Source organism: Escherichia sp. MOD1-EC5495 (assembly GCF_002965965.1).
GTDB classification, from domain to species: domain Bacteria; phylum Pseudomonadota; class Gammaproteobacteria; order Enterobacterales; family Enterobacteriaceae; genus Escherichia; species Escherichia ruysiae.
Genome location: NZ_PTRI01000012.1, coordinates 1 through 115,343, shown reverse-complemented (window position 1 = coordinate 115,343; position 115,343 = coordinate 1). Strand labels below are relative to the sequence as shown.

General features: G+C 49.8%; 108 protein-coding genes, 2 tRNA genes and 6 pseudogenes (1 of these 116 running past the window's edge). 64 read left to right on the top strand and 52 right to left on the bottom strand.

The features are described 5' to 3' along the window. From aaeX to BEG40_RS11815, 4 genes are all read left to right on the top strand, one after another. On the top strand, positions 1-169 hold the 3' portion of the coding sequence (gene aaeX / locus BEG40_RS11830) for a p-hydroxybenzoic acid efflux pump operon protein AaeX (protein WP_000051841.1). The gene continues 35 nt to the left of window position 1, outside the view; only the last 169 of its 204 coding nucleotides appear in the window; its start codon lies beyond the left edge, outside the window; the stop codon is at positions 167-169. A gap of 7 nt (positions 170-176) precedes the next feature. Beyond that, positions 177-1,109, top strand: coding sequence for a p-hydroxybenzoic acid efflux pump subunit AaeA (gene aaeA / locus BEG40_RS11825; protein WP_000854026.1), 933 nt, complete (start codon positions 177-179; stop codon positions 1,107-1,109). A 5-nt stretch (positions 1,110-1,114) separates the two neighbouring features. Next, positions 1,115-3,082, top strand: a complete 1,968-nt coding sequence (gene aaeB / locus BEG40_RS11820; protein WP_105285452.1) for a p-hydroxybenzoic acid efflux pump subunit AaeB — start codon at positions 1,115-1,117, stop codon at positions 3,080-3,082. 91 nt (positions 3,083-3,173) lie between these two features. Then, complete coding sequence (locus tag BEG40_RS11815) at positions 3,174-3,446, top strand: barstar family protein (RefSeq protein WP_001029013.1); 273 nt, start codon at positions 3,174-3,176, stop codon at positions 3,444-3,446. 54 nt (positions 3,447-3,500) lie between these two features. Here BEG40_RS11815 and yhcN read toward each other — a convergent pair whose 3' ends face one another. Further along, positions 3,501-3,764, bottom strand: a complete 264-nt coding sequence (yhcN, locus tag BEG40_RS11810; protein WP_016159490.1) for a peroxide/acid stress response protein YhcN — start codon at positions 3,762-3,764, stop codon at positions 3,501-3,503. Positions 3,765-4,129: 365 nt separating this feature from the next. Beyond that, entirely contained in the window at positions 4,130-4,600 is a 471-nt protein-coding gene (gene argR / locus BEG40_RS11805) for a transcriptional regulator ArgR (RefSeq protein ID WP_001257843.1), read from the bottom strand. 434 nt (positions 4,601-5,034) lie between these two features. Between argR and mdh the strand changes: the two genes are divergently transcribed. Beyond that, positions 5,035-5,973 (top strand): malate dehydrogenase, encoded by a 939-nt coding sequence (gene mdh / locus BEG40_RS11800; protein ID WP_001295272.1) that lies wholly within the window; start codon positions 5,035-5,037, stop codon positions 5,971-5,973. 64 nt (positions 5,974-6,037) lie between these two features. On the opposite strand, the gene degS is transcribed toward mdh, so the two are convergent. The 3 genes from degS to zapG form a co-directional block, all read right to left on the bottom strand. Continuing rightward, a complete protein-coding gene (gene degS / locus BEG40_RS11795; protein ID WP_105285451.1) occupies positions 6,038-7,105 on the bottom strand; it encodes an outer membrane-stress sensor serine endopeptidase DegS in 1,068 nt (355 codons plus the stop codon). A gap of 89 nt (positions 7,106-7,194) precedes the next feature. Further along, on the bottom strand, positions 7,195-8,562 hold the full coding sequence (gene degQ, locus BEG40_RS11790; protein WP_105285450.1) for a serine endoprotease DegQ: 1,368 nt from the start codon (positions 8,560-8,562) through the stop codon (positions 7,195-7,197). Positions 8,563-8,717: 155 nt separating this feature from the next. Beyond that, complete coding sequence (gene zapG, locus BEG40_RS11785) at positions 8,718-9,116, bottom strand: Z-ring associated protein ZapG (protein WP_010345273.1); 399 nt, start codon at positions 9,114-9,116, stop codon at positions 8,718-8,720. A gap of 193 nt (positions 9,117-9,309) precedes the next feature. Between zapG and zapE the strand changes: the two genes are divergently transcribed. The 11 genes from zapE (at position 9,310) to nanQ (ending at position 18,612) form a co-directional block, all read left to right on the top strand. After that, positions 9,310-10,437, top strand: a complete 1,128-nt coding sequence (zapE, locus tag BEG40_RS11780) for a cell division protein ZapE (protein WP_001192364.1) — start codon at positions 9,310-9,312, stop codon at positions 10,435-10,437. 218 nt (positions 10,438-10,655) lie between these two features. Continuing rightward, on the top strand, positions 10,656-11,084 hold the full coding sequence (gene rplM, locus BEG40_RS11775; RefSeq protein WP_001517180.1) for a 50S ribosomal protein L13: 429 nt from the start codon (positions 10,656-10,658) through the stop codon (positions 11,082-11,084). Positions 11,085-11,099: 15 nt separating this feature from the next. Beyond that, complete coding sequence (gene rpsI / locus BEG40_RS11770) at positions 11,100-11,492, top strand: 30S ribosomal protein S9 (RefSeq protein ID WP_000829818.1); 393 nt, start codon at positions 11,100-11,102, stop codon at positions 11,490-11,492. Between the two features lie 393 nt (positions 11,493-11,885). Then, a complete protein-coding gene (sspA, locus tag BEG40_RS11760) occupies positions 11,886-12,524 on the top strand; it encodes a stringent starvation protein SspA (protein ID WP_000257293.1) in 639 nt (212 codons plus the stop codon). 5 nt (positions 12,525-12,529) lie between these two features. Further along, positions 12,530-13,027: a ClpXP protease specificity-enhancing factor gene (sspB, locus tag BEG40_RS11755; RefSeq protein ID WP_000366123.1), complete on the top strand. Its 498-nt coding sequence runs from the start codon at positions 12,530-12,532 to the stop codon at positions 13,025-13,027. 117 nt (positions 13,028-13,144) lie between these two features. After that, a complete protein-coding gene (gene nanR / locus BEG40_RS11750) occupies positions 13,145-13,927 on the top strand; it encodes a transcriptional regulator NanR (protein ID WP_000990910.1) in 783 nt (260 codons plus the stop codon). Between the two features lie 123 nt (positions 13,928-14,050). Further along, positions 14,051-14,944, top strand: coding sequence for an N-acetylneuraminate lyase (gene nanA / locus BEG40_RS11745; protein ID WP_097481631.1), 894 nt, complete (start codon positions 14,051-14,053; stop codon positions 14,942-14,944). Positions 14,945-15,051: 107 nt separating this feature from the next. Next, positions 15,052-16,542 carry a sialic acid transporter NanT gene (nanT, locus tag BEG40_RS11740; protein WP_000108484.1) on the top strand — a complete coding sequence of 497 codons (1,491 nt, stop codon included), beginning with the start codon at positions 15,052-15,054 and terminating at the stop codon, positions 16,540-16,542. A gap of 47 nt (positions 16,543-16,589) precedes the next feature. Continuing rightward, complete coding sequence (locus BEG40_RS11735; protein WP_000054240.1) at positions 16,590-17,279, top strand: N-acetylmannosamine-6-phosphate 2-epimerase; 690 nt, start codon at positions 16,590-16,592, stop codon at positions 17,277-17,279. Next, entirely contained in the window at positions 17,276-18,151 is an 876-nt protein-coding gene (nanK, locus tag BEG40_RS11730; protein WP_105285449.1) for an N-acetylmannosamine kinase, read from the top strand. Before BEG40_RS11735 ends, nanK begins: the two co-directional genes overlap by 4 nt. Further along, positions 18,148-18,612 (top strand): N-acetylneuraminate anomerase, encoded by a 465-nt coding sequence (gene nanQ / locus BEG40_RS11725; RefSeq protein WP_016159484.1) that lies wholly within the window; start codon positions 18,148-18,150, stop codon positions 18,610-18,612. Before nanK ends, nanQ begins: the two co-directional genes overlap by 4 nt. A gap of 66 nt (positions 18,613-18,678) precedes the next feature. Here the strand turns inward: nanQ and gltD are convergent, their stop codons facing one another. Both gltD and gltB read right to left on the bottom strand, forming a co-directional pair. Then, positions 18,679-20,097, bottom strand: coding sequence for a glutamate synthase subunit GltD (gltD, locus tag BEG40_RS11720; RefSeq protein WP_105285448.1), 1,419 nt, complete (start codon positions 20,095-20,097; stop codon positions 18,679-18,681). A 12-nt stretch (positions 20,098-20,109) separates the two neighbouring features. Beyond that, entirely contained in the window at positions 20,110-24,570 is a 4,461-nt protein-coding gene (gene gltB / locus BEG40_RS11715) for a glutamate synthase large subunit (protein ID WP_032159938.1), read from the bottom strand. Positions 24,571-25,245: 675 nt separating this feature from the next. On the opposite strand from gltB, the gene mnmL reads away from it, so the two are divergent. From mnmL to mtgA, 4 genes are all read left to right on the top strand, one after another. Beyond that, positions 25,246-26,175 carry a tRNA modification radical SAM protein MnmL/YtqA gene (gene mnmL, locus BEG40_RS11705; RefSeq protein ID WP_105285462.1) on the top strand — a complete coding sequence of 310 codons (930 nt, stop codon included), beginning with the start codon at positions 25,246-25,248 and terminating at the stop codon, positions 26,173-26,175. A gap of 95 nt (positions 26,176-26,270) precedes the next feature. Further along, entirely contained in the window at positions 26,271-28,607 is a 2,337-nt protein-coding gene (gene arcB, locus BEG40_RS11700) for an aerobic respiration two-component sensor histidine kinase ArcB (protein WP_000809800.1), read from the top strand. Between the two features lie 229 nt (positions 28,608-28,836). Then, positions 28,837-29,490, top strand: coding sequence for an isoprenoid biosynthesis glyoxalase ElbB (elbB, locus tag BEG40_RS11695; RefSeq protein ID WP_010349769.1), 654 nt, complete (start codon positions 28,837-28,839; stop codon positions 29,488-29,490). Further along, the gene (gene mtgA, locus BEG40_RS11690; protein ID WP_105285447.1) at positions 29,487-30,215 is read left to right on the top strand and encodes a monofunctional biosynthetic peptidoglycan transglycosylase; all 729 of its coding nucleotides are present in this window, start codon (positions 29,487-29,489) and stop codon (positions 30,213-30,215) included. Before elbB ends, mtgA begins: the two co-directional genes overlap by 4 nt. Here mtgA and yrbL read toward each other — a convergent pair. The 12 genes from yrbL to BEG40_RS11630 all read right to left on the bottom strand — a co-directional run bounded on the left by yrbL (position 30,212) and on the right by BEG40_RS11630 (position 39,030). Further along, the gene (yrbL, locus tag BEG40_RS11685; protein ID WP_105285446.1) at positions 30,212-30,844 is read right to left on the bottom strand and encodes a PhoP regulatory network protein YrbL; all 633 of its coding nucleotides are present in this window, start codon (positions 30,842-30,844) and stop codon (positions 30,212-30,214) included. The two genes, mtgA and yrbL, sit on opposite strands and share 4 nt — an antisense overlap. 222 nt (positions 30,845-31,066) lie before the next feature. Continuing rightward, the gene (npr, locus tag BEG40_RS11680) at positions 31,067-31,339 is read right to left on the bottom strand and encodes a PTS phosphocarrier protein NPr (RefSeq protein ID WP_000216791.1); all 273 of its coding nucleotides are present in this window, start codon (positions 31,337-31,339) and stop codon (positions 31,067-31,069) included. Then, positions 31,336-32,190, bottom strand: coding sequence for an RNase adapter RapZ (gene rapZ / locus BEG40_RS11675; protein ID WP_000243741.1), 855 nt, complete (start codon positions 32,188-32,190; stop codon positions 31,336-31,338). Before rapZ ends, npr begins: the two co-directional genes overlap by 4 nt. Before the next feature lie 45 nt (positions 32,191-32,235). Continuing rightward, positions 32,236-32,727 (bottom strand): PTS IIA-like nitrogen regulatory protein PtsN, encoded by a 492-nt coding sequence (gene ptsN / locus BEG40_RS11670; RefSeq protein ID WP_000183676.1) that lies wholly within the window; start codon positions 32,725-32,727, stop codon positions 32,236-32,238. A gap of 117 nt (positions 32,728-32,844) precedes the next feature. After that, entirely contained in the window at positions 32,845-33,132 is a 288-nt protein-coding gene (hpf, locus tag BEG40_RS11665) for a ribosome hibernation promoting factor (RefSeq protein ID WP_001176602.1), read from the bottom strand. Between the two features lie 22 nt (positions 33,133-33,154). Further along, the gene (rpoN, locus tag BEG40_RS11660; protein WP_105285445.1) at positions 33,155-34,588 is read right to left on the bottom strand and encodes an RNA polymerase factor sigma-54; all 1,434 of its coding nucleotides are present in this window, start codon (positions 34,586-34,588) and stop codon (positions 33,155-33,157) included. A 47-nt stretch (positions 34,589-34,635) separates the two neighbouring features. After that, positions 34,636-35,361 (bottom strand): LPS export ABC transporter ATP-binding protein, encoded by a 726-nt coding sequence (gene lptB / locus BEG40_RS11655; RefSeq protein WP_000224099.1) that lies wholly within the window; start codon positions 35,359-35,361, stop codon positions 34,636-34,638. A 6-nt stretch (positions 35,362-35,367) separates the two neighbouring features. Then, the gene (gene lptA / locus BEG40_RS11650) at positions 35,368-35,925 is read right to left on the bottom strand and encodes a lipopolysaccharide ABC transporter substrate-binding protein LptA (RefSeq protein WP_000669785.1); all 558 of its coding nucleotides are present in this window, start codon (positions 35,923-35,925) and stop codon (positions 35,368-35,370) included. After that, positions 35,894-36,469, bottom strand: coding sequence for an LPS export ABC transporter periplasmic protein LptC (gene lptC / locus BEG40_RS11645; RefSeq protein ID WP_000030542.1), 576 nt, complete (start codon positions 36,467-36,469; stop codon positions 35,894-35,896). Before lptC ends, lptA begins: the two co-directional genes overlap by 32 nt. Continuing rightward, positions 36,466-37,032, bottom strand: a complete 567-nt coding sequence (kdsC, locus tag BEG40_RS11640; protein WP_001030165.1) for a 3-deoxy-manno-octulosonate-8-phosphatase KdsC — start codon at positions 37,030-37,032, stop codon at positions 36,466-36,468. Before kdsC ends, lptC begins: the two co-directional genes overlap by 4 nt. Before the next feature lie 20 nt (positions 37,033-37,052). Further along, positions 37,053-38,039, bottom strand: coding sequence for an arabinose-5-phosphate isomerase KdsD (kdsD, locus tag BEG40_RS11635; protein ID WP_105285444.1), 987 nt, complete (start codon positions 38,037-38,039; stop codon positions 37,053-37,055). Between the two features lie 13 nt (positions 38,040-38,052). Further along, entirely contained in the window at positions 38,053-39,030 is a 978-nt protein-coding gene (locus BEG40_RS11630) for a calcium/sodium antiporter (RefSeq protein WP_105285443.1), read from the bottom strand. Between the two features lie 208 nt (positions 39,031-39,238). Between BEG40_RS11630 and mlaF the strand changes: the two genes are divergently transcribed. From mlaF to murA, 7 genes are all read left to right on the top strand, one after another. Next, a complete protein-coding gene (gene mlaF, locus BEG40_RS11625; protein WP_000438245.1) occupies positions 39,239-40,048 on the top strand; it encodes a phospholipid ABC transporter ATP-binding protein MlaF in 810 nt (269 codons plus the stop codon). A gap of 7 nt (positions 40,049-40,055) precedes the next feature. Next, positions 40,056-40,838 (top strand): lipid asymmetry maintenance ABC transporter permease subunit MlaE, encoded by a 783-nt coding sequence (gene mlaE / locus BEG40_RS11620; RefSeq protein ID WP_000925792.1) that lies wholly within the window; start codon positions 40,056-40,058, stop codon positions 40,836-40,838. Positions 40,839-40,842: 4 nt separating this feature from the next. Continuing rightward, positions 40,843-41,394, top strand: a complete 552-nt coding sequence (gene mlaD, locus BEG40_RS11615) for an outer membrane lipid asymmetry maintenance protein MlaD (RefSeq protein WP_016159478.1) — start codon at positions 40,843-40,845, stop codon at positions 41,392-41,394. Between the two features lie 18 nt (positions 41,395-41,412). After that, positions 41,413-42,048 (top strand): phospholipid-binding protein MlaC, encoded by a 636-nt coding sequence (mlaC, locus tag BEG40_RS11610; RefSeq protein ID WP_000476484.1) that lies wholly within the window; start codon positions 41,413-41,415, stop codon positions 42,046-42,048. Further along, on the top strand, positions 42,048-42,341 hold the full coding sequence (gene mlaB / locus BEG40_RS11605; RefSeq protein WP_000004491.1) for a lipid asymmetry maintenance protein MlaB: 294 nt from the start codon (positions 42,048-42,050) through the stop codon (positions 42,339-42,341). The genes mlaC and mlaB overlap by 1 nt, the downstream gene beginning before the upstream one ends. A gap of 159 nt (positions 42,342-42,500) precedes the next feature. Next, complete coding sequence (gene ibaG / locus BEG40_RS11600; RefSeq protein WP_010346509.1) at positions 42,501-42,755, top strand: BolA family iron metabolism protein IbaG; 255 nt, start codon at positions 42,501-42,503, stop codon at positions 42,753-42,755. A 54-nt stretch (positions 42,756-42,809) separates the two neighbouring features. Then, entirely contained in the window at positions 42,810-44,069 is a 1,260-nt protein-coding gene (gene murA, locus BEG40_RS11595; RefSeq protein ID WP_105285442.1) for a UDP-N-acetylglucosamine 1-carboxyvinyltransferase, read from the top strand. 47 nt (positions 44,070-44,116) lie between these two features. Here murA and sfsB read toward each other — a convergent pair whose 3' ends face one another. Continuing rightward, positions 44,117-44,395: a DNA-binding transcriptional regulator SfsB gene (gene sfsB / locus BEG40_RS11590; RefSeq protein ID WP_000445413.1), complete on the bottom strand. Its 279-nt coding sequence runs from the start codon at positions 44,393-44,395 to the stop codon at positions 44,117-44,119. Between the two features lie 226 nt (positions 44,396-44,621). Beyond that, a complete protein-coding gene (gene ispB / locus BEG40_RS11585) occupies positions 44,622-45,593 on the bottom strand; it encodes an octaprenyl diphosphate synthase (RefSeq protein ID WP_001047343.1) in 972 nt (323 codons plus the stop codon). Positions 45,594-45,851: 258 nt separating this feature from the next. Between ispB and rplU the strand changes: the two genes are divergently transcribed. From rplU to cgtA, 4 genes are all read left to right on the top strand, one after another. After that, positions 45,852-46,163 carry a 50S ribosomal protein L21 gene (gene rplU, locus BEG40_RS11580; RefSeq protein WP_000271401.1) on the top strand — a complete coding sequence of 104 codons (312 nt, stop codon included), beginning with the start codon at positions 45,852-45,854 and terminating at the stop codon, positions 46,161-46,163. A 20-nt stretch (positions 46,164-46,183) separates the two neighbouring features. Further along, entirely contained in the window at positions 46,184-46,441 is a 258-nt protein-coding gene (rpmA, locus tag BEG40_RS11575) for a 50S ribosomal protein L27 (RefSeq protein WP_000940596.1), read from the top strand. A gap of 126 nt (positions 46,442-46,567) precedes the next feature. Continuing rightward, positions 46,568-47,533 (top strand): DMT family transporter, encoded by a 966-nt coding sequence (locus tag BEG40_RS11570; protein ID WP_105285441.1) that lies wholly within the window; start codon positions 46,568-46,570, stop codon positions 47,531-47,533. A 15-nt stretch (positions 47,534-47,548) separates the two neighbouring features. Continuing rightward, positions 47,549-48,721 carry an Obg family GTPase CgtA gene (gene cgtA, locus BEG40_RS11565; protein WP_000673561.1) on the top strand — a complete coding sequence of 391 codons (1,173 nt, stop codon included), beginning with the start codon at positions 47,549-47,551 and terminating at the stop codon, positions 48,719-48,721. Positions 48,722-48,905: 184 nt separating this feature from the next. Here cgtA and dacB read toward each other — a convergent pair whose 3' ends face one another. Then, positions 48,906-50,339 carry a serine-type D-Ala-D-Ala carboxypeptidase gene (dacB, locus tag BEG40_RS11560; protein ID WP_001212645.1) on the bottom strand — a complete coding sequence of 478 codons (1,434 nt, stop codon included), beginning with the start codon at positions 50,337-50,339 and terminating at the stop codon, positions 48,906-48,908. Positions 50,340-50,585: 246 nt separating this feature from the next. Here dacB and greA point away from each other — a divergent pair, with 246 nt between their 5' ends. Further along, positions 50,586-51,062, top strand: a complete 477-nt coding sequence (gene greA / locus BEG40_RS11555) for a transcription elongation factor GreA (RefSeq protein WP_001148001.1) — start codon at positions 50,586-50,588, stop codon at positions 51,060-51,062. 155 nt (positions 51,063-51,217) lie between these two features. Here greA and yhbY read toward each other — a convergent pair whose 3' ends face one another. Continuing rightward, positions 51,218-51,511, bottom strand: coding sequence for a ribosome assembly RNA-binding protein YhbY (gene yhbY / locus BEG40_RS11550; protein WP_001054420.1), 294 nt, complete (start codon positions 51,509-51,511; stop codon positions 51,218-51,220). Between the two features lie 126 nt (positions 51,512-51,637). Here yhbY and rlmE point away from each other — a divergent pair, with 126 nt between their 5' ends. The 7 genes from rlmE (at position 51,638) to BEG40_RS22350 (ending at position 57,683) form a co-directional block, all read left to right on the top strand. After that, entirely contained in the window at positions 51,638-52,267 is a 630-nt protein-coding gene (gene rlmE / locus BEG40_RS11545; RefSeq protein ID WP_000145975.1) for a 23S rRNA (uridine(2552)-2'-O)-methyltransferase RlmE, read from the top strand. 99 nt (positions 52,268-52,366) lie between these two features. Beyond that, the gene (gene ftsH, locus BEG40_RS11540; protein WP_001107477.1) at positions 52,367-54,301 is read left to right on the top strand and encodes an ATP-dependent zinc metalloprotease FtsH; all 1,935 of its coding nucleotides are present in this window, start codon (positions 52,367-52,369) and stop codon (positions 54,299-54,301) included. 89 nt (positions 54,302-54,390) lie between these two features. Beyond that, positions 54,391-55,239, top strand: a complete 849-nt coding sequence (folP, locus tag BEG40_RS11535; RefSeq protein WP_016159474.1) for a dihydropteroate synthase — start codon at positions 54,391-54,393, stop codon at positions 55,237-55,239. Next, complete coding sequence (gene glmM, locus BEG40_RS11530; RefSeq protein WP_000071137.1) at positions 55,232-56,569, top strand: phosphoglucosamine mutase; 1,338 nt, start codon at positions 55,232-55,234, stop codon at positions 56,567-56,569. The genes folP and glmM overlap by 8 nt, the downstream gene beginning before the upstream one ends. A 227-nt stretch (positions 56,570-56,796) precedes the next feature. Then, on the top strand, positions 56,797-57,129 hold the full coding sequence (gene secG / locus BEG40_RS11525) for a preprotein translocase subunit SecG (RefSeq protein WP_001517162.1): 333 nt from the start codon (positions 56,797-56,799) through the stop codon (positions 57,127-57,129). A 12-nt stretch (positions 57,130-57,141) separates the two neighbouring features. Continuing rightward, positions 57,142-57,228, top strand: a tRNA-Leu gene (locus BEG40_RS11520). A gap of 311 nt (positions 57,229-57,539) precedes the next feature. Further along, the gene (locus tag BEG40_RS22350; protein ID WP_423779530.1) at positions 57,540-57,683 is read left to right on the top strand and encodes a hypothetical protein; all 144 of its coding nucleotides are present in this window, start codon (positions 57,540-57,542) and stop codon (positions 57,681-57,683) included. A gap of 284 nt (positions 57,684-57,967) precedes the next feature. Here the strand turns inward: BEG40_RS22350 and BEG40_RS22345 are convergent. The 3 genes and pseudogenes from BEG40_RS22345 to nanC form a co-directional block, all read right to left on the bottom strand. Next, positions 57,968-58,312: pseudogene (locus BEG40_RS22345) on the bottom strand (sialate O-acetylesterase); the annotation flags it as partial. A 296-nt stretch (positions 58,313-58,608) separates the two neighbouring features. After that, positions 58,609-59,715 carry an N-acetylneuraminate epimerase gene (gene nanM, locus BEG40_RS11505; protein WP_010349758.1) on the bottom strand — a complete coding sequence of 369 codons (1,107 nt, stop codon included), beginning with the start codon at positions 59,713-59,715 and terminating at the stop codon, positions 58,609-58,611. 19 nt (positions 59,716-59,734) lie between these two features. Further along, positions 59,735-60,451, bottom strand: a complete 717-nt coding sequence (nanC, locus tag BEG40_RS11500) for an N-acetylneuraminic acid outer membrane channel NanC (protein ID WP_016159471.1) — start codon at positions 60,449-60,451, stop codon at positions 59,735-59,737. A gap of 1,466 nt (positions 60,452-61,917) precedes the next feature. Between nanC and fimB the strand changes: the two genes are divergently transcribed. From fimB to fimH, 9 genes and pseudogenes are all read left to right on the top strand, one after another. After that, positions 61,918-62,520, top strand: a complete 603-nt coding sequence (gene fimB / locus BEG40_RS11485; protein ID WP_105285440.1) for a type 1 fimbria switch DNA invertase FimB — start codon at positions 61,918-61,920, stop codon at positions 62,518-62,520. 478 nt (positions 62,521-62,998) lie between these two features. Continuing rightward, positions 62,999-63,595, top strand: a pseudogene (gene fimE, locus BEG40_RS11480) (type 1 fimbria switch DNA invertase FimE). Positions 63,596-64,074: 479 nt separating this feature from the next. Beyond that, positions 64,075-64,623 (top strand): type 1 fimbrial major subunit FimA, encoded by a 549-nt coding sequence (fimA, locus tag BEG40_RS11475; protein WP_000695573.1) that lies wholly within the window; start codon positions 64,075-64,077, stop codon positions 64,621-64,623. A 66-nt stretch (positions 64,624-64,689) separates the two neighbouring features. Continuing rightward, positions 64,690-65,229 carry a type 1 fimbrial minor subunit FimI gene (gene fimI, locus BEG40_RS11470; protein ID WP_000831510.1) on the top strand — a complete coding sequence of 180 codons (540 nt, stop codon included), beginning with the start codon at positions 64,690-64,692 and terminating at the stop codon, positions 65,227-65,229. Positions 65,230-65,265: 36 nt separating this feature from the next. Then, positions 65,266-65,991, top strand: a complete 726-nt coding sequence (gene fimC, locus BEG40_RS11465; RefSeq protein ID WP_000066582.1) for a type 1 fimbria chaperone FimC — start codon at positions 65,266-65,268, stop codon at positions 65,989-65,991. Positions 65,992-66,057: 66 nt separating this feature from the next. Next, a complete protein-coding gene (fimD, locus tag BEG40_RS11460) occupies positions 66,058-68,694 on the top strand; it encodes a fimbrial usher FimD (RefSeq protein WP_105285439.1) in 2,637 nt (878 codons plus the stop codon). A gap of 9 nt (positions 68,695-68,703) precedes the next feature. Beyond that, positions 68,704-69,234 carry a type 1 fimbrial adaptor subunit FimF gene (gene fimF / locus BEG40_RS11455; RefSeq protein WP_010353036.1) on the top strand — a complete coding sequence of 177 codons (531 nt, stop codon included), beginning with the start codon at positions 68,704-68,706 and terminating at the stop codon, positions 69,232-69,234. A gap of 12 nt (positions 69,235-69,246) precedes the next feature. Then, positions 69,247-69,750, top strand: a complete 504-nt coding sequence (gene fimG, locus BEG40_RS11450; protein ID WP_016231563.1) for a type 1 fimbria minor subunit FimG — start codon at positions 69,247-69,249, stop codon at positions 69,748-69,750. 19 nt (positions 69,751-69,769) lie between these two features. After that, positions 69,770-70,672, top strand: a complete 903-nt coding sequence (fimH, locus tag BEG40_RS11445) for a type 1 fimbria D-mannose specific adhesin FimH (protein WP_010352630.1) — start codon at positions 69,770-69,772, stop codon at positions 70,670-70,672. A 184-nt stretch (positions 70,673-70,856) separates the two neighbouring features. Here the strand turns inward: fimH and gntP are convergent, their stop codons facing one another. Then, complete coding sequence (gene gntP / locus BEG40_RS11435; RefSeq protein ID WP_016159466.1) at positions 70,857-72,200, bottom strand: gluconate permease GntP; 1,344 nt, start codon at positions 72,198-72,200, stop codon at positions 70,857-70,859. Positions 72,201-72,539: 339 nt separating this feature from the next. On the opposite strand from gntP, the gene uxuA reads away from it, so the two are divergent. From uxuA to iraD, 4 genes are all read left to right on the top strand, one after another. Continuing rightward, a complete protein-coding gene (gene uxuA / locus BEG40_RS11425; RefSeq protein WP_000438582.1) occupies positions 72,540-73,724 on the top strand; it encodes a mannonate dehydratase in 1,185 nt (394 codons plus the stop codon). A gap of 80 nt (positions 73,725-73,804) precedes the next feature. Continuing rightward, a complete protein-coding gene (locus tag BEG40_RS11420; RefSeq protein WP_105285437.1) occupies positions 73,805-75,265 on the top strand; it encodes a fructuronate reductase in 1,461 nt (486 codons plus the stop codon). A gap of 269 nt (positions 75,266-75,534) precedes the next feature. Further along, positions 75,535-76,308, top strand: a complete 774-nt coding sequence (gene uxuR / locus BEG40_RS11415) for a Uxu operon transcriptional regulator (RefSeq protein WP_000833698.1) — start codon at positions 75,535-75,537, stop codon at positions 76,306-76,308. Positions 76,309-76,718: 410 nt separating this feature from the next. After that, positions 76,719-77,111 carry an anti-adapter protein IraD gene (gene iraD / locus BEG40_RS11410; RefSeq protein ID WP_105285436.1) on the top strand — a complete coding sequence of 131 codons (393 nt, stop codon included), beginning with the start codon at positions 76,719-76,721 and terminating at the stop codon, positions 77,109-77,111. A 75-nt stretch (positions 77,112-77,186) separates the two neighbouring features. Here the strand turns inward: iraD and iadA are convergent, their stop codons facing one another. Beyond that, entirely contained in the window at positions 77,187-78,359 is a 1,173-nt protein-coding gene (iadA, locus tag BEG40_RS11405; protein ID WP_105285435.1) for a beta-aspartyl-peptidase, read from the bottom strand. Between the two features lie 12 nt (positions 78,360-78,371). After that, positions 78,372-78,623 (bottom strand): annotated as a pseudogene (locus tag BEG40_RS11400) (hypothetical protein); the annotation flags it as partial. Between the two features lie 148 nt (positions 78,624-78,771). Here BEG40_RS11400 and kptA point away from each other — a divergent pair. After that, positions 78,772-79,338, top strand: coding sequence for an RNA 2'-phosphotransferase (gene kptA, locus BEG40_RS11395; protein WP_105285434.1), 567 nt, complete (start codon positions 78,772-78,774; stop codon positions 79,336-79,338). 39 nt (positions 79,339-79,377) lie between these two features. Here kptA and BEG40_RS11390 read toward each other — a convergent pair whose 3' ends face one another. From BEG40_RS11390 to BEG40_RS11375, 4 genes are all read right to left on the bottom strand, one after another. Beyond that, a complete protein-coding gene (locus tag BEG40_RS11390) occupies positions 79,378-80,556 on the bottom strand; it encodes an MFS transporter (protein ID WP_105285433.1) in 1,179 nt (392 codons plus the stop codon). A 66-nt stretch (positions 80,557-80,622) separates the two neighbouring features. After that, positions 80,623-81,480: an SdiA-regulated domain-containing protein gene (locus tag BEG40_RS11385; RefSeq protein WP_000166626.1), complete on the bottom strand. Its 858-nt coding sequence runs from the start codon at positions 81,478-81,480 to the stop codon at positions 80,623-80,625. A 64-nt stretch (positions 81,481-81,544) separates the two neighbouring features. Beyond that, positions 81,545-81,751: a hypothetical protein gene (locus BEG40_RS11380; RefSeq protein ID WP_105285432.1), complete on the bottom strand. Its 207-nt coding sequence runs from the start codon at positions 81,749-81,751 to the stop codon at positions 81,545-81,547. An 87-nt stretch (positions 81,752-81,838) separates the two neighbouring features. Continuing rightward, complete coding sequence (locus tag BEG40_RS11375; protein ID WP_010357174.1) at positions 81,839-83,119, bottom strand: DUF445 domain-containing protein; 1,281 nt, start codon at positions 83,117-83,119, stop codon at positions 81,839-81,841. A gap of 184 nt (positions 83,120-83,303) precedes the next feature. On the opposite strand from BEG40_RS11375, the gene BEG40_RS11370 reads away from it, so the two are divergent. After that, complete coding sequence (locus tag BEG40_RS11370; RefSeq protein WP_105285431.1) at positions 83,304-84,257, top strand: Rpn family recombination-promoting nuclease/putative transposase; 954 nt, start codon at positions 83,304-83,306, stop codon at positions 84,255-84,257. A gap of 258 nt (positions 84,258-84,515) precedes the next feature. Here the strand turns inward: BEG40_RS11370 and BEG40_RS11365 are convergent, their stop codons facing one another. Continuing rightward, positions 84,516-85,928 carry an aminotransferase-like domain-containing protein gene (locus BEG40_RS11365; protein WP_000199291.1) on the bottom strand — a complete coding sequence of 471 codons (1,413 nt, stop codon included), beginning with the start codon at positions 85,926-85,928 and terminating at the stop codon, positions 84,516-84,518. 176 nt (positions 85,929-86,104) lie between these two features. On the opposite strand from BEG40_RS11365, the gene BEG40_RS11360 reads away from it, so the two are divergent. From BEG40_RS11360 to BEG40_RS22090, 3 genes and pseudogenes are all read left to right on the top strand, one after another. Continuing rightward, the gene (locus BEG40_RS11360) at positions 86,105-86,269 is read left to right on the top strand and encodes a DUF1127 domain-containing protein (protein ID WP_000394260.1); all 165 of its coding nucleotides are present in this window, start codon (positions 86,105-86,107) and stop codon (positions 86,267-86,269) included. A 96-nt stretch (positions 86,270-86,365) separates the two neighbouring features. Then, positions 86,366-87,019 (top strand): annotated as a pseudogene (locus BEG40_RS22095) (DUF262 domain-containing protein); the annotation flags it as partial. 276 nt (positions 87,020-87,295) lie between these two features. Continuing rightward, positions 87,296-88,459, top strand: coding sequence for a GmrSD restriction endonuclease domain-containing protein (locus tag BEG40_RS22090; protein WP_077629235.1), 1,164 nt, complete (start codon positions 87,296-87,298; stop codon positions 88,457-88,459). 47 nt (positions 88,460-88,506) lie between these two features. On the opposite strand, the gene symE is transcribed toward BEG40_RS22090, so the two are convergent. The 4 genes and pseudogenes from symE to hsdR all read right to left on the bottom strand — a co-directional run bounded on the left by symE (position 88,507) and on the right by hsdR (position 94,805). Continuing rightward, positions 88,507-88,848 (bottom strand): endoribonuclease SymE, encoded by a 342-nt coding sequence (symE, locus tag BEG40_RS11345; RefSeq protein ID WP_000132619.1) that lies wholly within the window; start codon positions 88,846-88,848, stop codon positions 88,507-88,509. Positions 88,849-89,068: 220 nt separating this feature from the next. After that, the gene (locus BEG40_RS11340) at positions 89,069-90,850 is read right to left on the bottom strand and encodes a restriction endonuclease subunit S (protein WP_105285430.1); all 1,782 of its coding nucleotides are present in this window, start codon (positions 90,848-90,850) and stop codon (positions 89,069-89,071) included. Beyond that, positions 90,850-92,319, bottom strand: a pseudogene (locus tag BEG40_RS11335) (N-6 DNA methylase). Before BEG40_RS11335 ends, BEG40_RS11340 begins: the two are co-directional and overlap by 1 nt. A 66-nt stretch (positions 92,320-92,385) precedes the next feature. Next, positions 92,386-94,805, bottom strand: a pseudogene (hsdR, locus tag BEG40_RS11330) (EcoAI/FtnUII family type I restriction enzme subunit R). Between the two features lie 140 nt (positions 94,806-94,945). On the opposite strand from hsdR, the gene BEG40_RS11325 reads away from it, so the two are divergent. Together BEG40_RS11325 and BEG40_RS11320 are read left to right on the top strand one after the other, a co-directional pair. Then, positions 94,946-95,914: a hypothetical protein gene (locus tag BEG40_RS11325; RefSeq protein ID WP_105285429.1), complete on the top strand. Its 969-nt coding sequence runs from the start codon at positions 94,946-94,948 to the stop codon at positions 95,912-95,914. A 39-nt stretch (positions 95,915-95,953) separates the two neighbouring features. Beyond that, positions 95,954-96,145 (top strand): hypothetical protein, encoded by a 192-nt coding sequence (locus BEG40_RS11320; protein ID WP_010346640.1) that lies wholly within the window; start codon positions 95,954-95,956, stop codon positions 96,143-96,145. A gap of 79 nt (positions 96,146-96,224) precedes the next feature. Here the strand turns inward: BEG40_RS11320 and yjiA are convergent, their stop codons facing one another. From yjiA to BEG40_RS11295, 4 genes are all read right to left on the bottom strand, one after another. Continuing rightward, a complete protein-coding gene (gene yjiA, locus BEG40_RS11315) occupies positions 96,225-97,187 on the bottom strand; it encodes a GTPase (RefSeq protein ID WP_105285428.1) in 963 nt (320 codons plus the stop codon). A 10-nt stretch (positions 97,188-97,197) separates the two neighbouring features. After that, positions 97,198-97,401 (bottom strand): YbdD/YjiX family protein, encoded by a 204-nt coding sequence (locus BEG40_RS11310; RefSeq protein WP_000467859.1) that lies wholly within the window; start codon positions 97,399-97,401, stop codon positions 97,198-97,200. Between the two features lie 117 nt (positions 97,402-97,518). Further along, the gene (gene btsT, locus BEG40_RS11305; RefSeq protein WP_001309197.1) at positions 97,519-99,669 is read right to left on the bottom strand and encodes a pyruvate/proton symporter BtsT; all 2,151 of its coding nucleotides are present in this window, start codon (positions 99,667-99,669) and stop codon (positions 97,519-97,521) included. Positions 99,670-100,083: 414 nt separating this feature from the next. Further along, the gene (locus BEG40_RS11295) at positions 100,084-100,626 is read right to left on the bottom strand and encodes a hypothetical protein (protein ID WP_105285427.1); all 543 of its coding nucleotides are present in this window, start codon (positions 100,624-100,626) and stop codon (positions 100,084-100,086) included. A gap of 228 nt (positions 100,627-100,854) precedes the next feature. Between BEG40_RS11295 and tsr the strand changes: the two genes are divergently transcribed. Beyond that, entirely contained in the window at positions 100,855-102,516 is a 1,662-nt protein-coding gene (tsr, locus tag BEG40_RS11290) for a methyl-accepting chemotaxis protein (RefSeq protein WP_105285426.1), read from the top strand. A gap of 49 nt (positions 102,517-102,565) precedes the next feature. Here the strand turns inward: tsr and BEG40_RS11285 are convergent, their stop codons facing one another. Both BEG40_RS11285 and BEG40_RS11280 read right to left on the bottom strand, forming a co-directional pair. Beyond that, positions 102,566-103,927, bottom strand: coding sequence for an MFS transporter (locus BEG40_RS11285; RefSeq protein WP_000410122.1), 1,362 nt, complete (start codon positions 103,925-103,927; stop codon positions 102,566-102,568). Between the two features lie 218 nt (positions 103,928-104,145). Beyond that, positions 104,146-105,060, bottom strand: a complete 915-nt coding sequence (locus tag BEG40_RS11280) for a GntR family transcriptional regulator (protein WP_000091592.1) — start codon at positions 105,058-105,060, stop codon at positions 104,146-104,148. 138 nt (positions 105,061-105,198) lie between these two features. On the opposite strand from BEG40_RS11280, the gene BEG40_RS11275 reads away from it, so the two are divergent. After that, positions 105,199-106,221 (top strand): zinc-binding alcohol dehydrogenase family protein, encoded by a 1,023-nt coding sequence (locus BEG40_RS11275; RefSeq protein WP_105285425.1) that lies wholly within the window; start codon positions 105,199-105,201, stop codon positions 106,219-106,221. A gap of 119 nt (positions 106,222-106,340) precedes the next feature. On the opposite strand, the gene opgB is transcribed toward BEG40_RS11275, so the two are convergent. The 6 genes from opgB to BEG40_RS11245 all read right to left on the bottom strand — a co-directional run bounded on the left by opgB (position 106,341) and on the right by BEG40_RS11245 (position 112,047). Then, complete coding sequence (opgB, locus tag BEG40_RS11270) at positions 106,341-108,632, bottom strand: phosphatidylglycerol--membrane-oligosaccharide glycerophosphotransferase (protein ID WP_024191056.1); 2,292 nt, start codon at positions 108,630-108,632, stop codon at positions 106,341-106,343. 254 nt (positions 108,633-108,886) lie between these two features. Beyond that, positions 108,887-109,378 carry a DUF2501 domain-containing protein YjjA gene (yjjA, locus tag BEG40_RS11265; RefSeq protein ID WP_016231567.1) on the bottom strand — a complete coding sequence of 164 codons (492 nt, stop codon included), beginning with the start codon at positions 109,376-109,378 and terminating at the stop codon, positions 108,887-108,889. 48 nt (positions 109,379-109,426) lie between these two features. Then, the gene (gene dnaC / locus BEG40_RS11260; RefSeq protein WP_000799917.1) at positions 109,427-110,164 is read right to left on the bottom strand and encodes a replicative helicase loader DnaC; all 738 of its coding nucleotides are present in this window, start codon (positions 110,162-110,164) and stop codon (positions 109,427-109,429) included. A 2-nt stretch (positions 110,165-110,166) separates the two neighbouring features. Beyond that, positions 110,167-110,706, bottom strand: a complete 540-nt coding sequence (gene dnaT, locus BEG40_RS11255; RefSeq protein ID WP_010351507.1) for a primosomal protein DnaT — start codon at positions 110,704-110,706, stop codon at positions 110,167-110,169. A 106-nt stretch (positions 110,707-110,812) separates the two neighbouring features. Continuing rightward, positions 110,813-111,286 (bottom strand): threonine/serine exporter, encoded by a 474-nt coding sequence (locus BEG40_RS11250; protein WP_000525340.1) that lies wholly within the window; start codon positions 111,284-111,286, stop codon positions 110,813-110,815. Then, a complete protein-coding gene (locus BEG40_RS11245) occupies positions 111,277-112,047 on the bottom strand; it encodes a threonine/serine exporter family protein (protein ID WP_010351504.1) in 771 nt (256 codons plus the stop codon). The genes BEG40_RS11250 and BEG40_RS11245 overlap by 10 nt, the downstream gene beginning before the upstream one ends. A 617-nt stretch (positions 112,048-112,664) precedes the next feature. Between BEG40_RS11245 and BEG40_RS11240 the strand changes: the two genes are divergently transcribed. Together BEG40_RS11240 and bglJ are read left to right on the top strand one after the other, a co-directional pair. Further along, entirely contained in the window at positions 112,665-113,390 is a 726-nt protein-coding gene (locus BEG40_RS11240) for a helix-turn-helix domain-containing protein (RefSeq protein ID WP_105285424.1), read from the top strand. Continuing rightward, positions 113,348-114,025 (top strand): DNA-binding transcriptional activator BglJ, encoded by a 678-nt coding sequence (gene bglJ, locus BEG40_RS11235; protein ID WP_016159441.1) that lies wholly within the window; start codon positions 113,348-113,350, stop codon positions 114,023-114,025. Before BEG40_RS11240 ends, bglJ begins: the two co-directional genes overlap by 43 nt. A gap of 37 nt (positions 114,026-114,062) precedes the next feature. Here the strand turns inward: bglJ and fhuF are convergent, their stop codons facing one another. After that, positions 114,063-114,851, bottom strand: a complete 789-nt coding sequence (fhuF, locus tag BEG40_RS11230) for a siderophore-iron reductase FhuF (protein ID WP_105285423.1) — start codon at positions 114,849-114,851, stop codon at positions 114,063-114,065. A 140-nt stretch (positions 114,852-114,991) separates the two neighbouring features. On the opposite strand from fhuF, the gene BEG40_RS11225 reads away from it, so the two are divergent. After that, the gene (locus BEG40_RS11225) at positions 114,992-115,228 is read left to right on the top strand and encodes a DUF1435 domain-containing protein (protein WP_123058466.1); all 237 of its coding nucleotides are present in this window, start codon (positions 114,992-114,994) and stop codon (positions 115,226-115,228) included. A 27-nt stretch (positions 115,229-115,255) separates the two neighbouring features. Here the strand turns inward: BEG40_RS11225 and BEG40_RS11220 are convergent. Further along, positions 115,256-115,342 (bottom strand) — tRNA-Leu (locus BEG40_RS11220). Position 115,343 lies beyond the last annotated feature (1 nt).

The window sequence follows — 115,343 nt, the reverse complement described above, 5'->3', positions numbered from 1 at the left end:
GTCCTTCCCACCGATATTTTTCGAATTGCTTTTATCACTGGCGATTTTCTGGCTGGTGCGCCGGGTACTTGTGCCAACAGGTATCTACGACTTTGTCTGGCATCCGGCGTTGTTCAACACCGCGCTCTATTGCTGCTTGTTTTATTTGATATCGCGACTGTTCGTTTGAGGTTGAAGTGAAAACACTAATAAGAAAATTCTCCCGTACGGCCATCACGGTCGTATTAGTCATTCTGGCCTTCATCGCAATTTTTAATGCCTGGGTCTATTACACCGAATCCCCGTGGACGCGTGACGCACGCTTTAGCGCCGACGTCGTTGCGATCGCGCCGGACGTATCCGGACTCATTACTCAGGTGAATGTTCATGATAACCAGCTGGTGAAAAAAGGACAGGTACTGTTCACCATCGACCAGCCGCGCTATCAAAAGGCGCTCGAGGAAGCGCAAGCCGATGTTGCTTATTATCAGGTGCTGGCACAGGAAAAACGCCAGGAGGCCGGACGTCGTAACCGTCTCGGCATACAGGCGATGTCCCGCGAAGAGATAGACCAGGCCAACAACGTACTACAAACGGTTCTGCATCAATTAGCGAAAGCGCAGGCGACCCGCGATCTGGCAAAACTGGATCTTGAACGCACGGTGATCCGCGCGCCAGCAGATGGTTGGGTGACCAATCTCAACGTCTATACCGGTGAGTTTATTACCCGTGGCTCAACGGCGGTTGCGCTGGTGAAACAGAACTCCTTCTATGTGCTGGCCTATATGGAAGAAACCAAGCTGGAAGGCGTACGCCCTGGGTATCGTGCAGAGATCACGCCGCTTGGCAGCAACAAAGTTCTGAAAGGTACGGTTGATAGCGTCGCTGCCGGGGTCACCAACGCCAGCAGTACGCGCGATGACAAAGGAATGGCGACTATCGACTCTAACCTGGAGTGGGTGCGTCTGGCGCAACGTGTTCCGGTACGTATTCGTCTCGACAACCAGCAAGAGAACATCTGGCCTGCGGGCACCACCGCTACGGTGGTGGTCACTGGCAAACAGGATCGTGACGAAAGCCAGGATTCGTTCTTCCGTAAAATGGCTCATCGCCTGCGTGAGTTTGGTTAATCACGATGGGTATTTTCTCCATTGCTAACCAACATATTCGCTTCGCGGTAAAACTGGCGACCGCCATTGTGCTGGCGCTGTTTGTTGGCTTTCACTTTCAGCTGGAAACGCCACGTTGGGCGGTACTGACAGCGGCGATTGTTGCCGCCGGTCCGGCCTTTGCTGCCGGTGGCGAACCGTATTCTGGCGCTATTCGCTATCGTGGCTTTTTACGTATCATCGGCACATTTATTGGTTGTATTGCCGGGCTGGTGATCATTATTGCGATGATCCGCGCCCCCTTGCTGATGATTCTGGTGTGCTGTATCTGGGCTGGTTTTTGTACCTGGATTTCTTCACTGGTACGAATAGAAAACTCCTATGCGTGGGGACTGGCTGGTTATACCGCGCTGATCATTGTGATCACTATTCAGCCGGAACCGCTGCTTACGCCGCAGTTTGCCGTCGAGCGTTGTAGTGAGATCGTTATTGGTATTGTGTGTGCGATTATGGCGGATCTGCTCTTTTCTCCACGATCGATCAAACAAGAAGTGGATCGAGAGCTGGAAAGTTTGCTGGTCGCGCAATATCAATTAATGCAACTCTGTATCAAGCATGGCGATGGTGAAGTTGTCGATAAAGCCTGGGGCGACCTGGTTCGACGCACCACGGCGCTACAAGGTATGCGCAGCAACCTGAATATGGAATCTTCCCGCTGGGCGCGAGCTAATCGACGTTTAAAAGCGATCAATACGCTATCGCTGACACTGATTACCCAGTCCTGCGAAACCTATTTGATTCAGAATTCGCGCCCGGAATTGATCACTGATACTTTCCGCGAATTTTTTGACACGCCGGTAGAAACCGCGCAGGACGTTCACAAGCAGTTAAAACGCCTGCGGAGAGTTCTTGCCTGGACCGGGGAACGTGAAACACCTGTCACCATTTATAGCTGGGTCGCGGCAGCAACGCGTTATCAATTGCTCAAACGCGGCGTTATCAGTAACACAAAAATCAACACGACCGAAGAAGAGATCCTGCAAGGCGAGCCGGAAGTAAAAGTAGAGTCAGCCGAACGTCATCATGCGATGGTAAACTTCTGGCGAACCACACTTTCCTGCATTCTGGGCACGCTTTTCTGGCTGTGGACGGGGTGGACTTCCGGCAGTGGCGCAATGGTGATGATTGCGGTAGTGACGTCACTGGCAATGCGTTTGCCGAATCCACGTATGGTGGCGATCGACTTTATCTACGGGACGCTGGCGGCGCTGCCGTTAGGGCTGCTCTACTTTTTGGTGATTATCCCTAATACCCAACAGAGTATGTTGCTGCTGTGTATTAGCCTTGCAGTGCTGGGATTCTTCCTCGGCATTGAGGTACAGAAACGGCGACTAGGCTCAATGGGGGCGCTGGCCAGCACCATCAATATTATCGTGCTGGATAACCCGATGACGTTCCATTTCAGCCAGTTTCTCGACAGCGCATTAGGGCAAATCGTCGGCTGTGTGCTCGCGTTCATCGTTATTTTGCTGGTGCGGGATAAATCGCGCGACAGAACCGGACGCGTATTGCTTAATCAATTTGTTTCTGCTGCCGTTTCCGCGATGACCACCAATGTCGCGCGACGTAAAGAGAACCATCTTCCGGCACTTTATCAGCAGTTGTTTTTGCTGATGAATAAATTTCCCGGAGATTTGCCGAAATTTCGCCTGGCGCTGACGATGATTATCGCACACCAGCGCCTGCGTGATGCGCCGATCCCGGTTAACGAGGATTTATCGGCGTTTCACCGACAAATGCGTCGCACAGCAGACCATGTGATATCTGCCCGTAGCGATGATAAACGTCGTCGGTACTTTGGGCAGTTGCTGGAAGAACTGGAAATCTATCAGGAAAAGCTACGCATCTGGCAAGCGCCACCGCAGGTGACGGAACCGGTGCATCGGCTTACTGGTATGCTCCATAAGTATCAACATGCGCTGACCGATAGTTAAGTTAAAACCGACGCCAAAAGCGTCGGTTTTTTCATGTCTATACTTAGCGATGAACGGCAGAACTCGCCGCGAAACGTGACGGTGGCAACAGATGAATATCTATACCTTTGATTTTGATGAGATTGAGAGTCAGGAGGATTTTTATCGCGACTTTAGCCAAACCTTTGGCCTGGCGAAAGATAAGGTACGCGATCTCGACTCTTTATGGGATGTGTTAATGAACGATGTCCTGCCGCTACCGCTGGAGATCGAATTTGTTCATCTGGGAGAGAAAACGCGTCGCCGTTTTGGCGCGTTAATATTGCTGTTTGATGAGGCAGAGGAAGAGCTGGAAGGGCATTTGCGTTTTAATGTTCGTCATTAGCGCAAAAAAAGCCCCCGAACCGGGGGCAATATCGTCGGACAAGACGATGAGGGTTTATTTGTACAGTTCAGCCGTAGCGTGCCAGGTGTCACCGCTACGAGCTTCAGTAATCTGGTAGGCCGTTGCGCCTTTTTCTTCCGCTTTTTTATTCAGCATTTCACGCATATCCATCGGTGAAGACGCCACCCCACTGACGGATACTGTACCGATAGCTTCACGGTTTTGCGCTTGTGCAGCATTAATGGAATCGGCAGCGAACGCACCGAAAGAGAGAACAGAAAGTACGCTTAATGCAGCAACAGTGGTTTTGATTTTCATGATTTTTACCTCGACATAATCTTTTAACTGGGTCTTTGTTTCGTGACCCATATCACAAAATCAAGTATACACTAATTATCTGGCTAATTAATACCACGCTAACCGTTTGTGTTGGGTTTAAAGTGTTAAAAATATTAATTTTTATAACAAAGTGGAATTAAAAACATAGCGCACCATGATAAATATCATTAATTTCAATACGATATAGTGTTTTGCATAATGTGCGATTATTACCCTATGCATTCAAGATGTGAATGTTTTGTCGCAGCAAAGCGCACTATTCGTTAAGTAGATGGCAGGGGAAAGCAGGGAGATGAGAGGAGAACGCAGCATTTTTCCCGCCGCCAGAAGCGGCGGGGTAGAGATTAAAGCTCCTGGTCGAACAGCTCTAAAATCGCTTCGTACAGGTCTTTGACGGTAAAACCTTTGGCAGGGGTGGTAAAGATGGTGTCATCACCGGCAATAGTGCCAAGAATACCTTCTGCTTTGCCCAGAGAGTCCAGCAGACGCGCAATTAATTGTGCCGCGCCAGGGCTGGTATGAATCACCACAACAGCATCGTTGTAGTCGATATCCAGCACCAGATTTTTCAGCGGACTGGAGGTGGTTGGTACGCCCAGTTCAGCTGGCAGGCAGTAAACCATTTCCATCTTGGCATTGCGGGTTCGTACAGCCCCAAACTTGGTTAACATCCGCGAGACTTTAGACTGGTTAATATTGTCAAAGCCTTGCTCCTGCAATGCGGCGACGATTTCGCCCTGGGAGCTAAATTTCTCTTCTTTAAGTAACGCTTTAAACGCTTTAACTAATTCTTCTTGCTTAGCCGAGCTTCGCATAAGTCACCCAATATGGTGGTTGATACAACATTATTGTGCATACAGATGAATTTTTATGCAAACAGTCTGCCCTGGAGAAGGCTGAAATAATGTTATGAAAGAGCGGGATTTTATCAAATTTCGTTATTGAGAAACATGCCTGCGTCACGGCATGTAAATTTCGCTTAAAAGTAAATTAATTGTTATCAAAATGATGTTGTTTTGGCTGAACGGTAGGGTATATTGTCACCACCTGTTGGAATGTTGCTCTAACGCATAAGCGACTGTTAATTACGTAAGTTAGCTCCCTGATTACGTCAATTAAATGCATAAACGCCAAATTTGCGTGACTACACATTCTTGAGAAGTGGTCATTGTAAACAGGGAATTTGTGGATTAAGGTCGCGGCAGCGGAGCAACATATCTTAGTTTATCAATATAATAAGGAGTTTAGGATGAAAGTCGCAGTCCTCGGCGCTGCTGGTGGTATCGGCCAGGCGCTTGCACTACTGTTAAAAACCCAACTGCCTTCAGGTTCAGAACTCTCCCTGTATGATATCGCTCCAGTCACTCCCGGTGTGGCCGTCGACCTGAGCCATATCCCTACTGCTGTGAAAATCAAAGGTTTTTCTGGTGAAGATGCGACCCCTGCTCTGGAAGGCGCAGATGTCGTTCTTATTTCTGCAGGTGTTGCGCGTAAACCGGGTATGGATCGTTCCGACCTGTTTAACGTTAACGCCGGTATCGTGAAAAACCTGGTACAGCAAGTTGCGAAAACCTGCCCGAAAGCGTGCATTGGTATTATCACTAACCCAGTGAACACCACTGTGGCTATCGCTGCAGAAGTGCTGAAAAAAGCCGGTGTTTATGACAAAAACAAACTGTTCGGCGTTACCACGCTGGATATCATTCGTTCCAACACCTTTGTTGCGGAACTGAAAGGCAAACAGCCGGGCGAAGTTGAAGTGCCGGTTATTGGCGGTCACTCTGGTGTTACCATTCTGCCGCTGCTGTCACAGGTTCCTGGCGTCAGCTTCACCGAACAAGAAGTGGCTGATTTGACCAAACGTATCCAGAACGCGGGTACTGAAGTGGTTGAAGCGAAAGCCGGTGGCGGGTCTGCAACCTTGTCTATGGGTCAGGCAGCTGCACGTTTTGGTCTGTCTCTGGTTCGCGCACTGCAGGGTGAACAAGGCGTTGTAGAATGTGCCTACGTTGAAGGCGACGGTCAGTACGCACGTTTCTTCTCTCAACCGCTGCTGCTGGGTAAAAATGGTGTGGAAGAGCGTAAATCTATCGGCACCCTGAGCGCATTTGAACAGAACGCGCTGGAAGGTATGCTGGATACGCTGAAGAAAGATATCGCCCTGGGCGAAGAGTTCGTTAATAAGTAATTGATTAGCGGATAATAAAAAAAACCGGAGCAACGTCTCCGGTTTTTTGTCTTTCACGCTGGCCTTAATTGGTCGCCGGATATTCCTGAATGGTGACCTGCAACGTTAACTGTTTATCATCACGCATCACTACAACCGGGATCACCGAGCCTGGTCGGATTTCCGCCACCTGATCCATCGTCTCCAGAGCAGAGATGGCCGGTTTGTTATCCACTGAAATAATCAAATCGTTGACCTGAATACCCGCATTCGCCGCCGGGCCGTCAGGTGACACTTCATTAACCACGATCCCTTGCAGTTGATCGATGCCGCCGCCCTGCGCGTGCAAAGGTGCGATCTCTCGTCCACCAATGCCAATGTAGCCACGGATCACGCGACCATCGCGGATCAGCTTATCCATAATTTTGGTTGCTAACTGGAAAGGAATCGCAAAGCCGATACCTTCCGGCGTTTCGCCATCGTTACTCTTATCAAACGACAGCGTGTTAATGCCCATAAGCTCACCTAGCGAGTTAACCAGCGCGCCACCAGAGTTACCATGGTTAATGGAAGCATCGGTTTGCAGGAAGTTTTGCCGCCCGGTCGGGTTCAGGCCGATTCGACCCGTGGCACTGATAATGCCTTGGGTAATGGTCTGCCCGAGGTTGTATGGGTTACCGATCGCCAGCACCACATCGCCAATGTGCGGTACGCGTCGTGAATTGATTGGAATAGTGGGTAAACCGCCAGTGGCATTAATTTTAAGCACCGCCAGATCGGTTAGAGAGTCAGATCCCACCAGTAATGCTTCAAAAACACGACCATCCTGTAAGGCGACGATGATCTGATCGGCGTCGTTGATCACGTGTTTATTGGTGATGATATAACCGCGTTGATCCATGATCACGCCAGATCCCAGTGTACGGATCTCAAGCTGGTTTTGTGAGGAGGTGTTCAAACCACGGTTATAAACGTTGACTACCGCTGGCGCGGCGCGGCGAACCGCCAGATTATAGCTGGCAGGCGTCTCATCGGTACTGTCGAATTGCGGTGTGGAAAGCGGGTTAATGCTGCGCAGCGAAGGCATGGCAACCAGCAGAATAGCGCCGACAATTAATCCAATCGCAACGGAACGTAAGAGCTTCACAAACATGATGGAGGCGTCATTAAAAAAGGGAACGGCAGCAGCATACCACGAGTTAACCGGACATCACACGTCAGCCTGATGCCCGGTTTACGACATTAACGCATTAGCAGGTAAATGCTCTCATTGCCACGTACGATCTGCAGGGCGATGATGGACGGTTTTGTCGCCAGCACTTTGCGCATTTCAGCGATCGAATTCACCCGATCGCGGTTGACGCCAATGATCACATCGTCTTTTTGCAAGCCAGCCTGAGCGGCGGGGCTTCCTTTGACAACCTCATCGATCTTAATACCTTTGCCGCCATCTTTTAGCTGACCATCGCTCAACGTCGCGCCTTCCAGCGCAGGTGTGATCATCTCGGCACTGGCTGAAGATGAGGTGCTGGTATCGAGTGTCACTTCTACTTCCAGTGGTTTGCCGTTACGCAGCAGGCCAAGTTTCACTTTCGTGCCCGGCTCGGTGGTCGCGATACGAGAACGCAACTCAGCAAAGCTATTGAGTGGTTTACCGTTGAGACTGGTAATAATATCGCCAGCTTTCACGCCTGCTTTCGCCGAGCCAGAACCTGGCAGCACTTCGCTGACAAACGCGCCGCGCTGAACGTCAAAATTAAATGCTTTGGCGATATCGGCACTCATTTCGGTGCCTTTAATGCCTAACAGGCCGCGTTTGATTTCACCAAAATCAATAAGTTGCTGCGCCAGGGTTCGCGCCATATTACTCGGAATGGCAAAACCAATTCCTACGCTACCGCCGCCCGGGGCAAGGATTGCAGTGTTGATGCCAATTAATTCACCGTTAAGGTTTAACAGCGCACCGCCAGAGTTACCACGGTTAATAGAGGCATCGGTCTGAATAAAGTTTTCCAGACCTTCGAGATTTAACCCACTGCGGCCTAATGCGGAAACAATCCCGGAGGTGGCGGTTTGCCCAAGACCAAACGGGTTGCCGACAGCGACGGCAAAATCACCGACGCGCAGTTTATCGGAGTCGGCAATGGCAATTTGCGTTAATTTGCCTGGATTCTGAATTTGCAACAGGGCGATATCGCTCTGGTCATCACCGCCAATCAGCTTTGCATCAAACTCACGCCCGTCATTGAGCTGAATACTGATTTTCTGTGCCTGATTAATGACGTGATTGTTGGTCAGCACATAACCTTTATTGGCATTGATTATGACGCCGGAACCTAAACCTTCGAAAGGTTGCGCAGGCTGATCCGGTAAATCATCACCAAAAAACTTTTTGAATTCTTCCGGAATTTTCTGCTCCTGGCTGGCGGTTCCTTCGACTCGAACACTGACCACTGCGGGAAGCACTTTTTCCAGCATCGGCGCCAGACTGGGCAGAGGCGCTTGACCGGCAACCTGGCCGGGAATCGATGCGATGGCCTGAAACGGCGCCGAGAGAGTTAACCCGACACTTAACGCTAATGCACTCAACAGCTGGGTTTGCTTTTTCATTATTCCTGCTCTCGTACCTGAATGATAAGAAAAAGAGATTCAAAACAGTTTGATGTTATTGAATTTTCAGATGGCAAACAATGAGACACCAGATTAAATGATAGTCGGGGGAAGAAGAGAAGAGGAGGGCGCAATGGCTGCGCCCGAAAAATAAATTAGTCGCGCTTCGCGCCGGTACGTAACAGGCCGGATGCGCCTTCAGAATAGTCACGCGGCATTTGCACCGGAGCCTGATCGTTGCTGGCTTCAGATTCTGCCAGACGATTGCGGAACGGGTTGGCTTCAGCAGACAGTTCCGGCAGCAGGCTGCTGGAGCTTTTCGCCATGTGTTGATACAGCTGGCGATAGTCGTGCGCCATGGTATCCAGTAATTCCGCGCTGCGGGCAAAGTGGTTAACCAGCTCTTCGCGATACTCGTCCAGTTCAGCTTTATTTTTTTCAAGTTCGTACTGCAACGCCTGTTGCTGGCGCAGTTTACGATTACCAAAACGCATGGCCACAGCACCAATAATGATGCCGACGACTAACCCAATTAGCGCATATTCCCAGGTCATGAACATCTCCCGTTGTCTTTTGTTTCCGTAGGGTGTTGGCTTCAGGCTCCATGCCTGCGGCTGATTATGCCACTATAACCGTTAATTCCACAGAAGTGGAATCCCGACTGCATATCGCGTAGTGTAGAACGGCCTTTTTTTCGTCAACCGTGAACAACGGCACACCGATTATTCAAGGAATAACAAGAACATCATGCAAAGCGTTACCCCGACATCGCAATACCTGAAGGCGCTCAATGAAGGTAGCCATCAATCCGACGACGTACAAAAAGAGGCCGTCAGTCGGCTGGAGATTATCTATCAGGAATTAATCAACAGCACGCCGCCAGTCCCCAGGGCTAGCGGGCTAATGGCACGGGTCGGGAAACTGTGGGGGAAGCGCGAAGATGCAAGCAACGCGCCGGTGCGTGGCTTATATATGTGGGGCGGTGTAGGGCGCGGGAAAACCTGGCTGATGGATCTTTTCTATCAAAGTTTGCCGGGAGAGCGAAAACAGCGGCTGCATTTTCACCGTTTTATGCTGCGGGTGCATGAAGAATTAACCGCATTGCAAGGGCAGAGCGATCCGCTGGAAATTATTGCCGATCGTTTCAAAGCCGAAACTGACGTGCTCTGTTTTGATGAATTTTTTGTTTCTGATATTACCGATGCCATGCTGCTGGGTGGCCTGATGAAAGCATTGTTTGCTCGCGGCATAACGCTGGTAGCAACGTCAAATATTCCGCCGGATGAGCTTTATCGAAATGGCCTGCAACGTGCGCGTTTTCTGCCTGCAATCGATGCCATTAAACAGCATTGTGATGTAATGAACGTGGACGCCGGTGTTGATTATCGACTGCGTACCCTTACTCAGGCGCATCTGTGGCTGTCGCCGCTTAATGATGAAACGCGTGAGCAGATGGATAAGCTGTGGCTGGCGCTGGCAGGTGCAAAACGAGAACAAGCCCCTACGCTGGAAATCAATCATCGACCGCTGGCGACAATGGGCGTAGAAAACCAGACGCTGGCGGTGTCATTTACCACGCTGTGCGTCGATGCCCGCAGCCAGCATGACTATATTGCGCTCTCACGTCTGTTTCACACGGTGATGTTGTTTGATGTGCCTGTCATGACGCGGTTGATGGAGAGTGAAGCGCGGCGTTTCATTGCGCTGGTGGATGAATTTTACGAGCGCCATGTCAAGCTAGTGGTGAGCGCGGAAGTACCTTTGTATGAAATTTATCAGGGCGAGCGGCTGAAGTTTGAGTTCCAGCGTTGCCTGTCACGTCTGCAAGAGATGCAAAGCGAAGAGTATTTGAAGCGCGAGCATTTGGCGGGTTAAAACCTGTCACAAATCACAAAAAGGGGTCGATCTTTGACCCCGACTTCTCTATAATCTTGCGACCCCACGTTACAAGAAAGTTTTTTTCCCAAAACTTTTTGTGTGCTGGCATAGGCTATTCGAAGGGGTAGGTTTGCCGGACTTTGTCGTGTGAACCTCAACAATTGAAGACGTTTGGGTGTTCACCAACGTGTAACTATTTATTGGGTAAGCTTTTAATGAAAACTTTTACAGCTAAACCAGAAACCGTAAAACGCGACTGGTATGTTGTTGACGCGACCGGTAAAACTCTGGGCCGTCTGGCTTCCGAACTGGCTCTGCGCCTGCGCGGTAAGCATAAAGCGGAATACACTCCGCACGTAGATACTGGTGATTACATCATCGTTCTGAACGCTGACAAAGTTGCTGTAACCGGCAACAAGCGTACTGACAAAGTGTACTATCATCACACCGGTCACATCGGTGGTATCAAACAAGCGACCTTTGAAGAGATGATTGCTCGCCGTCCTGAGCGTGTGATTGAAATCGCGGTTAAAGGCATGTTGCCAAAAGGCCCGCTGGGTCGTGCTATGTTCCGTAAACTGAAAGTTTACGCGGGTAACGAGCACAACCACGCGGCACAGCAACCGCAAGTTCTTGACATCTAATCGGGATTATAGGCAATGGCTGAAAATCAATACTACGGCACTGGTCGCCGCAAAAGTTCCGCAGCTCGCGTTTTCATCAAACCGGGCAACGGTAAAATCGTTATCAACCAACGTTCTCTGGAACAGTACTTCGGTCGTGAAACTGCCCGCATGGTAGTTCGTCAGCCGCTGGAACTGGTCGACATGGTTGAGAAACTGGATCTGTACATCACCGTTAAAGGTGGTGGTATCTCTGGTCAGGCTGGTGCGATCCGTCACGGTATCACCCGCGCTCTGATGGAGTACGACGAGTCCCTGCGTTCTGAACTGCGTAAAGCTGGCTTCGTTACTCGTGACGCTCGTCAGGTTGAACGTAAGAAAGTCGGTCTGCGTAAAGCACGTCGTCGTCCGCAGTTCTCCAAACGTTAATTGCTTTCTGCTCTGGCAGAATACAATTTGCGAAAAAACCCGCTTCGGCGGGTTTTTTTATGGCTAAAATCTGAATCAGCGTAAGAATGGAAAGATGCTTTTTGCTACCGTCTGACAGGCAGGTAAAGCAAAAACAACATCGCCGATAAGGGATTAAGTCAACCATTTCAGACTAAAGCGCATCTCTTTTTCCCCATTTCCGGTATCGACTTACCACAAAGGTCGCAAAATCTGGTAAACTATCATCCAATTTTCTGCCCAAATGTCGGGTATTGCTCATTTTTTGTTTGATTTTCGAACAAAGAGAGTCGTTCCTTACTGGGTAACATAACTTCTGACTGGCCACCTGGTGGCTGGTAGCAGTAAAAATTCTGACTATACCTGGAGGTTTTCATGGCTGTCGCTGCCAACAAACGTTCGGTAATGACGCTGTTTTCCGGTCCTACTGACATCTATAGCCATCAGGTCCGCATTGTGCTGGCTGAGAAAGGTGTAAGTTTCGAGATCGAACACGTGGAAAAGGACAATCCGCCTCAGGATCTGATTGACCTCAACCCGAATCAGAGCGTTCCGACCCTGGTGGATCGTGAGCTGACCCTGTGGGAATCTCGCATCATTATGGAATATCTGGATGAGCGTTTCCCGCATCCGCCACTGATGCCTGTTTACCCGGTAGCTCGCGGTGAAAGCCGTCTGTACATGCACCGTATCGAAAAAGACTGGTACACGCTGATGAACACCATCATCAACGGTTCAGCCTCTGAAGCCGATGCCGCACGTAAGCAACTGCGCGAAGAACTGCTGGCGATTGCGCCGGTCTTCGGTCAGAAGCCGTACTTCCTGAGCGATGAGTTCAGCCTGGTTGATTGCTACCTTGCTCCATTGCTGTGGCGTCTGCCGCAACTGGGCATCGAGTTTAGCGGCCCGGGTGCGAAAGAGCTGAAAGGCTATATGACCCGCGTCTTTGAGCGTGACTCTTTCCTTGCTTCTTTAACTGAAGCAGAACGTGAAATGCGTCTGGGCCGGAGTTAATCTGTATGGATTTGTCACAGCTAACACCACGTCGTCCCTATCTGCTGCGTGCATTCTATGAGTGGTTGCTGGATAACCAGCTCACGCCGCACCTGGTGGTGGATGTGACGCTCCCTGGCGTGCAGGTTCCTATGGAATATGCGCGTGACGGGCAAATCGTACTCAACATTGCGCCGCGTGCGGTTGGCAATCTGGAACTGGCGAATGATGAAGTGCGTTTTAACGCGCGCTTTGGTGGCATTCCGCGTCAGGTTTCAGTGCCGCTGGCTGCCGTGCTGGCTATCTACGCCCGCGAAAATGGCGCAGGAACGATGTTCGAGCCTGAAGCTGCCTACGACGAAGATGCCAGTATCATGAATGATGATGAAGCGTCGGCAGATAATGAAACCGTTATGTCGGTCATTGACGGCGATAAGCCCGATCACGATGATGACCATCATCCTGACGATGAACCGCCACAGCCTCCACGCGGTGGACGCCCGGCATTGCGGGTTGTGAAATAAATGATAAACAGGCCCATGTGGCCTGTTTTGCTATCTACCTTCTTTTCGCCTGATTTTAATACTGTGTTACGATAACTTCGCTATTATCCGTCAACGTATTTTCCCAGAAAGAGCTCTATGAACGCATTTGATCCGCAAGCAGAAGATTCTCCGGCTACTATCGGTCGTAACTTGCGTCGTCGTCCACTGGCGCGCAAAAAACTCTCCGAAATGGTGGAGGAAGAGCTGGAGCAGATGATCCGCCGTCGTGAATTTGGCGAAGGTGAGCAACTGCCGTCTGAACGCGAACTTATGGCGTTCTTTAACGTTGGACGTCCTTCGGTACGTGAGGCGTTGGCGGCGTTAAAGCGCAAAGGTCTGGTACAAATTAATAATGGTGAACGCGCTCGTGTCTCGCGTCCTTCTGCGGACACCATCATCGGCGAGCTTTCCGGCATGGCAAAAGATTTTCTTTCCCATCCTGGCGGGATAGCCCATTTCGAACAGTTACGCCTGTTCTTTGAGTCCAGCCTGGTGCGCTATGCGGCTGAACATGCCACCGATGAGCAAATTGATTTGCTGGCAAAAGCTCTGGAAATCAACAGTCAGTCGCTGGATAACAACGCCGCGTTTATTCGTTCAGACGTTGATTTCCACCGTGTGCTGGCAGAGATCCCTGGGAACCCGATCTTTATGGCGATCCACGTTGCTCTGCTCGACTGGCTGATCGCCGCCCGTCCGACAGTCGCCGATCAGGCGCTGCACGAGCATAACAACGTTAGTTATCAGCAGCATATTGCGATCGTTGATGCGATCCGTCGTCACGATCCCGATGAAGCCGATCGCGCATTGCAATCGCATCTCAACAGCGTTTCTGCCACCTGGCACGCCTTCGGTCAGACCACCAACAAAAAGAAATAATGCCACTTTAGTGAAGCAGATCGCATTATAAGCGTTCTGTATGATGTGTTGCTTATTTGATCTGGTATAACAGGTATAAAGGTATATCGTTTCTAACAGGCAAGCATCACTTCAGAGGTATCTATGGCAACAAATTTACGTGGCGTAATGGCCGCACTCCTGACTCCTTTTGACCAACAACAAGCACTGGATAAAGCGAGTCTGCGCCGCCTGGTTCAGTTCAATATTCAGCAGGGCATCGACGGCTTATACGTAGGTGGTTCAACCGGCGAAGCCTTTGTACAGAGCCTTTCCGAGCGTGAACAGGTACTGGAAATCGTCGCCGAAGAGGCGAAAGATAAGATTAAATTAATCGCTCACGTAGGTTGCGTCAGCACTGCTGAAAGCCAACAACTTGCGGCATCCGCTAAACGTTATGGCTTCGATGCCGTTTCTGCCGTTACGCCGTTCTACTATCCTTTCAGCTTTGAAGAACACTGCGATCACTACCGGGCAATCATTGATTCAGCGGATGGTTTACCGATGGTGGTGTACAACATTCCGGCGTTAAGCGGCGTTAAACTGAGCCTGGATCAGATCAACACTCTGGTTACGTTGCCAGGTGTCGGCGCGCTGAAACAGACCTCTGGTGATCTCTATCAGATGGAGCAGATCCGTCGTGAACATCCGGATCTGGTGCTCTACAACGGTTACGACGAAATCTTTGCTTCCGGCCTGCTGGCGGGCGCTGATGGTGGTATCGGTAGTACCTACAACATCATGGGCTGGCGTTATCAGGGCATCGTTAAGGCGTTAAAAGAAGGTGATATCCAGACCGCGCAGAAACTGCAAACCGAGTGCAACAAAGTCATTGATTTGCTGATTAAAACTGGCGTATTCCGTGGCCTGAAAACAGTTCTGCACTATATGGATGTGGTGTCCGTTCCGCTGTGCCGCAAACCGTTTGGTCCGGTAGATGAAAAATATCTGCCAGAACTGAAGGCGCTGGCTCAGCAGTTGATGCAAGAGCGCGGGTGAGTTTTTCCCCTCACTCGCCCCTACCGGGTGAGGGGAAATAAACGCATCTGTACCCTACAACTTTCATACCAAAGCGTGTGGGCAACGCCCATCGCGGGAGACTCACAATGAGTACTACAACCCAGAATATCCCGTGGTATCGCCATCTCAACCGCGCACAATGGCGAGCATTTTCCGCTGCCTGGTTGGGATATCTACTTGATGGTTTTGATTTCGTTTTAATTGCCCTGGTACTCACTGAAGTACAAGGTGAATTTGGGCTGACGACGGTGCAGGCGGCAAGTCTGATCTCCGCAGCCTTTATCTCACGCTGGTTCGGCGGCCTGATGCTTGGGGCTATGGGGGATCGTTACGGGCGTCGTCTGGCAATGGTCACCAGTATCGTTCTCTTCTCGGTCGGGACGCTGGCTTGCGGATTCGCGCCAGGCTACATCACCATGTTTATCGCTCGTCTGGTGATCGGCATGGGGATGGCAGGAGAATACGGTTCCAGCGCCACCTATGTGATTGAAAGCTGGCCAAAACACCTGCGTAACAAAGCCAGTGGTTTTCTGATTTCCGGCTTCTCTGTAGGTGCTGTTGTTGCTGCTCAGGTTTACAGTCTGGTGGTTCCGATCTGGGGCTGGCGTGCGCTGTTCTTTATCGGCATCTTACCGATCATCTTTGCTCTCTGGCTGCGGAAAAACATCCCGGAAGCAGAAGACTGGAAAGAGAAACACGGAGGTAAAGCACCGGTACGTACAATGGTGGATATTCTTTACCGTGGTGAACATCGCATCGCCAATATCGTGATGACGCTGGCGGCAGCTACTGCGCTGTGGTTCTGCTTCGCCGGCAACCTGCAAAATGCCGCAATCGTCGCTGTTCTTGGGCTGTTATGCGCCGCAATTTTTATCAGCTTTATGGTACAGAGTACGGGCAAACGCTGGCCAACCGGTGTGATGCTGATGGTGGTTGTGTTGTTTGCTTTCCTCTATTCATGGCCGATTCAGGCGCTGTTGCCGACGTATCTGAAAACTGAGCTGGCTTATAACCCTCATACGGTCGCCAATGTGCTGTTCTTTAGTGGTTTTGGTGCGGCGGTGGGTTGCTGCGTCGGTGGCTTCCTCGGTGACTGGCTGGGAACCCGCAAAGCCTACGTATATAGCCTGTTAGCTTCACAATTGCTGATTATTCCGGTATTTGCGATTGGCGGCGCAAACGTCTGGGTACTCGGTCTGTTACTGTTCTTCCAGCAAATGCTTGGTCAGGGCATCTCCGGGATCTTACCGAAACTGATCGGCGGTTATTTCGATACCGACCAGCGTGCGGCGGGGCTGGGCTTTACCTACAACGTCGGCGCACTTGGCGGCGCACTGGCTCCAATCCTCGGCGCGTTGATCGCTCAACGTCTGGATCTGGGCACTGCGCTGGGATCGCTCTCGTTCAGTCTGACGTTCGTGGTGATCTTGCTGATTGGTCTGGATATGCCATCCCGCGTTCAGCGTTGGCTGCGCCCGGAAGCGTTACGTACTCATGACGCTATCGACGGCAAACCATTTAGCGGTGCCGTGCCGTTTGGCAGCGCCAAAAACGATTTAGTCAAAACCAAAAGTTAATCCTGTAGCCCGGTCTCTGCACCGGGCCTTTCGCTAAGGGAAGAAGTATGTCGTTACTTGCACAACTGGATCAAAAAATCGCTACCAATGGTGGCTTGATTGTCTCCTGCCAGCCGGTTCCGGACAGCCCGCTCGATAAACCCGAAATCGTTGCTGCCATGGCATTAGCGGCAGAGCAGGCGGGTGCGGTCGCTATTCGCATAGAGGGTGTGGCAAACCTGAAAGCCACGCGTGCGGTGGTGAGCGTGCCGATTATCGGGATTGTGAAACGCGATCTGGAGGATTCTCCGGTACGTATCACGGCCTATATTGAAGATGTTGATGCACTGGCGCAGGCTGGCGCGGATATTATCGCGATTGATGGCACCGATCGTCCGCGTCCGGTGCCTGTTGAAACGCTGCTTGCGCGTATTCACCACCACGGTTTACTGGCGATGACCGACTGCTCAACGCCGGAAGACGGTCTGGCTTGCCAAAAGCTGGGAGCCGAAATTATTGGTACTACGCTTTCTGGCTATACCACACCTGAAACGCCAGAAGAGCCCGATCTGGCGCTGGTGAAAACATTGAGCGACGCCGGATGCCGGGTGATTGCCGAAGGGCGATACAACACGCCAGCGCAGGCGGCAGATGCGATGCGCCACGGCGCATGGGCAGTGACGGTCGGTTCTGCCATTACGCGTCTTGAACACATTTGTCAGTGGTACAACACAGCGATGAAAAAGGCGGTGCTATGACCACACTGGCGATTGATATCGGCGGTACTAAACTTGCCGCCGCGCTGATTGGCGCTGACGGGCAGATCCGCGATCGTCGTGAACTTCCTACGCCAGCCAGCCAGACACCAGAAGCCTTGCGTGATGCCTTATCCGCATTAGTCTCCCCGTTGCAAGCTCATGCGCAGCAGGTTGCCATCGCTTCAACCGGGATAATCCGCGACGGCAGCCTGCTGGCGCTGAATCCGCATAATCTCGGTGGATTGCTACACTTTCCGTTAGTCAAAACGCTGGAACAACTTACCGACTTGCCGACCATTGCCATTAACGATGCGCAGGCCGCAGCGTGGGCGGAGTATCAGGCGCTGGAAGGCGATATAACCGATATGGTGTTTATCACCGTTTCCACCGGTGTTGGCGGCGGCGTGGTCAGCGGCGGCAAACTGCTTACCGGCCCAGGTGGTCTGGCGGGGCACATCGGGCATACGCTTGCCGATCCGCAGGGGCCTGTCTGTGGCTGTGGACGCACAGGTTGCGTGGAAGCGATTGCTTCTGGTCGCGGCATTGCAGCGGCAGCGCAGGGTGAGCTGGCTGGCGCGGATGCGAAAACCATTTTCACGCGCGCCGGACAGGGCGACGAGCAGGCGCAGCAACTGATTCATCGCTCCGCACATGCGCTGGCAAGACTGATTGCCGATGTTAAAGCCACAACTGATTGCCAGTGTGTGGTGCTCGGCGGCAGTGTCGGGCTGGCGGAAGGGTATCTGGCGCTGGTGGAAACGTATCTGGCTCAGGAGCCAGCGGCATTTCATGTTGAGTTACTGGCGGCGCACTACCGCCATGATGCAGGTTTACTTGGAGCTGCGTTGCTGGCTCAGGGAGAAAAATTATGATGATGGGTGAAGTACAGTCGTTACCATCTGCCGGTTTACATCCAGCACTACTGGACGCGTTAACGCTGGCATTAGCCGCCAGGCCGCAGGAAAAAGCGCCGGGTCGTTACGAATTGCAGGGCGACAATATCTTTATGAATGTCATGACTTTTAACACTCAATCGCCCGTTGAGAAAAAAGCCGAATTGCACGAGCAATATATTGATATCCAGTTATTGTTAAGCGGCGAGGAGCGGATTCTTTTTGGCATGGCAGGCACTGCGCGTCAGTGTGAAGAGTTTCACCATGAGGATGATTACCAGCTTTGCAGCGCCATTGAGAACGAGCAAGCTATCATCCTGAAACCGGGAATGTTCGCCGTGTTTATGCCAGGAGAACCGCATAAACCGGGATGTGTTGTTAGCGAGCCAGGAGAGATTAAAAAGGTGGTAGTGAAGGTTAAGGCCGAGTTAATGGCTTAAAATTATCTGGATAGTTCGTTTTATAAATTCGCCAGACAATGTCTGGCGAATTCATTGTTACCACGCTTAAACTTCCAGCCAGTTCATGATCCCGTCAGCCGCTTTACGACCTTCGGCGATGGCAGTCACCACCAGATCCGAACCACGCACGATGTCACCACCGGCAAAGATTTTCGGGTTACTGGTCTGAAAGGCGTTTTCGTTACCTTCCGGGGCAATGATCCGACCCTGCGAATCCAGCTCAACGCTGTGTTCTGCCAGCCATTCCATGCTGTGTGGGCGGAAACCAAACGCCATGATCACCGCATCTGCCGGAACAATATGTTCTGACCCTGCCACGATCTCCGCGCGGCGACGGCCTTTAGCGTCCGGTTCGCCCATTTCGGTGCGCACCATTTTCACGCCGCTGACTTTACCGTTGCCATTCACTTCAATACCCAGCGGCTGGACGTTGAATTTGAACTCAACGCCTTCTTCCCGCGCGTTTTTCACTTCGCGACGGGAACCTGGCATGTTCTCTTCATCACGACGATAGGCGCAGATAACGTGCTTTGCTCCCTGACGCACGGAAGTCCGCACACAGTCCATCGCGGTATCGCCGCCGCCAAGCACCACCACGCGCTTGCCTTCCATGCTGACGAAAGGTTCGTTGCTGGTTTCGCCAAAGCCCATCAACTGTTTGGTGTTGGCGATAAGGAACGGCAGCGCCGCGTACACACCATCGGCGTCTTCGTTTTCCAGCCCGCCGCGCATTGACTGATAAGTCCCGACGCCAAGGAACACGGCATCGTAATCTTTCAGTAGATCGTCAAGCTGTACGTCACGGCCCACTTCGGTATTGAGCCTGAATTCAATACCCATGCCGGTGAAGATTTCACGGCGGCGCGTCATCACCTCTTTTTCCAGCTTGAAGGCTGGAATGCCGAAAGTCAGCAGGCCGCCGATTTCCGGGTGACGGTCGAAGACGACAGCTTTGACACCGTTGCGCGTCAGGACATCCGCACACGACAGACCCGCCGGACCTGCGCCGATAATCGCCACTTTTTTATCGGTTTGCTTCACGCCGGACATATCCGGGCGCCAGCCCATTTCGAACGCTTTATCATTGATATAACGCTCAATATTACCGATGGTCACTGCGCCGAATTCATCGTTCAGGGTACAGGAACCTTCGCACAGACGATCCTGCGGGCAGACACGTCCGCACACTTCCGGCAGGGTATTTGTTTGATGCGACAGTTCTGCCGCTTCAAAAATACGTCCCTCGTTGGCGAGCTTCAGCCAGTTCGGGATGTAGTTGTGTACCGGGCATTTCCACTCGCAGTATGGGTTGCCGCATGACAGGCAGCGATCAGCCTGTGCTTTGGCCTGGCCTTCGGAAAACGGCTCGTAAATTTCAACAAACTCAATTTTGCGGATCTTCAGCGGTTTCTTTGGCGGATCAACGCGCTGCAGGTCGATAAATTGATAAACATTCTGACTCATTGTTGCTACCCCTTACTGCGCCTGCACGCGCAACTCTGCTGCGCTACGACTACGGTGACCCAGCAGTGCTTTTACATCACTGGACTTCGGTTTAACCAGCGCGAATTTAGTGGCGAAGGTTGACCAGTTAGCCAGAATTTCTTCGCCACGCTGGGAACCAGTATGCTGCACATGCTCGGTGATAAGACCACGCAGATGCTCTTCATGGATCGCCAGAGAGTCCACGCTTAAGACCTCCACCAGTTCCGGGTTAACGCGTTTGCGGAAATCACCACTTTCGTCGAGAACGTAAGCGAAGCCGCCAGTCATGCCCGCGCCGAAGTTAACGCCAGTTTTACCCAGAATACAGACGATACCGCCCGTCATATATTCACAGCCGTTGTCGCCAATACCTTCTACCACGGTAATAGCACCGGAGTTACGCACGCCAAAACGTTCACCCGCGCGGCCAGCGGCATACAGACGACCGCCGGTCGCGCCATACAGGCAAGTGTTGCCGATAATGCTCGCCTCGTGGCTGCGGAAGGCCGAGCCAACCGGAGGACGAATGGCGATTAAGCCGCCCGCCATGCCTTTACCGACATAGTCGTTGGCATCGCCCGTCAGATACAGCTCCACGCCGCCCGCGTTCCACACGCCGAAACTCTGGCCTGCGGTGCCGTTGAAGTACGCTTTAATCGGATCGGCAGCCAGCCCCTGATCGCCGTGCGTCTGGGCGATATAACCTGAAAGCGATGCGCCGACAGAACGGTCGGTGTTACGAATATCGAACCAGAAGGTTTTGCTCTGGCGCTCATCGACAAACGGTTTCGCCTGTTGCAGCAACTGCGCATTCAGCAGGCCGTTATCAAACGGCGGGTTGTTTTCGGTGCAGTAGAGCGCCTTGCCAGCCTTAGGCTCGGCAGTCTCCAGCAGCTTCGATAGCGCCAGTTTTTGCTGTTTAGCGGTGAAACCGTCCAGCTCTTTCAGCAGGTCGGTGCGACCAATCAGATCCACCAGACGTGTTACGCCCAGCTGTGCCATCAGCTCGCGGGTTTCACGGGCGATAAATTCAAAGTAATTCGTCACCTTGAACGGCAGGCCGTGGTAGTGATTTTTACGCAGTTTTTCGTCCTGAGTTGCCACGCCGGTGGCGCAGTTGTTCAGATGGCAAATACGCAGATATTTACAGCCGAGCGCCACCATTGGGCCAGTGCCGAAACCGAAACTTTCCGCGCCGAGGATGGCTGCTTTGATGATATCGACACCGGTTTTCAGGCCGCCATCAACCTGCAAACGGATCTTATGACGCAAGCCGTTGGCAACCAGCGCCTGTTGGGTTTCAACAAGCCCCAGCTCCCACGGGCAGCCTGCGTATTTCACCGATGAAAGCGGACTTGCGCCGGTGCCGCCGTCATAGCCTGCGATGGTGATCAAGTCCGCATAGGCTTTCGCCACGCCAGTCGCGATGGTGCCTACGCCCGGCTCAGACACCAGCTTCACGGAGATCATCGCTTTCGGGTTAACCTGTTTCAGGTCGAAAATCAGCTGCGCTAAATCCTCGATAGAGTAGATATCGTGGTGCGGTGGCGGGGAGATCAACGTTACGCCCGGCACGGAATAGCGCAGTTTGGCGATGTAAGGAGTGACTTTATCGCCCGGTAACTGACCGCCTTCACCCGGTTTCGCGCCCTGGGCGACTTTAATCTGAATGACGTCGGCATTGACCAGGTACGCCGGAGTAACACCGAAGCGACCGGAAGCCACCTGCTTGATGCGCGACACTTTGTTAGTGCCATAGCGCGCCGGATCTTCACCACCTTCACCGGAGTTGGAATTGCCGCCAATGCTGTTCATCGCTTCCGCCAGCGCCTCGTGCGCTTCCGGGCTTAATGCGCCGATAGACATTGCGGCGGTATCGAAGCGTTTAAACAGTTCGCTTGCCGGTTCAACATCAGCAATGTTGACCGCTTCATCACCTGGAGTAATCGCCAGCAGATCGCGCAGCGTGGTAGCAGGACGCTCGTTAACCAGCTTCGCGTATTCCTGATAGTCGCTGTACTCGCCGCTCTGTACCGCCTGTTGCAACGTGCGCACTACGTCCGGGTTGTAGGCGTGGTATTCGCCGCCGTGCACATATTTCAGCAGGCCGCCCTGGCTGATGGGTTTACGCGCCAGCCAGGCACGTTTCGAGAGATTCAGCAGATCCTGCTGGAAGTCTTCAAAGCCTGCTCCGCCAATGCGGCTAACCACGCCCTGGAAGCACAGGCTCACAACGTCATCGTGCAGACCGACCGCCTCAAACAGTTTCGAGCAGCGGTAAGAGGCGATGGTGGAGATGCCCATTTTGGACATGATTTTGTACAAGCCTTTGTTGATGCCGTTACGGTAGTTGAGCATCACGGTACGATAATTTTTGGCAATCGCGTGGGTGTCAACCAGGCGACCCAGCGTTTCATAGGCAAGGTACGGATAAATAGCCGTCGCGCCGAAGCCTAGTAACACGGCGAAGTGGTGCGGATCGCGGGCGCTGGCGGTTTCGACGATGATGTTGGCGTCGCAACGCAGGCTTTGATCGACCAGACGGGTCTGGATCGCGCCAACCGCCATCGGAGCCGGAACCGGCAGGCGATCTTTAGCGATATTCCGGTCGGAGAGCACCAGCAACACGGTGCCGCTACGTACCATTTTTTCGGCTTTGTCGCACAGCTCTTTGACCGTCGCTTCGAGCGTGGTTTTAGTGACGTCAAAGGTGATATCCAGCGTATCTGCGCGGTAGTGCTCCTCTTTCATCGTCGTGAGCTGTTTGAAATCGGAGTAGAGCAGAATCGGCGATTTAAAGCTTAAACGGTGCGCCTGGCCCTCTGCTTCACAGAAGACGTTCATTTCACGACCAATGCTGGTGGCGAGCGACATAACATGCGCTTCACGCAGCGGGTCGATTGGCGGGTTAGTCACCTGAGCAAACTGCTGGCGGAAGTAGTCGTAAATAATGCGCGGCTGACTGGAGAGCACGGCGAATGGGGTATCATCGCCCATCGATCCGACCGCTTCCTGACCGTTTTCGCCCAGTACGCGAATTACGGAGTCCAGCTCTTCCGCGCTGTAGTTAAACTGTTTCTGGTAGCTGGCAAGCGTGTCGTCGTCCAGTTCGCGGCTACCCACTTCTTCATCGGGCAGATCTTCAAACGGTACCAGTCGGCGGACGTTTTTCTCCATCCACTCTTTATAAGGGTGGCGGCTTTTCAGATCGTCATCGGTTTCTGCCGAGTGCAGAATACGCCCACTGCGGGTGTCGATCACCATCAGTTCGCCTGGCCCGACGCGGCCTTTTTCGACTACTTCGTCAGGTTGGTAATCCCAGATGCCGACTTCAGAGGCGCAGGTGATGAGTTTATCTTTGGTGATGACGTAGCGCGCCGGACGCAGACCGTTACGGTCGAGGTTACAGGCAGCGAAGCGACCGTCAGACATCACGATGCCCGCCGGGCCATCCCACGGCTCCATATGCATGGAGTTAAAATCGAAGAACGCGCGCAGTTCCGGATCCATATCCGGGTTGTTCTGCCAGGCGGGTGGCACTAACAGACGCATGGCGCGGATGATATCCATCCCGCCCGCCAGCAGCAGTTCCAGCATGTTATCCATTGAACTGGAGTCAGAACCCGTTTCGTTGACGAAGGGTGCAGCGTCGTGCAAATCCGGGATCAGCGGCGTCTGGAATTTATAAGTACGGGCGCGCGCCCACTGACGGTTACCGGTGATAGTGTTGATTTCGCCGTTGTGCGCCAGATAGCGGAACGGCTGCGCCAGCGGCCAGCGCGGCACGGTGTTGGTGGAGAAGCGTTGATGGAACAGGCAGATAGCTGATTCCAGACGCAGATCAGCAAGATCCAGGTAAAAGCGCGGCAAATCCGCCGGCATACACAGACCTTTATAGATGTTGACCAGATTCGACAGGCTACAGACGTAGAAGTCTTTATCGGCCTCGAGACGTTTTTCAATGCGGCGACGGGCGATAAACAGACGGCGCTCCATATCGCGCGGACGCCAGCCTGCCGGGGCGTTCACAAAAATTTGCTCAATGCGCGGCAGCGAGGAGAGGGCGATTTCACCCAGTACACCTTCGTTGGTAGGGACATCACGCCAGCCGACAATCGACAAGGTTTCGCGTTGTAGCTCTTCTTCAACGATGCGGCGTGCGGCGGCGGCGAGTTCAGGATCTTTATTCAGGAAGATCATCCCGACGGCGTAGTTTTTCGCTAAACGCCAGCCGCGTTCCTGCGCAACGATGCGAAAAAAGCGATCCGGTTTTTGTAACAGCAGACCGCAACCGTCACCGGTTTTACCATCAGCGAGAATCGCGCCACGGTGCTGCATACGGGCCAGTGCGTGTATTGCAGTACGCACTACCTTGTGGCTAGGTTCGCCTTCTATGTGGGCGATCAGGCCGAAACCACAGTTATCCCTCTCAAGGGATTTATCGTACAACATATCGTGAACCTCCCCCAGGCTCTGCGGGAACCCCACTACCGAACCGCTGCGCACGGGCACAGAAAGAGCATGGCGACGGGGTTTGCGTTTCATACGCTTACCTCGCATTCGCCCCCTTTTTTGTCCTTTTCGCATCAGTTAATACGGTGAAGAGGGGAACTCAATTACTGCATAAATATGATGAGCAGGCTGCTCATCCAGAAAGCTTCCAGCGGATTTCCAACTTATCGGGAAAGCTGATACAGGTCAAATGGCAAGCTTATTGGTCTGGAAATGTGCTTTAGCGCAAAATTCTTTGTTAATTTATTGAATTTAAACTGAATTTGTTGTTCTTTATTAATGGGAGGGGAAAAAGGAAAACGTTGAGTGCCTGACTACTATAGCGGCGTGTTAACCCTTATCCTGCCTTGAATTGACGTTTGAAGCAGTGTTTTATACTGCCTTAAGAGGAAAAGGCATTTCATGCTACTGTTTTTGTTTAAAATCCATTAGCGGATAAAAAAATCCGACGCAAGATAAGCAAAAGTAATTTATGTGCTATTGCATTAAATTTCAGTAATTGTGATTTATTATGCAGTTGATATAAGCAGGCCGGGGCGATTGATCCAGGTCATCGCCGAATTGAGCTAAAAATGGCAGGCTTTGGCCTCTTTTCAAGGCGCGGTCTATCAGATTATGCAGTTACAGAAATTAGTCAATATGTTTGGTGGGGATCTTACCCGTCGTTACGGGCAAAAGGTGCATAAACTGACGCTGCATGGCGGTTTTAGCTGCCCGAATCGTGACGGAACCATCGGACGCGGCGGATGCACATTCTGTAATGTTGCTTCGTTTGCCGACGAAGCACAGCAGCATCGCTCCATTGCCGAACAACTGGCGCATCAGGCGAATCTGGTTAACCGCGCGAAACGCTATCTGGCCTACTTTCAGGCTTATACCAGCACCTTTGCGGAAGTTCAGGTGCTGCGTTCCATGTATCAACAGGCGGTGAGCCAGGCCAATATTGTCGGTTTGTGTGTTGGTACGCGCCCGGACTGCGTGCCGGATGCGGTGTTGGATCTGCTTTGTGAATATAAAGACCAGGGCTACGAAGTGTGGCTGGAGCTGGGCCTGCAAACCGCGCATGACAAAACGCTGCATCGCATCAATCGCGGACATGATTTTGCCTGCTATCAGCGCACGACCCAGCTGGCGCGTCAGCGTGGACTGAAGGTGTGTTCTCATTTAATTGTCGGCCTGCCTGGCGAAGGGCACGCGGAATGTTTGCAAACGCTGGAGCGAGTGGTTGAAACCGGCGTGGACGGCATAAAGCTTCATCCCCTGCATATCGTGAAAGGCAGTATTATGGCGAAAGCCTGGGAAGCGGGGCGTTTGAACGGTATTGAACTGGACGATTACACGCTGACGGCCGGAGAAATGATTCGCCATACGCCACCGGAGGTTATCTACCACCGAATTTCCGCCAGCGCCCGTCGCCCGACGCTACTTGCTCCGCTGTGGTGTGAAAATCGCTGGACGGGAATGGTCGAGCTGGATCGCTATCTGAATGAACATGGCGTACAGGGATCGGCGCTGGGACGTCCGTGGATACCTCCAACGGCGTAGGCCATTGAGGGGAATTCCGCATTTCTCACACAATTTATAACGTAACTGTCAGAATTGGGTATTATTGGGGCAGGTTGTCGTGAAGGAATTCCCTAATGAAGCAAATTCGTCTGCTGGCGCAGTATTATGTTGACCTGATGATGAAGTTAGGTCTGGTGCGCTTCTCAATGTTGCTGGCGCTGGCCCTTGTCGTTCTCGCCATTGTGGTACAAATGGCGGTGACCATGGTGCTGCATGGTCAGGTCGAAAGCATTGATGTTATTCGCTCTATCTTCTTTGGTCTGCTGATTACGCCGTGGGCGGTCTACTTTCTTTCGGTGGTTGTAGAGCAACTGGAGGAGTCACGACAACGTCTGTCACGGTTGGTGCAAAAACTGGAGGAGATGCGTGAGCGCGATCTGAGCCTCAACGTTCAGTTAAAAGACAATATTACCCAGCTTAATCAGGAAATTGCCGTTCGTGAAAAAGCGGAAGCTGAATTGCAGGAAACCTTCGGTCAGCTGAAAATTGAAATCAAAGAGCGTGAAGAGACACAAATTCAGCTCGAACAGCAATCCTCTTTCTTACGTTCCTTCCTTGACGCCTCTCCAGACCTGGTTTTTTACCGTAACGAAGATAAAGAGTTTTCCGGCTGCAACCGCGCAATGGAATTGCTAACCGGGAAGAGCGAAAAACAACTGGTTCATCTGAAACCTGCTGATGTTTACTCACCGGAAGCCGCCGCGAAAGTCATTGAGACCGATGAAAAAGTGTTCCGTCATAATGTGTCACTGACCTATGAGCAGTGGCTGGATTATCCCGACGGACGCAAAGCCTGCTTTGAAATCCGTAAAGTGCCGTACTACGACCGCGTGGGTAAACGCCACGGTTTGATGGGGTTTGGTCGTGACATTACCGAGCGTAAGCGGTATCAGGATGCGCTCGAACGTGCCAGCCGCGACAAAACGACTTTTATCTCCACCATCAGTCACGAATTGCGTACACCGCTGAACGGTATCGTTGGTTTAAGCCGCATTCTGCTGGATACGGAACTCACTGCTGAGCAGGAAAAATATCTCAAAACCATCCATGTTTCCGCCGTCACTTTGGGGAATATTTTTAACGATATTATCGACATGGATAAGATGGAGCGGCGTAAAGTTCAGCTTGATAACCAGCCAGTTGATTTCACCAGTTTCCTTGCCGATCTGGAAAATCTCTCCGCATTGCAGGCGCAACAAAAAGGGCTGCGTTTTATTCTGGAACCGACGCTACCATTACCGCATCAGATCATTACCGACGGTACGCGTTTACGGCAGATCCTGTGGAATCTCATCAGTAACGCCGTCAAATTCACCCAGCAAGGGCAGGTTACCGTGCGCGTGCGCTACGATGAAGGCGACATGCTGCATTTTGAAGTGGAAGACTCCGGCATCGGTATTCCGCAGGATGAGCTGGATAAAATTTTTGCCATGTATTATCAGGTGAAAGACAGTCACGGTGGTAAACCTGCCACCGGCACCGGCATTGGCCTGGCGGTTTCTCGTCGGCTGGCGAAAAATATGGGCGGCGATATCACCGTCACCAGCGAACAGGGCAAGGGTTCTACCTTTAGGTTGACGATCCACGCACCGTCGGTGGCAGAAGAGGTCGATGACGCGTTTGACGAAGACGATATGCCTTTACCGGCGCTGAATGTGCTGCTGGTGGAAGACATTGAACTGAACGTTATTGTCGCGCGTTCTGTACTGGAAAAATTGGGTAACAGCGTTGATGTAGCAATGACCGGCAAGGCGGCGCTGGAGATGTTTAAACCAGGCGAATACGACCTGGTATTGCTGGATATTCAGTTGCCAGATATGACCGGGCTGGATATCTCTCGTGAACTGACGAAGCGTTATCCGCGCGAAGATTTACCGCCGCTGGTGGCTTTAACCGCCAATGTGCTGAAAGATAAACAAGAGTACCTCAATGCTGGAATGGATGATGTGCTGAGTAAGCCGCTTTCCGTACCGGCGCTAACCGCGATGATCAAGAAATTCTGGGATACCCAGGATGATGAGGAGAGCACGGTGACGACAGAAGAGAACAGCAAATCTGAAGCATTACTCGATATACCCATGCTGGAACAGTATCTCGAACTTGTAGGGCCGAAATTGATTACCGATGGACTGGCGGTGTTTGAGAAAATGATGCCGGGCTATGTGAGTGTACTGGAGTCGAACCTGACGGCGCAGGATAAAAAAGGCATCGTCGAGGAAGGGCATAAAATTAAAGGCGCGGCAGGTTCAGTGGGGTTACGCCATCTACAACAGCTGGGTCAGCAAATTCAGTCTCCCGACCTTCCTGCGTGGGAAGATAACGTAGGTGAATGGATTGAAGAGATGAAAGAAGAGTGGCGTCACGACGTAGATGTGCTGAAAGCGTGGGTTGCGAAAGCTACTAAAAAATGACCCCGGCTAGACCGGGGTGCGCGAATACTGCGCCAACACCAGGGAAATCTTGGCTGCGCCGTAAATTATTATGATGAGTTACAAGGGCACAGCACTGTTTTTCAGGCCGCACGCAGTTAAGATAGCAAATCTTAAATGATTTGTTACATGAATCAGTTAAATGTGTGATGCGTAGCATTTTTATTAAAAAGATTAATGTGTTTCAGTCAGTTGCGAAAGGATGATCACAATGAAGAAAATTGGCGTAGTTCTGAGCGGGTGCGGCGTCTATGACGGTTCTGAAATTCATGAAGCGGTGTTGACGTTGTTAGCTATTTCACGCAGCGGCGCGCAGGCGGTCTGCTTTGCGCCGGATAAGCAGCAGGTTGACGTTATCAACCATTTAACCGGCGAGGCGATGGCGGAATCGCGCAATGTGCTGATTGAAGCCGCGCGTATTGCGCGTGGTGAGATCCGTCCTCTGACTCAGGCCGATGCTGCCGAACTGGATGCGTTGATTGTGCCGGGTGGCTTTGGCGCGGCGAAGAATTTAAGCAATTTTGCCAGCCTTGGCAGTGAATGCACCGTTGATCGTGAATTAAAGGCGTTGGCGCAAGCGATGCATCAGGCCGGTAAACCGCTTGGTTTTATGTGTATTGCCCCGGCGATGCTGCCGAAAATTTTCGATTTCCCGCTGCGTTTGACCATCGGTACTGATATCGATACCGCAGAAGTGCTGGAAGCGATGGGCGCGGAGCATGTGCCATGTCCGGTCGATGATATCGTTGTTGATGAAGACAATAAGATTGTCACTACACCGGCTTATATGTTGGCACAGAACATTGCGGAAGCAGCGAACGGCATTGATAAGCTGGTTTCTCGCGTGCTGGTTCTGGCTGAATGAGTAAAAGCCGCTTAACGGCGTTCGGTTTCGTTCGTCGTTTTCTTCTGCGGTTAGTGGTTGTCCTCGCCGTTTTATGGGGCGGGGGCATCGCGTTGTTTAGCATAGCGCCCGTTCCGTTCTCAGCGGTAATGTTCGAGCGACAGGTCAGTGCATGGCTACATGGTAATTTTCGTTACGTGGCACATTCTGACTGGGTCAGTATGGATCAAATATCGCCGTGGATGGGACTGGCGGTGATTGCCGCAGAAGATCAGAAATTCCCTGAGCACTGGGGCTTTGATGTCGCTTCCATTGAGAAAGCTCTGGCGCACAACGAGCGTAATGAAAATCGTATTCGCGGCGCATCAACGCTTTCCCAGCAGACAGCCAAAAACCTCTTTTTATGGGATGGGCGTAGCTGGATACGTAAAGGGCTGGAAGCAGGTCTGACATTGGGGATAGAAACGGTCTGGAGCAAAAAACGCATCCTGACGGTTTATCTGAATATTGCCGAATTTGGCGATGGTGTGTTTGGTGTTGAAGCCGCAGCGCAACGCTATTTCCATAAACCCGCGAGCAAACTCACTCAGTCGGAGGCTGCCTTACTGGCAGCAGTACTTCCGAACCCACTACGCTTTAAAGCTTCCGCACCCTCAGGCTACGTGCGTAGCCGTCAGGCGTGGATTTTACGGCAGATGCATCAGTTGGGCGGTGAATCTTTTATGCGGCAACATCAACTGGATTAAGCTTCGCGCGAGGTGAGGGAGAGTTTCTTGTTCTCACTGAGTTGTGCGTCTTTCTTCAGGGCAACCGATAACGCGGGTTGAGCGATAAAACGTTGCCACAATCGCTCTTGTTTACGTAAACAACACCACTTCGACCAGGTCGCTAACGGAATCCACGTGCTTTCACCAATGTTGTCACAGACGACGGGAATAATTTCTGACTCGCTGATGCGGTGACAAAGAATATTCTGCGGCTTCAGCGACATTGTCACGATGCGGTTATCCTGCAAATAACGCTTCTGCTGTTTCAGTAGCTGGCGCAGTTGCGCGATATCTTCTTCGTAACGGCATTGTTCAGCAAATTCGGTCAATGTAATAGACGGTTTGCCATCAAAATCGGCAATGACATCGTAGACATAACCGGTCCCGCAATCAGTTTCAACCGTACCGTGATAGCGTGGAATACCGCTCCAGTCTTTTAACCGACGACCAAGATGCGCGTAGTACTTTAACTCACGGCGGATCTCTTTATCACCACCGTCGCCACGGTGATAGACAATCTTGATACAGCGTTGGGCATCTTCCGGATGCGCGTAACATTTCCGATGTCTTCCGGTGCCCAGGGGACTTTGTTCAGATAAGCGAATCATGCCATCTCCTGGAAATATTTTCTGACAGTCTCCAGTATGAGGGCTTAACTTAAACAAAACCTAAACAAGGCTTTTTAAGGTTTTCTTAAGGTTTTGTACGCACAGAAAAGAGCACAAAATGTACAAACCGCGAAAAATGAGGACATTTTCCGCTTGTACATTTTTCACCCTTAAGGGCTGAAGGTGTGTATCCGGGGGAATTAAGCGTCAGGGTTATGAAGATTAATCTTCATCAAAACCAGAGTTAAAGAGGGCGATAACGGCGGCCAGTGCTTCCTCTTCCTGTGGTCCGGTCGCTTCAACTTCAATCTGCCGTCCTTTGGCAGAATCCAACATCAGCAGCGCAATAACGCTGTTGGCTTCAGCCTCGGTGCCTTCGTCATTACGTAACAGCACTTCAGCGTCAAAACCCTGCATTAATTCAAAGAGTTTCATGGCAGGCCGGGCATGCATGCCCAGCTTGTTTGTGATTTCAACAGTTTGCTTGACGGTCATGGTTTACGTTTTTCCAGCGTACGATGGCGTGACTGGACGTTTTTACCGCGCGAGCGGAAGTAGTCTGCCAGCTGTTCTGCAATATACACCGAACGGTGCTTCCCGCCGGTACAACCAATGGCGACCGTCAGGTAGCTACGGTTGTTGGTTTCCAGCATAGGTAACCATAGCTCAAGGTAGCTTCGCGTCTGGTAGATAAAATTGTGTACTTCTGTGTGGCGGTCGAGGAACGCGGCAACAGGTTTATCAAGACCTGTCATTGGACGCAGTTTCGGATCCCAGTGCGGGTTCGGCAAGAAGCGCACATCAAAGACGTAATCTGCATCAATAGGAATGCCGTGTTTGAAGCCGAAGGACTCAAAGACCATCGTCAGTTCACGCTCGCGTTTACCCAGCAAACGGGTACGCAACATTTCTGCCAACTCGTGAACGGACATTTCTGAGGTATCGACAATCAAATCTGCCCGCGAACGCAGTGGCTCCAGCAGATCGCTTTCTTTGTCGATAGCACTTTCCAGCGACAGGTTCTTGCTGGAGAGCGGATGCAGGCGGCGCGTATCACTGTAACGACGAATCAGGGTGTTACGATCGGCATCCAGGAACAGCAGTTGCGGTGAGAAAGCATCAGGCAGGTTACTCATCGCCTGTTCGAATATTTCTGGTGACTCCGGCATATTACGAACATCAATGCTGACGGCGGCAGAAATCTCGCGATCGGCGAGCGTGCGAGCCAGATCGGGTAACAGCACTACGGGAAGGTTATCCACGCAGTAAAAACCCATATCTTCCAGCGCACGAAGGGCGACAGATTTACCTGAGCCTGAACGTCCGCTGACGATCATCAGTACCATGTACTGTTTCTCCTCACAACGTCTAAAAGAGACATTACAGAATAACTACGCTTCATCCGGAGTACCTTCGGTATCCGTAATGATTTGATACAGCTCTTCATCACTCTGGGCTGCGCGTAAACGGCGGCAGATGGTTTTGTCCGCCAGACGTTTCGCCACCAGCGAAAGAGTATGCAGGTGCGTTTTGGTTTGGTCAGCCGGCACCAGCAGGGCAAAAAGTAAGTCCACCGGTTGGTTGTCGATGGCATCGAAAGCTATAGGCGTTTCGAGCTGAACGAAAACACCAACGGCACGCAGAGTATCTTCTTCCAGTTTGCCATGCGGAATGGCAATGCCATTACCGATACCGGTACTGCCCATTTTTTCCCGCGTCAGAATAGCTTCAAAAACCACCTGAGGCGGCAGGCTGAGTTGTTTCGCAGCCAGTTCGCTGATAATTTCCAGTGCACGTTTTTTGCTCTGACAGTGGACGCGGCTTCGCGTACATTCCCTGTTAAGAACACTGCTAAGCTGTAGAGTTGTATCATTATTTGTCATAATTTCACCTAAGAACCTGACCACTCGAATCGTGGGACAGGTTCGGAGCATTAACCGTACAAATGGCCCGTTGTGTCGCACAACAGGCCGCCATGCACTTGCTAATTGCCCGGACAATTAGTGTTGTTTCAATTTATCTTTATGCTTGGTCAACTGGCGTGCCAGCTTATCGATTAAGCCATCAATGGCAGCGTACATGTCCTGACCTTCCGCGCTGGCATGAATCTCGCCACCGTTTACATGCAGTGTTGCATCTGAGGTATGGGTGACTTTCTCCACTTTCAGAACAACATAGACCTGGTTGATTCGGTCAAAATATTGCTCAAGTTTGGCAAATTTTGATGTGACAAATTCGCGCAGGGCCTCGGTGATCTCGACGTTATTTCCGGTAATGTTGAGCTGCATAGTGTCTTCCTTATCGGTTGGGTCAAACGAGCTGTTTACGCTGGTTTGACGGCGGAATGGATAAAGACTCTCGGTATTTCGCAACAGTGCGGCGTGCCACCATGATACCTTGTTCCGACAGCAAAGAGGTTAACTTGCTGTCGCTCAACGGTTTCGCTGGGTTTTCCGCCGCGATTAATTTCTTCACCAGCGCACGAATCGCCGTGGACGAGGCTTCGCCGCCGCCCTCGGTATTGACGTGACTGGAGAAAAAATACTTCAGTTTAAAAATGCCTCGTGGACTATGCAGGTACTTTTGCGTGGTCACGCGAGATATCGTCGATTCATGCATTTCGACAGCCTGGGCGATATCGGCCAGTACCATCGGTTTCATATATTCTTCGCCTTGCTCAAAGAAGGCTTGCTGCTGTTCAACAATACAGCGACTCACGCGCAGTAGCGTATCGTTACGACTTTCCAGACTCTTAATCAACCATTTGGCATCCTGCAGATTGCTGCGGATAAACTGGCTGTCGCCATCGTTACGTGTGTTATTACACATCGAGGCATAGTGCTGGTTGATTTGCAGACGCGGAATACTGTCGCTGTTGAGTTCCACCGTCCAGTGGTCGTTATGCTTACGCACCAACACATCTGGAATGACATATTCCGGTTCGCCGGTCTGGATCGACTGACCGGGGCGAGGATCGAGTGACTGGATCAGATTGACGGCTTCTTTCAGCACATCTTCTTTTAGACGAGTTACGCGCATTAGTGTGCGGAAGTCGTGATTCGCCAGTAGATCAAGATGATCGCTAATGATCAGTCGAGCTTCTTCCAGCCACGGCGTCGTTTTGTCGAATTGGGAGAGTTGGATCAGCAGGCAGTCGCGCAGATCTTTCGCCGCTACACCGACCGGGTCAAACCGTTGGATCCGCTTGAGGACAGCTTCAACTTCATCGATGTCGATCTCTTCATCGCCCATGCTTTCGAGAATATCTTCCAGTGGGACGGTGAGATAACCGGTATCATCAACGGCATCAACGATGGAGGTGGCGATAGCGCGGTCAGTGTCGGAAAACGGCGTCAGTTCGACCTGCCACATCAGATAATCCTGCAAGGTCTGCGTCGTTTCGCCTTGATAGACTGGCAATTCGTCGTCAATGTAGTCACCGCTGGTGCCGGACGGCGTACCGGCAGTGTAGATGGTGTCCCAACTGGCATCGAGCGGCAGCTCTTCCGGCATCTCTTTTTGTTCGAGCGCGTCAGCAGTGTCCAGCGTTTCGCTATCTGGCGTTTCGTGAGTGTCGATTTCATCATGAGTGTCGATTTGCTCAAGCAGTGGATTACTCTCCAGCGCCTGCTGCAGCTCCTGTTGAAGTTCCAGCGTGGACAGCTGCAACAGACGAATTGCCTGTTGTAGCTGAGGCGTCATCGCCAGTTGCTGACTAAGCCTGAGTTGCAAACCTTGCTTCATGTTCAGAATCGTACTCTCCTGCTAAAACGTCGCGAGCTTCTACCCTATCAGAGTCTGAAGTCTTCCCCAAGGTATACACGCTTAACATGTTCGTCTTGTAAGATTTCTGTAGGTGTGCCGTGGGCGATCAAATGCCCCTGACTGACGATATAAGCGCGTTCACAAACTGCCAGTGTTTCACGCACGTTATGGTCAGTGATCAGCACACCCAGGCCGCTGTCGCGCAGGTGCTCAATGATGCGTTTGATGTCGATAACCGAGATCGGGTCAACCCCGGCAAACGGTTCATCAAGCAGAATAAATTTCGGATTCGCAGCCAGTGCGCGGGCAATTTCTACACGGCGACGTTCACCACCGGAGAGCGATTGCCCCATGCTGTCACGCAGGTGCTCAATGTGAAACTCTTCCATCAGCTCGTTCGCGCGGTCTTCACGTTGTTCAGCAGACAAGTCGTCACGAATTTGCAGTACCGCCATCAGGTTATCGTAAACGCTGAGGCGGCGGAAAATGGAGGCTTCCTGCGGCAGATAGCCGATACCACGGCGCGCGCGCGCGTGTAATGGCAGCAGACTGATATCGTCATCATCAATAATGATGTTGCCTGCATCGCGCGGCACAATGCCAACAACCATGTAGAAAGTGGTGGTCTTACCGGCACCGTTTGGCCCCAGCAGACCAACAATTTCCCCTGAGTTGACGGTCAGACTGACGTCTTCCACCACGCGGCGACCCTTGTAGGCTTTTGCAAGGTTCTTTGCTGTTAATGTTGCCATAACGAATTAATTACCTTTCTTCTGTGCCGGGGTCTGGCCTTTGTTGTTTTTATCCTGCAACTGCGACGGCACCAGAACGGTGGTTACGCGCTTACCTTTATCGCTGAAAGCCTGCATTTTCTGCTCTTTCACCAGATAAGTGATTTTATCGCCCTTTATATTGCTATCGACCTGCTGCAGATAAGCATTACCGGTCAGAACGACAAAATCTTTCGCCAGTTCGTAATGCATCTGGGAAGCGTGACCTTCGACAGGTTTACCGTTGTCCTGCATTTGATAGAACGTCGCTGGCTTACCGTAGCCATCGATCACTTCTTTGCCCTGCTCGCCGCCCGGACGGGTAACGACCACTTTATCGGCATTAATTTTGATGGTGCCCTGGGTAACAATGACGTTACCCGTGAAGGTGACCACGTTGCCTTGCATATCAAGAGATTGCTGATCCGACTCAATGTGAATCGGCTGGTCAGTGTCTCCGGTAACGGCAAATGCCGGAATACTGGCGGCCAGAAGTGAGCTGGCAAGCACAAGATTAAGGCTGAGTTTGTTTGTTTTGAATTTCATAGGATGTTCTAACCTTTTCAATCAGCTCGGCGTTCTTGCTGCGTAAGTTGCCGCGCATTTTCAGACCGCTGGAGTTAAATGTTGTTCCGTATAACGTGACGAGGTCTTCAGAGGTAACATCCTGCGTCACCAGATTGATCTGCGCGTTATCCGTCGTGATTCTGCGAAGTTGAGAGTCCGGCACAAGTGCGTTGACTTCAACGTGTCCATATAAATAGAGCATCCGATCATTGGTCAGCTTGGCTTTATCCGCTTTTACGGACCATGTCGGGATTTTATCCTTATCAAACGTAGTAAGTACCGGTTGCGTAAACCACGAAACGGCCTGATCGGAATAATATTCAACGTGTTGAGCAATCAATCGATAGCTTAGCGCCCCTTCTGGGTTATAGACGAGCGTGTCCGTATGCTCGCTTTTATAGGTGGGATCATTGTTGTTGACGACCACCTGGGCGGTATCGTCTTTCTCGGTCATGTTAATACCGATCATCACCAGAACCGCCAGTGATAGCACAATGATAACCCAACGTCTGGCTTTACTCATATCGATTGCCCTTTGGCTTCATCCAGTTTGCCCTGCGCCAGGAGTAATAAGTCGCAAACTTCACGCACTGCGCCACGACCGCCAGCAATGCGAGTCACGTAATCGGCGCGCGGAAGCAACAGCGGGTGCGCATCGGCCACGGCTACGCTTAGACCCACTTTTTCCATTACCGGCCAGTCGATGAGATCATCCCCAACGTAAGCCACGTTTTCCGGGGCGATCGCCAGTTTTTCCAGCAGATCGCTAAAGGCGATAAGTTTATTCGACTGCCCCTGATACAAGTGAGTAATCCCCAATGTGGCACAGCGATCTTCTACCAGTTTAGCCTTTCGCCCGGTAATGATGGCGACTTCAATATCAGAGGTGAGCGCACAACGAATGCCATAGCCATCACGAACATTGAACGCTTTAAGTTCTTCGCCGTTGTTGCCCATATAAATCAGGCCATCTGACAGCACGCCATCGACGTCAAGGATCAGCAGACGAATATTTTCTGCTTTTGCCATAACGTCGGCACTGACAGGGCCGTAACAGGTCTCAAGTGACGCACCTGCTTTATTCATTGTTGTTTATCCTTGAATCTTTACACTACGCCAGCACGCAGTAAATCATGCATATGTAACACACCGAGTAAATGGTCGCCATCGGCAACCATTACGGAGGTGATATGGCGGGACTGCATTAAGTTCAGTGCCTCAACGGCCAGAATGCCAGGGCGTACGCGAATTCCCCCCGGCGTCATCACATCGGCAATACTTAATTGACGGACATCCACGCCCATATCGAAGACACGGCGTAAATCACCGTCGGTAAAGATGCCTTCAATCATCATATTGTCATCGCAAATGACGGTCATACCAAGATTTTTGCGGGTAACTTCCAGTAATGCATCGCGCAGGCTGGCGGTTTTTTTAACATGCGGGATCTCATCACCCGTATGCATAATATCGTTTACGCGCAGCAGAAGTTTACGACCCAGTGCGCCGCCGGGATGTGAGAGCGCAAAATCTTCGGCGGTAAAGCCGCGCGCTTTTAACAGCGCGACGGCGAGCGCATCGCCCATAACCAGCGTGGCGGTGGTGCTGCTGGTCGGTGCCAGCCCCAACGGACAGGCTTCTTTCGCTATTTTAACACACAGATGCACGTCTGCGGCGCGCGCCATGCTGCTCTCCGGGCGACCGGTAATGCAGATTAACGGCACGTGAAGACGCTTAAGCACCGGAATCAATGCATTGATTTCGCTGGATTCACCAGAGTTAGAGATAGCAATTACCACATCCTGCGGGGTGACCATGCCTAAATCGCCATGCGCGGCTTCGCCAGGATGGACGAAAAATGACGGAGTACCGGTGCTGGCAAAGGTCGCGGCCATTTTGCGTCCAATGTGTCCCGATTTGCCCATCCCCATAACCACGACTTTGCCTTTACACCAAAACATCTTTTCGCAAGCGAGCGCGAAATTCTGATTGATGTATTGATCAAGCTCCGCCAGGCATTCACGTTCAATCGCCAGGACTTCTTTACCTGCTTGCTGAAAGTCAAAACCCGGTTGCAACTCTACGTGCGACATAATGCGTTTCCAGTTATTCAACGAGTATTGGCGATAACCAGTACAACATCGCCAGCCATACGATAAATCCGCCTGTTAATAATACCCCTACGCCACGGCCCGGTTGCGGGGAGCGTCGCCAGCACAGCAACGCAAAAATAATGCTTACCAACAACATCACGCTATAGTCACGGCTGTACGCCAGTGGGTTAACCTCCCCTGGCGTAATCAGCGCCGGCAGACCCAGTACGATGACGATATTAAAAATATTCGCGCCAATGATATTACCGATGGCGATGTCGTTTTCACCTTTGCGAACACCGGCTATCGCGGTTGCCAGTTCTGGCAGACTAGTGCCGATAGCGATTGCCGTCAGACCAATAGTCAATTCGCTGATGGCAAAGTAATTCGCCAGTACGGTGGCGTTATCAATCACCATCCGCGTAGCCACTGGCATGATGATCAGCGCAATGCCAAGCCATAAAAATGCGACGGGTAAACCGCCTTCACGCGGTAGCTCTGCAAGCTGCTCTCTGGTCAGGCTATCGGTTCCCTGACGTTCGGCCTGATGTGCAAGTTTAACAATGAACAGCAGCCATAGCACAGCCAGAAAAAGGAGAAAGATACCATCGCTGCGACTAAGTTGTCCGTCATAGAGTACGGAACCGGCTACCACGCTGACGAATAACATTAATGGTAACTCGCGGCGCAGAACATCGGAATGGACGGTAAAAGGGCGCACCAGTGCGGTCAGACCTAGGATCAGCAAGATATTGATAATGTTTGAGCCAAGCGCCGTGCCGACGGCTAAATCGCGTTGTTCGTGCAGCGACGCGGCAAGCGAAACAATAATTTCTGGGAGTGACGTGCCAATACTGACCACAGTCATGCCAATGATCAGCGGAGGGATGCCAAAAGTGCGGCAAAGAATGGAAGCGGCAAATACCAGACGATCGGCACTGTATACGATCAAAAGTAAACCAACAATTAACAGTGCCGTAGCTAAAAGCATCTAACGTCCTTTCTTCAGGTATACTCGCCGGTCGCTGAAGATTCTCAGAAAGCCGTAACGGATTCTTAATTTTGACTTTATGCGGCTAAAAAGTAAAACAAATGCCAGCTTTAGCTAACCACGGCGGGTAATATTCTGTAAATATGTTGGGTTCAAGGTTAAATTGAGCGCCATGCTTAGAAAATCAACGCAAGACGAAGGGTGAATTATGGAGCAGTCTGTGGCGAATTTAGTCGATATGCGCGATGTCAGTTTTACGCGTGGCAATCGCTGCATCTTCGATAATATTTCCCTGACCGTGCCGCGAGGGAAGATCACGGCAATCATGGGGCCATCGGGCATCGGTAAAACGACGCTACTCCGTCTGATTGGCGGGCAAATCGCACCAGATCACGGTGAGATCCTTTTTGATGGCGAGAATATTCCGGCGATGTCTCGTTCGCGCCTGTACACTGTGCGCAAACGGATGAGCATGTTGTTTCAGTCCGGGGCGTTGTTCACAGATATGAACGTATTTGACAACGTGGCCTATCCACTGCGCGAACATACCCAGCTCCCCGCGCCATTGTTGCATAGCACGGTGATGATGAAGCTGGAAGCTGTAGGGCTGCGTGGAGCGGCGAAACTTATGCCTTCTGAACTTTCCGGCGGGATGGCTCGTCGCGCTGCACTGGCGCGTGCGATTGCCCTGGAGCCGGATCTCATCATGTTTGATGAACCGTTTGTTGGGCAGGATCCGATCACTATGGGCGTACTGGTGAAGCTGATTTCTGAGCTGAACAGCGCGTTGGGCGTGACCTGCGTGGTAGTTTCTCATGATGTGCCGGAAGTCTTAAGTATTGCTGATCACGCCTGGATTCTGGCGGATAAAAAAATTGTCGCTCACGGTAGCGCCCAGGCGTTGCAGGCGAATCCTGATCCGCGCGTACGTCAGTTTCTGGACGGGATAGCTGACGGACCTGTTCCGTTCCGCTATCCTGCCGGCGATTATCACGCTGATCTTTTACCAGGGAGTTAAGCCACTCATGCTGTTAAATGCGCTGGCCTCGCTTGGACATAAAGGGATTAAAACCCTGAGAACGTTCGGGCGGGCCGGGTTAATGTTATTCAATGCGCTGGTAGGCAAACCGGAATTTCGTAAACATGCGCCGCTGCTGGTGCGTCAGCTCTATAATGTCGGCGTCCTGTCGATGCTGATTATTGTGGTTTCTGGCGTGTTCATCGGAATGGTGCTGGGTCTGCAAGGTTATCTGGTTCTGACCACCTATAGTGCGGAAACCAGTCTGGGTATGCTGGTGGCGTTATCGCTGCTGCGTGAACTGGGACCGGTGGTTGCTGCGTTACTGTTTGCCGGGCGTGCCGGTTCGGCGCTAACCGCAGAAATCGGCTTGATGCGCGCCACAGAGCAGCTCTCCAGCATGGAGATGATGGCGGTCGATCCGCTGCGTCGGGTTATTTCTCCGCGTTTCTGGGCTGGGGTTATTTCATTGCCATTGCTGACGATTATTTTCGTCGCCGTGGGGATCTGGGGCGGATCGCTGGTCGGCGTTAGCTGGAAAGGTATTGATAGCGGATTCTTCTGGTCGGCAATGCAAAACGCCGTCGACTGGCGTATGGATCTGGTCAACTGTCTGATTAAGAGCGTGGTGTTCGCCATTACGGTGACGTGGATTTCGTTGTTTAACGGCTACGACGCCATCCCGACTTCTGCCGGGATTAGCCGGGCAACCACTCGCACCGTTGTCCACTCGTCTCTGGCTGTTCTGGGGCTGGATTTTGTGCTGACCGCATTGATGTTTGGGAATTGAGTTCATGCAAACGAAAAAAAATGAAATTTGGGTGGGTATCTTTTTATTAGCAGCACTGCTGGCGGCGCTGTTTGTCTGCCTGAAGGCGGCAAACGTGACGTCCATACGTACTGAACCGACCTACACGCTTTATGCGACGTTCGATAACATTGGCGGCCTGAAAGCGCGCTCTCCGGTCAGCATTGGCGGCGTTGTCGTCGGTCGGGTGGCAGATATTACGCTGGATCCGAAAACCTATCTGCCGCGCGTGACGCTGGAAATTGAACAACGTTATAACCACATTCCTGACACAAGTTCGCTGAGTATTCGTACTTCCGGCCTGCTTGGAGAGCAATATCTGGCGTTAAACGTCGGTTTTGAAGACCCCGAACTGGGTACTGCTATCCTGAAGGATGGCGATTCGATTCAGGACACCAAGTCTGCGATGGTGCTGGAAGATCTCATTGGTCAGTTCCTTTACGGTAGTAAAGGCGATGACAATAAGAATAGTGGCGATGCGCCAGCTGCTGCGCCAGGTAATAATGAAACCACTGAACCTGTGGGTACAACGAAATAATTTCAGGAGAACCGACGCATGTTTAAACGTTTAATGATGGTCGCTTTGCTGGTGATTGCACCGCTGAGTGCGGCAACTGCGGCAGACCAGACCAATCCGTATAAGCTGATGGACGAGGCGGCGCAGAAAACGTTCGATCGCCTGAAGAATGAGCAACCGCAAATTCGGGCCAACCCGGATTATCTGCGTACCATTGTTGATCAGGAACTGCTGCCATACGTACAGGTGAAATACGCCGGTGCGCTGGTGCTGGGCCAGTATTACAAGAGTGCGACCCCAGCTCAACGTGATGCTTACTTTGCCGCTTTCCGTGAGTACCTGAAGCAGGCTTACGGTCAGGCGCTGGCTATGTATCACGGTCAAACCTATCAGATTGCGCCAGAACAGCCGCTGGGCGATAAAACCATTGTGCCTATTCGCGTTACCATTATTGACCCGAATGGTCGCCCGCCGGTACGTCTGGACTTCCAGTGGCGTAAAAACTCCCAGACTGGCAACTGGCAGGCTTACGACATGATTGCAGAAGGCGTCAGCATGATCACCACCAAACAAAACGAGTGGGGGACACTACTGCGTACCAAAGGTATCGACGGCCTGACCGCGCAACTGAAATCAATTTCTCAACAGAAAATCACTCTGGAAGAGAAAAAATAATGAGCGAGTCACTGAGCTGGGTGCAGACGGGCAACACTCTGGTATTAACCGGAGAGTTGGATCAAGACGTACTGCTACCGCTTTGGGAAGTGCGTGAAGAAGCGGTGAAGGGAATTACCTGCATCGATCTTAGCCGCGTGTCCCGCGTCGATACTGGTGGACTGGCGCTGCTGCTCCACCTTATCGATCTGGCGAAAAAGCAGGGCAACAGCGTGACGCTTCAGGGGGTAAACGATAAGGTGTATACCCTGGCAAAGTTGTATAATTTGCCGTCTGATGTCCTGCCTCGTTAAATTTTTTCAGGCTGGATAAGGCGTTAACCGCCTGTCCGGCAAATCCGCCTGCAAGTCGAGCCTTGTTTGATTTATCAGCAAGGCTTTTTGCTTATTTATGCCAGCGCAACTTTGCTCTAAGATGTTTTGCTGGTTTATTAACTGATGAATGAAGATCCCATGGAAAATAATGAAATTCAGAGCGTGCTGATGAACGCTCTCTCCCTCCAGGAAGTCCACGTTTCCGGCGATGGCAGCCACTTTCAGGTTATTGCCGTGGGTGAGATGTTTGACGGCATGAGCCGGGTTAAAAAACAGCAGACGGTTTATGGTCCGCTGATGGAATATATTGCGGATAACCGCATTCATGCTGTGTCGATCAAAGCGTATACCCCTACGGAGTGGGCGCGAGATCGCAAACTGAACGGCTTTTGAGCTATGGGCGATTTGCCGGTAGCGGATATGAATTGTTAACTGAGAACAAACTAAATGGATAAATTTCGTGTTCAGGGGCCAACAAAGCTCCAGGGCGAAGTCACAATTTCCGGCGCTAAAAATGCTGCTCTGCCTATCCTTTTTGCCGCACTACTGGCGGAAGAACCGGTAGAGATCCAGAACGTCCCGAAACTGAAAGACGTTGATACATCAATGAAGCTGCTAAGCCAGCTGGGTGCGAAAGTAGAACGTAATGGGTCTGTGCATATTGACGCCCGCGACGTTAATGTATTCTGCGCACCTTATGATTTGGTCAAAACCATGCGAGCCTCTATCTGGGCGCTGGGGCCGCTGGTGGCACGTTTCGGTCAGGGACAGGTTTCTCTACCTGGTGGTTGTACGATTGGTGCGCGTCCGGTTGATTTGCATATTTCCGGGCTTGAGCAATTAGGCGCGACGATCAAACTGGAAGAAGGTTACGTAAAAGCTTCCGTTGATGGGCGTCTGAAAGGCGCGCATATCGTGATGGATAAAGTCAGCGTCGGCGCAACCGTGACCATCATGTGTGCTGCAACCCTGGCGGAAGGCACCACGATTATTGAAAACGCTGCGCGTGAACCGGAAATTGTCGATACCGCGAACTTCCTGATTACGCTGGGCGCGAAAATTAGCGGTCAGGGCACCGATCGTATCGTCATCGAAGGTGTGAAACGTTTAGGCGGTGGTGTCTATCGCGTGCTGCCGGATCGCATCGAAACCGGCACGTTCCTGGTGGCGGCGGCAATCTCTCGCGGCAAAATTATCTGCCGTAACGCCCAGCCAGATACTCTTGACGCTGTGCTGGCGAAACTGCGTGACGCCGGAGCGGACATTGAAGTAGGTGAGGACTGGATTAGCCTGGATATGCATGGCAACCGTCCGAAGGCTGTTAATGTGCGTACCGCGCCGCATCCGGCGTTCCCGACCGATATGCAGGCTCAGTTCACGCTGCTGAACCTGGTGGCAGAAGGCACCGGATTCATCACCGAAACGGTCTTTGAAAACCGCTTTATGCACGTGCCAGAACTGAGCCGTATGGGCGCGCAAGCCGAGATTGAAAGCAATACCGTTATTTGTCACGGTGTCGAAAAACTTTCCGGCGCACAGGTTATGGCCACCGATCTGCGTGCATCAGCAAGTCTGGTACTGGCTGGCTGTATTGCGGAAGGGACTACGGTTGTTGATCGTATTTATCACATCGATCGCGGCTACGAACGCATTGAAGACAAATTGCGTGCATTAGGTGCGAATATCGAGCGTGTGAAAGGCGAGTAATCGTCTGAAAGCTGGCAGCCCCGTTCGCGGGGCTACCGCCAGACCACTCATTTTTTCGGTTTAGTGTAGCTGCGCATTAACTGCGTTCTGTCGATAAACTCATGTGTCTGCGGATCATGGTAGCGTGATGGCCATATAACCCATGGGTCAGTACCCAGGGCTTTCGCAATAATCATCTCTCCCTTTGGCCACGGACGCGATAATGCATTTGCCAGCGTCGAGGAACTCAAACCATTTCTGCGAGATTCCGCCGCCATTGACGTTCCCTTCTTGCGCAAACCCGCAATGATGTCAGCGGGATGCCAGTCAATGAAATTACTCTCCATCTTTCCTCACTCCTTAAGTTAGTCGCTTTCATTCAGAACATGTGTTCTGTCGGGCATCACTATACTCCTGATGGCGAATTGCTCTAAAAAGTTCATGTAAATAGCGTGAAGATTCAGAATATATAAAGACAATAACCTGATTATTAAGATGGTATTACACTGAATAAGTATTTTTATGGAACTTACTGGAGTTATCCCGCGCAATGCGCGGGATAAAGGGAAGGAATTAACGATCGCGTTGAACCGCGATGTGTGCAAGGCCGATTAACGCCTCTCGCCACGGGGTATCCGGGAGTATCTGTAACGCTTCGATGGCTTTGTCTGCCTCTTCCTCGGCACGCTGACGCGTCCATTCAAGAGATCCACACGCGTTCATTGCTTCCAGAACCGGTTCCAGAAGATGACGCCCATTGCCTTGCTCAATAGCTGAACGGATCATTTGCGCCTGCTCCGGTGTACCATTATGCATCGCATGTAGCAGCGGCAGCGTCGGTTTACCTTCGTTTAGATCGTCCCCGACGTTTTTACCTAACTGTTCACCATCGGCGCTGTAATCGAGCAAATCGTCGATGAGCTGAAAAGCGGTGCCGAGGTAACGACCATAATCCTGCAGGCCTTTTTCCTCTTCCGGCGTACATCCTGCCAGAATCCCGGAACACTGCGCAGCAGCCTCAAACAGACGTGCAGTTTTGCTGTAGATAACGCGCATGTAGTTTTCTTCGGTGATATCCGGGTCGTTAACGTTCATCAGTTGCAGAACTTCACCTTCTGCGATGACGTTTACGGCTTCTGACATCACTTCCAGCACTTTGAGCGAGCCGAGGCTGGTCATCATCTGGAACGCGCGGGTGTAAATAAAATCGCCTACCAGCACGCTGGCAGCATTGCCAAATGCGGCGTTAGCGGTCGCTTTACCACGGCGCATATCTGATTCATCCACAACGTCGTCGTGTAGTAGAGTCGCTGTGTGGATAAACTCGATTAGGGCAGCAATGGTGACATGCGCATTTCCCTCATAGCCAACAGCTCGAGCAGCCAGTACAGCAATCATCGGACGAATACGTTTACCGCCGCCGCTGACGATGTAATAGCCTAACTGATTGATCAGTTGGACGTCGGAATTAAGCTGCTCAAGGATTGCCGCATTAACACCCGCCATATCTTGCGCGGTTAACTCATTGATTTTTTCTAAATTCATCGCAAAAGCCGGGCTTTTCGCCCCGATTACCTTACTGTGAACAAAGGCAACTTAGGGTTTATGGTTAGGAATATAGGGTGATTGTACTGAAAAAATGGCACAGATAAACGTTACCGTACAAGTTGTGTTTTTTTTCTTCGTGTATTGACTGTAGCACTTGTCAAAGGCGTGCGTTTTGCGTAATATTCGCGCCCTATTGTGAATATTTATAGCGCACTCTGAATCATTGAAAAGGTGTGCGCGGAAGCGGAGTTTTATATGTACGCGGTTTTCCAAAGTGGTGGTAAACAACACCGAGTAAGCGAAGGTCAGACCGTTCGCCTGGAAAAGCTGGACATCGCAACTGGCGAAACTGTTGAGTTCGCAGAAGTTCTGATGATCGCAAACGGTGAAGAAGTCAAAATCGGCGTTCCTTTCGTTGATGGCGGCGTAATCAAAGCTGAAGTTGTTGCTCACGGTCGCGGCGAGAAAGTTAAAATCGTTAAGTTTCGTCGTCGTAAACACTATCGTAAGCAGCAGGGCCATCGTCAGTGGTTCACTGATGTGAAAATTACTGGCATCAGCGCCTAAGACCTGAGGAGAGATTTCAAATGGCACATAAAAAGGCTGGCGGCTCCACACGTAACGGTCGCGATTCAGAAGCTAAACGCCTGGGCGTTAAGCGTTTCGGTGGCGAATCCGTTCTGGCGGGTAGCATCATCGTTCGTCAACGTGGCACCAAATTCCACGCTGGCACTAACGTAGGTTGCGGTCGTGACCACACTCTGTTTGCTAAAGCAGACGGTAAAGTGAAATTCGAAGTTAAAGGCCCGAAAAACCGTAAATTTATCAGCATCGAAGCTGAATAAGTTTTTCGCGTCCCGGTAACGGATGAAAGCCCCGCAACACGTTGCGGGGCTTTTTACATTCGATAGCCGGTAAAAATGCGCATCGTGCGGCGTTAATCCGCAAATGCGTTTTGCAGGGATTACGGTATGAAGCAGCAGGCAGGCATTGGCATTCTTTTGGCGCTCACCACAGCAATTTGCTGGGGGGCGTTGCCAATCGCAATGAAGCAGGTGCTGGAGGTGATGGAACCTCCGACAATTGTGTTTTACCGTTTCTTGATGGCGAGTATTGGCCTTGGTGCCATTCTTGCGGTGAAGAAGAAGCTGCCGCCATTACATGTGTTTCGTAAGCCACGCTGGCTGATATTACTGGCGGTGGCGACTGCCGGGCTGTTTGGGAATTTCATCCTGTTCAGTTCATCCTTGCAATATCTGAGTCCGACCGCCTCGCAGGTGATTGGGCAACTCTCGCCGGTTGGCATGATGGTTGCCAGCGTATTTATCCTGAAAGAGAAAATGCGCAGCACCCAGGTTGTGGGGGCATTGATGCTCCTGAGCGGCCTGGTGATGTTCTTTAACACCAGTCTGGTCGAGATATTTACAAAGCTCACCGATTACACCTGGGGAGTTATCTTTGGGGTCGGTGCGGCGACGGTTTGGGTGAGTTATGGCGTGGCGCAAAAGGTTTTATTACGTCGGCTGGCCTCACCGCAGATCCTGTTTTTGCTGTACACTTTATGTACAATTGCGCTCTTCCCTCTGGCAAAGCCTGGAGTGATAGCGCAGCTTAGCCACTGGCAGCTCGCATGTTTAATTTTTTGCGGACTGAATACGTTGGTAGGATATGGCGCCCTGGCGGAAGCGATGGCTCGCTGGCAGGCAGCGCAGGTGAGCGCGATCATCACGCTCACCCCACTGTTTACGCTGTTTTTTTCAGATCTTTTATCACTGGCCTGGCCCGATTTCTTCGCCAGACCGATGTTAAACCTTTTAGGTTATCTCGGTGCGTTTGTCGTGGTTGCGGGCGCGATGTATTCCGCCATTGGTCATCGTATTTGGGGCGGATTACGTAAGCATACAACGGTGGTATCGCAACCCCGCGCAGGCGAATGATTTACGGAGAATAAAATGAAGTTTGTTGATGAAGCATCGATTCTGGTCGTTGCAGGTGATGGCGGTAATGGTTGCGTGAGCTTCCGCCGCGAAAAATATATTCCGAAAGGCGGCCCGGATGGCGGCGACGGTGGTGACGGCGGTGACGTATGGATGGAAGCCGACGAGAACCTGAATACGCTTATCGATTATCGTTTTGAGAAATCTTTCCGCGCCGAGCGTGGTCAGAATGGCGCAAGCCGTGACTGCACCGGTAAGCGTGGTAAAGACGTGACGATTAAAGTGCCTGTAGGTACGCGTGTTATCGATCAGGGCACCGGCGAAACTATGGGCGATATGACCAAACACGGTCAGCGTCTGCTGGTTGCCAAGGGCGGCTGGCACGGTCTGGGCAATACCCGTTTCAAATCGTCCGTTAACCGTACACCACGGCAGAAAACTAACGGTACGCCGGGCGATAAGCGCGAGCTGCTGCTTGAACTAATGCTGCTGGCTGACGTCGGTATGCTGGGGATGCCAAATGCGGGTAAATCGACATTTATTCGCGCTGTCTCGGCGGCTAAACCGAAAGTAGCGGATTATCCGTTTACCACTCTGGTGCCAAGTCTGGGTGTGGTACGAATGGACAACGAAAAGAGCTTCGTTGTTGCCGATATTCCAGGGCTGATTGAAGGCGCTGCGGAAGGCGCAGGTCTGGGGATTCGCTTCCTGAAGCACCTGGAACGTTGCCGCGTCCTGTTGCACCTTATCGATATCGATCCGATTGACGGCACCGATCCGGTTGAAAACGCGCGTATTATTATCAGCGAGCTGGAAAAATACAGTCAGGATCTGGCGGCGAAACCGCGTTGGTTAGTCTTCAACAAGATCGATCTGCTGGATAAAGCGGAAGCCGAAGAGAAAGCGAAAGCGATCGCTGAGGCGCTGGGCTGGGAAGATAAATATTATCTGATCTCTGCGGCAAGCGGACTGGGCGTTAAAGATCTCTGCTGGGATGTGATGACCTTTATCATTGAAAACCCGGTCGTGCAGGCCGAAGAAGCGAAACAGCCAGAGAAAGTCGAATTCATGTGGGATGATTATCACCGTCAGCAGCTTGAAGAAATTGCTGAAGAGGATGATGAAGACTGGGATGACGACTGGGACGAAGACGACGAAGAAGGCGTTGAGTTCATTTACAAGCGTTAATTACTGATGACAAACGCCAAATAGCCTGATGCGCTACGCTTATCAGGCCTACAAGAGAATTGCAATATATTGAATTTGCACAATTTTGTAGGCCGAATCAGGCGTTAACGCCGCATCCGACATAAACAAGGCGCACTTTGTCAATAATCTGAAACCCCAGCCATGCGCCGGGGTTTCTTTTTGACTAATTGTTCTGATAAATATCTTTATACAAGCGGCTTTCAAATCGCACTAACGGAATACGGCGATTACGCTGATCCGCCGGTTCTACCGCATAGCCAGAAAGATATTGTACGAACGCCATTCGTTGCCCGCTTGCCGTGGTGATGAATCCTGCCAGGTTATACACCCCTTGCAATGACCCTGTTTTCGCTGAGACTTTGCCATCCACGCCTGCCTGATGCAGACCTGCACGGTACTGCAAAGAGCCGTCATAGCCCGCCAGCGGCAGCATAGAGATAAAGTTAAGCTCGTTGTCGTGTTGGGCGATATATTGCAGCACCTGCATCATGGTGGCAGGCGCAATCAGGTTATGGCGTGAAAGTCCCGAGCCGTCGGCAATAATCGTGTTGCCAATATCGACACCGGCTTGCTGGCGCAGGATCTGACGCACGGCGTCCGACCCGGCCCTCCATGTTCCTGGCACATTGAAGCGCGCATGGCCTATCATGCGGAAAACCGTATCGGCGATCATGTTGTCTGATTTTTTCAGCATAATCTTAAGCAGATCATGCAAAGGAGCCGATTGTTTACTGGCAACCACCGTTCCAGGTTCGTTAACCTGAGTCTGGCGCAGCAGTGTTCCGCTCCAGGTGATACCTGCCTGTTTTAACTCATCTTTCAGAATTGCACCGGCATAGCTGGCACCATCTTGCACCGCAAAGGCTAACGGGAGCGGCTCGGAACGTTGTGGCAGGCATCCAGTCAGCGTAAAGCGGTTCAGGTCGCCTGGCACGACATCCAGCTCACAGTATTGCGCTTCGGCAGAACCACGGGGGAGGGTGCGTACCTGGCTGAACATCGTAACGGGGTAATAAGATGCCACGCGTATAAAAGCCATATCACCGGGTTTTTGGGCGCTGTAGAGCGAGACGGAGAAGCAATTGCGGTCAACAATGGCAGCGGCGGGAGGGGCGCTAAAGCATTGTGTCATGTCATTCCATGGCCAGCCGGGAGCTTTATCATGACTGGCAAAAATGGAGGTATCTATGAGTACATTGCCATCGATTTGTGTGACACCAGATTTTTTCAGAGTCGCGACCATATTGCGAATATCCTGACGTTTTAGCGTAGGATCGGCACCAAATCGCGCCACTAAATCGCCTTTAAGCACTCCGTTTTCCACATTGCCTTTGGTTTCAAGCGTAGTGGTAAAACGAAAATCGGGGCCGAGTTGAATCAACGCCGCCAGCGCAGTGATTACTTTTTGCGTACTGGCGGGCAGCGCCATCTGCTGACTGTGGTAATCAATCGTGGGAGCAGACGCGCCGACTCTTTGCACCATCAGGGCAAGGTTGGCACCAGCGGGAAGCTGAGTAATGTACTCATCAACATTTGCGGCCTGGACACTGAACGCTATACAGCTGGTCAATCCGATGATAAATCTGGAAAATCGCATAATCTCGCGCTAACAACCTGGAATCGAGCCGTCATACTACGGCGCAACGCCCTATAAAGTAAACGATGACCCTTCGGGAACTTCAGGGTAAAATGACCATCAAAATGTGAATTGTAGCTGACCTGGAACCTGTTTCCGGGTCGGTATTTTTTTGCTTCTGGCCTGGTGAGGAGTTATGCCGGGCTGACCGAACAGCCGGGGTGGGTGGAGACTCGCCCCATCAGGAATATTCAAGAGGTATAACAAATGCAAGCTATTCCGATGACCTTACGCGGCGCTGAGAAACTACGCGAAGAGCTGGATTTTCTGAAATCTGTGCGCCGTCCTGAAATCATTGCTGCTATCGCGGAAGCGCGTGAACATGGCGACCTGAAAGAGAATGCTGAATACCACGCAGCGCGTGAGCAGCAGGGTTTCTGCGAAGGCCGTATCAAAGACATCGAAGCCAAGCTGTCGAACGCGCAGGTGATTGATGTCACCAAAATGCCAAACAATGGTCGCGTTATTTTTGGTGCTACCGTAACGGTGTTGAATCTGGATTCTGATGAAGAACAGACTTATCGCATCGTAGGCGATGACGAAGCTGACTTTAAACAAAACCTGATTTCTGTAAACTCGCCTATCGCTCGTGGCCTGATCGGCAAAGAAGAAGATGATGTTGTGGTCATCAAAACGCCAGGCGGCGAAGTGGAATTTGAAGTAATTAAGGTAGAATACCTGTAAGAATTACCCAATACTCAAAATGTTGATGTATTGTAAAGAAAGGAAAAAGGCCGCTATGCGGCCTTTTATCAACGAACAGAGCGTGGCATTTTGCTCTCCTGCCTGCGGAAAATCCCTCGTTTTACACAGAAAATGTGTGTAACTTTAGGATAATCTTAGCGTGGCAGCGAGATTTTACGTTCTTTAGTTGGGCGATAAAGCACCAGCGTTTTACCGATGACCTGTACATTACAGGCGCCGGTTTCGCGCACGATAGCTTCCACGATCAAGGTTTTAGTTTCGCGATCTTCTGTGGCGATTTTCACCTTGATGAGCTCATGGTGCTCTAACGCTTGTTCAATCTCGGCCAGCACCCCTTCGGTCAAACCATTACTGCCAAGCAGAACAACTGGCTTGAGCGGATGTGCCAGACCTTTCAGGTGTTGTTTTTGTTTAGTACTCAGATTCATCGTATTTTTTTGCTTACGTTGGGATTGAAAACGGGTCATTCTACCGCCATCTCCCATATATCACCAAATAGGCGCGTAAAAATTTACGCAATTGGTTACGATGAGTCATCCCAATGGGAAAGTTAAATGACAGGTAAGAAGCGTTCTGCCAGCTCCAGCCGCTGGCTTCAGGAACACTTTAGCGATAAATATGTTCAACAGGCACAGAAAAAGGGGTTACGTTCCCGTGCCTGGTTTAAACTTGATGAAATACAGCAAAGTGACAAACTCTTTAAACCGGGAATGACGGTTGTCGACCTTGGTGCTGCCCCGGGTGGTTGGTCACAATATGTGGTCACCCAAATTGGCGGTAAAGGCCGCATCATCGCTTGCGATCTTTTACCTATGGATCCTATCGTTGGTGTGGACTTTCTTCAGGGCGATTTTCGTGATGAACTGGTGATGAAAGCACTGCTGGAACGCGTAGGCGACAGCAAAGTTCAGGTTGTCATGTCCGATATGGCACCAAACATGAGCGGAACACCGGCGGTGGATATCCCCCGTGCCATGTATCTGGTGGAACTGGCGCTAGAAATGTGTCGTGATGTGTTAGCGCCGGGTGGCAGTTTTGTAGTGAAGGTGTTCCAGGGCGAAGGTTTCGATGAGTATCTAAGGGAAATTCGCTCCCTGTTTACGAAGGTCAAAGTTCGTAAGCCGGACTCTTCTCGTGCACGTTCGCGGGAAGTGTATATTGTAGCGACCGGGCGTAAACCCTAACCGGGAGATTTCAGACGAAAGTTTGAAAGATGCTGGATATAGAGTATCCTGACGCTGTTTTTAACACAGTTGTAATAAGAGGTTAATCCCTTGAGTGACATGGCGAAAAACCTAATACTCTGGCTGGTCATTGCCGTTGTGCTGATGTCAGTATTCCAGAGCTTTGGGCCCAGCGAGTCTAATGGCCGTAAGGTGGATTACTCTACCTTCCTACAAGAGGTCAATAACGACCAGGTTCGTGAAGCGCGTATCAACGGACGTGAAATCAACGTTACCAAGAAAGATAGTAACCGTTATACCACTTACATTCCGGTTCAGGATCCGAAACTACTGGATAACCTGCTGACCAAGAACGTCAAGGTTGTCGGTGAACCGCCTGAAGAGCCAAGCCTGCTGGCTTCTATCTTCATTTCATGGTTCCCGATGCTGTTGCTGATTGGTGTCTGGATCTTCTTCATGCGTCAAATGCAGGGCGGCGGCGGTAAAGGCGCGATGTCGTTCGGTAAGAGCAAAGCGCGCATGTTGACGGAAGATCAGATCAAAACGACCTTTGCTGATGTTGCGGGTTGCGACGAAGCAAAAGAAGAAGTTGCCGAACTGGTTGAGTATCTGCGTGAGCCGAGCCGCTTCCAGAAACTGGGCGGTAAGATCCCGAAAGGCGTCCTGATGGTCGGTCCTCCGGGTACGGGTAAAACGCTGCTGGCGAAAGCTATTGCAGGTGAAGCGAAAGTTCCGTTCTTTACCATCTCCGGTTCTGACTTCGTAGAAATGTTCGTCGGTGTTGGTGCATCTCGTGTGCGTGACATGTTCGAACAGGCGAAGAAAGCGGCACCGTGCATCATCTTCATCGATGAAATCGACGCCGTAGGCCGCCAGCGTGGCGCTGGTCTGGGCGGTGGTCATGATGAACGTGAACAGACTCTGAACCAGATGCTGGTTGAGATGGACGGCTTCGAAGGTAACGAAGGTATCATCGTTATCGCGGCGACTAACCGTCCGGACGTTCTCGACCCGGCACTGCTGCGTCCTGGTCGTTTCGACCGTCAGGTTGTGGTTGGTCTGCCAGATGTGCGTGGTCGTGAGCAAATCCTGAAAGTTCATATGCGTCGCGTACCGTTGGCGCCAGATGTTGATGCGGCAATTATTGCTCGTGGCACACCAGGCTTCTCCGGTGCAGACCTGGCGAACCTGGTGAACGAAGCTGCACTGTTCGCCGCGCGTGGCAATAAACGTGTCGTTTCGATGGTTGAGTTCGAGAAAGCGAAAGACAAAATCATGATGGGTGCGGAACGTCGCTCCATGGTGATGACGGAAGCGCAGAAAGAATCGACTGCTTACCACGAAGCTGGTCATGCGATTATCGGTCGCCTGGTGCCGGAACACGATCCGGTGCACAAAGTAACGATTATCCCGCGCGGTCGCGCGCTGGGTGTGACCTTCTTCCTGCCTGAAGGCGACGCAATCAGCGCCAGCCGACAGAAACTGGAAAGCCAGATTAGTACCCTGTACGGCGGTCGTCTGGCAGAAGAGATCATCTACGGACCAGAACATGTTTCTACCGGTGCGTCGAACGATATTAAAGTTGCGACTAACCTGGCGCGTAACATGGTGACCCAGTGGGGCTTCTCTGAAAAACTCGGTCCGCTGCTGTATGCGGAAGAAGAAGGTGAAGTTTTCCTCGGTCGTAGCGTGGCGAAAGCAAAACATATGTCCGATGAAACCGCGCGTATCATCGACCAGGAAGTGAAGTCACTGATTGAACGTAACTACAATCGTGCGCGTCAATTGTTGAACGACAACCTGGATATCCTTCATGCGATGAAAGATGCACTCATGAAATATGAGACTATCGACGCACCGCAGATTGATGACTTGATGGCTCGTCGCGATGTACGCCCGCCTGCAGGTTGGGATGAGTCGGGAGCATCTAACAATTCTGACAATAATGGCACGCCAAAGGCGCCGCGTCCGGTTGATGAACCACGTACGCCAAATCCGGGTAACACCATGTCAGAGCAGTTAGGCGACAAGTAAGTTCCCGCATCAGATGACTGTATTTGTACCGAAAACCCCGGGGCGTGCTCCGGGGTTTTTTCTTATCAATTCATACCAGGGATAACACCATGAAACTCTTTGCCCAGGGCACTTCACTGGATCTTAGCCATCCTCACGTGATGGGGATCCTCAACGTCACGCCAGATTCTTTTTCTGATGGCGGTACGCATAACTCACTGATTGATGCAGTGAAACATGCGAATCTGATGATCAACGCTGGCGCGACGATTATCGACGTTGGTGGAGAGTCCACGCGTCCAGGTGCAGCGGAAGTGAGTGTTGAAGAAGAGTTGCAACGTGTTATTCCGGTGGTTGAGGCAATTGCGCAACGATTCGAAGTCTGGATCTCTGTGGATACCTCCAAACCGGAAGTTATCCGTGAATCGGCGAAAGTGGGCGCTCACATCATTAACGATATCCGCTCCCTTTCCGAACCTGGCGCTCTGGAAGCGGCTGCGGAAACTGGTTTACCCGTATGCCTGATGCATATGCAGGGAAATCCAAAGACCATGCAGGAAGCCCCGAAGTATGACGATGTCTTTGCCGAAGTTAATCGCTACTTTATTGAGCAAATAGCACGTTGTGAGCAGGCGGGTATCGCAAAAGAGAAATTGTTGCTCGACCCGGGATTCGGTTTCGGTAAAAATCTCCACCATAACTATTCATTATTGGCGCGTCTGGCTGAATTTCACCATTTCAACCTGCCGCTGTTGGTGGGTATGTCACGAAAATCGATGATTGGACAACTGCTGAACGTGGGGCCGTCCGAACGCCTGAGCGGTAGTCTGGCCTGTGCAGTTATTGCTGCGATGCAGGGCGCGCACATCATTCGTGTTCATGACGTCAAAGAAACCGTAGAAGCGATGCGAGTGGTGGAAGCCACTCTGTCTGCAAAGGAAAACAAACGCTATGAGTAATCGTAAATATTTCGGGACCGACGGGATTCGTGGTCGTGTTGGGGATGCGCCGATCACCCCTGATTTTGTGCTTAAACTGGGCTGGGCTGCGGGTAAAGTACTGGCGCGCCACGGCTCCCGTAAGATCATTATTGGTAAAGACACGCGTATTTCTGGCTATATGCTGGAGTCGGCGCTGGAAGCCGGCCTGGCGGCAGCGGGACTTTCCGCGCTTTTTACTGGCCCGATGCCAACACCGGCAGTGGCTTATCTGACGCGTACCTTCCGCGCAGAGGCCGGGATAGTGATTTCCGCATCGCATAACCCGTTCTACGATAACGGCATTAAATTCTTCTCTATCGACGGCACCAAACTACCGGATGCGGTAGAAGAGGCCATCGAAGCGGAAATGGAAAAAGAGATCAGCTGCGTTGATTCGGCAGAACTGGGTAAAGCCAGCCGTATCGTTGATGCTGCGGGTCGCTATATCGAATTTTGCAAAGCCACATTCCCGAACGAACTTAGCCTCAGTGAACTGAAGATTGTGGTGGATTGCGCCAATGGCGCGACTTATCACATCGCGCCGAACGTGCTGCGCGAGCTGGGAGCGAACGTAATCGCCATCGGTTGTGAGCCGAACGGCGTAAACATCAATGCCGAAGTGGGGGCAACTGATGTTCGTGCGCTACAGGCACGCGTATTGGCTGAAAAAGCGGATCTCGGCATTGCGTTTGACGGCGACGGCGACCGCGTGATTATGGTTGACCATGAAGGCAATAAAGTCGATGGCGATCAGATCATGTATATCATCGCGCGTGAAGGCCTTCGTCAGGGTCAGCTGCGTGGTGGCGCGGTGGGTACATTGATGAGCAACATGGGGCTGGAACTGGCGCTGAAACAGTTAGGCATTCCATTTGCGCGTGCGAAAGTGGGCGACCGCTACGTACTGGAAAAAATGCAGGAAAAAGGCTGGCGTATCGGTGCAGAGAACTCTGGTCACGTGATCCTGCTGGATAAAACCACTACCGGTGACGGCATCGTTGCTGGTTTGCAGGTGCTGGCGGCGATGGCGCGTAACCATATGAGCCTGCACGACCTTTGCAGTGGCATGAAAATGTTCCCGCAGATTCTGGTTAACGTGCGTTATACCGCAGGCAGCGGCGATCCGCTGGAGCATGAGTCAGTTAAAGCCGTGACCGCCGAAGTTGAAGCGGCGCTGGGTAGCCGTGGGCGTGTGCTGTTGCGTAAATCGGGCACCGAGCCGTTAATTCGCGTGATGGTCGAAGGTGAAGACGAAGCGCAGGTCACCGAGTTTGCACACCGTATTGCTGATGCGGTAAAAGCGGTTTAATGCGATAACTAACTGGCTAAAAAGGCGGCGATTGTCGCCTTTGTTTTTCTTATGCACATCGATTTTGCTGTTTTTTTCCGCAGTTGATACAATGCAATAAAATTGCCCTTGCGAAGGTCATTCGCTTTGGTTAGTATTCACACCCGCTTCAGTGGGAAAGATTAAATTTTCTCGCTTTATTGGTTGAAGCATTGGTACGCGGCAACTCCGCAAGGAACAGGTTGATTATGTACGAAGCTCTTTTAGTAGTTTTCCTTATTGTAGCAATTGGCCTTGTTGGTCTGATCATGCTGCAGCAAGGTAAAGGCGCTGATATGGGAGCCTCCTTCGGAGCAGGCGCTTCCGCTACGCTGTTTGGTTCAAGTGGTTCTGGTAACTTCATGACCCGTATGACGGCTGTGCTGGCAACGTTGTTCTTCATCATCAGTCTGGTGCTGGGTAACATCAACAGCAACAAAACCAATAAAGGTAGCGAATGGGAAAATCTGAGTGCCCCGGCGAAAACCGAACAAACTCAACCAGCTGCTCCGGCTAAGCCGACCAGCGATATCCCGAACTAAGATAGTATCTGTGCTGAGGTGGTGGAATTGGTAGACACGCTACCTTGAGGTGGTAGTGCCCTAACGGGCTTGTGGGTTCGAGTCCCATCCTCAGTACCAATATTCCGAAAGAAAGACGCTGAAAAGCGTCTTTTTTTGTATCTGCGATCCGTCCTGAATAGCGTTAAACAATGTTTTCTGCATCATTGTTTTCTATAAGCGTTGCATAGGTTGTGATTACATAATTGTTGTAGATACAGTTTAAGAAGGCGTGAGCCTCTTCACTCCCGAAACAAAGAAGATTACCAACAGAGTCCAGTTAATGGCTTGCTCACTGTTTGCCCTAACTGTCATTCGATGCGGCGCCGATGCAAACCACCGTTTACGCCGGAGGAGTTAAGAGCATTGATGGATGCGCATAACTCAAATTTGTGAGTGCTCACTCTTCACGCCAAAACCGCAAAATAACGTCAGCAAATTTGTCGGAAATAATCCCCCGGCGGGCTGCCGAGCTAAAATGGCTGCTTCGTAGCGCCGTTGTCCAGTTTTCTGGTGTTCGGTACGCTGAACCGTAATATCCCGTGCTTAAATCATCCGGATCTTCATCAGGCTCGTTCGTCAGCCCTCGTTCGTCTTGTTGCTGGAAGCCGACAAAAATAATATTGGCTAAGACATTCTTTTTATAATTGCCATAAATAGTTTCGTACGCATGAGGATAATTTTCTTTCCAGTACCAGGTGGTATCGCCGCAGAACCACGGAGCAGCGGAAGTGTTAGTATTCAGAAGCTGAGAACGGTACTGCTTTAAATCCTTCCGAAAAGCTTCAACCATATTATTAAAATATTGAGGGTGTAACGCGTAGTCACTCGTCATTAAGTCAAATTCGCCCTGCATCCAGCATACGCCGAGGAATTTATTCAGCGGATTCTTCGCCAGAGCAGCTCGCGTTCTGTTGACTAAATCCTGATACAGCGGAGTATCCGTTCCCCAACGACATGCATCATGGCTGGCTCCGTGTTGTTCTGAATATGTCCCTTCGCAGCCTGCGGTAAAAGCCGATCCGCCACGGCAACAAGGAACGATGAGAACGCCAGCATTATCAGGAATGAAGGGCAGTAATTTCCGCGCAATATGCAGTGCCTGTCCAACTGTACCGTATTGTGTTTGATGATTCGTTGCCAGAGGATGGTGATAATCCCGCATATCCTGAACATCGTGTGGGCAGTGAGTCAGTGGAATAATGTCATTAAATTGACATGACGGGCCACCGGGATGCGTCTGTGTAAATCTTGCCAGTTGTTTTATTCTGGAGTGAGGCGCATCTTCACTGTCTGGTAACGGGAGTCCTTCGCCATATGCCATGGCATTAGATTGACCGGCAACGGTAAGAACATAGTAATAATCGGGCGATGTTATCGTGTTCATATATATGCGTAATTGAAATGACAACGGGTGATGAGCCATTGATAGCAGGGCTCCTTTGCTGGAGCCCTGAAAAGTTAGTTTTGCACAGTAACTTTATTATCTTTCACAGAGAGTAGTACTGAGTCCGCTACAGCTTTGCCGCCCGTAGTTTCACCGCCAATAATCAATAAATTATTATTCCAGGGCAATGATACTCCGTAGGCCCGACCTTGCGACAGTTCGCCAGATTTCTCCCATTTCCCGTTATGCCAAAGATGAATATCGGCGCTATACGATTTTTTCAGACCTTCATGCGCATAGTTCTTACCGTTCTGGTAATTTTCCCGTGAACCTTTGAATCCGGCTCCTCCGGCAAATATAAGAGAGTCATTGCTAATACCTGCAAAACCGCCAGCTACGCCATCCGGTGAGGAGACGGGAGAAAGTTTATTCCATTTTATGCCATTGCCGGTGAAATCAAGCTCAAATACAGCATCAGTTCGCAGCCCTGGTTTTGCTTCGCCATTAATAAGCCAGGTTTTATCACCATTATTTACTACCGCCGCACCAGCCGTGCCGTACCAGGGGGATTCGCCAGCGTAACTCCATTGCTGTGTAGAGGGATCAAAAGACAACAGGAACTTATTAAAGAAATAATCTTCTGCTTTTTTGTCAAAATAGTGGGCATTGATTTTATCTATGGCCGCTGAATCTTTTCCAGCCTCCTTGAGATCTTCAAAATAGCCATTAAATATATTCTGGTTAACGCCGCCAGTAATATAGGCTTTGCCGTTGTGTACAAAGGTCACATGACCAGCCATGCCCATCGGTGCGTGCGACATTAATTTAACCCAGGTATTAGTTTTGGGATTATATTTGTGTACGTCGTTGAATACCTGAGTTAACCCCTCGCTGTTTTTACCAACACCGCCAAATACATATAAATTACCATCAATAAAGGCTGAGGTTGCTTGATCTCTCGCGCCAGCGGGGAATTCCGCCAGGGCTATCCATTTTTTATCTTTGGCTTGTGTATCCAGCTTGTACCATGCCGTACCTGCGCTACCTAAACCAATGTAGACAGTGTCATTATCAATTGCTCCAGTACCACTTTTAAATGGCACAGGAGTTTCCGGCAATACCGACGCGTTTGCGGCAAGTGAAGCCATCATGATAGCAAGTGCCGTTATTGTTTTATTCATTGTGACTGTCTCCTGTCTACTACAGTTTAAATGACACACCAATGCGATAACTGTTTTCCGATAAATTATCTCTGCCGTTGTAAACACCCTGACGGTCAAGGTAGTCATATTCTATGTATGGCGTAATATCAGGCGTCATATGGTATTGTAGAACAAATGCATTTTCCGTCGCCCATTTCTTATGGTTTGCATAGCGATAATCGTTTTGTTTGCTGTACAGCGTCGTTTGCCATGCGAAGGTGAAATCACTATTAATATTGTAAGTGACATATCCATCCCAACGATGAACGTTATCACGAGACATATCGCCAGATAAGTCTTGTTGCCGGTAAGCTTTCCAGTCGTAACGATAGCGAATGCCAAAATTGAGATCTTTTGTCGCATCCCAGGATAGTTTTACGTAAGGTCCGTAGCGTGTACCATTGCTGCTAAAATGGGTTAACATTCCAGGGCGCACGGTCCATTGATCATCAAGTTTAATCGCGTAATTAACTTCAACCTGAACATCATTTAATGCGGCATTTTCCTTTTTATTATCATGAATGGTATTCCAGGTATTACTTTCCATGCTTGCCCACCATCCATTTTTCCACCCCTCACTGACTTTGAGTCGAGTTTCATAGGCATGGCTTCCACTACGATATCCACCACGCACATCCAGTGTTGCAGCCTGAGAAATTAATGGTGACGAAAAGCAGAGTAATAATACGCCAGAAAGTATTTTAGCCTTTTTCATAAATTTCACTCATTTGTAGAATACAGAAAGTAATACGAAGTCCGAATAAACAAATAGCATTTATGTTATGTGCTCTTTTTTGCCAGGCTTATAGCGTCATTGGCCACGGATAATTATTTTTTTTGTATAAGGTCTCCTGTGAGAAATTGTTTTCCACATAATTTAAGATAAACAGAGATCTGGATTAAATACCTGAGTATTAAATCTATTCTGATGTTTAATTGATTTTAATGTTCGTAAGCTATTTCACTCACTAAATCTATCTTTAGCCAGTGTCATAAAATGGATTGTTTGTTGATCTCATTTTCATACTCCTTTCAGACTGAAGTGCTCTTTCATCACCCGATAAGGGAGGACGCCAGGGATGTTTGTATTAGATTGCGAGAGAGTCGTCTTATTTATCTCTTGTGTGTACCTTTATACCTGTTATACCAGATCAAAAATCACGCAATCCATACAACAAAACCAGATTTGCAATTCGCGTCACAAAATATGTCGATATTTTTCGAAGGTAAAGTGTTATGTAAGGCCAGATGGTCATTGTCGACTGCCTTCGTGAAACAGATGCTATGTCATTAACTCATTGTTTAATATTTATTTTTAATGGATGTCGACAGTGCCGGTTTACAAGCTAACTCCGAAAGCATGGTGAAAATGAGAGTTTATCCGCTATCCGATTGACAATAATTCTCACCATAAAATATGTTTTTACGTTCTGAGACTAAGGGCAACCTGGTATGTAGCAGAGGAGTTCCTGGCTCTGTCCTGGGCTGACTCGTTGATGTTCAGCACACTACAGGATGGGGGCAGTCAGTTATTTGCCGTATCGCCAGTAAAGAGCAGTGAGTAAGGAAAGATTAAGTTGAAGTAACATGCATATTTAATGCGAATGTAGATGAAAAAAGGTGCGTGCGAACTTCCCCTCATTTCTCTGGACAATACACGGTCTGGAAAGGGATGTAACAATCTCACAGTATGAGTTTACAAACCAACGGATAATAATGGCTAGGTAACTAAGCATTAGCATGATAATAGCCACCACAAAATTACGGAATTCCATTAAATAGCAATTTTGTGAAAAATTGAGTTGACTAATAATGTTATATGTGAGATGGCCTGTTGAACGAATATTAAATTTTGCTGAATTTTTTATGTTGATTTACTTGTTACAGAACATATCACGTGATATATAGATAAGATTAGTTACATTGATGATGAGGGTTATTATTAGATTCGTCTCAGATTGAAAATATATAAAAGACATATCATGCAAGAGCATAGCGTTTGTATGGCAAAATTATTATAAGTAGCTATCGCCATTCTATTTAAGTTCATTCAAAAGAGCTGGTTCACTTGCGTTAGCCATTAAGCAAACATTCGCTTTTATAAACATAATCAGGATTAAAATGTTGGATTATTGCTAACCCAGCACGGCTAGTGCGCGTCTGTAATTATAAGGGAAAACGATGAAGAATAAGGCTGATAACCAAAAAAGGAACTTCCTTACCCACAGTGAAATAGAGTCACTCCTTAAAGCAGCAAATACCGGGCCTCATGCTGCACGCAATTATTGTCTGACTTTGCTTTGTTTTATTCATGGCTTTCGGGCGAGTGAAATTTGCCGATTGAGAATTTCGGATATTGATCTTAAGGCAAAGTGCATATATATCCATCGATTAAAAAAAGGCTTTTCAACAACGCACCCGCTATTGAACAAAGAAGTTCAGGCTTTAAAAAACTGGTTGAGTACGCGTACTTCTTATCCACATGCTGAGAGCGAGTGGGTATTTTTATCACGCAAGGGGAATCCGCTTTCTCGTCAACAGTTTTACCATATTATCTCGACTTCAGGTGGTAATGCCGGGTTATCACTGGAGATTCATCCGCATATGTTACGCCATTCGTGTGGTTTTGCTTTGGCGAATATGGGAATAGATACACGACTTATCCAGGATTATCTTGGGCATCGTAATATTCGTCACACCGTCTGGTATACCGCCAGCAATGCCGGGCGCTTTTACGGCATCTGGGATAGACCCAGGGGTCGACAGCGCCACGCTGTTTTATAAAGATGGATGAGATGCCAAGGATGGTGTTAAAACCTACATTATTCTTACGATATATCAATAATAATTAACCATTTATTAATTGATGTTATTGTTAGTGTGATTCTTAATTATCATAATAAACATTAACTTAACTATATCCATACAAAATACAATGGTTTATTTTATTCAAAATAAACAAACAAAATCATTCATAAATTTACATATCACTTATATTCTTCTCTTTTTGCACTTTTTTTCTTTATTTTTTAAGCAACTGGAAGTTAATCCGGTGCAATCTATTGTTATATTGAATTAAATCAATGAAAATAGATGTTATCACATCAGTGATATTTTATTTTTGTATGATATTTAATGTAATTGACTGATAACCACATAACTTTGTGTGTGATTATCTTTTTATCTATTGGGCTAATTTTGACCGTTTGAGGTTTCCTATAGGTATTCATTCAAATATATCTCAGTCAGGAGTAATACTATTGTGAGTAAACGTCGTTATCTTACCGGTAAAGAAGTTCAGGCAATGATGCAAGCGGTTTGCTATGGGGCAACGGGAGCCAGAGATTATTGTCTTATTCTGTTGGCATATCGGCATGGGATGCGTATTAGTGAACTACTTGATCTGCATTATCAGGATCTTGATCTTAATGAAGGTCGAATAAATATTCGCCGACTGAAGAACGGATTTTCTACCGTTCACCCGTTACGTTTTGATGAGCGTGAAGCCGTAGAACGCTAGACCCAGGAACGTGCTAACTGGAAAGGTGCTGACCAGACCGACGCCATATTTATTTCCCGTCGTGGAAGCCGACTTTCTCGTCAGCAGGCTTATCGCATCATTCGTGATGCCGGTATTGAAGCTGGAACCGTGACGCAGACTCATCCTCATATGTTAAGACATGCTTGCGGTTATGAACTGGCGGAGCGTGGTGCAGATACCCGTTTAATTCAGGATTATCTGGGGCATCGAAATATTCGCCATACTGTGCGTTATACCGCCAGTAATGCTGCACGTTTTGCCGGATTATGGGAAAGAAATAATCTTATAAACGAAAAATTAAAAAGAGAAGAGGTTTAATATAACTTGTTGATAATAAAATGAAAAAATAAAGAAATACAAGACAATTGGGGCCATTTTGACTCATAGAGGAAAGCATCGCGCATGAACCTTTTCAGTTTATTTGTTGGATTTATATTCTGATATTACTTTAATTTATAGATTTTTATATTGAATGAGGTGGTTTTTGGAGAGAAGAATGAGGAAGTTGCTTCGAGACACAGAAACGTTATCTTTACGTAAAGTGGAGGTGATGTGAAATTAATTTACAAGATAAATAGTTTACATATCAAACAGTTAATTGGCTTTTGTCATTTTTTGATATTTTTATGCTTGAGAAAAAATACGAAACTTTTTTATGATATGGACAGTTTGGCCCCAAATGTTTCATTTTTTGGGGGGAAACTGTGCAGTGTTGGCAGTCAAACTCGTTTTCAAAACAAAGTGTACAGAACGACTGCCCATGTCGATTTATACGTAGATTTAAAAAGGAAAGCAGTATGAAAATTAAAACTCTGGCAATCGTTGTTCTGTCGGCTCTGTCCCTCAGTTCCACTGCGGCTCTGGCCGCTACCACGACGGTAAATGGTGGGACAGTTCACTTTAAAGGGGAAGTTGTTAACGCCGCTTGTGCGGTTGATGCGGGCTCTGTTGATCAAACCGTTCAGTTAGGTCAGGTTCGTACCGCATCGCTGGCACAAGAGGGGGCAACCAGTTCTGCCGTCGGTTTTAACATTCAGCTGAATGACTGCGATACCACTGTTGCAGACAAAGCCGCTGTTGCCTTCCTTGGCACAGCAATTGATGGAAATCATACCAACGTACTGGCTCTGCAGAGTTCAGCTGCGGGCAGCGCAACAAATGTTGGTGTGCAGATCCTGGACAGAACGGGTACTGCGCTGGCGCTGGACGGTGCGACATTTAGCGCACAAACAACACTGAATAACGGAACCAACATTATTCCGTTCCAGGCGCGTTATTTTGCAACCGGTACTGCAACCCCAGGTGCTGCTAATGCGGATGCGACCTTCAAGGTTCAGTATCAATAATCCACTCAGGTTTTAGGGAAGTCATTATGGGCAAGGATGCCCGCCCCCTGCGCGATAAGAATAACGATGAAAAGGACGAAATTATTTCTAGTAGCGTCGTTACTGCCGATGTTTGCACTGGCCGGAAATAAATGGAACACCACGTTGCCCGGTGGAAATATGCAGTTTCAGGGCGTCATTATTGCGGAAACTTGCCGGATTGAAGCCGGTGATAAACAAATGACGGTCAATATGGGGCAAATCAGTAGTAACCGGTTTCATGCGGTAGGGGAAGATAGCGCACCGGTGCCTTTTGTTATTCATTTACGGGAATGTAGCACGGTGGTGAGTGAACGTGTGGGCGTGGGGTTTCACGGTGTCGCGGATGGTAAAAATCCGGATGTGCTTTCCGTGGGTGAGGGGCCAGGAATTGCAACCAATATTGGTATTGCATTGTTTGATGATGAAGGAAATCTCGTACCGATTAATCGTCCACCAATACACTGGAAACGGCTTTACTCAGGCTCTACTTCGCTACATTTCATTGCCAAATATCGCGCAACCGGGCGTCGGGTGACTGGCGGCATGGCTAATGCCCAGGCCTGGTTCTCCTTAACCTATCAGTAATTGTTAAGCAGATATTGTGATAACAGGAACAGGACAGTGAGTAATAAAAACGTCAATGTAAGGAAATCGCAGGAAATAACATTCTGCTTACTGGCAGGTATCCTGATGATCGTAGCAATGATGCTTGCCGGACGCGCTGAAGCGGGAGTGGCCTTAGGTGCGACCCGCGTAATTTATCCGGCAGGGCAAAAACAAGTTCAACTTGCCGTGACAAATAATGATGAAAATAGCACTTATTTAATTCAATCATGGGTGGAAAATGCCGATGGTGTAAAGGATGGCCGTTTTATCGTGACGCCACCTCTGTTTGCGATGAAGGGAAAAAAAGAGAATACCTTACGTATTCTTGATGCCACAAATAATCAATTGCCGCAGGATCGGGAAAGTTTGTTCTGGATGAATGTAAAAGCGATTCCGTCAATGGATAAATCAAAATTGACCGAGAATACGCTACAGCTCGCGATTATCAGCCGCATAAAACTGTATTACCGCCCGGCTAAATTAGCGTTACCCCCCGATCAGGCCGCAGAAAAATTAAGATTCCGTCGTGGCGCCAATTCTCTGACGCTGATTAACCCGACACCCTATTACCTGACGGTAACGGAGCTTAATGCCGGAACACGGATTCTTGAAAATGCATTGGTGCCTCCAATGGGCGAAAGCACGGTTAAATTGCCTTCTGATGCCGGAAGCAACATTACTTACCGAACAATAAATGATTATGGCGCACTTACCCCCAAAATGAAGGGCGTAATGGAATAACGCAGGGGGATTTATTCGCCTGAATAAAAAGAATTGACTGCCGGGTGATTTTAAACCGGAGGAACAATGTCATATCTGAATTTAAGACTTTACCCGCGAAACACGCAATGCTTGCATAATCGTAAGCATTGTCTGGCTGGTTTTTTTATCCGGCTCTCTGTTGCCTGTGCTTTTGCCGCACAGGCACCTTTTTCATCTGCCGAACTCTATTTTAACCCGCGCTTTTTAGCGGATGATCCTCAGGCTGTTGCCGATTTATCGAGCTTTGAAAATGGACAAGAATTACCGCCGGGGACGTATCGTGTCGATATCTATATGAATAATGGTTATATGGCAACGCGTGATGTCACGTTTAATACGGGTGACAGTGAGCAAGGTATTGTCCCTTGCCTGACTCGCGCTCAACTCGCCAGTATGGGGCTGAATACGGCTTCTGTTTCCGGTATGAATCTGCTGGCGGATGATACCTGCGTGCCATTAACCTCAATGATCAATGACGCTACTGCGCATTTAGATGTTGGCCAGCAGCGGCTCAACATCACGATCCCTCAGGCATTTATGAATCAGCGCGCGCGTGGTTATATTCCACCAGAGTTGTGGGATTCAGGTATTAATGCCGGATTGCTCAATTATAACTTCAGCGGAAATAGTGTGCAGAATCGGGTTGGGGGTAACAGCCATTATGCATATTTAAATCTACAGAGTGGATTAAATATTGGTGCGTGGCGTTTACGCGACAATACCACCTGGAGTTATAACAGTAGTGGAAATTCATCAGATAGCAAAAATAAATGGCAACATATTAATACCTGGCTTGAGCGCGACATCATTCCGTTACGTTCCCGACTGACGCTGGGTGATGGTTATACCCAGGGCGATATTTTCGATGGTATTAACTTTCGCGGCGCACAGTTGGCCTCCGATGACAATATGTTACCCGATAGCCAAAGAGGATTTGCCCCGGTGATCCACGGTATTGCTCGTGGTACTGCACAGGTAACTATTAAACAGAATGGGTATGACATTTATAATAGTACGGTGCCGCCGGGGCCTTTTACCATCAACGATATCTATGCCGCAGGTAATAGTGGTGACTTGCAGGTAACAATTAAAGAGGCTGACGGCAGCACGCAGATCTTTACCGTACCCTATTCGTCAGTCCCGCTTTTGCAACGTGAAGGGCATACGCGTTATTCCATTACGGCAGGAGAGTACCGTAGTGGGAATGCGCAACAGGAAAAACCCCGCTTTTTCCAGAGTACATTACTCCACGGCCTCCCGGCTGGCTGGACAATATACGGTGGAACTCAACTGGCGGATCGTTATCGTGCGTTTAATTTCGGTGTCGGGAAAAACATGGGGGCATTGGGTGCTCTGTCCGTGGATATGACGCAGGCTAATGCCACACTTCCCGATGAAAGTCAGCATGACGGACAATCGGTGCGTTTTCTCTATAACAAATCGCTCAATGAATCAGGCACGAATATTCAGTTAGTGGGTTATCGCTATTCGACCAGTGGGTATTTTAATTTCGCTGATACAACATACAGCCGAATGAATGGCTACAACATTGAAACGCAGGATGGTGTTATTCAGGTTAAGCCGAAATTCACCGACTATTACAACCTCGCTTATAACAAACGCGGGAAATTACAACTCACCGTCACTCAGCAAGTTGGGCGCACATCAACACTGTATTTGAGTGGTAGCCATCAGACTTATTGGGGAACGAGTAATGTCGATGAACAATTCCAGGCCGGATTAAATACCGCATTCGAAGATATCAACTGGACGCTCAGCTATAGCCTGACGAAAAACGCCTGGCAAAAAGGACGGGATCAGATGTTAGCTCTTAACGTCAATATTCCTTTCAGCCACTGGCTGCGTTCTGACAGTAAATCTCAGTGGCGACATGCCAGTGCCAGCTACAGCATGTCACACGATCTCAACGGTCGGATGACCAATCTGGCCGGTGTATACGGTACGTTGCTGGAAGACAACAACCTCAGTTATAGCGTGCAAACCGGCTATGCCGGGGGAGGCGATGGTAATAGCGGAAGTACAGGCTACGCCGCGCTGAATTATCGCGGCGGCTACGGCAATGCCAACATAGGGTACAGCCATAGCGATGATATTAAGCAGCTCTATTATGGCGTCAGCGGTGGGGTATTGGCTCATGCCAATGGCGTAACGCTGGGGCAGCCGTTAAACGATACGGTTGTGCTTATTAAAGCGCCTGGAGCAAAAGATGCAAAAGTCGAAAACCAGACGGGTGTTCGTACCGACTGGCGCGGTTATGCCGTGCTGCCTTATGCCACTGAATATCGGGAGAATAGAGTGGCGCTGGATACCAATACCCTGGCTGATAACGTCGATTTAGATAACGCGGTCGCTAACGTTGTTCCCACCCGTGGGGCAATTGTGCGAGCAGAGTTTAAAGCGCGCGTAGGAATAAAACTGCTCATGACGCTAACCCACAATAATAAGCCGCTGCCGTTTGGGGCGATGGTCACATCAGAGAGTAGCCAGAGTAGCGGCATTGTTGCGGATAATGGCCAGGTTTACCTCAGCGGGATGCCTTTAGCGGGAAAAGTTCAGGTGAAATGGGGTGAAGGGGAGAATGCTCGCTGTGTCGCCGATTACAAACTGCCACCAGAGAGTCAGCAGCAGTTATTAACTCAGCTATCAGCCGAATGTCGTTAAGGGGACGTGATGAAAAGCAAACCTTTTTATCTTGTGTGCGCTTTTTTGTGGCTGGTTGCCAGTCACGCCAGGGCCGCAGATAGCACGATTACTATTCGCGGCTATGTCAGGGATAACGGCTGTAGTGTGGCAGCTGAATCAACCAATTTTACCGTTGATCTGATGGAAAACGCGGCGAAGCAATTTAGCAACATTGGGGCGACGACCCCGGTCGTTCCATTTCGTATTTTGCTGTCACCCTGTGGTAATGCGGTTTCTGCTGTAAAGGTTGGGTTTACTGGTGTTGCGGATAGCCACAATGCCAACCTGCTTGCACTTGATAATACGGTGTCAGCGGCCGCAGGGCTGGGAATACAGCTTCTGAATGAGCAACAAAATCAGATCCCACTTAATGCCCCATCGTCCGCGATTGCGTGGACGACCCTGACGCCGGGTAAACCAAACACACTGAATTTTTACGCCAGGCTAATGGCGACACAGGTGCCTGTCACTGCGGGGCGTATCAACGCTACGGCAACCTTTACTCTTGAATATCAGTAACTGGAGATGCTCATGAAATGGCGCAAACGTGGGTATTTATTGGCGGCAATGTTGGCGCTCGCAAGCGCGACGGTATGGGCAGCCGATGTCACCATCACGGTGAACGGTAAGGTCGTCGCCAAACCGTGCACGGTTTCCACCACCAATGCCACGGTTGATCTCGGCGATCTTTATTCTTTCAGCCTGATGTCTGCCGGAGCGGCATCGGCCTGGCATGATGTTGCGCTTGAGTTGACTAATTGTCCGGTGGGAACGTCCAGGGTCACCGCCAGCTTCAGCGGGGCAGCTGACAGCACCGGATATTATAAAAACCAGGGAACCGCGCAAAACATCCAGTTAGAGCTACAGGATGACAGCGGTAATACATTGAATACCGGCGCAACCAAAACAGTTCAGGTGGATGATTCCTCACAATCAGCGCACTTCCCGTTACAGGTCAGAGCATTGACGGTAAATGGCGGAACCACTCAGGGAACCATTCAGGCAGTGATTAGCATCACCTATACCTACAGCTGAACCCGAAGAGATGATTGTAATGAAACGAGTTATTACCTTGTTTGCTGTACTGCTGATGGGCTGGTCGGTAAATGCCTGGTCATTCGCCTGTAAAACCGCCAATGGCACCGCTATCCCTATTGGCGGTGGCAGCGCCAATGTCTATGTTAACCTTGCGCCCGCCGTGAATGTGGGGCAAAACCTGGTCGTGGATCTTTCGACGCAGATCTTTTGCCATAACGATTACCCGGAAACGATTACAGACTATGTCACACTGCAACGAGGCTCGGCTTATGGCGGCGTGTTATCTAATTTTTCCGGAACCGTAAAATATAATGGCAGTAGCTATCCTTTCCCTACCACCAGCGAAACGCCGCGCGTTGTTTATAATTCGAGAACGGATAAGCCCTGGCCGGTGGCGCTTTATTTGACGCCTGTGAGCAGTGCGGGCGGGGTGGCGATTAAGGCTGGCTCATTAATTGCCGTGCTCATTTTGCGCCAGACCAACAACTATAACAGCGATGATTTCCAGTTTGTGTGGAATATTTACGCCAATAATGATGTGGTGGTGCCCACCGGCGGCTGTGATGTTTCCGCTCGTGATGTCACCGTGACTCTGCCGGATTATCCTGGTTCGGTGCCGATTCCTCTTACCGTTTATTGTGCGAAAAGCCAAAACCTGGGGTATTACCTTTCAGGCACAACCGCAGATGCGGGCAACTCGATTTTCACCAATACCGCGTCGTTTTCGCCAGCACAGGGAGTCGGCGTACAGCTGACGCGCAACGGTACGATTATTCCAGCGAATAGCACTGTGTCATTAGGGGCAGTAGGGACTTCGGCGGTAAGTCTGGGATTAACGGCAAATTACGCACGTACTGGAGGGCAGGTGACTGCAGGTAATGTGCAGTCGATTATTGGTGTGACTTTTGTTTATCAATAAAAAAACCACAGGGCTTGCTAATGCTGGTACGCAATATTACGTGATGCGCTACGCTACCTACAAAACCTGCACGTTAGCCCTTTGTAGGCCAGATAAGACGCGTCAGCGTCGCATCTGGCATAAACAAGGCACACTTTGTCGACACTCCGAACTGAGCCTGCCATTGGCAGGCTCTGGTGTGCTTTTACGCTACCATGCTGATAATCAACACAATAATCAGCCCAACTACGGAGTTGACCAGCTCCAGCAGACCCCAGGTTTTCAGCGTGTCTTTTACCGACAGGTCAAAATAACCTTTAAACAACCAGAAAGATGCATCGTTAATGTGGGTGAGGGTGTTGGACCCCGCAGCCGTCGCCAGCACCAGCAGCGCCGGATTCACGCCAACCAGTTGACCGGTTGCCGGATCAAGGATTGCAGCACTGATAATCCCGGCGGCGGTCATCGCCGAAACGACACCCTGACCCGTCGCCAGACGAATTAGCACAGTGATCAGCCATGCCATGATGTAGGGCGAGATATTGCCGTGGGACATCAACATGCCGATGGTGTCGCCAATGCCGGTGTCGATGATGGTCTGCTTCAGCACGCCACCCGCACCGATGATCAGAATCACCATTGCAATACTCTTCACTGCGCTTTCAAAAGCGTTCATCACCCACTGCATGTCATGACCACGCGCGGTGCCAAAGAGTACGAATGCAACCACCATCGCAATAAACATTGCAATCGGCGAGGAACCGATAAAGTTAACCACTTCCCAGGCAGGGGTATCTTTTACCAGCCAGATATTGGCGATGGTGGTGGAGATCATAATGATCGCTGGGATCAGCGGCACCAGAATCGAGATGCCGAAAGAAGGCAGATTATTCATGTCTACCGGTTGATCAGCTTTCAGGAATGATGGCGTTGGGCGCTCAAGATTGCCGAGGAACTTCGGCAGGATCAGACCTGCGCAGATTACACTTGGGATCGTCACCAGCACGCCATAGATATAAACCATCCCCATATCCGCGCCATAAGCATTTACCAGCGCCACCGGACCCGGCTGCGGCGGGAACAGTGAATGTGCGGTGGTGGCAGCCGCTACTGCCGGAATAGCCAGTTTCAGGAACGGGATTTTAGCTTCGGCTGCAATCACGATCACCAGCGGTGCCAACATGATAAAGGCCACTTCATAGAACATCGCCAGACCGAAAATCAGGCCGATGATAATCACCGATATCTGAACATAGCGCAGACCGAGACGCGCCAGCAGCGTGTGCGCTATCTGGTGAGCCGCGCCAGAGTCGACCATCAATTTACCGATGACCGCACCGAATACCACGATGATCGCCAGTTCCCCCAGCGTGTTGCCGAAGCCTGCTTTCATGGTGTGCAGCAGCGACATTAAGTCCATACCCGCCAGCATCCCGACGGACAGAGCAGCCACCAACAAAGCTACCATCGAGTTGATCTTGAACCTCAAATTCAGTACCAGCATCAGGCCGATACCGAAGACGACCCAAAGAATGTTAAGCACATGCATAAAGTTTTACCTTACCTGGTTGAGCCATTGTTATTTTGGGCGACATGTTATGTAAATTGGTCAACCATTGTTGCGATGAATATCACATACCCTGATCAATAGCCGTTGTTTACCCTTTGCTGTAATTTGCAACAACCGGCGGGAGAGTAGATTTCTTGTGATGTGGTTAACCAATTTTAGAATCCGGGTTGACATGTCTTACCAAAAGGTAGAACTTATACGCCATCTCATCCGGTGCGACGCCACGGCTGTGGTCTGGTTGTTCATCCGGATACCTAAACAACTCCGGGGTTCCGCGTCTCTTCGCTGTGGAACCCACTATGTGAAAGAGGAAAAATCATGGAACAGACCTGGCGCTGGTACGGCCCAAACGATCCGGTTTCTTTAGCTGATGTCCGTCAGGCGGGCGCAACTGGCGTGGTTACCGCGCTGCACCATATCCCGAACGGCGAAGTATGGTCCGTAGAAGAGATCCTCAAACGCAAGGCTATCGTTGAAGACGCAGGTCTGGTGTGGTCTGTCGTGGAAAGCGTGCCAATTCACGAAGATATCAAAACCCACACTGGCAACTATGAGCAGTGGATCGCTAACTATCAGCAGACCCTGCGCAACCTGGCGCAGTGCGGCATCCGCACCGTGTGCTACAACTTCATGCCGGTGCTTGACTGGACCCGTACTGACCTCGAATACGTACTGCCGGACGGCTCCAAAGCCCTGCGTTTCGACCAGATCGAATTTGCTGCGTTTGAAATGCACATCCTGAAGCGCCCAGGCGCGGAAGCGGATTACACCGAAGAAGAAATTGCTCAGGCAGCAGAACGTTTCGCCACCATGAGCGATGAAGACAAAGCGCGTCTGACCCGTAACATCATTGCTGGTCTGCCGGGTGCGGAAGAAGGTTACACCCTCGACCAGTTCCGTAAGCACCTGGAGCTGTACAAAGATATCGACAAAGCCAAACTGCGCGAAAACTTTGCCGTCTTCCTGAAAGCCATTATTCCGGTTGCCGAAGAAGTCGGCGTGCGTATGGCGGTTCACCCGGACGATCCGCCGCGCCCGATCCTCGGTCTGCCGCGTATCGTTTCCACCATTGAAGATATGCAGTGGATGGTTGATACCGTAAACAGCATGGCGAACGGTTTCACCATGTGCACCGGTTCCTACGGCGTGCGCGCTGACAACGATCTGGTTGATATGATCAAGCAGTTTGGTCCGCGCATTTACTTCACCCATCTGCGTTCCACCATGCGTGAAGATAACCCGAAAACCTTCCACGAAGCGGCGCACCTGAACGGCGACGTTGATATGTACGAAGTGGTGAAAGCGATCGTTGAAGAAGAACACCGTCGTAAAGCGGAAGGCAAAGAAGACCTGATCCCGATGCGTCCGGATCACGGTCATCAGATGCTGGACGACCTGAAGAAGAAAACCAACCCAGGTTATTCCGCGATTGGTCGTCTGAAAGGCCTGGCCGAAGTTCGCGGTGTCGAACTGGCGATCCAGCGCGCTTTCTTTAGCCGTTAATATCCACCGGCATGGCTGCGCGCCGTGCCGGTTCCTTCTTCCTTGCCGTCACTCTCTGAAGACGGATTCTGGAGTTTACGATGACTACTATTGTTGACAGCAATCTGCCGGTTGCCCGCCCGTCATGGGATCATTCTCGTCTGGAATCACGCATTGTGCATCTTGGTTGCGGGGCGTTTCACCGCGCGCACCAGGCGCTGTATACCCATCACCTGCTGGAAAGCACCGACAGCGACTGGGGTATCTGCGAAGTTAACCTGATGCCAGGCAACGACCGCGTGCTGATCGAAAACCTGAAAAAACAGCAACTGCTGTACACCGTGGCGGAAAAAGGTGCTGAAAGCACTGAACTGAAAATTATCGGTTCGATGAAAGAAGCCCTGCATCCGGAAATCGACGGTTGCGAAGGTATTCTCAACGCAATGGCGCGTCCGCAAACAGCGATTGTCTCCCTGACGGTCACGGAAAAAGGTTACTGCGCCGATGCGGCAAGCGGTCAGCTGGATCTCAATAACCCGCTGATTAAGCACGATCTGGAAAACCCGACCGCGCCGAAGTCCGCGATTGGTTACATCGTAGAAGCCCTGCGTCTGCGTCGTGAAAAAGGGCTGAAAGCGTTTACCGTGATGTCCTGCGACAACGTGCGTGAAAACGGTCATGTGGCGAAAGTTGCCGTTCTGGGGCTGGCTCAGGCGCGTGACCCGCAGCTGGCGGCATGGATTGAAGAAAACGTCACCTTCCCATGCACCATGGTTGACCGCATCGTTCCGGCGGCTACTCCTGAAACCTTACAAGAAATTGCTGATCAGCTGGGCGTTTACGATCCGTGCGCCATTGCCTGCGAACCGTTCCGCCAGTGGGTGATTGAAGATAACTTCGTTAATGGTCGCCCGGACTGGGATAAAGTGGGCGCACAGTTCGTTGCGGACGTTGTACCGTTCGAAATGATGAAACTGCGTATGCTCAACGGCAGCCACTCTTTCCTGGCGTACCTCGGTTACCTCGGTGGCTATGAAACCATTGCCGATACCATGACTAATGCGGATTATCGCAAAGCCGCCTTTGCCCTGATGATGCAGGAACAAGCGCCAACGCTGTCGATGCCGGAAGGGACTGATCTGAACGCCTATGCGACACTGCTGATCGAGCGTTTCAGCAACCCGTCTCTGCGTCACCGTACCTGGCAGATTGCGATGGACGGTAGCCAGAAGTTACCGCAGCGTCTGCTGGACCCGGTGCGTCTGCACCTGCAAAACGGCGGTAGCTGGCGTCACCTGGCGCTCGGCGTGGCGGGCTGGATGCGTTACACCCAGGGTGTGGATGAGCAAGGCAACGCCATCGACGTAGTTGATCCGATGCTGGCTGAGTTCCAGAAGATCAACGCGCGATATCAGGGAGCAGAACGCGTAAAAGCCCTGTTGAGCCTGAGCGGTATTTTTGCCGATGATCTGCCGCAGAATGCCGACTTTGTTGGTGCGGTGACGGCGGCATATCAGCAACTGTGCGAGCGCGGCGCGCGCGAATGCGTGGCTGCACTGTAACTGACTGATTCCCCGACAGACTTACTGGTCAATCAAACTCATATTTGGTTGACCAGTTTTCGTTTTTTTGCCCACCTGTACGTGCCAACTTCCAGTGCTAATGGTATAGTTTGTCATTAACGATCAACGTAAGATCGCCCGATGCGCACGCTTATCGAGCCTGGGTATCAATCACAACTTATTGAATACGCACTCTTTGTTGGCCGGATAAGGCGTTCACGTCGCATTCGGCAATAATTTGATTAACCGCACCTAACGGACACAACACCATGAAATCTGCCACCTCTGCGCAAAGACCTTACCAGGAAGTCGGGGCGATGATCCGCGATCTGATCATCAAAACACCGTACAATCCTGGCGAACGACTGCCGCCGGAGCGTGAAATCGCAGAAATGCTCGAGGTCACGCGTACTGTGGTGCGTGAGGCGTTGATCATGCTGGAGATCAAAGGGCTGGTAGAAGTGCGGCGCGGCGCCGGTATTTATGTTCTCGACAGTTCAACCAGCCACACTGCCGACAACGCAGATGTCAACGTCTGCAATGACGCCGGTCCTTTTGAGCTGTTACAGGCGCGTCAGTTACTGGAAAGTAACATCGCGGAATTTGCCGCTTTGCAGGCCACCCGCGAAGATATCGTCAAAATGCGCCAGGCATTGCAGCTTGAAGAACGCGAACTGGCCTCCAGCGCGCCGGGCAGCAGTGAAAGCGGCGATATGCAGTTTCACCTCGCCATTGCCGAAGCGACCCATAACAGTATGCTGGTGGAGCTGTTCCGGCAGTCCTGGCAGTGGCGGGAAAACAATCCGATGTGGATCCAGTTGCACAGCCATCTGGATGACAGCTTGTATCGCAAAGAGTGGCTGGGCGATCACAAACAGATCCTCGCCGCGTTAATCAAAAAAGACGCCCGTGCGGCGAAGCTGGCAATGTGGCAGCATCTGGAAAATGTGAAACAGCGCCTGCTGGAGTTTTCCAATGTTGACGATATCTATTTTGACGGCTATCTCTTCGACTCCTGGCCGTTGGATAAAGTTGACGCCTGACCCTTTATTTCTGGTGCAAAGTTGAGCAGCTTTGCACCAGGCCTTTTAGCCACGTAATAACCGATATTATTAATAATAAACGATGAGTAATTTAATAATTACTTATTACATGTCTTTTATAAACATTATATATCTATTTAAATCTGAGTGATTATTCGGAATAATCAAAATATATTGGTTTGTTTCTGTCTGGTTTAGTGACTTTTATCAAATTATATCTTCTTAAATAAAAAGTAAGTGGATCTTCATTTCTGTTCAGGGTCTTATACTTTGCGGGCAAGAATCAAGCCTGTTATCAGGCACGGATGCGATGAGCAAAAAGGAATGACTATGGAAAATGAGCATCAACCCAGTGGTGTCAAGCCGTCAGGGCAAGATATCGATGCCGCTAAACGTCAGGAGTGCGCAAAATGATGCGCCAATTACTTCAGACCGTATTACCTGAAAACACAGGCAGCAATACATCATCGCTGCGTGATTCCGTATGTCGGGATCTCTTTCAACTTTTCAATTCTCCTCACTCACCGCTACCCGCATTACTTATTTCAGGTATGCCAGAGTGGCAAGGGGATAATCAGAGCGACAAACATCTCCAGAGCTGGTATTGCCGCCAGTTGCGTTCCGCTCTTTTATTTCATGAACCACGTATTGCTGCATTGCAGGTGAGTCTGAAAGAAGCATATTGCCACAATCTGACGATTAGCCTGGAGATGATGCTGTACCACGATAATGAACCTCTGACGTTTGATCTGGTCTGGCAGCATGGTGGTTGGTACAGTGCGACGGTGGGGAAAGTCAGCTAAATACCATCTTCTGCGTTTTACTCTGTCAGCCGTCCGAACGGGCATCCTACGTCCATTCGGGCGGCTGACAACCGCTTATGCAGTTTCAAACGTTCCTTTCACGCACGCCTTGCCATCTTTGACCATCAGTTTGCCGTGAGCGTACACCTGCGCAATGCGCAGTTCCGGTGTCATAACCAGCAAATCCGCGTCATTGCCGGGCTGAATTTCGCCTTTCCCGGTCAGGTTGAGGAAACCGGCGACGCTGCTGGTGAGTGGACGCACGGCATCGCTGATACTGAAACCGTAGTCTTTGACCAGCACTTGCACGGTTTCCAGCAACGTCTCAAAACCGGCAACGCCGATATGCGTTAAATTCCCCTCGTCGTCAAAGAACGGCTGGCTACCGTTGCCGTCGGAGCTGAGGGTGATGCGAGCCAGCGGAATCCCCGCCTGAACGGCGCGGGCAATCCCTTCGGCAGGGGCGACCGGTTCGTCAATGCTGCTGGTGATGTCGATGGTGCCGCCTTTAAGGGCGAACTCCAGCGCCTGTTCAAACAAAGGAACGTTGCGGTTAACGTGCGTCGGCAGCAACTTGCTGATTGGCACATCGCAATTTTCCAGGAGATCGTAGATAGGCTGTAGCGCCTTTTTGCTGTCGCCCATGTGGAACACGGTGACGCCAGGTTTACCGCCGAGCAAACCGCCAACGCGGGATTCCGACGCCATATTAGCCAGGTGATAAACATCCGGTGCGGCAGAACGGTGATCAGAGATGGCGCATTTCACGCCAATCACGCGATCGATAATCGCCACGTCTTTTTCCACAGAACCCGTAATGGTGCGGGAAGGCACATGATAAGCACCGGTCAGCATCCAGGCGCTGATGCCTTCTTCATTGAGCGCACGGGTCTTGGCGAGCAGGGATTCCGGGTGGCGAGAGATAGAGTCGGTGCCAAGCAGGCCAATCACCGACGTGACGCCCGCTTCCGTCAGGCGGCTTAACGCCACTTCCGGCGTGCGTGTAGTGGGGCCAGCTTCGCCGCCGCCGCCAATCAAATGGACGTGTTGATCAATAAAACCAGGGCAGAGGATCTGCCCGCTGAGATCGACAATCGTGCAGTTCGGTACGATGTCAGAAGGGATATTGCTGGCAACGGCGATAATCTTGCCGTTAGCGACGAGGACATCGCAAACTCCCCGATCTTCCGGCGCATACAAATGCGCTCCCTGCAGCAGAATGAAACCGGCTGCGGAATAATCAATCATGTAAACTCCTTGTTAAACAATAATCTGCATAACCCAGATCGACAGCAATGCGTTAATCGCGCAGACCGTAATGATATGCAGATAGCATTTAGCATTCACTTCGGCTGTCTCCAGGCTGCGACCGACATTTTGCACCGGGTTGGCTATTAAATACATTGCGGGCAGTAAAACGGTGACATCATGGCCGGTTAACGCGCCTGCGGTCGCATGGCTGACAGCAACGCCGACTGCGCTGCCCATACTCATCAATGTGGCTAAAAGGACAGCGGTAGTCCCCACAACGTTTTTGTATCTGCGTGTTGCTACGTGTTTTTTGCAGAGTGGAAAAACAGGATTGAGTTGCAAAAAATTCATAAACCCAGTGACAATGACGTAGCTGAATAAAAACAGGAAATACAGGGAAGAAGACAAAATGGCAAAGTATGGCGAAAAAGAGTTGGCAGATACGAGTAAGTTTTTAAGTTTTGTCCTCCGACATAAACCAGAGGCGATTGGCATCGCGCTGGATCGTGAAGGATGGGCGGATGTCGATAAACTCATACTCTGTGCACAAAAAGTGGGCAAGCGGTTAACCCGTGCCTTACTGGATGTCGTTGTCGTCACTAGCGATAAAAAGCGTTTTAGTTATTCGAATGATGGTAAGTGCATTCGCGCTGTTCAAGGGCATTCGACCTCGCAGGTCGCCATTGCCTTCACCGAAAAAACACCGCCACAATTTCTCTACCACGGTACGGCAAGTCGCTTCCTTGAGGTGATAAAAAATCAGGGATTGATTGCTGGGGAGCGTCATTACGTGCATCTCTCTGCTGATGAAGCGACAGCTCGCAAAGTAGGAGCCAGACATGGATCGCCGGTTATCTTAACCGTCAAAGCCGAAGAAATGGCGAAACGAGGAATACCTTTCTGGCAAGCGGAAAACGGGGTCTGGCTGACAGCAACTGTTGCGGTTGAGTTTCTTGACTGGCAAGGGAAATACTGAGGCGCTCTTCTCTGGTATGGTGGGGAGAAAAATCCCCCCTTATGAAGTCGCCGTTTGCAGCTTAAATAATTGCACTGTGCTGATGAGCGCGGCAACAAACAGCGCCGCTGCGCCACAAAGCGTGGAGTTGGCGAGTGCCGACGTTCCGTTGCCGAGCATACTGGTCAGCGCCGGGCCGAGAATTTGCCCGATGCCATAAATAAGCGTCACAAAGCCTAACAGGTTGAGATTTCCCGGCACACTAAGCTGGCGGGCGATGGTCATCACCAGCGAGGTCGTGCCCATAAAGGTGCCGCCAAAGCCAATACTGCTGATGATGAGTAATAAAGGAGAGCTGCTGGCGAGGGTTAACAGCACGCAGATAGCCTGTACCAACAAATTCGCCGTCAGGCAGGGTAACGCCCCCCAACGTTTTGCTGCCCACAACCAGCCAAAGCAGCCTGGCACAATCGACAAGCCGACCAGCGTCCAGAGATGGGCGGTCAGTAATGGCAGGCCAGCATCTTTCGCCATGAGCGGCAGATAAGTGGCAACGATGATATAACCAAAACCCGCCAGACCGTACAGAATAGCCAGCAACCACCAGCTCATGGGTTGTTGAGTGGTTTTTGCTAACGGCGTTGGCGCGATGGTGTGTTTTTTCGAAGGAAGCAAAAGCGCCAGTACAATCAATATAATTCCAGAAAGCGCCCCGGCACCTTGCCATAGCGTTTGCGAGGAGAGGGAAAAATGCAGCCCAGCCAGCACATATTCATTGCCTAGCGCGATACCAACACCAACGCCAGAAAACAGTGCCGCAAGTACAAAAGGATGGCGGGTATGTTGCATGATGAGCGTCGAGCCGAAAATCAACATCCCGGCGCTGGCGATGCCTGCCAGAAAGCGAATCAACAACACCAGAATAAACGACGGCAACCACGCCATCGCAAGGATCAACAATCCGGTTGCCAGGGCGCAAGCCAATAAAAACGGGCGCAGACGTGAGGGTAAATGAAATGCGCCGAATGAAAACAACAGGCTTCCAGCCAGATACCCAGCGTAGTTGCCGCTGGCAATCCACGACAGTTCGCTAAATGAAAACTGCCCCTCCGCCAGCATAACTGGCAGCATCGGCGTATAAAGAAAGCGACCTAACCCCATACCTAAGGTCAGAACCAGCATCCCGAAAAGCGCGGTGCTGAAGGAAAAGCGTTCTACGGGATGCGATGACGGGGACATGTTTTACCTTGCTTGTCTTTTTGTTGTTAACAAGTTAATAACAAAAAGGTGAAACATGCCAGTCTGTTAATGTGATGATGTAGGGGTAAAGCGATAAAAACGATTCGGTTCGCCAACGATATAAATATTGCCAGAGGCATCCATCGCAATCCCTTCAGCCTGTTTGATGTTATGTGACAAACCCCGGCTGCCTTTGGTTAGTGACATTTCACCGATAACCTCACCAGCCAGCGTCACTTCCTGCAGTGCGCGTGACTCATGAGACAGTACCAGCAGCGTATTTTTTTGTTGGTTAAATTCTGCGCCGGACACATCATCTAAAGTAAATTGACGTTGTAGTTCCTGGTCTTTGCTGATGTGCAATTCATTGCTACTTAGTAGCCCGTTAACTTTGTAGACCTCAATCGGATTTTTCTCTTTAAAAAACCAGAAAGTGTGATCCTGGCGAGAATAAGCCAGCCCTTCAAAACCACTATTGGTTGGCGTTTTCTGCAACGGAATTTTTATTTTTTTGAGGATTTTCACTTCTGAATTTTCATTAAGTGAAATCACATAAATGGCATAATCGCGTTCATCACTGATGACGAACTTATTATCACCAATATATTCGATAGTCTCGAGATCTTTCACAAAATCCAGAGGAATGGTGCGGAGCAAATCCCCATTCGTGGTCATTTCAACAATCGCCGCAGGTTTATTGATAGTGCTAAACAGGGTATTACTCTGCGCAGACCAGGTCAGTGAGGAGATATTATTCGTTACACCTGCAATCTCTTTACCATCAATATTAACGTGGTAATTTTGAAACCCTGCGGGATAACTGCTTTTGCGCGCGCAAGATTGCACGAAGAAAACACACACTGCGACAATGGCAAAAAGAATAATAATGCTGATACGTTTACTTAACGAAAACCTTTTTGTCATGGCATATCCATCCAACAAAATCAATAAGATATCGATAAGTATACGTAGTGATCTTAATGAATCCTTAACGCGGAGCCAGATCGTAATGTGCAATGCATTTCCTGTCGCAATCTTTCTCCGCTTCTTCGGTAGTTTCAGCTGAGGTGGAGCAACCGCACCGCAGGCCGTTAGCATCTTCTGCGGAATAAACGTGCAGTAAGTGCCGACCAGCGGAATGACGCACTTTGGAGAACTGCTCGAAAATGGCGGGCAGAACGGTGACAAATGGCATGATTTTCCTTCCCCGTACACGGGAGACAATGAAAAAGGCCGCATTATTACCATGATTTAAGTGTGCTTTATTTGTTCTCTCTCGCGGTTAAAAATTGCCGAGGGGTAACAAAGTCGGGATTTGCGATAAAAGATACAGTATCAATCCAATACAACCACCAACCAGTGTACCGTTGACGCGGATAAACTGGAGATCTTTGCCGATATTTAACTCGATTTGCCGTGACATATCCCGCGCATCCCAGCTTTTTACCGTATCAGTAATGTGGCGCGTCAGGAATGCCGAAAACTCTGGTGCGACGCGGTGCGCGGCCTGTTCCAGATGACCATTTAATGACGCCCGCAAGGCGTCATCGGCAATTAACGTCTCGCCAAACCATTGACCCGCCCGCGCGATACGTTCCTTCACGCGAGAATCTTCGCTATTGATATCGGCCTTCAACCATTCCCGCAAATCCCCCCACAATTCACCGAGATAGCGATTAAACGCTTCATCTTCTTTCAGATACGCTTTGATATTGTCGGCGCGCGCCGCCATTTCGGGATCGTTTTTTAGCTTGTCGATCAGCGCAAAGGTGGCGCGATCAAACGCATGGCGGATCTGATGCGCGCGATCGCGGCTGATGTCGTCAAGCAAGGAATTTACCGCATCGGAAACCAGCTCCGCACTGTGTTCACCCAGCCATTCAGTTGGCAAAATTTTCGCTTTCAGCGGATGTTCGTTCTCCAGCCAGCGGACGATCTGCTGGGCGATAAATTTGCGTGATTTATCGCGCTGGAGCAGGGCGATCAGTTGGGCAATCAGCGTATCCAGCAGCACCTGGTGACGATCGTTTTTAGTCATGCTCTCCAGCATTAACGCACTGGTGCCGGAAAGATCCACTTTATCAATCGCCCGATGCACCGCGCGCTTAAGCAGACGCTGAATACGTGCATCATCGGTCAGTTCGAGAAAACCACTCATGATCTGCAAAAGATGCTGCCCAACGCGGTGGGCATTTTCCGGCTGACTAAACCAGTTGCCGATTAACAATGCCGGTTCATGACGACGAATTAACGCCACCAGGGATTGGGTATCGAGAAATTTTTCCTGTACGAACTGCCCGAGATTTTCGCCAATCCGGTCTTTATTACGCGGGATAATCGCCGTATGGCGAGAAATAATCGGAATCGGCACGCGGCGAAACAGCGCCACCACCGCAAACCAGTCAGCCAGAGCACCGACCATTGCCGCCTCCGCAATCGCCTTCACGCCGCTCACCCAAAAATTGGGGGGCAAAAAAAGCGTAACGATAAAAGTCGCGGCAGCAACGAGCAGTAAAGAGAGCGCCAGCATTTTGGCGCGTCGGAGTTCAATGATTTTATTCATATCGTAAGAATAGAGCCTGACGGCAGGTTCACGCAAAAATCGAGACGCCTTCTAGAAAAATGTATCGCTTGCAGGAGAACAAAAATAGCCTGGAAAGCGCCTCGGGGAATAAGATATTGCCGGGTGTGAGCGGAATTAGGAATCGCTAAAGTCGGACTATCTCTTCAACAGGTGACGGATCGCCATGACAAACTTCACGACCAGTACGCCGCATGACGCATTATTTAAATCCTTCCTCACGCATCCTGACACCGCGCGGGATTTTATGGAGATCCACTTACCAAAAGGTTTACGTGAACTGTGCGATCTCGACACCTTAAAACTGGAATCAGCCAGCTTTGTCGATGAAAAATTGCGGGCGCTGCACTCCGATATTTTATGGTCGGTAAAGACTCGCGAAGGTGATGGATACATCTACGTGCTGATTGAACACCAGAGCCGTGAGGATATTCATATGGCCTTTCGCCTGATGCGATATTCCATGGCGGTGATGCAGCGTCATATAGAGCATGATAAACGCCGACCACTACCGCTGGTCATTCCGATGCTGTTTTATCACGGCAGTCGTAGTCCTTATCCCTGGTCCCTGTGCTGGCTGGATGAATTTGCCGACCCGATTACCGCTCGGAAACTTTATACCGCCGCGTTCCCGCTGGTGGATATCACTGTGGTGCCGGACGACGAGATTGTGCAGCATCGCAGAGTTGCCCTGCTGGAGCTGATCCAAAAGCATATCCGCCAGCGCAATATGATGGGGCTGATTGATCAACTGGTAGCATTACTGGTTACAGAGTGCGCTAATGACAGCCAGATAACCGCGCTGTTAAATTACATTTTACTGGCTGGTGATGAAGCGAGTTTTGAAGAATTTGTTAGTGAACTTACCCGTCGAATGCCACAACACAGGGAGCGAATCATGACGATTGCAGAGCGAATTCATAATGCGGGATGGCTGTTGGGAAGGGAAGAAGGGAGGATCGAAGGCAAAGAAGAAGGTAAAGAAGAAGGGGAACAGCGCCTTCTCCGATTGTTTTTGCAAAATGGTGCAGATCCTGAATGGATACAAAAGATTACCGGACATTCATCAGAGCAAATACAGGCATTAGGTCAGTCTTTGCCTGACAGTTACCGCGATTAAGGGATCGAATAATAATCAGAGACTGATGACAAACGCCAAACTTCCTTATGTGCTACGCTTAACAGGCTTACATAGCCCATGCAATATATTGAATTTGCAATATTTTGTATGCCGGATAAGGCGCTCGCGCCACATCCGGCATGAACAAAGCGCACTTTACCTAAGCCATACTGGAACGTAGCGATGTTGCTATAGAGACAAAACGAGCCACAAGCTATTCGTCAGAGGAAATTCAGGCGCGTCGTCACGATTCCGTATTTATTCCATTGCCCGATACACTGCCTCGCCAATTTGCTTTAGTGCTTCGCGATAGGTTTCGCTGAGCGGCAAAGCGCAGTTGATGCGCAGACAATTACGGTATTTGCCGGAAGCCGAGAAAATCGAGCCTGCCGCCACCTGGATTTTCATGCGGCACAATTGCCGCGCGACGCAGACCATATCGACCTGTTCAGGCAATTCTATCCACAGTAAAAATCCGCCTTTCGGGCGCGTAATACAGATTTCGCAGGGAAAATATTCCCGTATCCAGCAGGTATAAAGCGCCATATTGCGCTGATAGTTCTGCCGCATCCGCCGGATATGGCGATGATAGTGACCTTCCTGCACAAACGTTGCTGCCGCCATTTGCGTGGACGGTACATTAAAGCTGCTGGTGGCATATTTCATATGCAGCAGTTTATCGTGATAACGCCCCGGCGCGACCCAGCCCACGCGCAGGCCTGGCGCAATGCTTTTACTGAACGAACTGCACAGCAGCACCCGACCATCGCTATCCCATGAATGAATGGTACGCGGGCGCGGATATTCCGTTGCCAGTTCGCCGTAGACATCATCTTCAAAAATCACAATATCATGACGCTGAGCGAGAGAGAGAACGGCTCGTTTGCGCGCGTCCGGCATAATAAATCCCAGCGGATTATTACAGTTTGGCACCAGAATGATGCCTTTAATCGGCCATTGTTCCAGCGCCAGTTCCAGTGCTTCAACGCTGATGCCTGTTTCTGGATCGGTTGGGATTTCAATCACGTTCACGCCTATGCCACGCAGCATCTGCATCGAACCGTAATAACAGGGCGATTCAACCGCGACAATATCGCCCGGTTTACACACCGCCATTAACGCCAGCGACATCGAGTTATGGCAGCCGCTGGTGATAATAATGTCATCGGCGGTGACCACCGAGCCGCTGTCGAGCATCAGGCGGGCAATCTGCTCGCGCAATACCCGCTGACCGGTTAACGAATCATAGCTGAGAACGGTTTGCAGATTATGCTGCACCACCCGGCTAAGCTCCCGCCAGAGCGGTTTCAGGCTGGGCGCCTCGACATCCGGCGTGCTTTTACTGAACGGAATAACAGAACTATCGCTATGCGCTTTCAGCATATCCAGCACCTGATCCCACTGGGTAATTTCCACCGGACGTTGCACCGGACGCGTCATCGGCGGCACTGGCGGCTGGGCTTTATGTTGCGCGACAAAATAACCCGAACGCGGCTGCGGAGTGATGAGCTTCATCGTTTCCAGAGTCTGATACGCCTGCTGCACGGTGCTAATACTGACGCCGTGCTCCTGACTTAAGCTGCGCACCGACGGCAATTTCTCCCCGTGACGATACAGCCCTTGCTCAATCCGCTCGGCAAGTAGAGTCGCCAGATGTTGATAACGCGTCATGCTGTATTCCTTATATGGACCATACAGAGAGAAAAACCGGTACAGATGAGGCTAAAAAACCGGATGCAGATGCTGTTTTAACCTGTCTGTATGTTAAATAAAAGTAATATTTGCATCTGTATTGTGAACTGCCAGAAGGCGGATGATGAAGCCTCTGAAAGATGAGGAGGCAGCAGATGGAATTTCACGAAAACAAAGCCAAAGCGCCGTTTATCGGCTTCGTGCAACTCTGGCAGGCGGTGCGAAGCTGGTGGCTGAAAAAGCAGACCCGGCGTGTGTTACAGCAGATGAGTGATGAGCGGTTGAAGGATATTGGGTTACGCAGGGAGGATGTGGAGTGAGGGGACAGTTCGTCGCGGATAAACAGGATTTCTCTATAACCTCCACAAGGAAGTGTTTATTATTGTGAAATCATCGCTTCACGGAAAGACGTCAGAATGAAAGCAACAGAAGCCCGTTTACTCGATTTTTTAAAACGTTCGCAGCAGTTTGTTATTCCCATTTATCAACGCACCTATTCATGGACAGAGCAACAATGTCGGCAACTTTGGGACGACATCATTCGTGCCGGAAAGCGTGATGATATATCAGCGCATTTTATTGGTTCGGTTGTTTATATAGAGCAGGGGTTGTATCAGGTTTCCGGTATTTCTCCGTTGCTGGTCATTGATGGTCAACAGCGGCTGACGACCGCAATGTTGCTGATTGAGGCTTTATCGCGCCATCTTGGCGAAGAAGAAGTTTTTGATGGCTTTTCGGCAATGAAATTGCGTAATTATTATTTACTCAATCCTTATGAGTCCGGTGAGAAAGGATTTAAATTACTGTTGACCGAGACCGATAAAGACAGTTTGCTGGCATTAATAAAACAAAGACCAATGCCAGAAAACTATTCCCATCGAATAATGGAAAACTTTACTTTCTTTGATGAGCAAATTGCCAAACTCGGTGATGATTTGATCCCCTTATGTCGTGGGTTAGCAAAGTTATTAATTGTCGATGTTGCGCTTAATCGTGGTCAGGATAATCCGCAACTGATTTTTGAAAGTATGAACTCCACCGGTAAGGCGTTAAGTCAGGCCGATCTGGTGCGCAATTTTATTCTGATGGGCCTCGAACCAGAGCATCAAACCCGGTTGTATGAAGATCACTGGCGTCCAATGGAAATCGCTTTTGGTCAGCAAGGTTATAGCGAATATTTTGACAGTTTTATGCGTCATTATCTGACGGTAAAAACAGGGGAGATCCCTCGGACAGATGAAGTCTATGAGGCATTTAAACTACATGCCCGCAGCCAGAGTGTTGCTGAAAAAGGTGTAGATCGGCTGGTTGAAGATATACACATCTACGCGGAGTATTACTGTGCAATGGCATTGGGTAAGGAAAGTGACAAATCGCTTGCTACGGCTTTTCAGGATTTGCGCGAGTTAAAGGTCGATGTTGCGTATCCTTTCTTACTGGCGCTTTATCATGACTATAAAAATGGTGATTTGTCTCACGAAGATTTCCTGCGCATAATTCGTTTAATTGAATCTTATGTTTTCCGCCGTGCAGTGTGTGCAATTCCGACGAATTCTTTGAACAAGACGTTTGCCACTTTTTATAAGATCATTAATAAAGAAAAATATCTGGAAAGTATTCAGGTGCATTTTATGAACCTGCCTTCATATCGTCGTTTTCCCAACGATGATGAATTTAAACGGGAATTAAAAGTTCGCGATCTCTATAACTTCCGCAGTCGCAGCTACTGGTTACGACGACTGGAAAACGATAAACGCAGAGAGCGCGTGGAAGAGTTTACGATTGAACACATTATGCCGCAGAACGAAAATCTGTCGGCTAAATGGCGCGAAGAGCTGGGAAGCGACTGGCAGCGTATTCATAAAGAATTGTTGCATACGTTGGGGAATCTCACTTTAACACGCTATAACTCCCGCTACAGTGACAGACCTTTCGCGGAAAAACGCGATATTGAAGACGGCTTTAAGCATAGCCCGCTCTATTTGAATATCGGTCTTGGACAGTGCGAAAAATGGGATGAAGCCGCCATTCGCACCCGTGCCGATCGTCTGGCCGATCTCGCGGTTCAGGTCTGGCAAGCGCCTTCTCTTCCTGAAGAGGTTTTAGCTGTTTATCGGGGGCAGCCGGAGAACAAAACCAGTTACAGCCTGAATGATTTTCCTTTCCTTGCTGATGGTTCGCATAGCCGGGTGTTATTCGATCATCTTCGCGATGAAGTTATGCGCCTGGACGCAGGGATCACACAGGAAGTTTTAAAGCTGTATATTGCGTTTAAAGCTGAAACGAATTTTGTTGATGTTGTGCCGCAAAAAAGCCGACTGCGGTTGTCGCTTAATATGCAGTTTCATGAACTGGTCGATCCGAAAGGTATTGCCAAAGATGTGACAAATGTTGGGCGCTGGGGCAATGGTGATGTGGAAATTGGTTTCAGCGACCTCACACAACTTCCTTACATTATGGGATTAATTCGTCAGGCATTTGAAAAACAGATGGAGAGCGCGTTGGTATAACGCGGCGAATAATACCCGGTAGCACTTGGCGCTACCGGGTCAATCTATCAGGCAACTTTCTGTTTACCCGCAATCACCCCAATAAATTCCTGCACCTGCTTTTGTTTACGTGCTGACAGCTTGCACACCTGGCGCAGCGACTGCATCAGTTCGCTCTCTTCGGGGGCGGGTGGTTGGGCGGTGAGGACAATACAGCCTTCCATCACTTTGACATCTACCGCCGTGCCGGTAGCAAAACCGGCGGCTTCCAGCCACTGACCTTTCAGGGTGATGGCGGGAATACGGCTGTAATCCGGGTAGCGGCTCGCATAACTCACGGTTAATTGACGGTTATTCGCCGGGGAGACTTCTGCTTCGAACGGTTGTGCAATAGAATGCGTGTCAGTCATAACTGCTATTCCCTATAAATAGTGATTGTGATGAGCGGTGCGGGTGTGTTGGCGCACATCCGCACCGCGCTAAATACCTGGATATATCATCAGTAAATATGGGGAAAGTCCAGCTAAAAATTAATGAAAATAAGATGAAAATTAGCGTGAAATATAATTTTTGGTGATGTGAATAAAGCGGCTATTTAGCCGCTTTATTGGTTTTTTGAGGGCGAGAAAATTAGTTTATCGTCACGTCAGTGAGTGCGTCTGCAAGGTGCAGTTGGGTTTGCTGGGCGGATTGAATTTGAGAACTAAGCTCTTCACATATTTTCATGTATTGTTTTAATGTTTCAGTGATTTTTAATTGCTCTTTATAGCAAGGCAATGCAATAACTAACTCTGAAACTTGGTTTCTGGATACATTTTTCATAGATGAACTTGTTCCTCCCGCTACGTCCTTATAATATTTTCGCGAAAACACTGAATTATTAACTAAGTTAATATAATAAGGGTTTGCAAATGAGGAGAATTCAAATCTAATGATCTTATCACTAAGCATTAGATTTATTGGTGGATTTTCAGGTACAACAACAGATCGAGCAACTAGCTCTGAAGTGTTTGCTCTGGAAATTAAAAAATCATTTTCTTTAACTTCATATTCTTGCCTTGGTAATAAATGTTCGGGTAATGCTTTGTTTTCTTGTGGTCGATATTCTCCCCAAGTTACAGCACTAATTTTCAGTACGCCCCATTGATTTCCAGATCTTGGTTCATTCTCACATTGTGGACTCCAGCCTGCCTCGGACTTTAGAGCTAAATCACCTAAACGACACCACTCCCAACCTTCCGGCAGTTCAAACGGTTTTTCCTCATCGCTAATCGGCGGCAACGGTTTTTGTTTTTTTATTTTTCCTTCTTTCACCAGTTGTGCTTTTTCATGCGCAATTCGTTTGAGCAGTTCAGAGGCAGGTTCGTCATTCGGATCCTGCGGCACAAGTTTACCCATTACGGCCAGTTGCAAAATAGTCTGTTTTAACGCATCCACGCTGGCTTCGGTGGTAAATAGTGTGTCGAAATGCTCGCTAATACGCGCCCAGTTTTCAGCCAGTTCCTCGGCATTTTGGCTGTCTGTAAGCGTTCCCAACAGTGTTTCAACCAGTTGCTGATGTGCGTCCAGACTGGTTAGGGATTGCTGTTCCAGTTGGTCGCAGAGGGACATTAACTGAGTAAACCTAATAATAATGCGCTCTTGTTCTTGCAATGGAGGGAAGGGAATAGGATTATTTTCAAAAAAAAGCCTTGGAACACGTTTCTGACCAGCAGAACCAGTCATTTGTGATTCACCAGACTTAAGAAAATTAGGTGATTTAAAGTTTAAAAGAAGATATTTTCGATTAATTATATCGCTAAAAGGGCGTGCAACATGTAATTCGGTTGTTCCAACACCAATGCCGTTTTTTAAGCCAGAAAAAATAGCTGCTTTACTATTTTCAAAGCAAGGTGTTATTTTTGCAATAGCGATATCACCATTAGCAAAGTGTGTATAACCTTTTTTAACATCTTTCCATTTTTTTATTTCAAATTCATGCGAGCCATCAAATTTAGTAGATATGAGTGGCATTGGAATAAATGATATTTCTTGCTCATCATCACTGACATCAATTTTAGGATTTATTTCCGCAATTCTAGTTAGCGTTGTCCACTCCCATCCCTCCGGCAATTCAAACGGCTTCTCTTCCTCGCTAATTTCTGGCAGTGGTTTTTGCTTTTTTATTTTCCCCTGTTTCACCAGCTCTGCTTTTTCCGCCGCAATACGCTTCAGCAGCTCCGACGCCGGTTCATCGTTCGGATCCTGCGGCACCAGTTTACCGCGCACCGCCAGTTCCAGAATCAGCTCACGTAATTTCTTAATGCCATATAAATCATTTTTTCCGGAACTGCCGCGCCCGGCGGTGGAACGGGTTTGCAACGCCGAGGTCCAGGTTTCCATATGATCAACGATCAGCTTTTCCACACTCATTAGTTAACCTCCTTGCCAGACAGCGCAGCGCCAAGAATATCGCGCAGTTGATTACGCAGCGTCTGGATCTCCGCCTGCTGTTTTGCATACTGCGCTAACAGCTCGTCCGGATCATGGCTGACGGTTTCCGCCTGATGTGGGTTTTTAATATCCAGATTGAAGTTACGCGCAATGACATCATCAATGCTGACTTTCCACGCCTGCTCATTCTCGACGCGGCTGGCAAAACCATCGGCCTCGTTACCCCACCAGTCAATCTCCGCCTGAAACTCTTCGAACTTCATCGGCTTGGTTTTACTGTAATTTTTCACGCCCGCCGGATACGGATGCTCATAGAACCAAATCTCTTTGGTTGGCTGACCTTTGGTAAAGAACAACAGGTTGGTTTTAATGCCGGTATAGGGGTTAAAAACCCCATTCGGTAAACGCACGATAGTGTGCAGGTTGCACTCTTCGGTAAGTAGCTTCTTGATTTTGGTTTTAACACCTTCGCCAAATAGCGTGCCATCCGGCAATACCACCGCCGCACGACCGTTTTTCGCCAGTACTTCAACAATCAGTTGCAGGAACAGATCCGCCGTTTCGCGGGTTTGCATCTCTGCCGGAAAGTTCTTCTCAATACCGTCTTCTTCCGTGCCACCAAACGGCGGGTTGGTAACAATGACATCCAGTTGCTCATCCCAGGAGGAAAGCGGTTTGTTCAGAGTGTTGTCGTGACGAATTTGTACCGGTACTTCAATGCCGTGCAGCAGCATATTGGTGGTCGCCAGCAGGTGCGGAAGCTGTTTTTTCTCGACACCGTGGATCTGTTGTTGCAGCGTCTGATGATCGGCGACGCTCTTCACGTATTTGTTCTTTACATGATCGAACGCGCAGGCAAGAAAACCGCCCGTACCGCAGGCCGGGTCCATAATGGATTCGCCGAGTTTCGGATCAACGCGATCCACCATAAAGCGAGTGACGGCACGTGGAGTATAGAATTCGCCAGCATTGCCCGCAGATTGCAGATCTTTAAGGATCTGTTCGTAAATATCACCAAACAAATGGCGTTCGCTGGCGCTGGTAAAGTCAATTTAGTTCAGCTTGTTGATCACCTGACGCAGTAGCGTACCGTTTTTCATATAGTTATAGGCATCGCTGAACGCCTGCTTCACCACGTAGCCGCGTGGGTTTTTATCGATAGGCGCAGTGAGGTTTTTCAACGCCGGGAACAGATCATCATTAACGAACTCCAGCAGGGAATCACCGGTAATGCCCTGCGCGTTGGCGGCCCAACTGCGCCATAAATAACGCTGTGGGATCGGATATTGATAGTTATCCTGCTCCAGTTCCAGCGCCTCTTCCTGGGCATCGAAGATTTTCAAAAACAGCAGCCAGGAGAGCTGACCGAGACGCTGCGCATCGCCGTCCACACCGGCATCTTTGCGCATAATATCTTGTAATGATTTGATTACTGAACTGATAGACATGTTGTATTCCATGAAAAACAAGGCCTTCTGCAACATGATGGTTGCAGAAGGCGCAAAAGAGAGTTGTTAAGCAGAGCGGGGCGGTAATTGGTAGATTTCGTTTTCCAGCTCGCTGAGCGCCTGATTATACCCGTTACGGTCGCCAAATCCGGTTTTAATAATCTCCGGTAAGGTACCCATGCTGTCGAATGGTTTAAGTTTCAGCACCTGAATACTTTCGATCTCCTCTACGCCCGCATCGGCGTATTTATCCAGCAGATTATCGAGCACGGCTTGCGCTGCTTCAGAGTATTTTGTGAAGTAGTTCCGCTTGCGCACGTTCTCGGCGCGCTCTTTGCGGGTTAACGGCGGCTGACCATACACTACGTGGCAAAGCATGTCGAACGGGTCGAGATCTTTACCGACTTCTTCTGCCAGCACTTCCCAGATAATCCCCTGTTGCTCCAGCTCGTGAATGATCGCTTCTTTGCGATCGGCGTCCTGCCACTTGCGGGTAAAGTCATCCAGCGAGGCATATTCTTTGAGCAGTGTTTTACGGGTGTAATCTTTAAAGGATTCGGTAACCAGTTTTCCGTCGGCATCGTAATACTGAACGCGCTGTGCAATAACGCCCACCGCCACGCCATTGACGTGAAACTTGCGGATTTTCTTCTCGTCTTCTTCCGGAAGTGGGCCGACATCATCGGTATCGGTAACCTGGTATGGCGGCGCAGGCGGTTCATCAACGCTTCGTCGTGTTCGCTGATTTCTTCGAGTTTCTCTTCAAAATCAGATTCTGGATCGGCGATATCCTCTGGTGTGGTATCCATGACTTTTTCGGGAATGCCATCGAAACGCTCATCGGCAAACAGTTCGGTGGCTTTTTTAAAGTCGAGGATGGTAAACCAGAGTTTTCCGTAACGCTCGTCGATGCGTGTACCACGACCGATAATTTGCTTGAATTTGGTCATCGACTGGATGTTCTGATCCAGTACTACCAGTTTGCAGGTTTTAGCATCCACACCGGTGGTCATCAGCTCTGAAGTGGTCGCGATAACCGGGTACGGTTTTTTCGGGTTGATGAAGTTATCCAACTGAGCTTTGCCAATTTCATCATCACCGGTAATTTTCATGACGTATTTGTCGTTCTTTTTCACCTGCTCCGGGTTGAGATTAACCAGGGCGCGGCGCATACGTTCTGCATGATCGATGTCGTTACAGAAGACGATGGTTTTATCCATCGGATTGGTGCGCTTGAGGTAGTCGGTAATGGTTCTGGCAACCAGTTCTGTGCGTTCGTCGATTACCATCGTGCGATCGAAATCTTTCTGGTTATAGATACGATCGTCGATCACTTCGCCGTTTAAGTCAGTTTGCCCTTTGGTTGGGCGCCAGCCTTGCAGATCGACATCAATATCAACACGGACAACTTTATAAGGGGCGAGGAAGCCGTCTTCGATCCCTTCTTTTAGCGAGTAGACGTAAACCGGATCGCCGAAGTAATCCGTGCTGGAGACTTCATGCGTCTCTTTTGGCGTGGCGGTTAAGCCAATTTGGGTGGCTGAACTGAAATAATCAAGGATCTCTCGCCAGGCGCTATCTTCGGATGCGCTGCCGCGATGGCATTCGTCGATCACGATCAGATCGAAGAAATCTGGTGCGACTTTTTTAAACGCTTTTTGGTTTTCCTCCGGGCCAGTTATAGCCTGATAGAGCGCGAGGTGTATTTCATAAGCGGGATCAATGCTGCGTCCGCTGACTTTGGTCATTGCCGTACCAAATGGCTGGAAATCATTATGTTTGGTTTGGTCGACCAGAATGTTGCGATCGGCAAGGAACAGAATGCGTTTTTTATTTTTTGATTTCCACAGGCGCCAGATGATCTGGAATGCGGTATAGGTTTTCCCTGTTCCGGTCGCCATGACCAGCAGAACGCGGTTTTGCCCGTTGGAGACGGCTTCTATGGTTTTGTTGATTGCCTGAAGTTGGTAATAACGTGGCGATTTACCGCTGCCATCGTCGTAATAGTCCTGAGTAATCACCGGAATCTGAGCTTGTGTGTATCCTTTCCAGAGGCAGAATTTTTGCCAGAGTTCAGCGGGGGAGGGGAAGTCATCCAGCGTTATTTGTTTTTCAAGGCGTTCACCTTCGGCTGCGGTAGCATCGCGGAAGATAAAGCCATCACCGTTGGTGGCAAAAACAAAAGGAACGTCCAGCAGGTGCGCATATTCAATGCCCTGTTGCATCCCTTTGCCAATTTCATGTTTGTTGGCTTTTGCTTCAATCACAGCTAAGGGAATGCCTGGCTTGTGGTACAGCACGATGTCAGCAGATTTTACCGTTCTGCGTGCCGCAACTTTACCACGTACGATGACTTTACCGTCCCGGAGTTTGACCTCCTGTCTGATTTGCGTTGTGTTGTCCCAGCCTGCATTGAGAATGGCTGGCATAACGCATTTGGTAATGATGTCTGCTTCCGTCAGGTTACTTAGGTTCAGTTCCGCCATGGGGTATTCTCATCTAAATGCGATGCGCAAATTCTACACAGAAAAATAGATGAATTCATCTGTTCAAAGAGTATTATCAGCGTTAAGTCACTGTTTTAAAGGTATTCTTGAGTTTCATCAATAGCTGGATAAGGATTCATATGGAGAATGTTCGGTTCTTGCAAGGAGTTAAAAAATATTTTTGTACTAAGGCATTAGATGTCATTCTGCTCGTTTATCTATTTCTTGGTTTTATACTTCTCCCTTATAAATATCTGTGGAAAGATATTACTTTATCTCTGTGTTTTGTTGGTATTCTTCTTTATGCATTAGTAGAAGAAAATCGCATTACAGAATATATGGGGTATTTTGTTAAGTTCAGTAATAAAAACAGGTTGAATAGTTGTGCTGCCTGGTGTTCACTTATTGCATGGTTTATATTTTTGTTTTTTGTGCTTTCAATTAATATTTTTCCAGTCAGTGCCTCTGTATATATTTTTAGTGCTTTTTCAGCATTTGTTTTTCTGGGAGGTGTTTTTATTATATTAGAGTTGGAATTTAAAAATAATAAAAATTTAATGATTATTAGGTCTATGACTATAGCTGTCATACCAATTATATATTTATTCTCAAGTGGTTTTTCTTCCAGTTTATTTTTAAGTTTGAGTAATCTAAACATCACACTATCACCATGGGTTGAGTATTTCTGGAAAGGGATGGCTTTTTTGTTTCTTTTCTTCATGTTAATGCAACTTATTATCTATTTTGCTTTTTTAACTCTGTGGGCTAAATTAAGTGTGTACAGGTTGTTTATACTTGCCGGAGCATTTATAGCATCTACTATTTTAGTGGTTTTTGCTTCAAAAAATGTAGAGAGTATTTCGTACTACGTTTTAAAAAGTACTATAGATTTTGAATGGCGCAGTCAGGTTAAATGTGGACAGTTGAATATTTCACATCCGGATGAAAGGTATTTCGGGTTTAATACCGATAAATATACTGTATTTTATTCCAATAGAGAGGGTAAATGGGGGGTCAATGAGTTGAAATGTAAGAAAGGCTCTGACAGGAGAGATGCATATTCCATTGAGAATGTCTCAGAATATAACGTGCCTGGATGGCTGAAATAAGTCATCTTTATAATTAAATCGTAAAGGTTCTGGACATAAATGAGCATGGTTAAACATAAACGGGGCACACTCTACACACTTGATGTGCAGCAAGAAGCTGAACTCAAGGCTTTGGTTAATAAATCCGACGATTATATTGATTACAGCGATATTCCTGCGTCTGGTAGCGATGCATGGGCTGACGCCAAACGCGGCAATTTTTTGCCAAATCCAGGTATTCACGCGCAATAAAACTTAGCGGAGGGGAGCACGTCGTTCTGCTTCCCCCTCACTGCTAAATGGGGCATTGAACTGCTTTACACTCAACCTTTCACGCAGACTTCCTCAACCCCGCAAACGCTGCCCGAATCTCTTCCTCCGGCAGCTGAATCCCGATAAACACCATCGTGCTATGCGGTTTTTCATCGCCCCACGGGCGGTCCCAGTCGGCGCTGTAGAGGCGCTGGACGCCCTGGAACAGCAGGCGGTTAGGTTCGCCGTCAATCCACAGCATCCCTTTGTAACGCAGCAGTTTATCCGCCGACTCCAGCAGCAGGTTTTCCATCACGCGGGAAACTTCGCTGATATCTACCGGGTAATCCAGTTCCACCACAATCGACGAAATATCGTTTTGTTTATCCGCGATAAAGTGGAAGCGCGGTTTGGCGCTGACGACGTTCTCTTCCAGCATAAAACCGTTGGTGTTGAACAGCAGCCCCAGGTCGATATCGCCGTGGGTAACGGTGTAGACCGGTGCACGGGCGTTGATGCGCGCCAGACGTTCACGCAGTTTTTCTGCTTCGCCTGCGACGTCGGTTTTAGTCAGCAGAATACGGTCGGCGTAGCCCACCTGGGACTGGGCGATGGTGAACTGGTTCATCTGCTCGTCGGCATGTACCGCATCCACCAGCGCAATCACGCCGTCCAGCAGGTAGCGCTGGCATAAAATCTCATGGGAGAAAAAGGTCTGAATAATCGGGCCAGGATCGGCCATGCCGGTGCATTCAATCACCAGACGGTCGAACTGAATATTGCCCTTGTCGAGATTATCCAGCAGGTCGAGTAGCGCGTCCTCCAGCTCGTTGGAGCGTGAACAGCAGATGCAGCCGTTGGTCAGCGTTTTGATCTGCGTGGCGCGGTCGCCAATTAATTGATCGTCAACGGAGACTTCGCCGAATTCGTTTTCAATCACGGCAATCTTGTAGCCGTGTTGTTCGTTAAGAATATGGCGCAGCAGGGTGGTTTTGCCTGCGCCTAAAAAACCGGTGAGTAGGGTAACTGCAATCGGGTTCATGCTCTCTCCATTAACAACAGCGCATACCGCCTTTACCATCGCCGCCGTAGCGCGCGTTCTGGCGTTCGCGGAAGAATTCTTCATAGCTCATGTACGGCTTGTCGGGATGGTTGGTCTTCATATGCTCGACGTAGTTGTCGTAGTCTGGAATGCCAATCAACATCTTCGCCGCCTGGCCGAGATATTTTTTTGCCTGTCCTAAGTTACCAAACATTTTGCCTTCCAGATATGCGTGAAGCCCGGAAGATCCGGGCTGGGGATTTGCCGGATGCGGCGTAAACGCCTTATCCGGCCTACGATAGACATTTTGTAAGCCGGATAAGGCATCCGGTTAGTGGTGCGAAGAGATCTTCACGCCGCCTTCCGGGATTGGAACGTACGGTGTTTCTTTGTCAGTACGTTTGTCGCTGTTACGCACCTTCAGCCAGGTTTTGAAACCGTAGAAGATGATGCTGTACACCACAATCAGGAACAGAATACTCAGGCCTGCGTTGGTGTAGTTGTTCACAACGATGTGGTTCATGTTGGCAATCTGCTGCGCCGTCAGGTCAGTACCGTTAGCAATCTTCTCTTTGTACTGGCTTGCCATGTAGAAGAAGCCTTCCATCTGCGGGTTGGTGCTGAACAGTTTCAGACCCAGCGCCCAGGTGGTGCAAATAAGCAGCCATACCGCCGGAACAACAGTTACCCAGATGTATTGGGTACGCTTCATCTTAATCAGCACAACGGTGCCCAGTACCAGCGCCACGGCTGCCAGCATCTGGTTAGAGATACCGAACAGCGGCCACAGGCTCTTAACGCCGCCCAGCGGATCGACCACGCCCTGATACAGCAGGTAGCCCCACAGACCCACACAGCCCGCTGTACCGATGATACCGGCAACCAGAGAGTCGGTTTTTTTCAGGAACGGAATGAAGTTACCCAGCAGGTCTTGCAGCATAAAGCGGCCAGAACGCGTACCGGCATCCAGTGCGGTCAGGATGAACAGTGCTTCGAACAGAATACCGAAGTGATACCAGAAGCCCATGTCAGCCATCGGCAGCACTTTGTGGAACACGTGTGCGATACCTACCGCCAGCGTCGGCGCACCACCTGCACGGTTCAGGACAGAAGGCTCACCAATGTCTTTCGCGGTTTGCAGGATCTGCTCTGGAGAAATCACGAAGCCCCAGGAGCTGACGGTTGCTGCCGCGTGTGCGGTAACGTCTTTCAGCTGCGCCATGATGATCGGCGCGTTCTCGCCACCCATTTCATGCAGGTTAGGCATGGTGATGCCAAGACCCGCAGGCGGGGTGTTCATCGCGAAGTAAAGACCCGGTTCGATGATGGACGCAGCAACCAGCGCCATAATCGCCACGAAGGACTCCATCAGCATTGCGCCGTAGCCAATGAAACGCGCGTCGGTTTCGTTAGCCAGCAGTTTCGGCGTCGTACCGGAAGAGATCAGCGCGTGGAAGCCAGATACCGCACCACAGGCGATGGTGATGAACAGGAACGGGAACAGAGCGCCTTTCCACAGCGGGCCAGTACCGTCAATGTACTGGGTCATTGCAGGCATTTTCAGTTCCGGGTTCAGTACCACGATACCCAGCGCCAGGCCGACGATAACGCCGATTTTCAGGAAGGTTGCCAGATAGTCGCGCGGTGCGAGGATCAGCCACACAGGCAGCAGTGCGGAAACAAACGCATAGCCAATCAGCGCGAAGGTAATGGTGGTGTCTTTAAAGGTCAGTGCCGGACCCCAGTACGGGTCGTGAGCAATCACGCCGCCGAAGTAGATAGAGGCAACCAGCAGCACGATACCAATGACAGAGACTTCACCCACACGCCCCGGACGGATAAAGCGCATGTAGATACCCATAAACAGCGCAATCGGTACGGTTGAGCAAACGGTGAAGACACCCCACGGACTTTCGGCCAGGGCTTTAACCACAATCAGCGCCAGGACGGCAAGGATGATGATCATGATTAAGAAACAGCCAAACAGTGCGATAGTCCCCGGTACTGGTCCCATCTCTTCTTTGATCATCTCACCGAGAGATGCGCCGTTACGGCGAGAGGAGATAAACAGCACCATAAAGTCCTGTACCGCACCGGCCAGCACTACCCCCGCCAGCAGCCACAGCGTGCCAGGCAGGTAGCCCATCTGCGCGGCGAGCACCGGACCAACCAGCGGACCGGCACCGGCGATAGCGGCGAAGTGGTGACCAAACAACACGTAACGGTTGGTCGGAACGTAGTTCAGACCGTCATTGTTAATAACCGCAGGCGTCGCGCGCGTGGGGTCGAGTTTCATCACCTTCTGGGCGATGTACAGACTGTAGTAGCGATACGCCACCAGATACACCGACACAGAGGCGACCACGATCCACAGGGCACTGACGTGCTCCCCCCGACGTAATGCAACTACCGCGAGGCAGAATGCACCGATGATTCCAAGAATCACCCAGGGTATGTGCTTGAATAGTTTTTTCGTATCCATAGTAAAACCTGGCATTTTACTCGTCGTCTTTTGGCTTACTGGTGCGGCAGCTACATTCGCTCCCCCAGTCACTTACTGTTGTAAGCACCCGGGGATTCACTCACTTGCTGCCTTCCTGCAAACCAAAATCCATAGAGTAATTTGTTAATCATAGGCCGAAGCCGTTCTAGGTTTGCGTTGCGTTTGAGGAGGTAAATTGACCGCTATCCTGCAGTGATGTTGCCAGAGTTACGCGCGCGTAAAGTAAGGTAAATAACTGAGTGGTTATATTAGGGACGTAAGCGGTCAGTTTTGCAGTTGAGCGGTATTGGGCGAGGTTTATGAAGGCTATTTATGTGATATTGATCACAACCGAAGCGATTTTTAGCCCTCGGTTGTGTTACTCATATAAAAATTATATTCACGCTATAAATATTAAATAACAATATAGCAATATGGTGTATTATTTATTTCTTTAAGTAAAACGTGTTTTTTACGAGATTTAGTAAGGTAAAATTTCTCATCTAAATAACTGTCGATGAGATAATCCAGTCTTTCCCTGTCTATCATGGGGGTGATGCCCAGGGTCCAGAAACTACGCAAATCAAGTTCAGAACGTTTAATTTTGGCACTTTTCTCTAGATCTGCGATCATATTTTTAACACAACTAGTCGCGTCTCTGTTTTGTTTTATTTCAAGTGCGATATAGCTATCTTGCGTCCAGCCTTTTTTACGTAATAAGAAATCTGTGCGTAGTGTGGGGTGCTGGGGATTTCTGCGCTTATCACAGCAAAGTGTTTGTTCTCGCCACCATTCATGGCCTGTTGAGCAGAGCATATTGGCAAATTCAACCTGAAGCCACACTTCCCAACCAGTGATATTGTTTTGGTCAATAATATTAAGTTTTTGACAAATATCCTCACGTTCAAAAAAGAGATGTAATAGCGTTGAGAGATGATCGAAGTCACGGTTTAACATTTCAGACGTCCTTTCTTAAAAATTCACATATAGAACATATTTCGTTCAAAACAGATACAGTTAGTGTGAAAAAAATAAGAAAGAAAAATGTATCAATGAGTGGTTATTGTATTTTTGAACAAAAATAAAAAAAGTGAGGTAAATTTAACCAGTTTCAGGTCGCTACCTATAAAGTTTTCTCATTCCAGGCCGAAAATCCTGCTATCGGTCAACAGGAAAAGAGAAACCATGTTAAAACGTATCAGGATCGTGACCAGCTTACTGCTGGTTTTGGCCGTTTTCGGCCTTTTGCAACTGACATCAGGCAGCCTGTTCTTTAACGCTTTAAAAAAGGACAAAGAAAATCTCTCCGTCTTACAAACCATTCGCCAGCAGCAATCTACGCTAAATGGCAGTTGGGTTGCGTTGTTGCAGACGCGTAACACCCTCAACCGTGCGGGTATCCGCTACATGATGGATCAGAACAATATTGGCAGCGGTTCGACCGTCGCCGAGCTGATGCAGAGTGCCACTATTTCGCTGAAACAAGCGGAAAAAAACTGGGCAGATTACGAAGCATTACCGCGTGACTTGCATCAAAGCACAGCGGCTGCTACGGAGATCAAACGTAATTATGATATCTATCACAATGCACTGGCGGAGCTGATCCAGTTGTTAGGGGCGGGCAAAATCAACGAGTTTTTTGACCAACCTACTCAGGGATATCAGGACGGTTTCGAGAAGCAGTATATGGCGTACATGCAGCAAAACGATCGTCTCTATGACATCGCCGTCACCGATAATAATGCTGCCTTTAACCAGGCAATGTGGGTGCTGGCGGGTGTGCTGATTGTCGTACTGGCGGTTATCTTCGCCGTCTGGTTTGGTATTAAAACGTCGCTGGTGGCGCCGATGAATCGCCTGATCGACAACATTCGTCATATTGCTGGCGGCGATCTGGTGAAACCGATCGAGGTAGATGGCTCTAATGAAGTGGGGCAACTGGCAGAGAGTTTGCGCCATATGCAAAGTGAACTGGTACGTACCGTGGGTGATGTGCGTAATGGTGCAAATGCCATCTATAGCGGAGCCAGCGAAATCGCTACCGGTAATAACGATCTCTCTTCACGCACTGAGCAGCAAGCCGCTTCGTTAGAAGAGACGGCAGCCAGCATGGAGCAATTGACTGCGACAGTGAAACAGAATGCCGAGAACGCGCGACAGGCAAGCCATCTGGCGTTAAGTGCTTCCGAAACGGCACAACGTGGCGGTAATGTGGTCGATAGCGTGGTACAAACCATGCGCGATATTTCCACAAGCTCGCAGAAAATCGCCGATATTATCAGTGTCATCGACGGCATTGCTTTCCAGACGAATATTCTGGCCTTGAATGCGGCAGTCGAAGCAGCACGCGCGGGTGAACAAGGCCGTGGTTTTGCGGTGGTCGCGGGAGAAGTGCGTAATCTGGCTCAGCGTAGCGCCCAGGCGGCGCGTGAAATTAAAAGCCTGATAGAAGATTCGGTTGGCAAAGTGGATGTCGGATCGACACTCGTCGAAAGCGCCGGGGAAACTATGGCGGAGATTGTCAGCGCCGTGACCCGTGTGACCGATATCATGGGCGAAATTGCCTCCGCTTCAGATGAGCAGAGTCGCGGTATCGATCAGGTTGGCTTAGCGGTTGTCGAGATGGACCGGGTAACACAACAGAACGCTGCGCTGGTGGAAGAGTCTGCCGCTGCTGCCGCCGCGATGGAAGAGCAGGCCAGCCGCCTGACTGAAGCTGTGGCTGTATTTCGTATTCAGCAAGAGCAACAGCGTCAGCGCGAAGCGTTGGCGGTAAAAACGGTGGCACCGGTGGTGTCGCGTAAAGCGGTAGTGGCTGATAGCGGGGATAACTGGGAAACGTTTTAATTGCCACAAAAAATGCCCGATAAGCGATGACTTATCGGGCAAGGGGAGATTACTCTTTATGCGGATCGCTAATGGGTTGATGTACCATGAAGATGTACGCCAGCGCGCCTGCTGCGGTGACGCAACCGCAGATGAGTAGCGCCAGACGGAATGAGTGAGTGGTATCGACAATAAAACCGGTAATAATCGGCGCTAATGAGGCGCAGATGAAGCTGGCAAAGTTCTGGATACTGCCCACTGACGCGGTCATGCGAGAAGCGACCGCTACGTGAACCAGTCCCCAGCAGGATGTACTGGCAAAGTGAAGGCAGAACAACGCCATGCCAATCAGCAGAACCGCGCTCATGGGGGTTGTCGCTTGCGGTACTATCAGAGTAAAGGCGGCTGAACTGAACATCCCGGTAATAATACAGAGCTTACGGTTCTTAATCGGCTTCATCCCTCCTTTGACCAGCCAGTCGGTCACATATCCGTTGAGTAGCATCCCGATCCCACCGAACAGGAAAGGTATTGCCGCCATCAAGCCCGTGCTTTTTAAATCCAGGTGATAGGCTGTTTGCAGGTAACCCGGCAACCAGGCAATGTACAGCCATGCCGCATAGTTGATACCACTGAAACCGAGCATCATTCCCCACATTGTGCGGTTACGAAACAGGCTGCGCCATTCGGCAAAAGTGAGTGGGTCGCGGCGGGTATTGACACTACCGGCGTTGAGATAGGTTTGTTCAACGGCGGTCAGCACTACCTGCTCGCGGTTGCGATAGAGCATAAACCAGGCGATGGCGAGAAAAATACCCAGTGATCCGATGGTTATAAACATCCCACGCCAGCCGATGGCCAGCATTATCGCTGCCAGAATCGGCGGGCTTATGGCAACACCAATGATGGCGGCTGCGTTAAAAAAGCCCATCGGACGTCCACGTTCTTTGATGTTGAACCAGTCGTTAATCACTTTAACACCGCACGGGTTCATGGGAGCCTCACCGATCCCCATACCAATACGTACCAGCACGAACTGCGTAAAGCTGTGTACCATGCCAGACATTGCCTGGAATAGCGACCAGACTAGCATCCCTAGTCCCAACATCAGACGTGAACCTTTGCGATCCAGCAGTGCGCCTGCTGGCAATTGCGCAATCCCGTAAGAGAGCGAGAACACGGAGAGTAAAGCGCCCATCTCGGTGGCGTTTAACCCCAGTTCTCCACGAATAGTTACATTCGCCACCGACAGCGAACTGCGATCGAGAAAATTTATTACCGCAGCAATAAATAATAACAACATGGCGGTGGTTTGAATGTGTTTAATTCGTGTACTGCGTTGAATTAATCCATTTGGTGGCACGGGGATATCTACCGACGACGTTGAGCGAAAGGAAGATTGCGGATCGAGGGTAATATTTTCTTTTTCCACGCCGAACTCCTGTATCTATAATATATTAATTATTTGCGTAATTATGTATTGCGCAGGGTTAATATTAATGGCAGATGAAATCTTTAGGATTTCACTACCGCTCACAAGAAAACATTTATAGTCGACTGGTTGCGAGCATAGGTAAGTCGGAAATTTCGGGTGTTTATATTTTGATAAAACCGTGCACAAACTAATAGTTTGCTGTTTTTAATCTGTATTTAATAAACGTACCGCTTGTTCTTCTTGATGGAACGAATCATCGCTTGTTTAGCTGAATTCAAATGGTTACGTAGTGCAAGCGTAGCATCCACATAGCTGCGGCAAACCAAAGCACTGAGAATAGTCATATGCTCATCTATGGCTATGATATTGCGCTGCCGGCGATCGTTTTCGTCCCATTGATAGTGGAAATGAAAGATGACGGAGATAATATCAATGGATTGATTGAAAAAGATATTGTCAGTGGCTGAAAGCAATAAGGAATGGAACTCTCTGTCCAGTTGCGAGAACGTGTGAAAATTACTGCCGATGTTGTTACGCAGCATTCGGTGGCGTTCGAGCATGGTTTTCACCTGAAACCAGCGCGGATCATTATCAGGCAGAGTGAGAAAACGCTGGATTGAGCGCGTTTCCAACATTTCGCGCAGTTCAAAAAGCTGCTCAGCGTAGGATTGATCGAAATGCTTTATCCTCCACTGACCGCGTTTTTCGCTTTGGGTGAGGTTATAGCACCATAATTTTAAAAGATATTTTCTTGCCGTAATCGAGCTGACACCTGCCGCTCGCGCCAGTTGTAGCTCCGAAAAAGTTTCACCAGGCAATAACTGACGCTGATTTATCATCGTGAAAAAAAATTGCTCAAATACTTTGTCTTGCTCGCTTATCGAAGCTGCGGGACAGGCAAAACCATCGTTGTGATCAGGTTTACGCGTGATGACGTGGTCATTTCCGACCTGCGTCAGGACACCGCATTCGCGTAAGTGGCTGAGAACATGACGCACCGTGGTGCGACTGACGTTGTACATTTCCGCTAGTGAGCTTTGCGATGGGAGTGGGGAAGGGATATGACCACATACCATCTCATCAATAAACTGGTTAACCACATTATGGCGTAAATTTTGTGAGCGACTCATATTTTTCTCCTTGTCGCGCTATTAAAACCCGATTTAAAACATTTTTATGCGTGTATTTTCACAAAATAGATTTTCTATTTCACTGGCATTTTTCATTTTCATTGATATCTAAGACAACAAAAAATGGAGAGCAGAATTATGCCTAAGATAAATACATTAATTTGCCAGAAACCGAAAGAATTAGTCTGGAAACAATATGAAATGCCAATTCCCGGTGGCGATGAAGTATTGATAAAGATTAAGTCTGTCGGAATTTGTGGTACTGATATTCATGCCTGGGGTGGAAATCAACCATTTTTTAGTTATCCACGCGTGTTAGGCCATGAAATATGTGGAGAGATTGTTGAATTAGGTAAAGATATTGCTGATCTCAAAAATGGCCAGCAAGTTGCAGTGATCCCTTATATCGCCTGTCAGCAATGCCCGGCGTGTAAAAGTGGTCGCACCAACTGCTGTGAAAGCATTTCGGTCATAGGAGTGCATCAGGATGGCGGTTTTAGTGAGTATTTAAGCGTGCCAGAAGCGAACATTTTGCCCGCAGACGGCATCGACCCACAGGCGGCAGCGTTGATTGAACCCTTCGCCATTAGTGCTCATGCGGTGCGCCGCGCGGCAGTTGCGCCTGGCGAGCAGGTGCTGGTGATTGGGGCGGGGCCAATCGGTCTCGGCGCGGCGGCAATTGCTAAAGTTGATGGCGCACAGGTGGTGGTGGTGGATACCAGCCCGGCGCGGCGTGAGCATGTGATAAGGCATCTGGAGCTGCCCGTGCTTGATCCGTTCGCAGAAGATTTTGATGACCAACTACGCGCGCAATTTGGCGGCTCTCTGGCGCAGAAAGTGATCGACGCGACAGGTAATCAACATGCGATGAATAACACTGTTAATCTGATTCGCCACGGTGGCACGGTCGTCTTTGTCGGCCTGTTTAAAGGCGATTTGCAAATCTCTGATCCAGAATTCCACAAAAAAGAGACCACAATAATGGGTAGCCGTAACGCTACGCCGGAAGATTTTGCGAAAGTCTGGCGGCTGATGGCGGAAGAGAAGATCACTGCTGACATGATGTTAACCCATCGCTATCTGTTCGCCACGCTGGCAGAAACCTATGAGCGCGATGTGATTAACAATCGTGAGTTGATTAAGGGTGTGGTTACTTTCTGATAATGAGTGACTGGTAAAGTGGCTATATAGCGTTGGACACTATTTTTATTTATCAATAATGTTTTGTTGGTCGGATAAGACGTTTACGCGTCTTATCCGACCTGTAAATCCGTCAGTGTTTACCCTTCACGCGCCACCACTTTAATTTCCACCATCCCGATACCGAGTTTACGCGGCGAGTGACCGAGAATATTCCCTTCGTTGGTTGCGACGGGTTCCGGCGGCACAATCACCAGGGTGTCGGCATCGGTTGGGTTATCGAAATGCAGCGTAGTGGTGGTCACTTCGTTGCCCAGCACAATGGTTTGTTCTTCATTGCCAACGCGTACCGGAATGGGGCGGCTGGCGTTATTACCGTAGGCTTTGGCGGTAATCACCAGATCAAATTTCTTCGGCAGCGGATGCTTGTACTCGATTTTCACTTCATCGCCAAGCTGTGCATTAGACCAGCGACCCCACGACTCCGGACGGGAAATCCCGCTAAACTGTTTCACCTCTTCCGGCGCACCCGCGACGTTAAAGATGAAACTGTCTGCTTTGTAGCGAATATCGTTATCGACAATCTTCAGTGTATCGACATTGCCTTTGTAGCGTGCCATGTCGATGACCGTGTCCTTAAATGCCGTTTTACCTTTCCATTCTGGCTTATCGACATGCTGCACAGTTTGTTGCCCGCCAAGTTGCCCCTGTGAAACACACCAGTCGGTAGAAAGCGCCAGTTCCGGCGCCCACAACTGCCCCATTTTGTAGCAGCGGTCAACCCAGATGAAATTATCACGTGGGGCGAAATCGGCCAGTTGGAAACGCAGTGGTGCGGAGTATTCACTTTCTGGCAGCGGTTCCACTCGTTTGTCTGAAACCCGCAGCAGCAGCGGCAAACGGAAATGACTACCCGAGAAAGCGATCATGTTTTTATTCTGATTGATGGTAAATTCTTTTATCTCGGTGGGGAATTTCCACAGACGAATGATATCCGGCTTCCACGCCAGTACTTTCTCTTTCATGTTCAGGAACACTTCTGACATTGACTGACCAGAAAGGCTACTGCGTCCGAGGCCGATAAAATTATCACCACCAAGGATATCCAGTACCGTAGCGCCGTTATCCATCGTGTTGCGCTTCACTGCCAGCGTCTCTTGCTGCGGTTTGTCGCCACGGATGACAAAAAACAGGTTATTGCGATCCTGCTTATTGAGGTATTTCCACGCCGTGTTATTCATCGCTAAATGGTCAGAAGAGACGACGATGACGGTATCTTTAAACCACGGTGACGCTTTGATTTTGTTGATAAACGTCGCGATGTTCTCCTGGCTGCAACTTACCGCGCTGAATGACTGGTTCGGTTTTCCGTCAAAATCATATTTTTTGCGATTACAGGTACGAGAGATAAAACCATCCGGGTGATGGGTATCGACCGTCAGGGTAAACAGTGAGAACCGCTGACCAGAGCGGGAAAGCTCTTCAAATTTTTTCCATGCTTCATCCAGCACGGTATCGTCGTAGAATCCCCAGTCGTTGCGATAATGCGGGTCTGCGACCACGCTTTTTAGTTCTTCCGAGCCGTACAAATGGTCGAAGCCGTGTGATTTCAGGAACACATCTTTACCGGCAAAACGCAGATTGGCTCCCTGTACGAAATAGTTCTGATAACCCGAGTTTTTCAGGATATCGCCCAGACAGATGTTCTGCGGGAAGAAGCTGGAAACAGATGCAGAAGCGTTGCCTTCAAATGGAGCAAAAAGCGGAATACCACACTGGGAAGCCACCATGCCCGCAATCGTGTAGTCCGTTCCCGGCAACTGCTGCGTATGGCTGAAATCCAGACTCTCATTTTTCAGCGCGCCCAGTTCAGGCGTGAGATCCGGGAAAGCATCGTTGTCAAAATAGGTGCGTTCGAGGCTTTCTCCGTAGATATAAACCAGGTTGAGTTTCGGGTCAGGAATGGTTTTCGACGGTTCTTTATAATAAGCCGCAAAGTCCGGATCGCCGTCGCGCGACTGGGATTTCACCAGTTCTGTTATCTGACGAAACGCCGGGCTGGCATCGACAGAACCCAGTGCCAGCAAGAGCGCCAAAAGGCTGTAACCAAAATGGTGCGGATGATGACGTCGGCGGCGCAGGATCCAGCCCAGTGCACCGAAAACGACTGCCAGTGCCAGTGCAATGCCAATACCTGGCAGGATATATTTGCTGACGCCTGCACCGGTCAGGCTGTTGGTTAAGGTATAGAGAACCGCGTCGTTAATACCATCGCCAGTAAAATAGTCGCTGGCAAACAGGGTAATATTTAAAACGACAAATAACCCTAACACCGTTAACGTGGCGGCAAACCACCAGGTGTTACGTCCCGCTTTCCATGCGTAGATCAGCACAGAGGCGAGAAACAAGGCAAATGAGAGTAGTTCTGACAACGGGCGATCCTCACTAAACCAGGCTGTGTAGCCGATGCTTAAGATTTTTTGAGAAACACAATGTAATGGCGCTGCCATATTGCTGCAATTCTAGTGTCAAAAAAATGCGATGTTGTTAGGAATTAGTTTATAAACAGACTTTTTTGATCGAGGTTGTTTCCCGCATAGCAGGGGATGAAAGCGTCAGAAGTGGGAAAAAGAGAAGGGGATTGCCGCGCCAGCCGATTAACAGCTAAAACGCGGCGTTATGCGGATCAAGAGATAAAGTTCAGACCTTGCTTTAATACCAGATCACAGGCTTTGGTTTTCACTTTCTCCGCCAGCGGAGTCGTACCGATGTTATCCAGATTAAGCTGCTGGCCATCTTTGGTTTTCAGCAAACCCTGAATGCCGTCCAGATAGTTGGTGTCTTCTTTCTGCTCTTCGCTGTTCAGACCCAGCTTCTCCAGTACCTGGTTTTTGATGTTTTCCGCATCGGTCACCGAAGCCAGCTTTTGCTTCGCGCAGTATTGCAGAATGCCTGCGGCATTGTTCATGTTATCTGCGCTTAATGCCTGATTGCCGCTACTAAGCAGGTTAGTTAATGAAGCGAGCGACCAGCCGCCTTCCTGTGTGGTGTTTTGATTGCCTAACTCGCTGGCGGCGCTGGAGAGCGCATCTTTCCAGGAAGCGGCATTCACCCCGGCGGAAATTAATGCGCTGGCGGTAATTGCACAGCACAGAAGGTGTTTAACAGTTTTCATCATCATTACTCAAGGTGGAATTTTGTCGCAGTATAACGCCGGGAATGGGGATTAATACTCTTTACCCGTTACCCGACTACGATAACTGTCCCAGTTGAAGATCACCCACAGACTGTTACCCAGGCGCATACGATCCATAACACGCTCGCCCAGCAACTTCGTCATTTCCTCCACATTGCTGTTTGTCAGCATTCCGGTTGGGCGCTTGGAAGAAGAGCGACGATCGACGATCTGATTGATGATCACTTTTTCGTATTTAGATTCGGTCTGCACGCCGATCTCGTCGATCACCAGTAGATCAACGTTGCTCAGATCGTTGAGCAGTTGTTCTTCACTGGCACCGCTATTTTTGAAGGTATCTTTCATCGCCGACATAATATCGGCAACAGTAATAATCAATACCGATTTGCCGCGCAGCAGTAGTTCGTTGCAGATTGCCGCCGCCAGATGGTTTTTACCGGTGCCCGGCTTGCCAGAAAAGATAAAGCTGGCGATGTTGCCGTCGAACTCTTCGACATACTGACGCGCTTTGCTCAACGCATTCATCTGCCCTTCGCATTCAACACGATAGTTCTCAAAGGAACAGTTCTGATGCAGCGGACGAATGCCGGAGCGGTTAAAGGTGCGCTGCATTTTCATCGCCCGATTCTCGCGCTCCAGAGCGGCGGAGCGGAGCGCCCCTTGTTCTTTCTGCCACGCCAGAAGTTCTTCACCCGTTTTGAAGGCGGGTTTGATATGGGCAGGCATCATTTTTTGCAGGCGTTGCATCAGGTCGCCAACGTTTTTCATCGTTAACCTCTGAATCCTGGTGGAATTTGGCTGTCAGGTTCGCTGACCGTGTTCACATCTCGTTTGGCCAGGCCGCCGTTGCTGGCGCGACCAATTTGCAGACTGCGCGCAAGTTTTTGCTGCCACTGTACATGGTGAAAGACTTTGCCTTCCGCCTGCCAGTAGGCAATGAATGAGGCCAGTTCTTCGGCGGTAGCGGGCTCTCTTAGTGCCACGCCCCACAACGCGGCCTGGCGAGTGAAGTCGGCATCGGGTCGCCAGTCTGGGTACATGGCAAATTTTCCCATCGGTACGGCAACGGGGGCAGTTTGCGGTTCCTGATAGAGTTGATCGTCCAGAGCGACATCGCTTCCCGGACGTGCCAGCTTTTCTTCCAGCGCCAGCAGTTCAGCAAGACGCGCGGGCGTGACGGCATAAAACGCCGGGGCGTTGTTAGCAAATACGGCAACCATTCCGCCTTCAGCTTTTGCCAGAACGGTCTGGTGATCGTGTACCAGGGCGTCAATACCAACGACGTCCGGGGTCAAAACTCTGGAAGACATACTGTTTCTCAATATGGAACGATGAACGAGAAGGGAGATTACTTTTATAGTAACACACGGATGAAAGGAGGCTGTCTCTCATCCGTGTGCTTTAAGCGAGGCAATTTTATACGCGAGGGCGCTTGCGGTACAACCATAATCCAGGAATGGAAAGACCGATGGATAATGCACCAACAATTGATGATGCCGTAAGAAAGTTGGTTAACAGGGTAATCATCAACGGCTCGCTATAACCTAACTGACTGATTTTTACAGCTGAAATCATTGCTGTATAAGCAGAAATGCCAGGGAACATGGGGATAACAGCCGCCACGGTAAAGACTTTTGGATGCGCCAGATACCAGCGCGACCATTGAATACCAATGGTGCCGACCAGCATAGATGCCATAAAGGTTGACCACTCAATATTCAGCCCGGTAGTCATTAAGATCATTCGTGAACCATGACCAATCGCGCCAAGCAGCGCACACCAGCGTAACGCCCGAACCGGAACATTGAATACCATCGCAAATCCGACCGCAGGAATTGCCGCGAGGATCATATCCTGCACCAACGCTATGAGAAATTCGATCATACCCATCCGCGTAGTCCCCAAATCGTCAGTGCCATCACCACGCCAACGCAGGTAGCCAACGTCAACAGGCTGGCAATTGCCCAGCGTGCCAGCCCGGTATTGATGTGGCCTTTAAACATATCGGCGACGGCATTAATCAACGGAAAGCCCGGCACCAGCAACAGAACGCTGGCCGCCATCGCTATGGTAGGCGTATGACTGAATGTCGGAAGTTGTAAAAGGAGGCCGGAAATCGTGGTGGCGGCAAATGCGGTGAGGCAAAAGTTTATCTGCGGGTGAAGATGGCGTTGTGCCAGCAGTTGGCGGATGTACATGGCGATCATGCTGGCAAAGAACGTAATCAGCGCGCCGTCCCAGCCACCGTTATTCAGTTTGCAGAAACAGGCGCAAGAAAGTCCAACCATCAGGGCTACCAGCCAACGCGGATAGCGCAGAGGATGTATTTGACTAAAACGCTTCTCCACACCTTTGCAATCCAGCAATTTATGTTCCGCCAGGATCACAATGTGCTGTACTTCAGTAACCACATGCATATTAATGCCGCGATCCTGATTTTTACGTGTCGAGGTTAAACATTGACCATCTTTAATGGTGGTCAGCACAATTGCGTTGGAAGAGATGGAGCTTTCAACGCAGTCCATCCCCAGCGCACGCCCAAGTCGTGAAGAAAGCTCATCCACCAGCGCACTTTCCGCCCCGTGCTGCAAAAGAAATAATCCGCACTGGATACATAGCCGTGTTACGGCTCGCTGTTGCTCAGTTTGCATAACTCGCCCTTTGTCATAGACGTGCTGCGTATTGTTCAAATAATGAGACCCCATTTGTATCATGAAGCGCGGTTGTTTTGGGGTTGGTTAAGATCAAAATTGCGCTGATTAATTCTGGTTATGGTCACAGGAAGCGATCCGCGTCGGAGGTCAAATAAATATCCTCATGAATATTATCACTGAAATGAATTTATAGTTTTGTTTTTACTTGTTTGGCTAATAGCAGGAGAAATCAATTTTTCGAATCTGGATAAGAAATATCTTTCAGTTTTTATTGCTTTTTTTGTTGTTCTTTCGGACTAAAGGCCTTGTATTTCGCCTTTGGTCATTATTTTGAATGATATCGTAAACTGATTGGATTTGCGGTTTTTGATTAAGTATTTCTAACAACATAATTTAGATATTTTAAATGTGTCAGAGGTATTTTACCAGGTTATTATTTGATGCTAGCCTCCTGAAACATACAAAGGATTTTTGGTGTGTTAGGGGTAAACTGATATGAAAGTGAATGCTAAGGATAATTTATTCGCTAGATCTATTAATTTGTTGGAGTCATTTGAGGGATGAATATCCTGATTAAACCATCATGATTTATAGAGAGTGGATATGGAGGATATATGTTGCCAGGATGCTGCAAAAATGGAATTGTTATCAGTAAAATACCCGTTATGCAGGCAGGATTAAAAGAGGTCATGAGGACCCATCTACCTGAATATGAAATAACGAGTAGCGCCTCTGCGGAGGAGTTGACCTTATTACAATTACGTCGTGCTGGGTTAGTGATTGCCGATTTATCCGGCGAAATGGAAGACCCGCGTTCCGTTTGTGAACATTACTATTCATTGATCTCACAATACCGGGAAATACATTGGGTTTTCATGGTTTCGCGTGCCTGGTACTCCCCGGCAGTAGAACTGCTTATGTGCCCAACAGCGACGTTACTGTCCGATGTCGAACCCATTGAGAATCTGGTTAAGACCGTTCGTTCCGGCAATGCGTATGCGGATCGTATCAGCGCCATGCTGACCTCTCCGGCAATGACTGAAACTCAGGATTTTAGCTATCGCACCGTCATTCTGACCCTTTCAGAGCGCAAGGTACTGCGGCTGTTAGGCAAAGGATGGGGCATCAATCAGATAGCTTCATTGCTCAAGAAAAGTAATAAAACTATCAGCGCACAAAAAAACAGTGCGATGCGTCGGCTGGCAATTCACAGCAATGCTGAGATGTATGCATGGATAAATAGCGCGCAGGGTGCAAGAGAACTTAACTTGCCTTCTGTTTATGGAGATGCCGCAGAATGGAACACAACCGAATTAAGAAGAGAAATGTCGCACTTATAGAAAAATGCGTCATGAGCAGTATCGGTATTGAGAGTTTATTCAGAAAGTTTGCGGGTAACCCTTATAAGCTCCACACCTATACCAGCCAGGAGTCGTTTCAGGATGCCATGTCGCGGTTCTCGTTTGCGGCGGTTATTTTTTCTTTTTCTGCCATGAGAAGTGAGCGCAGAGAAGGATTATCTTGCCTGACTGAGCTGGCGATTAAATTTCCGCGTACCCGACGTTTGGTTATTGCAGATGATGATATTGAAGCACGGTTGATCGGTTCATTATCTCCATCACCACTGGACGGAGTATTAAGTAAAGCATCGACGCTGGAAGTTTTTCATCAGGAGTTATTTTTGTCATTAAATGGTGTGCGTCAGGCAACCGATCGGCTGAACAATCAGTGGTACATTAACCAAAGTCGGACGTTAAGCCCAACGGAGAGAGAAATATTGCGTTTTATGTCGCGTGGCTACTCAATGACACAAATTGCCGAGCAGCTTAAACGCAATATCAAAACGATCCGCGCGCATAAATTTAATGTGATGTCGAAATTGGGCGTCAGTTCTGATGCAGGGTTGTTGGAGGCCGCAGATATTCTGTTATGTATGCGGCATTGCGAAGCAAGTAATGTGTTGCATCCCTATTAATCCGCATGATGCCGGGTTTACTTCCCCGGCAGTGCTTTCATTTCAGCGTACAATCGCCACATTGCTGCACATCCGGTAGGCGATAACGCTGGCAGCAGGTTCGGCGCACCAGCAGGCCGTCGCGCAGTACCACGGTACGCCAGAGTGGATTGTCTTCGCCGCTGGTGAGTGTTTTCTCAAAAAAGAGGGCATGGCGGAGCGATTCAACCGTCGCCTCGCCGAGCAACTGCTTCATTTCTGTCAGATACCAGTTGATCAAATAACCGGTATTACTCCAGATAAGTTTGCCGTTAATCTCTCCAGTCGCTTCTAATGCCTGCACTACCGGGACAAGCGCCTGGCTGACTAACGTTTCCATTCGCTGTTGTGGAGAATGTGTTGTTGCGTTTTTGTCTTCACACACATCGACCCAGAAACAGGCGGCGCGTCCGGTTTCGTGAAACTCAACGTGGAAATGCTCCGGGGAAAGGTCTAACGCTTTTTCCTGCGTCAGCAGCGCCAGCATTAATGGTGGCACCATCAGGCCGATATACCATTGTGCCCACAACGAGATCAGCGGCTTGTTCTCGCGGATCATCATCGGTTGGTTGCGGTAGATATGATCGGAATAGACCGCCAGTAGAGAACTTAGCGCATTCGGTGATGACCATTGCGCCAGCGTCATGGCGTTAAGCGGAGCGGGTTCATCCAGGCGGATAAACTCCAGCAAATGTTCACGATGTTCTGCGATCGTTGCACGTACTGCTTGTGCAAGCCCAGGAACCTGCGGCTGGAGATGCGTTCGCCAGATAACATCTTCAGGAAGCGGTGCGGAACGATAGGTCATAATCGTGATAGTAATCTAAATGATAATGATTGCTAATCCTATCGATAGGTTTACCCGATAGCAAGGGATTTCTCTGGCTTGAAAATGATAAAAATTATCATATGACATTGCTTATCATTATCGATTTGAGAGATAAAACCATGTTGCAACGTATGCTGGGCAGTGGCTGGGGAGTGTTGCTGCCGGGATTGCTGATTGCAGGGCTGATGTATGCGGATTTATCGCCGGATCAGTGGCGGATTGTCCTTCTGATGGGATTAGTGCTGACGCCGGTGATGCTGTATCACAAACAGTTACGGCATTACGTTTTGCTACCATCGTGCCTGGCGCTTATTTCTGGCGTCATGCTGATGATAATGAACTGGAATCAGGGATGATAAAACAAGAAAGGAAGTAAAGATAATTGGTGCGAGGGGGGGGACTTGAACCCCCACGTCCGTAAGGACACTAACACCTGAAGCTAGCGCGTCTACCAATTCCGCCACCTTCGCA

What these genes read in the sequence shown, in the direction of transcription:
- BEG40_RS11630 (WP_105285443.1), bottom strand. Translation starts at nt 39,030, where the DNA reads ATGCTTTTAGCTACGGCACTGTTAATTGTTGGTTTACTTTTGATCGTA.
- glmM (WP_000071137.1), top strand. Translation starts at nt 55,232, where the DNA reads ATGAGTAATCGTAAATATTTCGGGACCGACGGGATTCGTGGTCGTGTT.
- elbB (WP_010349769.1), top strand. Translation starts at nt 28,837, where the DNA reads ATGAAGAAAATTGGCGTAGTTCTGAGCGGGTGCGGCGTCTATGACGGT.
- fimH (WP_010352630.1), top strand. Translation starts at nt 69,770, where the DNA reads ATGAAACGAGTTATTACCTTGTTTGCTGTACTGCTGATGGGCTGGTCG.
- BEG40_RS11295 (WP_105285427.1), bottom strand. Translation starts at nt 100,626, where the DNA reads ATGTTAAACCGTGACTTCGATCATCTCTCAACGCTATTACATCTCTTT.
- nanC (WP_016159471.1), bottom strand. Translation starts at nt 60,451, where the DNA reads ATGAAAAAGGCTAAAATACTTTCTGGCGTATTATTACTCTGCTTTTCG.
- mtgA (WP_105285447.1), top strand. Translation starts at nt 29,487, where the DNA reads ATGAGTAAAAGCCGCTTAACGGCGTTCGGTTTCGTTCGTCGTTTTCTT.
- BEG40_RS11245 (WP_010351504.1), bottom strand. Translation starts at nt 112,047, where the DNA reads ATGCAAACTGAGCAACAGCGAGCCGTAACACGGCTATGTATCCAGTGC.
- btsT (WP_001309197.1), bottom strand. Translation starts at nt 99,669, where the DNA reads ATGGATACGAAAAAACTATTCAAGCACATACCCTGGGTGATTCTTGGA.
- BEG40_RS11735 (WP_000054240.1), top strand. Translation starts at nt 16,590, where the DNA reads ATGTCGTTACTTGCACAACTGGATCAAAAAATCGCTACCAATGGTGGC.
- BEG40_RS11250 (WP_000525340.1), bottom strand. Translation starts at nt 111,286, where the DNA reads ATGGGTATGATCGAATTTCTCATAGCGTTGGTGCAGGATATGATCCTC.
- nanQ (WP_016159484.1), top strand. Translation starts at nt 18,148, where the DNA reads ATGATGATGGGTGAAGTACAGTCGTTACCATCTGCCGGTTTACATCCA.
- ptsN (WP_000183676.1), bottom strand. Translation starts at nt 32,727, where the DNA reads ATGACAAATAATGATACAACTCTACAGCTTAGCAGTGTTCTTAACAGG.
- dacB (WP_001212645.1), bottom strand. Translation starts at nt 50,339, where the DNA reads ATGCGATTTTCCAGATTTATCATCGGATTGACCAGCTGTATAGCGTTC.
- sfsB (WP_000445413.1), bottom strand. Translation starts at nt 44,395, where the DNA reads ATGGAGAGTAATTTCATTGACTGGCATCCCGCTGACATCATTGCGGGT.
- iraD (WP_105285436.1), top strand. Translation starts at nt 76,719, where the DNA reads ATGATGCGCCAATTACTTCAGACCGTATTACCTGAAAACACAGGCAGC.
- rplM (WP_001517180.1), top strand. Translation starts at nt 10,656, where the DNA reads ATGAAAACTTTTACAGCTAAACCAGAAACCGTAAAACGCGACTGGTAT.
- ftsH (WP_001107477.1), top strand. Translation starts at nt 52,367, where the DNA reads ATGGCGAAAAACCTAATACTCTGGCTGGTCATTGCCGTTGTGCTGATG.
- yrbL (WP_105285446.1), bottom strand. Translation starts at nt 30,844, where the DNA reads ATGATTCGCTTATCTGAACAAAGTCCCCTGGGCACCGGAAGACATCGG.
- degS (WP_105285451.1), bottom strand. Translation starts at nt 7,105, where the DNA reads ATGTTTGTGAAGCTCTTACGTTCCGTTGCGATTGGATTAATTGTCGGC.
- fimI (WP_000831510.1), top strand. Translation starts at nt 64,690, where the DNA reads ATGAAAAGGACGAAATTATTTCTAGTAGCGTCGTTACTGCCGATGTTT.
- BEG40_RS11390 (WP_105285433.1), bottom strand. Translation starts at nt 80,556, where the DNA reads ATGTCCCCGTCATCGCATCCCGTAGAACGCTTTTCCTTCAGCACCGCG.
- BEG40_RS11310 (WP_000467859.1), bottom strand. Translation starts at nt 97,401, where the DNA reads ATGTTTGGTAACTTAGGACAGGCAAAAAAATATCTCGGCCAGGCGGCG.
- BEG40_RS11385 (WP_000166626.1), bottom strand. Translation starts at nt 81,480, where the DNA reads ATGACAAAAAGGTTTTCGTTAAGTAAACGTATCAGCATTATTATTCTT.
- npr (WP_000216791.1), bottom strand. Translation starts at nt 31,339, where the DNA reads ATGACCGTCAAGCAAACTGTTGAAATCACAAACAAGCTGGGCATGCAT.
- degQ (WP_105285450.1), bottom strand. Translation starts at nt 8,562, where the DNA reads ATGAAAAAGCAAACCCAGCTGTTGAGTGCATTAGCGTTAAGTGTCGGG.
- zapG (WP_010345273.1), bottom strand. Translation starts at nt 9,116, where the DNA reads ATGACCTGGGAATATGCGCTAATTGGGTTAGTCGTCGGCATCATTATT.
- nanM (WP_010349758.1), bottom strand. Translation starts at nt 59,715, where the DNA reads ATGAATAAAACAATAACGGCACTTGCTATCATGATGGCTTCACTTGCC.
- mlaE (WP_000925792.1), top strand. Translation starts at nt 40,056, where the DNA reads ATGCTGTTAAATGCGCTGGCCTCGCTTGGACATAAAGGGATTAAAACC.
- mlaF (WP_000438245.1), top strand. Translation starts at nt 39,239, where the DNA reads ATGGAGCAGTCTGTGGCGAATTTAGTCGATATGCGCGATGTCAGTTTT.
- mdh (WP_001295272.1), top strand. Translation starts at nt 5,035, where the DNA reads ATGAAAGTCGCAGTCCTCGGCGCTGCTGGTGGTATCGGCCAGGCGCTT.
- mlaB (WP_000004491.1), top strand. Translation starts at nt 42,048, where the DNA reads ATGAGCGAGTCACTGAGCTGGGTGCAGACGGGCAACACTCTGGTATTA.
- sspA (WP_000257293.1), top strand. Translation starts at nt 11,886, where the DNA reads ATGGCTGTCGCTGCCAACAAACGTTCGGTAATGACGCTGTTTTCCGGT.
- kdsC (WP_001030165.1), bottom strand. Translation starts at nt 37,032, where the DNA reads ATGAATAAAGCAGGTGCGTCACTTGAGACCTGTTACGGCCCTGTCAGT.
- BEG40_RS11360 (WP_000394260.1), top strand. Translation starts at nt 86,105, where the DNA reads ATGGAATTTCACGAAAACAAAGCCAAAGCGCCGTTTATCGGCTTCGTG.
- fimA (WP_000695573.1), top strand. Translation starts at nt 64,075, where the DNA reads ATGAAAATTAAAACTCTGGCAATCGTTGTTCTGTCGGCTCTGTCCCTC.
- nanR (WP_000990910.1), top strand. Translation starts at nt 13,145, where the DNA reads ATGAACGCATTTGATCCGCAAGCAGAAGATTCTCCGGCTACTATCGGT.
- fimB (WP_105285440.1), top strand. Translation starts at nt 61,918, where the DNA reads ATGAAGAATAAGGCTGATAACCAAAAAAGGAACTTCCTTACCCACAGT.
- fimG (WP_016231563.1), top strand. Translation starts at nt 69,247, where the DNA reads ATGAAATGGCGCAAACGTGGGTATTTATTGGCGGCAATGTTGGCGCTC.
- cgtA (WP_000673561.1), top strand. Translation starts at nt 47,549, where the DNA reads ATGAAGTTTGTTGATGAAGCATCGATTCTGGTCGTTGCAGGTGATGGC.
- BEG40_RS11370 (WP_105285431.1), top strand. Translation starts at nt 83,304, where the DNA reads ATGACAAACTTCACGACCAGTACGCCGCATGACGCATTATTTAAATCC.
- mlaD (WP_016159478.1), top strand. Translation starts at nt 40,843, where the DNA reads ATGCAAACGAAAAAAAATGAAATTTGGGTGGGTATCTTTTTATTAGCA.
- arcB (WP_000809800.1), top strand. Translation starts at nt 26,271, where the DNA reads ATGAAGCAAATTCGTCTGCTGGCGCAGTATTATGTTGACCTGATGATG.
- ibaG (WP_010346509.1), top strand. Translation starts at nt 42,501, where the DNA reads ATGGAAAATAATGAAATTCAGAGCGTGCTGATGAACGCTCTCTCCCTC.
- yjjA (WP_016231567.1), bottom strand. Translation starts at nt 109,378, where the DNA reads ATGATGAAAACTGTTAAACACCTTCTGTGCTGTGCAATTACCGCCAGC.
- rpsI (WP_000829818.1), top strand. Translation starts at nt 11,100, where the DNA reads ATGGCTGAAAATCAATACTACGGCACTGGTCGCCGCAAAAGTTCCGCA.
- rplU (WP_000271401.1), top strand. Translation starts at nt 45,852, where the DNA reads ATGTACGCGGTTTTCCAAAGTGGTGGTAAACAACACCGAGTAAGCGAA.
- murA (WP_105285442.1), top strand. Translation starts at nt 42,810, where the DNA reads ATGGATAAATTTCGTGTTCAGGGGCCAACAAAGCTCCAGGGCGAAGTC.
- aaeB (WP_105285452.1), top strand. Translation starts at nt 1,115, where the DNA reads ATGGGTATTTTCTCCATTGCTAACCAACATATTCGCTTCGCGGTAAAA.
- rlmE (WP_000145975.1), top strand. Translation starts at nt 51,638, where the DNA reads ATGACAGGTAAGAAGCGTTCTGCCAGCTCCAGCCGCTGGCTTCAGGAA.
- fimF (WP_010353036.1), top strand. Translation starts at nt 68,704, where the DNA reads ATGAAAAGCAAACCTTTTTATCTTGTGTGCGCTTTTTTGTGGCTGGTT.
- BEG40_RS11240 (WP_105285424.1), top strand. Translation starts at nt 112,665, where the DNA reads ATGTTGCCAGGATGCTGCAAAAATGGAATTGTTATCAGTAAAATACCC.
- BEG40_RS22090 (WP_077629235.1), top strand. Translation starts at nt 87,296, where the DNA reads ATGGCATTGGGTAAGGAAAGTGACAAATCGCTTGCTACGGCTTTTCAG.
- fhuF (WP_105285423.1), bottom strand. Translation starts at nt 114,851, where the DNA reads ATGACCTATCGTTCCGCACCGCTTCCTGAAGATGTTATCTGGCGAACG.
- gntP (WP_016159466.1), bottom strand. Translation starts at nt 72,200, where the DNA reads ATGCATGTGCTTAACATTCTTTGGGTCGTCTTCGGTATCGGCCTGATG.
- gltD (WP_105285448.1), bottom strand. Translation starts at nt 20,097, where the DNA reads ATGAGTCAGAATGTTTATCAATTTATCGACCTGCAGCGCGTTGATCCG.
- rpoN (WP_105285445.1), bottom strand. Translation starts at nt 34,588, where the DNA reads ATGAAGCAAGGTTTGCAACTCAGGCTTAGTCAGCAACTGGCGATGACG.
- yhbY (WP_001054420.1), bottom strand. Translation starts at nt 51,511, where the DNA reads ATGAATCTGAGTACTAAACAAAAACAACACCTGAAAGGTCTGGCACAT.
- lptB (WP_000224099.1), bottom strand. Translation starts at nt 35,361, where the DNA reads ATGGCAACATTAACAGCAAAGAACCTTGCAAAAGCCTACAAGGGTCGC.
- yjiA (WP_105285428.1), bottom strand. Translation starts at nt 97,187, where the DNA reads ATGAACCCGATTGCAGTTACCCTACTCACCGGTTTTTTAGGCGCAGGC.
- dnaC (WP_000799917.1), bottom strand. Translation starts at nt 110,164, where the DNA reads ATGAAAAACGTTGGCGACCTGATGCAACGCCTGCAAAAAATGATGCCT.
- BEG40_RS11225 (WP_123058466.1), top strand. Translation starts at nt 114,992, where the DNA reads ATGTTGCAACGTATGCTGGGCAGTGGCTGGGGAGTGTTGCTGCCGGGA.
- iadA (WP_105285435.1), bottom strand. Translation starts at nt 78,359, where the DNA reads ATGATTGATTATTCCGCAGCCGGTTTCATTCTGCTGCAGGGAGCGCAT.
- dnaT (WP_010351507.1), bottom strand. Translation starts at nt 110,706, where the DNA reads ATGTCTTCCAGAGTTTTGACCCCGGACGTCGTTGGTATTGACGCCCTG.
- uxuR (WP_000833698.1), top strand. Translation starts at nt 75,535, where the DNA reads ATGAAATCTGCCACCTCTGCGCAAAGACCTTACCAGGAAGTCGGGGCG.
- argR (WP_001257843.1), bottom strand. Translation starts at nt 4,600, where the DNA reads ATGCGAAGCTCGGCTAAGCAAGAAGAATTAGTTAAAGCGTTTAAAGCG.
- fimD (WP_105285439.1), top strand. Translation starts at nt 66,058, where the DNA reads ATGTCATATCTGAATTTAAGACTTTACCCGCGAAACACGCAATGCTTG.
- kptA (WP_105285434.1), top strand. Translation starts at nt 78,772, where the DNA reads ATGGCAAAGTATGGCGAAAAAGAGTTGGCAGATACGAGTAAGTTTTTA.
- bglJ (WP_016159441.1), top strand. Translation starts at nt 113,348, where the DNA reads ATGGAACACAACCGAATTAAGAAGAGAAATGTCGCACTTATAGAAAAA.
- mnmL (WP_105285462.1), top strand. Translation starts at nt 25,246, where the DNA reads ATGCAGTTACAGAAATTAGTCAATATGTTTGGTGGGGATCTTACCCGT.
- BEG40_RS11375 (WP_010357174.1), bottom strand. Translation starts at nt 83,119, where the DNA reads ATGAATAAAATCATTGAACTCCGACGCGCCAAAATGCTGGCGCTCTCT.
- BEG40_RS11325 (WP_105285429.1), top strand. Translation starts at nt 94,946, where the DNA reads ATGGAGAATGTTCGGTTCTTGCAAGGAGTTAAAAAATATTTTTGTACT.
- lptA (WP_000669785.1), bottom strand. Translation starts at nt 35,925, where the DNA reads ATGAAATTCAAAACAAACAAACTCAGCCTTAATCTTGTGCTTGCCAGC.
- zapE (WP_001192364.1), top strand. Translation starts at nt 9,310, where the DNA reads ATGCAAAGCGTTACCCCGACATCGCAATACCTGAAGGCGCTCAATGAA.
- BEG40_RS11420 (WP_105285437.1), top strand. Translation starts at nt 73,805, where the DNA reads ATGACTACTATTGTTGACAGCAATCTGCCGGTTGCCCGCCCGTCATGG.
- BEG40_RS11340 (WP_105285430.1), bottom strand. Translation starts at nt 90,850, where the DNA reads ATGAGTGTGGAAAAGCTGATCGTTGATCATATGGAAACCTGGACCTCG.
- secG (WP_001517162.1), top strand. Translation starts at nt 56,797, where the DNA reads ATGTACGAAGCTCTTTTAGTAGTTTTCCTTATTGTAGCAATTGGCCTT.
- BEG40_RS11570 (WP_105285441.1), top strand. Translation starts at nt 46,568, where the DNA reads ATGAAGCAGCAGGCAGGCATTGGCATTCTTTTGGCGCTCACCACAGCA.
- yhcN (WP_016159490.1), bottom strand. Translation starts at nt 3,764, where the DNA reads ATGAAAATCAAAACCACTGTTGCTGCATTAAGCGTACTTTCTGTTCTC.
- gltB (WP_032159938.1), bottom strand. Translation starts at nt 24,570, where the DNA reads ATGTTGTACGATAAATCCCTTGAGAGGGATAACTGTGGTTTCGGCCTG.
- sspB (WP_000366123.1), top strand. Translation starts at nt 12,530, where the DNA reads ATGGATTTGTCACAGCTAACACCACGTCGTCCCTATCTGCTGCGTGCA.
- nanK (WP_105285449.1), top strand. Translation starts at nt 17,276, where the DNA reads ATGACCACACTGGCGATTGATATCGGCGGTACTAAACTTGCCGCCGCG.
- BEG40_RS11815 (WP_001029013.1), top strand. Translation starts at nt 3,174, where the DNA reads ATGAATATCTATACCTTTGATTTTGATGAGATTGAGAGTCAGGAGGAT.
- rapZ (WP_000243741.1), bottom strand. Translation starts at nt 32,190, where the DNA reads ATGGTACTGATGATCGTCAGCGGACGTTCAGGCTCAGGTAAATCTGTC.
- uxuA (WP_000438582.1), top strand. Translation starts at nt 72,540, where the DNA reads ATGGAACAGACCTGGCGCTGGTACGGCCCAAACGATCCGGTTTCTTTA.
- hpf (WP_001176602.1), bottom strand. Translation starts at nt 33,132, where the DNA reads ATGCAGCTCAACATTACCGGAAATAACGTCGAGATCACCGAGGCCCTG.
- nanT (WP_000108484.1), top strand. Translation starts at nt 15,052, where the DNA reads ATGAGTACTACAACCCAGAATATCCCGTGGTATCGCCATCTCAACCGC.
- ispB (WP_001047343.1), bottom strand. Translation starts at nt 45,593, where the DNA reads ATGAATTTAGAAAAAATCAATGAGTTAACCGCGCAAGATATGGCGGGT.
- nanA (WP_097481631.1), top strand. Translation starts at nt 14,051, where the DNA reads ATGGCAACAAATTTACGTGGCGTAATGGCCGCACTCCTGACTCCTTTT.
- BEG40_RS11320 (WP_010346640.1), top strand. Translation starts at nt 95,954, where the DNA reads ATGAGCATGGTTAAACATAAACGGGGCACACTCTACACACTTGATGTG.
- tsr (WP_105285426.1), top strand. Translation starts at nt 100,855, where the DNA reads ATGTTAAAACGTATCAGGATCGTGACCAGCTTACTGCTGGTTTTGGCC.
- kdsD (WP_105285444.1), bottom strand. Translation starts at nt 38,039, where the DNA reads ATGTCGCACGTAGAGTTGCAACCGGGTTTTGACTTTCAGCAAGCAGGT.
- BEG40_RS11365 (WP_000199291.1), bottom strand. Translation starts at nt 85,928, where the DNA reads ATGACGCGTTATCAACATCTGGCGACTCTACTTGCCGAGCGGATTGAG.
- mlaC (WP_000476484.1), top strand. Translation starts at nt 41,413, where the DNA reads ATGTTTAAACGTTTAATGATGGTCGCTTTGCTGGTGATTGCACCGCTG.
- rpmA (WP_000940596.1), top strand. Translation starts at nt 46,184, where the DNA reads ATGGCACATAAAAAGGCTGGCGGCTCCACACGTAACGGTCGCGATTCA.
- BEG40_RS11280 (WP_000091592.1), bottom strand. Translation starts at nt 105,060, where the DNA reads ATGAGTCGCTCACAAAATTTACGCCATAATGTGGTTAACCAGTTTATT.
- BEG40_RS11380 (WP_105285432.1), bottom strand. Translation starts at nt 81,751, where the DNA reads ATGCCATTTGTCACCGTTCTGCCCGCCATTTTCGAGCAGTTCTCCAAA.
- greA (WP_001148001.1), top strand. Translation starts at nt 50,586, where the DNA reads ATGCAAGCTATTCCGATGACCTTACGCGGCGCTGAGAAACTACGCGAA.
- folP (WP_016159474.1), top strand. Translation starts at nt 54,391, where the DNA reads ATGAAACTCTTTGCCCAGGGCACTTCACTGGATCTTAGCCATCCTCAC.
- lptC (WP_000030542.1), bottom strand. Translation starts at nt 36,469, where the DNA reads ATGAGTAAAGCCAGACGTTGGGTTATCATTGTGCTATCACTGGCGGTT.
- BEG40_RS11275 (WP_105285425.1), top strand. Translation starts at nt 105,199, where the DNA reads ATGCCTAAGATAAATACATTAATTTGCCAGAAACCGAAAGAATTAGTC.
- symE (WP_000132619.1), bottom strand. Translation starts at nt 88,848, where the DNA reads ATGACTGACACGCATTCTATTGCACAACCGTTCGAAGCAGAAGTCTCC.